This window comes from Pseudomonas sp. H1_G08, assembly GCF_054681355.1.
On record NZ_CP162822.1, the window covers coordinates 4,227,053 to 4,342,395 of the forward strand.

Sequence of the window (115,343 nt, forward strand, 5' to 3'; positions counted from 1 at the left end):
CTGTCGTAACTGGCCGCAGCGCGGGAAAAAGACGCCGCCACCTGGCGCTTGTCGGGCAAGCCCTCAGGCAGCACAAGGGACAGATCAGTCATCAGCGCACTCATGTAGAAAAGCCTGGATCGCGCCCGCGACTCCATGCGGGTCTTCCAGCAGAAAAGCATGGCTGGCCTGTTCGATCAGACCAATTTCGATATCCGGCAACAGCGCGAACAATGCGCCGGCCGCTTCCGCCGGAACCAGCGCGTCCTGTCCGCCGAACAGATGAAACTGCGGGCCGCGAAACCCCTGCAACGCCTGGCGTGTATCCAGCTGCGCGAGTAGCTCCAACCCTGCCATCAGCGCGGTCGGCGCGGTGGCCGGCGCGCCAGCGAGCAGCAAGCGCGACAAGCCGCGCGGGTCTGGTGAACCTTGCGCACATAGCAGAGCGAAGCGCTTGAGCGTGGTACGCGGGTCGGCCTGACAACCGGCAAGAAACGCATCGAACGTCTCGCCAGGCATCGCGTTCGGCCACTGCTCATGGGCGACAAACGCAGGGTTGCTGGCCAGCGTCAGCAGCCCGCAGCACGCCTCGCCGCGTCGTGCCGCCAACTCAGACGCGAGCATGCCGCCCAGAGACCAGCCACCGAGCCAGACTTCCTGCGGAATGCGCGCATCGAGTTCGTCGAGCCAGTCTTCAAGGTCGGCGGAGTCCAGCTCCGGCAGCGGTTCGATCTCGACTTGCAGATGTTCGTCGAGGCCGCGCAATGCTGCGGCCAGCGGTTCCAGCGGCGACACGCCGAGGCCCCAGCCGGGCAGCAGGATCAGACGATTACGCATGGCTTGGCTCCAACGACAATCGGGCGAAACAATCTGCCAACCCTTCCAGCAACTGTTGCACCTGCGCCTCGCTGTGGGCGGCGGTCAGCGTGACGCGCAACCGCGCGCTGCCGGCCGGCACGGTCGGTGGACGGATCGCGGTCACCATCAAGCCGCGCTCGCGGAGCATTTGCGAGAGCCGCACCGCGCGGCCGGCATCGCCGATCATGATCGGCTGGATCGGCGTGAAGCTGTCCATCAGCTCCAGCCCGATCTGCTCGGCGCCGTGGCGGAACTGGCGGACCAGTGTCTGCAAATGCTCACGGCGCCAGTGTTCGCTGCGCAACAGCTCGAGGCTTTTCAGCGTCGCGCAGGCCAGCGCCGGCGGTTGGCTGGTGGTGTAGATGTACGGGCGGGCGAACTGGATCAGGCTTTCGATCAACTCTTCGCTGCCAGCGACAAAGGCCCCGGCGGTGCCGAAGGCTTTGCCGAGGGTGCCGACCAGCACCGGCACGTCGTCCTGGCTCAGGCCGTAATGCTCGACGATGCCGCCACCGTTGGCGCCCAATGGGCCGAAGCCGTGGGCATCGTCGACCATCAGCCACGCGCCTTTGGCCTTGGCCGCGCGGGCCAGCGCCGGCAGGTCGGCGATGTCACCGTCCATGCTGAATACGCCATCGGTGACCACCAGCGTGTTGCCGGTGGCTTTCTCCAGGCGCTTGACCAGACTTTCGGCGTCGTTGTGCAGATAGCGATTGAAACGCGCGCCGGACAACAGGCCCGCGTCCAGCAACGAAGCGTGATTGAGCCGGTCTTCGAGCACCGTATCGCCCGGCCCGACCAGCGCAGTGACCGCGCCGAGGTTGGCCATGTAGCCGGTGGTGAACAGCAGCGCGCGTGGGCGCCCGGTCAGATCGGCGAGCGCTTCTTCCAGCGCGTGATGCGGGCTGCTGTGGCCGATCACCAGATGCGACGCGCCACCGCCGACACCCCAACGTTCAGCGCCGGCGCGCCAGGCTTCGATCACCTGCGGATGATTGGCCAGGCCCAAATAGTCGTTGTTGCAGAAAGCGAGCAGCGGCTGGCCGTCAACCACGACTTGCGGGCCTTGCGGCGAGTCGAGCAGCGGGCGGTGGCGATAAAGGTTGTCGGCACGACGGGCAGCAAGGCGTGCGGCGAGATCGAATGACATGCAGGCCTCGATTTTCAAATGACACAGATCCCCTGTGGGAGCGAGCCTGCTCGCGAATGGGCGTCACATCCAACATGGATATTCGCGGCCAAACCGCTTTCGCGAGCAGGCTCGCTCCCACAGGGGTTTTGCATTCCTTCAGCGCAATCCGTGCAGCTTTTAGATGGCAGCGTTATAGAACTGCTCGCTGCTCTTCTGCTCCACCAGCGCCTGCTCGATCGCCGCTTGGTGCACTTCATCCGCGTGCTCTTCGCGAGCCTCCGGCTGGATACCGAGGCGTGCGAACAGCTGCATGTCCTTGTCCGCCTGCGGGTTGGCGGTGGTGAGCAATTTGTCGCCGTAGAAAATCGAGTTGGCGCCGGCGAAAAATGCCAGGGCCTGCATCTGCTCGTTCATCGCTTCGCGACCGGCGGACAGGCGCACGTGGGATTGCGGCATGAGGATGCGCGCGACGGCGAGCATGCGGATGAAGTCGAACGGGTCGATGTCTTCGGCGTTTTCCAGCGGCGTGCCGGCGACTTTCACCAGCATGTTGATCGGCACCGACTCCGGGTGCTCCGGCAGGTTGGCCAACTGGATCAGCAGATTGGCGCGATCGTCCAGCGATTCGCCCATACCAAGAATGCCGCCGGAGCAGATTTTCATTCCCGACTCGCGTACATAGGCCAGCGTCTGCAGACGTTCGCTGTAAGTACGGGTGGTGATGATGCTGCCGTAGAACTCCGGCGAGGTGTCGAGGTTGTGGTTGTAGTAATCGAGACCGGCCTTGGCCAGCGCTTCGGTCTGCTCCTGATCGAGACGGCCGAGGGTCATGCAGGTTTCCAGGCCGAGGGCTTTTACTCCTTCAACCATCTTCAACACATACGGCATGTCTTTGGCGGATGGATGTTTCCACGCTGCGCCCATGCAGAACCGCGTCGAACCAATGGCTTTCGCGCGGGCCGCCTCTTCGAGGACCTTCTGCACTTCCATCAGTTTTTCTTTTTCCAGCCCGGTGTTGTAGTGCCCGGACTGCGGGCAGTACTTGCAGTCTTCCGGGCAGGCACCGGTCTTGATCGACAGCAGTGTCGAGACCTGCACGCGGTTGGCGTTGAAATGTGCGCGGTGCACCGTTTGCGCCTGGAACAGCAAGTCGTTGAATGGCTGTACGAAGAGTGCTTTGACTTCGGCCAGAGACCAATCGTGACGCAGGGTGGCGGTGGTGCTCGCGCTCATGGGCAATTCCTTGGTTATGCTTGGCTGGCGCTGGGGGAAACGGAATACCCACAGGCGCTACACGGATGTTCGGCATATTTAAGGAAGAGCGATGCGCTGTCAACCGCAATACAAGGAGCAGGTTTACATCTGTTTAAAAATCGTACAGACCTGTTTGCTGTGCGATGAGCCCGCAGAAGCACAAATGCCAATGTGCGAGGCCTGTGAAACCGAGCTGCCCTGGCTCGGCAGCCATTGTCAGAGCTGCGCTTTGCCACTGGCGGCGGATGGCCTGACTTGCGGCGAATGCCTGCTAGAGCCTCCGGCCTTCGAACAGGTCGCCGTGCCCTGGGTTTATGGCTTCCCCGTGGACAGTCTGATTACACGGTTTAAACACAACGCGAAATGGCCGTTTGGTCACCTGCTCGCCGACGTTCTCGGCCAATACCTGCAGCATCGCTTCGCCGAGGACTTACCGCGACCTGATGTGTTGCTACCGGTGCCGTTGGCGAATAAACGACTGCGTCGGCGAGGATTCAATCAAGCGGCGATGCTCGCGCGCTGGTTGAGTGTTTCTCTGGATCTGCCCTGTGAAGAACAGCTTCTAAGGCGAGTCATGGACACCGACGCCCAGCAGGATCTCGACGCCAAGGCGCGCAAACGCAATTTGCGCAATGCCTTTGCGCTGGTGCCTGACGCGCAGGTCAGTGGCCGCCATTTCGCGCTGGTTGACGACGTCCTGACTACTGGCGCAACCGCTCAGGCTTTGGCGCGGTTGTTGATGAATGCAGGGGCGGCGCGGGTCGATGTGTATTGCCTGGCCCGCACGCCGAAACCCGGTACCTGAAGCGAATACAGATATCGTGTGGGAGCGAGCCTGCTCGCGAATGGGCATCACATTCAACAAAGCTGTTGTTGGTCAAACCGCTTTCGCGAGCAGGCTCGCTCCCACAGGGGGCTTTGCGTCAGGCTTGACTCATGCGTTGCAAGTGGCCAACGTCCATTTCATCGCCCGAGCCAGAAGCGTTCTGCCATGTCCCTGCCCACCCTGCTGTCCCAGCACATCGTCCGCCGCCCGCAGCGCATTGCCCTGCTGCAACACATCGCCGAGCAAGGCTCGATCACCCGTGCGGCGAAGAGCGCGGGGCTCAGTTACAAGGCGGCGTGGGATGCGATCGATGAGCTGAACAACCTGGCGCAGAAACCCTTGGTCGAGCGCGTGGTGGGCGGCAAGGGTGGCGGTGGCGCCAGATTGTCCAGCGAGGGCGAGCGAGTGCTGCGCCTGTATCAGAAATTGCAGGCGTTGCAGGCACAGGTGCTGGAAGCGGCGGAAGACGCCAGTGATCTCGACCTTCTCGGGCGGCTGATGCTCAGGACCAGTGCGCGCAATCAACTGCATGGCACGGTGGCAGCGATTCAGGCGCAGGGACGCAATGATCTGATTCACCTCGAACTGGCCGAAGGCATTGCTCTGAAGGCACAGATCACCCACGACAGCACCGTGCATCTGGAATTGCAGGTCGGTACCGAAGTGATGGCGCTGATCAAGGCTGGCTGGCTTGAGTTGCTCGGCGCCGATCAGTCGGCAACGCCCGGACACAATGTCCTGCGCGGCACCATCGAAGCCATCCTCGATGCCGAGGACGGTCCCAGCGAGGTGCGCATTTCCCTGCCCAACGGCCAGACACTTTGCGCCTTGGCCGAACCGCTGCACTTGCGCAGCCACAGGCTGGAGGTCGGCAATCCGGTGCACGTGCAATGCGCACCATCTAACGTGCTGATCGGCACCCCGCTCTGATTAGCCCTTGCCACAAAAGCGTCATCGACCCGCATTAAGGTGTTGCCCATAACCAAGCAGAGAGCCTGATGTGAGCCTATTAGAAGAAAACCAATCCACTGATCTGGAAAAAATGGTCGGCCTCAGCCGTCGCGGTTTCATCAGCGCCGGTGCCTTGTGCGGCGCGGCGATGTTCCTCGGCGGCAACCTGCTGAGCCGCAGCGTCATGGCCGCCAGTGTCAGCGCCGGCAACAGCCGCCTGCTCGGTTTCGAGAGCATTCCGGCGGCGACCACCGACGCCATCAGCCTGCCCAAGGGCTACAAGTCTTCGGTGCTGATCAGTTGGGGCCAGCCGTTGCACAAGAACGGCCCGGCCTTCGACCCGAGCGGTAACGGCACCGCTGCCGCACAGGAAGTGCAGTTCGGCGACAACAATGACGGCATGAGCCTGTTCGCCTTCCCGGACGACAAGAACCGCGCGCTGATGGCAATCAACAACGAATACACCAACTATCGCTATCTATATCCGCATGGCGGCATGCCGCAGTCAGCTGAGGATGTGCGCAAGGCATTGGCCTGCGAAGGCGTGTCGGTGATCGAAGTGCAGCGCAAGAACGGCCAGTGGCAATTCGTCCAAGGCTCGCGCTACAACCGCCGCATCCACGGCAACTCGCCGCTGCGCATCAGCGGTCCGGCCCGCGGCCACGACTTGATGAAAACCGCCGCCGACAAGCACGGCAAGAAAGTCCTCGGCACGTTCCAGAACTGCGCCAACGGCAAGACGCCGTGGGGTACCTACCTGACCTGCGAAGAAAACTTCACCGACTGCTTCGGCAGCAGCAACGCCCAGCAGCAGTTCGATGCCGCGCAAAAGCGCTACGGCGTTGTCGCCAGCAGTAAAGACATCAACTGGCACCCGCACGACCCGCGCTTCGACATGGCCAAGAACCCCAACGAGCTCAACCGTCACGGCTGGGTGGTCGAGATCGACCCATTCGATCCGCAATCGACTCCGGTCAAACGCACCGCGCTGGGCCGCTTCAAGCATGAAAACGCCGCACTCGCCGAGACCGACGATGGTCGCGCTGTGGTGTACATGGGCGACGACGAACGTGGCGAGTTCATCTACAAATTCGTCAGCCGCGACCGCATCAACCATCGCAATCAGAAAGCCAACCGCGACATCCTCGATCACGGCACGTTGTATGTAGCTAAATTCGATGCTGGCGACGGCAACCCTGATCACCCGAAAGGCCGGGGCCAGTGGATCGAACTGACCCACGGCAAGAACGGCATCGACGCCAGCAGCGGGTTTGCCGATCAGGCGGAAGTGCTGATCCACGCGCGCCTCGCCGCCAGCGTCGTCGGCGCAACACGCATGGACCGCCCGGAGTGGATCGTCGTCAGCCCCAAGGACGGCCAGGTTTATTGCACCCTGACCAACAACGCCAAGCGCGGTGAAGACGGGCAACCGGTGGGCGGTCCAAACCCGCGCGAGAAGAACGTCTATGGGCAGATTCTGCGCTGGCGCACCGACCGCGATGACCATGCCTCGAAGACATTCGCTTGGGATCTGTTTGTGGTCGCCGGCAACCCGGGCGTGCATGCCGGGACGCCGAAGGGTGGCTCATCGAACATCACCCCGCAGAACATGTTCAACAGCCCCGACGGTCTGGGTTTCGACAAGGCCGGACGCCTGTGGATTCTCACCGACGGCGACTCGAGCAACGCTGGCGACTTCGCCGGCATGGGCAACAACCAGATGCTCTGCGCCGATCCTGCGACCGGTGAGATTCGCCGTTTCATGGTCGGGCCAGTGGGTTGTGAAGTGACCGGAATCAGCTTCTCGCCGGATCAGAAAACCCTGTTTGTCGGCATCCAGCATCCGGGCGAAAACGGTGGTTCGACCTTCCCCGAGCACCTGCCCAACGGCAAGCCAAGGTCTTCGGTGATGGCGATTACGCGCGAAGACGGCGGGATTGTCGGCGCCTGATAAACCCTCATCGCTGGCAAGCCAGCTCCCACAGGTCTTGCGCAAAACCTGTGGGAGCTGGCTTGCCAGCGATGGCATCAGCAATGACACCAACCACCTCCCCCACTGCCATCTGCGCTACCATGCCGAGCCGGACGCAGCAGCCTGCTGCGCGCAGGAGTCAGCATGGCCCACCCGTTTGAAACCCTCACCCCCGATCTCGTCCTGGATGCCGTTGAAAGCATCGGTTTCCTCAGCGACGCGCGCATTCTGGCGCTCAACAGCTACGAAAACCGTGTTTATCAGGTCGGTATCGAAGACTCCGAGCCGCTGATTGCCAAGTTCTATCGTCCGCAGCGCTGGACCAACGAGGCCATCCTCGAAGAGCACCAGTTCACCTTCGAACTGGCCGACATCGACATCCCGGTGGTAGCGCCGCTGATCCACAACGGCGAAACCCTGCATGAGCACGCCGGCTTCCGCTTCACCCTGTTCCCGCGCCGTGGTGGTCGGGCGCCGGAGCCGGGCAATCTTGATCAGCTGTATCGCCTCGGCCAGTTGCTCGGGCGCATGCATGCGGTGGGCGGTACCAAGCCGTTCAAGCACCGCGAAGCCCTCGCCGTGCAGAACTTCGGCCATGCCTCGCTGAACACTTTGCTCGAAGGCAATTTCATTCCCAAGAGTCTGCTGCCGGCGTACGAGTCGGTTGCCCGCGACCTGCTCAAACGCGTCGAAGATGTCTACGCCGCTACGCCGCACCAGAACATCCGCATGCACGGTGACTGCCACCCCGGCAACATGATGTGCCGCGACGAGATGTTCCATATCGTCGACCTCGACGACTGCCGCATGGGCCCGGCGGTGCAGGACATCTGGATGATGCTCGCCGGCGATCGTCAGGAGTGTCTGGGGCAGTTGTCGGAATTGATGGACGGCTACAACGAATTCCATGATTTCGACCCGCGCGAACTGGCGCTGATCGAACCGTTGCGCGCCCTGCGCCTGATGCACTACAGCGCCTGGCTGGCGCGGCGCTGGGACGACCCGGCATTCCCGCGCAGCTTTCCGTGGTTTGGCACGGAGCGGTATTGGGGCGACCAGGTGCTGGCCTTGCGTGAGCAGCTGGCGGCACTGAATGAAGAGCCGCTGAAACTCTTCTGATTCAAACCTGAACCCTGTGGGAGCGAGCCTGCTCGCGATAGCGGACGGACATTCAACTTTGATGTTGGCTGACCCGACGCTATCGCGAGCAGGCTCACTCCTACATTTGTCCGGTGTTCACAAATTCACAACTCACTTGCAGACAAATCTCCTTACAATCCTTCCTTTGTCAGCTGCCTGAGCAAGGATTCTGCATGCAAGCCGCCAACCCGCGTCGCGGGTACATTCTGGGCCTGAGCGCCTACATCATCTGGGGCCTGTTCCCGATCTATTTCAAAGCCATCGCCGAAGTCCCGGCCGTCGAGATCATCATCCATCGGGTGCTGTGGTCGGCGCTGTTCGGTGCGTTGCTACTGATGGTATGGAAACACCCGGGCTGGCTGCGCGAGCTGCTCGACAATCCAAAACGCCTGGCGATTCTGGCCCTGAGCGGCACGCTGATCGCGGCCAACTGGCTGACCTATGTCTGGTCGGTGAACAACGGCCGCATGCTCGAGGCGAGTCTGGGTTACTACATCAATCCGCTGGTCAACGTGCTGTTGGGCATGGTGATCCTTGGCGAACGGCTGCGGCGCATGCAGTGGGTCGCGGTCGGTCTCGCTGCCATCGGCGTGGCGCAGCAGGTGTGGCAGGTCGGCAGCTTGCCGTGGGTGTCGCTGGCGCTGGCGCTGACCTTCGGCTTCTACGGTCTGATCCGCAAGCAGGCGCCGGTCAAGGCGTTGCCGGGGCTGGTAGTGGAAACCTGGATGCTGGTGCCGATTGCGATCGCATGGTTGCTGTTCAATCAGACTGCCACGAGTGTGCAGCCGGCCTTCTGGACCACCTCTGAAGCCTGGTGGCTCGTGGCTGCCGGCCCGGTGACGCTGGTGCCATTGGTGTGTTTCAACGCCGCCACCCGCCACTTGCCCTACACCACCATCGGCTTCCTGCAATACATCGCGCCGACGCTGGTGTTGCTGCAAGCCGTGCTGCTGTTTGGCGAGCATTTGTCGTCCAGCACGCTGGTCGCGTTCATGTTTATCTGGGCCGGTCTGGCGGTCTACAGCGTTGATGCGTGGATAAGTTTGCGCCGGCGCGCCTGATCAAAAAACGCACAAACCTCCGCAGGCCACGGTTCTCGTGGCCTGCATCGTTCCTTCCCAAGCTTATCCACAGCGTGATCCCCGCCGTTTGTGCGCAAGTCACTGAATGTTGGCGATTTTTTGATCAACCTGCGCAAAGCCACGGCCGGCGTGGCGTGGCGGTCTGTCTCTACAGGTTATCCACAGGCAGGTGCACGTTAAACCTGAATAACCCTATGAACGTTTAAACCTCTGTGCGTAACACCAGTTCGACCATCAGATCATCGGCCAGGGTTTCCAGGCGCGCCTGCAACACATCCAGCGACAGCGTCAGTGGTACCGCGAGAATCGCCTCGGCGTGAAACAGCGGCTCGCTGCTCATCGGCGCCGGGCGCACCTCAGTTACCAGTCGCTCCAGGTTTACGCCCTGCTCGCTCAACAGCCGAGTGATATCGCGGACGATACCCGGCCGGTCATTGCCGACCAGTTCCATGGCGATCGGTTTCCACGTGCAGGACTGCTCCACTCCGCTTTCGGCAATCAATACCCGAATGCCATGGGCCGACAGCGCTTGCAGGGCATCGACCAGTTCGTCGTAAGCCTCCGCCGGCACGCCCACGCGCAGAATCCCGGCGAACTGCCCGGCCATGCGTGACATGCGGCTTTCCAGCCAATTGCCGCCGTGCTCGGCAATGCATTGGGCGATGCGCTCGACCTGCCCGGGCTTGTCCGGGGCGAAAACGGTGAGTACGAGATGGTCCATGGCGCAGCCCTCTTGTCATGACTTTTGTTATCGAAGGGCAAGTATAGGCAAGCGGCTTGATTCAGCCTGACCCAGTGCTGGCAGATGATGACCTGTGGCGAGGGGATTTATCCCCGTCCGGCTGCGCAGCAGTCGTGAGTCCTGCCAATTGGGTCTGCCAGCCGGACCGCAGGGGGCGGCTTCGCCACCCAAACGGGGATAAATCCCCTCGCCACAGATTCGCTCATCGCAAAGGGGGAGACGCCAAATCGCGCCATAGCAGTCAAACAGTAATTATGTGTACAACTTTCGATATTTAGCTGGAACAATCCAATGCTTTTTTGAGAACATCCCGTTCCGCGACGTGACCGCAATGCGTCATGAGGTCGCAGAACGACGTAATTAGTCTGATTTTCACAAGCGCAACTCATCATGTAGTATGCCGCAGCGCGCACTACATAACGCTGGATCGATGTCTGCCCAAGGCCCTTCGCAACCCTGAAAGCCCCGTCAGCAAGGCCTCCAAGCCGTTGATTGGTCCTAGCCCAGCCGCCAGCAATGGCATGTACTGGTCCGCAGGTTTGTGGTTTAAATGGCCGGAAGCTTCATTGTTAAATTGACGAGCTGAAAAGCGAAATAGCTGAGCAGAGTGAGGCAAGCAATGACTGAACACGTTCAAGTCGGTGGCCTGCAGGTCGCCAAAGTCCTGTTCGACTTCGTGAACAACGAAGCCATTCCCGGTACCGGCCTCACCGCCGAACAATTCTGGGAAGGTGCCGACAAGGTCATTCATGACCTGGCGCCGAAGAACAAAGCCCTACTCGCCAAACGCGATGACTTCCAGGCGCGCATCGATGCCTGGCATCAGCAGCATGCCGGCCAGGCGCACGATGCCGTGGCCTACAAAGCTTTCCTGCAAGAGATCGGTTATCTGCTGCCAGAAGCGGCTGATTTCCAGGCGACGACGCAAAACGTCGACGATGAAATCGCCCGCACCGCCGGCCCGCAACTGGTCGTGCCGGTGATGAATGCGCGCTTCGCGCTCAACGCCTCGAACGCCCGCTGGGGTTCGCTGTACGACGCCCTCTACGGCACCGACGCGATCAGCGAAGACGGCGGCGCGGAAAAAGGCAAAGGCTACAACAAGGTGCGTGGCGACAAAGTCATCGCCTTCGCCCGCGCCTTCCTCGACGAAGCCGCGCCTCTGGCCGCAGGCTCCCACGTCGATTCGACCGGCTACAGGATCGCTGACGGCAAACTGGTCGTGACGCTCAAGGGCGGCAGCAACAGCGGCCTGCGCGATGACGCTCAGTTGATCGGTTTCCAGGGTGACGCCAACGCGCCGATCGCCGTTCTGCTCAAGCACAACGGCCTGCACTTCGAAATCCAGATCGATGCCAGCACTCCGGTCGGCCAGACCGATGCCGCCGGCGTCAAAGACATCCTCATGGAAGCGGCGCTGACCACGATCATGGACTGCGAAGACTCCGTGGCCGCCGTCGATGCCGACGACAAAGTGGTGATCTACCGCAACTGGCTCGGCCTGATGAAGGGCGACCTCGCGGAATCCGTGTCCAAGGGCGGCCAGACCTTCACCCGCACCATGAACCCGGATCGCACCTACACCGCGCCCAATGGCGGAGAAGTGACCCTGCACGGTCGTTCGCTGTTGTTCGTGCGCAACGTCGGCCATCTGATGACCATCGATGCGATCCTCGACAGCCAAGGCAACGAAGTACCGGAAGGTATCCTCGATGGTCTGGTGACCTGTCTGGCGGCAATGCACAACCTCAACGGCAACACTTCGCGGCGCAACACCCGCACCGGTTCGGTGTACATCGTCAAACCGAAAATGCACGGCCCGGAAGAAGCGGCGTTCACCAACGAGCTGTTCGGGCGTATCGAAGATGTCCTGCGCTTGCCGCGCAATACCCTGAAAGTCGGGATCATGGACGAGGAGCGCCGCACCACGGTCAACCTCAAGGCTTGCATCAAGGCCGCCAGCGAGCGCGTGGTGTTCATCAACACCGGTTTCCTCGACCGCACCGGCGACGAAATCCACACCTCCATGGAGGCCGGCCCAGTGGTGCGCAAGGCTGACATGAAGGCCGAGAAGTGGATCGGCGCCTACGAAAACTGGAACGTCGATATCGGTCTGAGCACCGGCCTGCAAGGTCGTGCGCAAATCGGTAAAGGCATGTGGGCGATGCCGGATCTGATGGCAGCGATGCTTGAGCAGAAAATTGCTCACCCGCTTGCTGGTGCCAACACTGCCTGGGTGCCATCGCCGACTGCCGCTGCGCTGCACGCGCTGCACTACCACAAGGTTGACGTGTTTGCGCGTCAGGCCGAACTGGCCAAACGTGCGCGCGCCTCGGTGGACGACATCCTCACCATTCCACTGGCAGTGAACCCAAGCTGGACGCCAGAGCAGATCAAGAACGAACTGGACAACAATGCCCAGGGCATTCTCGGTTACGTGGTGCGCTGGATCGACCAGGGTGTCGGTTGCTCCAAAGTGCCGGACATCAACGACGTCGGCCTGATGGAAGACCGTGCGACGCTGCGGATCTCCAGCCAGCACATCGCCAACTGGCTGCGCCACGGTATCGTCAGCCAAGAGCAAGTGATGGAAAGCCTCAAGCGCATGGCGCCAGTGGTTGACCGCCAGAACGCCAACGACCCGCTGTATCGCCCGCTGGCACCGGACTTCGACAGCAACATCGCCTTCCAGGCGGCGGTCGAACTGGTCATCGAAGGCACCAAGCAACCGAACGGCTACACCGAGCCGGTGCTGCACCGTCGTCGTCGTGAGTTCAAGGCCGCGAATGGTCTGTAATTTGCGCTGACGCTGGAAGTGAAAAAGGCCCTGATCGAGAGATCAGGGCCTTTTTGTTTGTGAGGTGGGTTGGATTGTTGTGGTGGGCTTGAGATCCATCCCCCTCACCCCAGCCCTCTCCCCCAAGGGGTAGAGGGGAAAGGGAGCAGATTGGGGAAGTTTCAATTCCTGAGTTCGACTCATGAAATTCAGGTCGGTGTACCTCCAACATTCACCGCGGTCAGTCCCCTCTCCCTCTGGGAGAGGGTTAGGGTGAGGGGCTTCTAGGGCTCGATGCCCAATTCGTGTTTCACCAACTCAAGCAACTTCCCCGTATCAATCGGCTTGAGCAGAAAATCCACCACGCTCAAATGCATCGCTTCGATCGCGTCTTTCACGTCGGCATCGCCGGAGACGATGATGATCGGCATCGCTGCCCGTACCGATTCACGCACCTGGCGAATCAGCTCGAGGCCGTCGACATTGCCCATGCGCAGGTCGGTAATCACCAGACCGATCGAAGGCTTTTCATCGAGCATTTTCAGCGCGGTTTCACCGCTGGCTGCGGTCATGCAGCGAATGCCGTCCAGCGCGAGTATCTCCGACAACAGCTCGCGGGCGTCCTTGTCGTCGTCGACGATCAGGACACGCTGCGGCGGCAGATCAGGTTCGAGCATCACTGCGCTGAGCGCTTCCCGCTCGGCGTCGCTCAAAATATCGTGGTCGGACATGGCGCTCTCTAAATGTTCAAACAATCCCTGGCAAGTCGTCAGACATCACCGGACAGCGCTTCAATGTGCACTTCGTCGGAATTTTTTCCAAGTGGCTAGCGCAAGCTTTTCCGAGCTTTTGCGTAGGTTATTTCCGAAAATCGGCCAATGGTGGCAAAACCTAGACTTACGTCCAATGGGCACCCTGCCCGCCGGGGTCGACCATGGTGGCAACGATCCGACAACAACAATTCGAAAAAGACTGCGGTAATGGTTATGAGCAAAGCGGACGCCTTCACCCAGGCAGGGAAAACCGCGGTGTTGCAGAACATTCAGGGCACCCTGCAATTCCTCCAGCGCTTCCCGCCCTTCAATCAGATGGAACACGCCCACCTCGCCTATCTGGTGGAGCAATGTCAGCTGCGTTTTTTTGCCCAGGGCGAGAGCATCATCAAACCGGCTGACGGCCCGGTGGAGCACTTTTATATCGTCAAACAGGGTCGGGTGGTCGGCGAACGCCAGCACATCACCAAGCCCGGCACCGAAACCACCTTCGAAATCACCACCGGCGAATGCTTTCCGCTGGCCGCGCTGCTCGGTGAGCGCGCCACGCGCACCGAACATCTGGCGGGCGAAGACACCTTCTGCCTGCAACTGAACAAGCTGGCGTTCATCAAACTGTTCGCCCTCTCCAGTGCCTTCCGCGATTTCGCCTTGCGTGGGGTGAGCAGCCTGCTCGATCAGGTCAACCAGCAAGTCCAGCAAAAAGCCGTGGAAACCCTCGGAACCCAATACTCGCTGAACACTCGTCTCGGTGAACTCGCGATGCGTCATCCGGTGACCTGCAGCGCCGAGACGCCGTTGCGTGAAGCGGTGAAGCTGATGCACGAGCAACAGGTCGGCAGCATCGTCGCGGTGGATGAGCACAAGGCGCCGCTGGGGATTTTCACCCTGCGCGATTTGCGCCATGTGGTCGCCGAAGGTGTCGGCGATTTCAGCGACGCCATCGAACAGCACATGACTCGATCACCGTTTTATCTGTCGCCGGATCACAGCGCCTTCGATGCGGCGATCGCCATGACCGAGCGGCACATTGCTCACGTCTGTCTGGTCAAGGATCAACGCCTGTGCGGCGTGGTGTCCGAGCGTGATCTGTTCTCCCTGCAACGGGTCGATCTGGTGCACCTGGCCCGGACCATCCGCAGCGCGCAACGGATCGAGCAACTGGTGACCTTGCGCGGCGAGATCGGCCAACTGGTCGAACGCATGCTCGCCCACGGCGCGTCGTCGACGCAAATCACCCACATCATCACCCTGCTCAACGATCACACGGTGTGCCGGGTCATCGAACTGACCCTCGCGGAAAAGGGCGACCCGGGTGTGCCGTTCAGTTGGCTGTGTTTCGGCAGCGAGGGCCGGCGTGAGCAGACGCTGCACACCGATCAGGACAACGGCATTCTCTTCGACGCGCGCGATGCCGCGCACGCAGCAGAAATACGCGGCAAGCTGCTGCCGATTGCCCAGCAGATCAACCAGAGCCTGGCGCAGTGCGGTTTCACTCTGTGCAAGGGCAACATCATGGCCGGCAATCCCGAGCTGTGTCTGTCGCGGGCCGAATGGGCGCGACGCTTCGCGGCGTTCATCCGCGAAGCCACGCCAGAGAACCTGCTGGGTTCGAGCATTTATTTCGACCTGCGCGTGGTCTGGGGCGATGAGCAAGGCTGCGAGCAATTGCGCCGGGGCATCCTCGATCAGGTCGGTGACAACCGTCTGTTCCAGCGCATGCTCGCCGAAAATGCGCTGCGCAATCGCCCTCCCGTTGGGCGCTTCCGTGAATTCGTGCTGGCACGCAAGAACGGTGAGAAGGCCACGCTGGATCTGAAAATTCAGGGTCTGACGCCGTTCGTCGACGGTGCCCGGTTGCTGGCGCTGGCCAACGGCATCGACGCCAACAACACCCTCGAGCGTTTCCGCCAATTGGTCGATAAACAAGTCATCGAGCCGCTCGACGGCGCGGCGTATGAAGAGGCCTATCACTTCATTCAGCAAACGCGCATGCAGCAGCATCAGCTCCAGACCCGGGAGAACCAGCCGTACTCCAACCGCGTCGATCCCGACAGCCTCAATCACCTTGACCGGCGCATCCTGCGTGAATCCCTGCGGCAGGCGCAACGCCTGCAGAGCAGCCTGAGCTTGCGGTATCAGCTATGAGCCTGTTTTCCTGGCTGCGCCCGTCAAGTCTCGTAGTGTCGGCGGATCTACAGCAGCGGCTGGCGAATCTGCCGGCGCTTGCCGAGCTGAGCGAATGCAGCCTGCGTGAGCAGCGCTGGGTGGTGCTGGACCTGGAAACCACCGGCCTGAATATGAGCAAGGATCGGGTCCTGTCGATCGGCGCGGTGGTGATCGAGGACGGCGCGATCGATTTCAGTCAGCAGTTCGAGCGCACGCTGCAATGTCGCGAATTGAAGCTCAGCCCCAGCGTGCTGATTCATGGCTTGGGACCGAATGCGATTGCCGCAGGCAGCGACCCGGCGGAAGCGTTGCTGGAGTTGCTGGAGTTCATCGGCGACAGCCCGGTGCTGGCCTTTCATGCGCCGTTCGATCAGCACATGCTCGGGCGCGCAGTGAAAGAACACCTGGGGCATAAGCTGCAGCATGTGTTTCTGGATGTGGCAGATATCGCGCCGTTTCTGTGTCCGCAGGCGCAGATTCGCGAGGCCGGGCTGGATGAGTGGATCGAGTGGTTTCGCCTTGAAGTGTTCGAGCGGCATAACGCGAGTGCCGATGCGCTGGCCACGGCGGAGTTGGCGTTGATCCTGTTCAGCCGCGCGCGGGCGCAGCAGATTTACAGTCCGTTGCAGCTGCAGCAGCGGTTGAGTCAGTGGAAGCGCAGGCAGCAGGCGCCGTCCTTTTAGAATCATTCAGATCAAAAGCCCCTCACCCCAGCCCTCTCCCGGAGGGAGAGGGAGCCGATCGTGGTGTCTGAAGCCTTATATCGACCTGAAAGACCGAGTCGATTGAGGAATCGCTGAAAATCGTTCAGGTCGATGTACCTCCAGAATATCCCCCGATCAGTCCCTTCTCCCTCCAGGAGAGGGCTAGGGTGAGGGGCTGCCCTTGATTCATCACCTGACCAGTGGCCAATTGCTAACCATTCCCACCTCTGCCAGAATCGCGAACTATTCTCGTTAGTTAACATTTCCCAATCGGTGATGTCCGGTGTCGTCAGTGCCCAACCCCCACAGTGAGCTCGTCGGTGCGATGTATCGCGACCATCGCGGTTGGCTGCTGGCGTGGTTGCGGCGCAATGTGGCGTGTCCGCAGCGTGCCGAGGACCTGAGCCAGGACACCTTCGTGCGCCTGCTCAACCGCGACCAGCTGCTGACGCCGCGCGAACCTCGGGCGTTTCTGGTGGCGATCGCCAAAGGCCTGTTGTTCGACTACTTCCGCCGCGCCGCGCTGGAACAGGCCTACCTCACCGAACTGATGCTGATCCCCGAAGACGAGCAGCCGTCGGTTGAAGAACAGCAAATGATCCTCGACGACCTCAAAGCCATCGATCGCCTGCTCGGCAAGCTGTCGACCAAGGCGCGCGCGGCCTTCCTGTATAACCGCCTCGACGGCCTCAGCCACGGCGAGATCGCCGGCAAACTCGGCGTGTCAGTGCCGCGCGTGCGGCAGTATCTGGCGCAAGGCCTGCGCCAGTGTTACATCGCCCTGTACGGTGAGCCGACATGACGGCGGCCAGTTCGCGCCCGGTGCCGGCGCATGTGCTGGACGCGGCGATTGCCTGGCAATTGACCCTCGACTCGAGCACCGCGCTGGAACGCGAGGAATTCGCCAAATGGCACGCGGCCCATGAAGAACACGCCCGCGCGTGGCGTCAGTTGGGCATGCTCGATCAGCGCTTCAGTGTCGCCAAAGGCCCGGCCCGAAGTGCGTTGCTGCAATCGCGCGAAGGCATTCGCCGCCGCGTGCGCAAACTCGGCAGCGGGCTGGCCAGTGTCGTGGTGATCATCGGGCTCGGGCTGTTTGTCAGCGAGCGCTATCTGCCGCTGGATTACTGGCTCGCCGATCAGCGCACCGCCACCGGTGAACAGCGCAGCGTGCGCCTGTCCGACGGCACCCTGCTCAATCTCAATACCCACAGCGCGGTCGACGTACGCTTCGATGACGAGCGCCGCTTGATCGTGTTGCAGGAAGGCGAAATCCTCGTCGAGACCGGGCATGGCGATGCGCGGCCGTTTATCGTCGAAACCCGCGAAGGCAGCATGCGCGCGCTGGGCACGCGGTTTCTGGTCAAGCGCGAGGACGATGGCACCCGCCTGAGCGTGTTGCAGTCAGCGGTGGCGGCCCATGCCCAGGCGAATCCGCAAGAACAGATTCTGCGCGAAGGCCAGCAGGTGTTGCTGCGCAGTGACGGGCTGGGCTCGATTGCCGCCCTCGCCCCCGGCGCGGATGCCTGGACGCGCGGCATGCTGGTGGTGGACAACGCACGGCTGGGCGATCTGGTGCACGAGCTGGGGCGCTATCGTCGCGGGCATCTGGGTGTGGCGCCGGAAGTGGCCGATCTGCGCATTACCGGCAGCTTTCCGTTGCACGACACCGACAAGGCCCTGAGTGCGTTGCTGCCAACCTTGCCGGTGCAGATCGAGCGGCATACGCCGTATTGGGTCACCGTGGCGAAGGCTGATATCAAGCCTGAGTAATGCGTCGGCAGGAAAACCGCCTTCGCGAGCAGGCTCGCTCCCACATTGGCATGCGATCACCTGTGGGAGCGAGCCTGCTCGCGAAGGCGCCATCAGCCGCACAACCATTTCCTGCAAAAAAGAATTTCCACCCAGCCCTATCACTTTTCCAATCTCGTCCGGCACACAGGCAATTGAGAAATATTTCCATTCAGGAGCCGCCGTATGTCCCGTTCGCCAGACACCTTGTTGCGCCCCAGTCTGCTGGCTTTTGCCATCGCTTTCGGCACGCCGCTGATCAGCAGCCCGTTGCTCGCCGCTGAGCAAGCGTCCAGCGTGCGCGCCTACAACCTGCCGGCGGCGCCGCTGTCGACCACCCTGAACCAGATCGCCAGCCAGGGCGGCCTCGCTCTGTCGCTCAATCCTGCGCTGGCCGCCGGCAAGACCTCGGCCCCGGTCAACGGCCAGTACGACGCCGCCGGAGCCCTGCGCGCGGCCTTGCGCGGCACCGGTCTGCAACTGGAACAGAGCAGCGCTGGCACCTACACCCTGGTGGCCGTGCCGGAAGGCACGCTGGCCCTGCCGGAAACTTCGGTCATCGGTGTGGAAAACTTCGAAAGCGCCTGGGGCCCGGTCGAAGGCTACACTGCGACCCGCACCGCCGCCGGCACCAAGACCGACACTGCGCTGGTCGAAGCACCGCGTTCGATCTCGGTGGCGACCCGCCAGCAAATGGACGACCGCAGCGTGCACAGCCTCGATGACGCCGTGCGCTACATGCCGGGCATCACCGCCAGCAGCTACGGCAGCGACACCCGCGCCGACTGGCTGCGCGTGCGTGGTTTCGAGCCGACCCAGTTCCTCGATGGCCTGCCGCTGCCCAAAGGCGTGTACGCCAACCCGAAACAGGAAACCTGGAACCTCGACCGCCTCGCCCTGCTGCGTGGCCCGGCTTCGTCGGTGTACGGCCAGACCCCGCCGGGCGGTTTGCTCGACATGGTCAGCCGCCGCCCGAGCGCTGAAGCCAGCAGCGAAATCCAGTTGCAATACGGCAGCGACAATCACCGCCAGATCAACTTCGCCAGCACCGGCAAGATCGATGAGGCCGGGCAGTTTCTCTATGGCCTCAGCGGCGTGGTGCGCGACAGCGGCACGCAGGTCGACCACGTCGACAACAAGCGCTACAACATCGCGCCGAGCCTGACCTGGAACATCGACGACGACACCAAACTCACCCTGCTGAGCCAGTTCACCCGCGATGACACCGGCATCACCAGCCAGTTTCTGCCGATCCAGGGCACGAAGATCAAATCGCCGCTCGGTGATATTTCCCATCACAAGAATCTCGGCGATCCGGATTGGGAATACTACGACCGCACCTACTATGCGCTGGGTTATGCCTTCGAGCATCGGTTGAACGATGTCTGGCAGTTCAAGCAGAACCTGCGCTACACCAAGTCGGACCTGTCGTTCCAGTCGCTGACCCCTGGTTCCTATCCGTTCACCACCGTGGATGCAGAGGGCAACGTCGGCCGCACCAGCACCAGCGTCGACGAAGACATCAGCCAGTTTGCCGTGGACAACAACTTCCAGGCCGACTTCGCCACGGGTGAGATTCGCCACACCTTGCTGCTGGGTCTGGATCACCAGCGCAGCAACACCAACTACACCTCGATCTTTGGCGATGGTCTGCAAACCAACGTCATCAACCCGATCTACGGCCAGCCGATCGTACGTCCGGCGCGCTCCACGGCGTTTTACGACTACAACCAGAAGACCTACCAGACCGGCCTCTACGTGCAGGACCAAATGGCCCTCGATCAGTGGCGCCTGACCCTCGGCGGCCGTGAAGACTGGGTGCACACCAGCACCCAATTCATCAACCAGAGCGACGCCACCAACACCCAGCGTGACAAGAAATTCAGCGGCAACGCGGCGCTCAGCTACGTCTTCGACAACGGCTTCGTGCCGTACCTGTCCTACGCCGAATCCTTCCAGCCGACCACCGGCGCCGATGCCACCTCGACCGGCTCGCTCAAGCCAACCGAAGGCAAGCAGTGGGAACTGGGCATCAAATACCAGCCGCCGGGCAGCAAGACCCTGCTGACCGCCGCCGTGTATGACCTGACCCAGAAGAACGTCGCGGTGAACACCTTCGTCAACAACGTTTCGGTGACCAGCCAGACCGGCGAAGTGAAGGTCAAAGGCCTGGAACTCGAGGCCGTGTCGGATGTGACTGACAACCTCAAAGTCATCGCCGCCTACACCCTGGCCAAGTCCGAAGTGCAGAAAGGCGTCGACAAGGGCAATCGTCTGCAACTGATGCCCAACCAACAAGCCTCGCTGTGGACCGACTACACCTGGCACGCCGGCGTGCTCGACGGTTTCGGCATTGGCGCCGGCGTGCGCTACACCGGCAACACCTACGGCGACAAGGCCAACACCTGGCTGGGCAAGGCCGATGCCTATACCGTGTTCGACGCCAGCGTGCATTATGACCTGGGCCGTCTGGACAACAGTCTGAAGGGTGCATCGCTGGCGGTGAACGCGACCAACCTGTTCGACAAGGACTACATTTCCACCTGCGACAGCTTCTACTGCTACTACGGCGACCAGCGCAGTATCGTCGCCAGCGCCACTTACAAGTGGTAAGCCAGTGAGCTGAAACAGGCCCTGTTCCCAGGCCGTCCGAACCGGGCGGCTTCGGTGTTTTTGAAGGTCATGCAATGAAAAGTAAAACCATCCGCCGCTGGTCGTTCATTCACACCTGGACCAGCCTGATCTGCACCGTATTTCTGCTGATGCTGGCGCTGACCGGTCTGCCGCTGATTTTCAGCCACGAGATCGATCATTTGCTCGGCAACGCCCCGGAGCTGCGCGAGATGCCGGCCGACACGCCGCAACTCAACCTGCAGCAACTGGTCGAGGCGGCGCAGAAGCATCGCCCGGGCGAAGTCATGCAGTACTTCGGTTATGACGACGAAGAGCCGAACGCGGCGTTCGCGATCATGGCCAGGACGGCCGACACCGAGCCGAACTCTTCGCACACCTTCATGCTCGATGCGCGCACTGGCGAAGCGCTGGAAACCCCTTCGGCCAACGGTGGTTTGATGCTGTTCATCCTGCGTCTGCACGTCGACATGTTCGCCGGGCTGCCGGGCAAGCTGCTGCTGGCGTTCATGGGGCTGCTGTTTATCGTGGCGATCGTCTCCGGCACGGTGCTGTACCTGCCGTTCATGCGCCGCTTGAAATTTGGCACCGTGCGCCAGGACAAGTCGACAAGACTGCGCTGGCTCGATCTGCACAACCTGATCGGCGTCGTCACTTTGACCTGGTGCCTGGTGGTGGGCGTGACCGGGGTGATCAGCGCCTGCGCCGACCTGCTCATCGCCGCCTGGCGCAACGATGCACTGACCACCCTGATCGCGCCGTATCGCGATGCGCCGCCGCTGACTCAACTGGCGCCGGCCACGCGGCTGCTCGACATCGCCGAGGAAGTCGCACCGGGGATGAAACCGGATTTCATCGCCTTCCCCGGCACCCGTTTTTCCAGCGAGCACCATTACTCGGTATTCATGAAGGGCGGCACGCACCTGACCTCGCACCTGCTGACGCCGGTGCTGATCGACGCCACGACCTTGCAGGTCACCGCCGTGGCCGAACGGCCGTGGTACATGGACGCCATGGGCATGTCGCAGCCGCTGCACTTTGGTGACTACGGCGGCATGCCGATGAAGATTCTCTGGGCGACGCTGGATGTGCTGACGATCATCGTGCTGGCCAGTGGTGTGTATTTGTGGGTGGTGCGGCGCAAGGCGGCCAAGCCTGTATTGGAAGCGGCGGAGGCCTCGGCATGAAGCCGCGTCAGTCGAGTTTCTGGAAGGTTTTCAGCACACCGATCGTGATCGCCTTGCTCAGTGCGGCGGGGCTGTTTGCGGCGTTGCTGGGGGATGGAATCTGGGATGCGTTGAGCTGGGTCGGGCTTGGCGTGCCGGCATTTCTGGCGATAAGAGGTTTACTGCCGCGACGCTGAGAATCCCTTGTGGGAGCGAGCCTGCTCGCGAAAGCGCCCAGACATTCAACATCAAAGTCGACTGTCACGACGCCTTCGCGAGCAGGCTCGCTCCCACATGGGTTCTGCGCCGGACGCGAGCAGGCTATGCTGCCCGATCATTGTCCTGATCGAGACCTTGCCCATGTCCGCCCCCAGCATGACCCTGTACCACAACACCCTGTCGCCCTTTGTCCGCAAAGTCATGGTGCTGCTGCACGAAACCGGTCAGCAGGATCGTGTCGCGCTGCAGGACTGCGTGCTCAGCCCGGTCAGCCCGGACCCGGCGCTGATCGCCGACAACCCGTTGAGCAAGATCCCCGCCCTGCGCTTGGCCGACGGCAATGTCATCCATGACAGCCGCGTCATCCTCGAGTACCTCGACCAGCAGCACGTCGGCAATCCGCTGATCCCCCGGGAAGGTGCGGCGCGCTGGCGGCGCCTGACCCTGGCGTCGATGGCTGACGGGATCATGGATGCCTCGGTGATGGTGCGTTATGAAACTGTGCTGCGCCCGGTGGAAAAACACTGGGACGAATGGCTCGACGCCCAGCGCGACAAGATCCGCCGCGCCCTCGCCGTGCTGGAAAACGAAGCAATTGCCGAGCTGACCAGCCATTTCGATGTCGCGGCGATCAGCGTGGCCTGCGCACTGGGCTATCTGGATCTGCGCTTCCCGGACATGGACTGGCGCGCGGCCAATCCGCAACTGGCCAACTGGTATTTTGAAGTGAGTCAGCGACCGTCCATGATGGCGACAATGCCCAAGCCCTGATTCTGCGGCGCCTGATCTGCCCCCATCGCTGGCAAGCCAGCTCCCACATTGAATCGGGACAGACCGCTGACCTGTGTGTCGGCATATATCCTGTGGGAGCTGGCTTGCCAGCGATGGCACCACCTCGGTTCTGGCGGCAGCGCTGCAACAATCAGCGTCAGCAGAACCGCCACTTCCCTGCGCTCAGCCCTCAACCCGCTCATTGCATCGCCTCCACATCAAACTCCAGCGGCCTGGCCGGTTTCAAACCAATCCCGTACCAATCCAGTTTGCGCGTCAGCACCATGAACACCCCGAGCAGACCGAACAGCATCAGCGAGCCCATCAGCAGCGCGTAATCCTCGGCACTTAGCAATCCGTACAGCAGGCCATACAGCGCCGCCAGCCCCGCCGAAAAACTCAAGCCATGCCGCGCGCTGCGCAGGACGTGGCTGACATAGAAGCCGATCAGCAACACGCAGCCACTCGCCGACAACAGATACGCCAGCGCAAAACCGATGTGTTCCGACAGCGACAACAGCAGCAGGTAAAAGAACGCCAGCGCGACACCGACCAAGGCATATTGCACCGGGTGCACCGCGAGGCTCTTGAGCACTTCGAAGAGGAAGAAACCGGCGAATGTCAGGACGATGAACAGCAGCGCGTATTTGATCGCCCGGTCGCTCTTCAGGTACTGATCCACAGGATCGATGAAGCTCACGCCGAAGCTGCGCCCGTTGAGTGCATCACAGTCGCCAGCGACGCAGCGCTCCATTGCCTCTTGCAGGTTGGTGGAGAAAAACGAGGTCTGCCAGTCGGCGCTGAAACCCTGATCGTTGATCTCGCGCTTGGCCGGGAGGAAGTTGCCGACGAAGCTGGGGTGCGGCCAATTGGCGGCGAGGCTGACGCTGCTGGTCTTGCCCACCGGCACCACTCGCAGCGAGCCGGTGCCTTGCAGGCGCAGGTCGAAACCGAAGGTCAGTTGCGTGGCTTTGCTGGCGTCGAGCGCCGGCAGAGTGACGTGTACACCCTCGCCGATCCAGGCCACTTCGCTGCCGGGCACGAAGTCCAGTTGCTGGCCGCCGAGCTCGAGTTTCAGCGCGTTTTCGATGCCGCGAATATCGCTGATACCCACAGCCAGGAACGGCGCGTCGAATTGGTAATCGGCAAAGTTCTCTTTGATGCCCAACTGCGCCGGCAGGGAAAAATGCCCATCGATGCGGTTGTCGGCGTGGAACAGTCGCGCCTCGTAAATGCCGCGTTTGCGCAGTTCGGTTTGCACCTGGCCGTCGAGTTCAAAACGCTCTGGCAGAAAGTACAGACGCCCGCGCGCTTCGCCGATCTCCTCGTAGCGCTTGTTGGTTTTCTCGTTGGTTTTCCAGGTGCGCACCACCTTGCGATATGGCACTACCATCACCGGCCCGGTCAGCTGCTGGCTGTAACTGGAGCTGCGCGCGATGTCTTCGAGCACACCGTCGCGCAGTTGCTGACGTTCGTCGATGATGCCGTCGATCATCAACAGCGGTATCAGCAACAGCAGGATCAACAAGGCAATCGCGCCGAGCTTGATGGTCAGATTCTTGTTCATGGGACTCTCCCTGTTTGGATGGGGGGAGTCTGCTGATGCGCTGTGGTGGGAGTGTGGGGGGAATATGGAGATTGTGTGGAGAATGCATTCTCCTGTGGGAGCGAGCCTGCTCGCGAAGGCAGCAACTGGGTCTCACGGCAAGCGCAATACCACCTCAACCCCGCCCTCGACATTGCCAATGCGCATCACCCCACCATGCAGCTTGACCACCTCCTCAACGAAGTTCAGCCCCAGCCCGGTGCTCTTGCGTCCGCTGTCCGGGCGCGGCAACGAGTAGAAGCGTTCGGTCAGGCGCGGCAAGGCGTAATCGGGAATCGGCGTGGTCTGGTTGAACAGGCGGAACTCGATCTGCTCGCCAACCCGCTCGGCACGCAAGCGCAGCAGGCCCTGCGCCGGGGTGAAATCCAAGGCGTTTTCCAGCAGATTGCCCAACGCCTGGCGCAGCAGAAACGGCTCGCCAATCAACAGCAGATCCTCGCCGATCGCTTGCTCGACGCGCAGTTGTTTGCCCTCGATCCGCGCGGCCTGCGCCTTGAGCAGTTCTGCGACCAACAGCGCCAGCGGTACTGCCACCCGTTCTTCCAGCCCTTGGCGCTGTTCGACCTGCGCCAGGTTGAGCAGGCGCTCGATCAACTGCTGCATCCGCGCGCTTTCGCTGTCGATGTTGCTGACAAAGCGCAAACGCTGGACGGCCGGCATCTCGCTTTGCAGCAACTCAGCCGCACCCCGAATGGCCGCCAGCGGACTCTTCAATTCATGGGTCAGGGTGTGCACATAGCGCTCGACGTAGGCCTTGCCTTCGAGCTGCGTGCGCATCTGCTCGACCGCCGTCGCCAGTTGCTCCAGTTCGCCGCCGCGATAATGCGGCACTTCCACGCGCCGGCCTTCGCTGACCGCCTGGGCATAACCGGTCAAACGATGTAGCGCACGGCTCAGCCACCACGACAACAGTGCACCGAACAGCAGACCGAGGCCGATCAGTCCGGCGCCGTAAAACAGCAAACGCCGCTCGGTGCGATCGACGTAGGGTTGCAACGAACTGTTGGGCTTGGCCACGGTGACCACGCCGATGATCTTGCCGTTGTCGCGGATCGGCGCACCGACGTGCATCACTGAAGAGCTCGGATCGTCAGGATCACTGCGGCTGGAGCGCGCGCCGTACTCGCCACGCAGGGTCAGGTAGACGTCGTTCCAGCGCGAATAATCCTGGCCGACCGCGACGCCGCTGGAGTCGAGCACGACGATGCCCTTGGCGTCGGTGACGTAGATGCGGTGGTTGACCTGATTTTTCGGCAAGCCCCAGATGGTCGCTTGCGGCTGCCGCTCGCCATAGGCGCGGAGCAATTGCGGCCAGCGGTTCTCGCTGAGGGTGCCGGCCTTGAAATCGTCGCGCAGGATTTCTGCCATCAGGTTGGCGGTGTCCACCAGCGTCTCTTCGGTGGACTGGCGCACGCCGGGGCGGATTTCCTCCATCACCGTGTTGAGGACGAAATAACCGGTCAGGCCGACAAACAGCACGTACACCAGAAAGATCCGCAGCCCCAGCGACATCAGCTGTGCCCCGGGCTATAGCTGTAACCGAGGCCGCGATGGGTCTGGATCGGCTCGGCTTCGGCGCGCACCAGGCGCAACTTGGCGCGCAGGCTTTTGATGTGGCTGTCGATGCTGCGTTCGTAACCGGCGTCTGCCGCTACGCCCAGCGCATCGAGCAATTGCTCGCGGCTGAACACCCGCTCAGGTTGTTCGAGCAGGCATTGCAACAAGCGGAATTCATGGCGGGTCAGGCTCAGCGGCTGGCCGCGATAGCTGATCTGCACGCGTTCGGCATCGATGCGAAACAGCGTTGAGCCTGCTTCCAGGGTTGCGCGCGGCGCCATGCGTTTGAGGATGGCTTTGACCCGCGCCGCCACTTCACGCGGGCTGAACGGCTTGACCACGTAATCGTCGGCACCGATCTCCAGACCCACCACGCGGTCGATCTCGGCGTCGCGGGCGCTGAGAAACAGCACCGGCACTTCCGTGAAGCGCCGCAACTGCTTGCAGGTTTCGAAGCCACTGATGTCCGGCAGACCGATATCGAGAATGATCAGGTCGGACGGGGTTTGCCGCTGATGCTCCAGCGCCGCCGCGCCGAGGTTCAGCCACGTGGTGCTGAACCCCTCGCCCTGCAAGGCAAAAATCAGTGTGTCGGCAATCGCCGCTTCGTCTTCGACAATCAGGATGTGCGGCATGGCGTCCGAGCCCGTGGCAGTTAGTGCGCGAACGGTGCCCCAAGCCCGGGGTTACGTCAATCAGACCACTTAGCAGTCAGGCTTGTCGGCGGTGTAACGCCGTGCCGGGTTGACCGCCGCGCCGAACTCACGCAAAGCCTTGGCGCCGATCAGCAGCGGATAGTTGAAGTGGCTGCGGTCGGTCAGATTGACCTCGACGGTGCGCTTGACGTTGCCCAGGCACAGTTCCAGATCGACCACCGGGCGCTTGGCGACATCGCTGCTGTCGCGCTCTTCATCGTCCTCGTCGGAACGGCTTTTGATCTTGCTGATCCGCGCGACCTTGTGCTCGAAAACCTTGTTGCTGGCGTCCTTGGTGGCGAGGCGAAAACGCACCCAGTCTTCGCCATCACGGGTGAAGGTCTCGATGTCCTTGGCCGACAGCGAGGCGGTCAGCGCGCCAGTGTCCATCTTGGCCTTGAGCACTTCGCCACCGATTTCCGGCAGCGCGATGTATTCGTAGCGACCGTACAGCGTCGGCTCGGCGGCCATGACCGGCAGCGCGACGAGGGCAAACAGAGCAAGGAGGGATTTCACGTAAGGGGCTTCCTTGGAAATTGAGGGCGGCGGACTGGAGTTTTAGACACGCGCCGAGTTATTCGTTCGCTTCGGTCCTCTTCGCGAGCAGGCTCGCTCCCACATTTGAAATGCATTCCCCTGTGGGAGCGAGCCTGCTCGCGAAGAGGCCAGTGCATTCAGATCCAATCTTGAGCGAAGCATACCCGGCAAAAAGTGAAACATTCGTCAGCGCCGATTTGGCCTGTCGCGCGAAGCTGCTTATCATGGCTCGCCCCTGCCACTTCATAGAGTTGCTTATGCGCCGCCTGCTCACCGGCTGTTTCGTCACCCTGCTGCTGTTGCTCAACACCCTGATCCTGATCGGGCCATTGATGGTGTTTGCCCTGCTCAAACTGGTCGCACCCGGGCGCTGGCGGGATTACGCATCGGGGGCGGTGATGTGGATCGCCGAGACCTGGGCCGAAATCGACAAGCTGATCTTCCGGCTGTGCATCCCGACGCAATGGGACATTCGCGGCGGCGACGATCTGCGCCGCGACACGTCCTATCTGGTGGTCAGCAACCATCAATCGTGGGTCGACATTCCAGCACTGATCCAGACCCTCAACCGGCGCACGCCGTTCTTCAAGTTCTTTCTGAAGAAAGAGCTGATCTGGGTGCCGTTCCTGGGCTTGGCGTGGTGGGCGCTGGATTACCCGTTCATGAAGCGCTACACCAAAGCCTTTCTGGCAAAGAACCCCGAGCTGGCAGGCAAGGATCTGGAAATCACCAAAGCGGCGTGCGAGCTGTTCAAGCGCCAGCCGGTGACGGTGGTGAATTATCTGGAAGGCACGCGCTACACCCTGGCGAAAAGCACCCAGCAGGAATCACCGTTCAACCACTTGCTCAAACCCAAGGCCGGCGGCGTGGCGTTCGTGCTGGCGGCGATGGGTGAACAGCTCGACGCGATGCTCGACGTGACGGTGGTGTATCCGCAGGAAAAGATCCCGGGCTTCTGGGACCTGATCAGCGGCAACGTGCCGCGAGTGATCATCGACATCAGGACCCGCGAACTCGACCCGGCGCTGTGGCAGGGCGATTACGAGAAAGATCCGGCGTTTCGCCAGCGCGTCCAGAACTGGGTCAACCAGCTCTGGACCGAGAAGGATCAGCGCATCGTCGAGCTGCGCAACGAGCGCGGCTGACTCAAGTGCCGGTGCCGGTGCCCCAGATGCTGCCCAGGCTGCTCAACAGCGAACCACCGACGCCCTGCTGACCGAGATATTGCAGCAACACCGGGGCAAACTGGCCGATCATGCCGCTGTCCATGCCCAGCGCGCTGAACGCGTTGTTCAGGTCGTTAGTGTCTTTGACATTGCCCAGCGCATTTTCAAGACCTGCGGACTTGCCGGACGAACCGAGCAAAGCCCCGAGCGCCGCCAGATTGCCGCTGCCACCGGACAGTTTGTCGATGCCCGGCACTTCCTTGGCCAGTTGCGAGTAGTCGGTGCTGCTCAACTGATTCTTCGCCAGCCCAAGCATCGCACTGGTACCGCCAACGGCCTGCTCCGGCGTGACGTCCAGCGCACTCAAAGCACTCAACAAACCAGCGGTCTCCGAAGTCGGCGCTGCAGCGGCCGCCTTGTCACCACCTTGCATCCCCGCTACCGCACCGGCCACGTCGTTCAAACTGAACCCGGCAAACACCGGCCCGGCGGCCAGGGTCAGGAGCGATGCCAAGGCAAAACCGCGTGAAATCTTCATTCAGACATCCTCTTGGGAAAAGCAGCCGCCGGACAACGGCGACGAAACTGCCGGTTTGACCGGGTATTGGGCGGCATGTTCCTCGCCGCGCATCCCCTTCTCTACGCACTCACCTAAATGAATTGTTCAATCGTTGAATAGCCACTTCACTATTCGACTTCACACTGAAAACCCGACTATTTATTTCGATTGGAACTAACCAACTGTCAGATCTGACAGTTGGCAGTCATAACGATGCAAGTGAATATCTCCACTCCAATTACGTAACGGAGTACGAAAAGATGAAGTTGAAAATTGTCACTGGCGCCCTGCTTGGTCTGACCATGATGAGTACTGCCTATGCTGCAACCTGCCCAACGATATCAGTGACTCATGCGCAAGGCGCCGAAGATGTAACCTTCACTTCTGCCCGACTTAAAGATAAAGACACTGCTAATTCAGTTGTCATCTGCCGATACGAAGGTGAGGCAGACCTTGGCGTCTCGGCTGGCTACAGAAACGACACTCCGGTTCAAGCCACCGGTAGCAATTGGAATGGTGATGAGTGTGCAACCAAGGATGGTGACGCCCGCAAATGCGCCTTTAAATAACTGATCGTGTTCAGAACAAAAAAGGGCAGCCCGATCGGCTGCCCTTCTTACATGGGTAGAACTTACGCCGCACTGAACAACTTATGCGGATCAATCACAAACTTCTTCGGCACGCCCGCATCGAACTCGCCGTAACCTTCTGGCGCCTGATCGAGGCTGATCACTTGCACGCCGACTACTTCAGCGATGTTGATGCGATCCCACATGATCGCCTGCATCAGTTGGCGGTTGTACTTCATCACTGGAGTTTGCCCAGTGTGGAAGCTGTGGGATTTCGCCCAGCCCAAGCCGAAGCGAATGCTCAGGCTGCCCATTTTCGCGGCAGCGTCGACGGCGCCCGGATCTTCGGTGACGTACAGGCCGGGGATACCGATCTTGCCGGCAACGCGCACCACGCCCATCAGTGAGTTGAGCACCGTGGCCGGGGCTTCGGCCTTGACGCCGTCGTGGCCGTGGCCGCGTGCTTCAAAGCCAACGCAGTCCACCGCGCAATCGACTTCCGGCTCGCCCAGCAGCGCGGCGATCTGTTCGTGCAGCGGGGTGTCTTTGGACAGGTCGACGACCTCAAAGCCCTGGGCCTTGGCGTGGGCCAGGCGGATGGTGTTGACGTCGCCGACAATCACCACCGCAGCACCGAGCAAACGTGCGGAAGCGGCAGCGGCCAGGCCGACCGGACCGGCGCCGGCGATGTACACGGAGCTGCCCGGGCCAACACCGGCAGTAACCGCGCCGTGATAGCCGGTCGGGAGGATGTCGGAGAGGCAGGTAAGGTCGCGGATTTTCTCCATGGCCTTGTCGCGATCCGGCAGTTTCAGCAGGTTGAAGTCGGCGTACGGCACCAGCACGTATTCAGCCTGGCCACCGGTCCAGTCGCCCATGTCGACGTAACCGTATGCGCCGCCGGCACGGGCCGGGTTGACGGTCAGGCAGACGCCGGTGTGTTGCTCTTTGCAGGAACGGCAGCGCCCGCAAGCCACGTTGAACGGAACGGAGACCAGATCGCCGATCTTCAGGTTTTCGACGTCGGAGCCCTTTTCGATCACCTCACCGGTGATCTCGTGCCCCAGCACCAGACCGGTCTGCGCCGTGGTCCGGCCGCGCACCATATGCTGGTCGGAGCCGCAGATGTTGGTGGAAACCACTTTGAGAATGACCCCATGCTCGATCTTGCGACCGCGCGGGTCCTGCATTTTCGGGTAGTCGATTTTCTGTACTTCGACCTTGCCAGCGCCGAGATACACCACACCACGATTGCCAGACATGCTTTCACCTCGCTGTTGTTTTTATGGAACTGCGTTGCCCCGGTTGGGCAGCGCGTTGAGTGCTCGGGTATTGCTTGTTGGTCTTGCGTTGTTTGTTACGGCCCCTTCGCGAGCAGGCTCGCTCCCACATTGGAATGCATACCCTGTGGGAGCGAGCCTGCTCGCGAAAGCGATCTAGAGAACGACGGTTCTGTTGGCGTTCAAAAAAACTCGTCTTTCGATGTGATACCCAACCGCCCGCGCCAAGGTCAGGCCTTCGATATCCCGCCCTTTGGCAATCAGATCCTCGGGGTAATGACTGTGATCCACCGCCTCGACACCCTGGGCAATGATCGGCCCTTCATCAAGGTCGTTATTGATGTAATGCGCCGTCGCGCCCACCAGTTTCACGCCCTTGTTGTAAGCCTGGTGATAAGGCTTGGCGCCCTTGAAGCCCGGCAACAGCGAGTGATGAATGTTGATCGCCTTGCCGTCGAGCTTGCGGCACAGCTCCGGCGATAGCACCTGCATGTAGCGGGCGAGGATCACCAGTTCGGCACCGGCCTCTTCGATCACCTGCCAGACCTGACGCTCCTGCGCCGGTTTGTCGTTGGGGTCGAGAGGGAAATGGTAGTAGGGAATCTGGTGCCAGTCGGCCAACGGCTTGAGATCCGGATGGTTGGACACCACCGCCGCGACGTCCATCGACAACTGGCCGATGCGCTGGCGATAGAGCAAGTCGTTGAGGCAGTGATCGGCCTTGGAGACCATGATCACCACTTTCGGTCGGTAGTTCGGCGCGGTCAGCTCAAAGAGCATGCCGAACGCATGCCCGCGCTCGGCCAGCCCGGCGCGGAAGGATTGTTCGTCGAAGCCGTCGGGCTGACGGAATTCCACGCGAATGAAGAAACGCCCGGAGAGGCGGTCATCGAACGAGTGGTGCTCGGTGACATAACAGCCCTGCTCGAACAGAAAACGCGTGACCGCGTCCACCGTGCCGAGGACGCTGGGACAGTCGGCGGTCAGAATCCATGTGTCTGGGGCGCGGCTCATGGTGCGGTGACTCCTGTTCGTTGTGCGGGGTGTCAGGTTTTCCCCTCACCCTAGCCCTCTCCCAGAGGGAGAGGGGACTGACCGAGGTGTTCTTTCGAGCTACGCCGACCTGAAATAGCGCGTCGAACTCAGGCTCGAAAAACACACAAATCTGCTCCCTTTCCCCCTCTCCCCCTCAGGGGGAGAGGGCTGGGGTGAGGGGGTGGCTTTTGATCTTCAGGCCTGAACGCTCAGCCCGTACTCGGCCGAAGCATCCTGCAACCACAACCACCAGTAATCCGAGAAACTGCGCCGGATCAGCAGTTCCCAGGTGTCTTCGGCGGTATGACGAATCATCAGCTGCGACTTGGCGAACACCGTGCCCACCGCTTTGCCGACCGGGAAGTTGTTCGGGTGCACGTCATAGCTGGTGGATTTCATCAGCACCTGACGTACGTTCGGCCCGCTCAGTTCGAGGATCTGCTGGCCACCGCTGACGTTGACGATGGCGATGTGCAGATCACCCAGCGCTTCGCGCAGTTTCTGCTCGGCGGCGAACTCTTCACCGCTTGGCACGATCAGCAGCCACTCGTCCGGGCCCATCCATTGCAGGCTGGTTTCGCCTTTGACGATTACGCTCAGCGCACCGGGCAATTCAATGCCAAGCGCCTTGTGCACACCGGCCGCGAATGCGGCATCGTGGCCATCGCCACGAATGGTCAGGTGGCCGAGGAGTTTCTTTTCCCGCACGATCACGCCGGCGTTCTTGCGGCCCTTGCCGACCAGGCTGGCGAGGTCGGCATGGTGCAGCGACGACTCGGCACGGGCGCCGGTGGTCGGGCGTTGCTGGTAAACATTGGCTGTGGTCATAAAGCACCTTCTGAATTCTGTTGGTTCCTGTGGTTGCTGTGCCGCCGCCTTCGCGAGCAGGCTCGCTCCCACAGGGGAACGCGATCGAATGTGGGAGCGAGCCTGCTCGCGAATAGCCGCCCGCCCACCGCTCCCGAGGTTGTCAGATGTTCTGCCGATCACCCTTCGGATCGAAGAACACCGAAGAAACAATCTCCGCCTCGATCACGCTGCCATCGGCCAGCGGTGCAAACACCCGCTCGCCCATGCGCTTGAGACCGCCCTTGACCACACCCATGGCAAACGAATAACCGAGGGAGTTGTGCGCGTAGCTGGAGGTCACGTGGCCGACCATGGTCATCGGGATCGCCTGTTTGGTGTTGAACACCAGTTGTGCACCTTCCGGCAGCCATTTGGTCGGATCGATCGGCTTGAGGCCCACCAGTTGTTTGCGCTGATCCTTGACGCAATCTTCCCGGCTCATGCCGCGTTGGCCGATCCACGAGAACGGTTTGGTGCGACCGACACACCAGCCCATGTTGAGATCGTCCGGGGTCATCGAGCCGTCGGTGTCCTGGCCGACGATGATGAAACCCTTCTCGGCCCGCAGCACGTGCATGGTTTCCGTGCCGTACGGCGTCAGGTTGTACTGCTTGCCGGCCTCGACGATTTTCTCCAGCACGCCCATCGCATAGTCGGCCTGCACGTTGACTTCGTACGACAGCTCACCAGTGAACGAGATACGGAACACCCGCGCCGGCACATCGCCAACCAGACCTTCTTTCCAGGTCATGAACGGGAACGCTTCGTTGCTCAGATCAATGTCGGTCACGGCGCTGAGCAGCTTGCGGCTGTTCGGCCCGGACAGGGTCATGGTCGCCCAGTGGTCGGTGACCGAAGTGAAGTACACCTTCAGGTCCGGCCATTCGGTCTGGTGGTACAGCTCCAGCCATTGCAGCACGCGAGCCGCGCCGCCGGTGGTGGTGGTCATGACGAAATGGTTGTCGGCCAGGCAAGCCGTCACACCGTCGTCGAAGACCATGCCGTCTTCCTTGCACATCAAACCGTAGCGAGCCTTGCCCACGTCGAGCTTGGTCCAGGCGTTGGTGTACACGCGGTTGAGAAACTCGCGGGCATCCGGGCCTTGAATGTCGATCTTGCCGAGGGTCGAAGCATCGAGCAGGCCAACGCTGTCGCGCACGGCTTTGCATTCGCGCTTGACCGCCGCGTGCAGGTCTTCACCGTTTTTCGGGAAGTACCAGGGACGCTTCCACTGACCGACGTCTTCAAACTCGGCGCCGTTCTTCACATGCCAGGCATGCAGCGCGGTGTAGCGCACCGGTTCGAAGATGTGCCCGCAGTGTCGACCGGCCACGGCGCCGAAGGTCACCGGCGTGTAGTTCGGACGGAACATGGTGGTGCCCATCTGCGGGATGGTCACGTTCAGCGAACGGGCGGCAATGGCCAGACCGTTGACGTTGCCGAGCTTGCCCTGATCGGTGCCGAAGCCCAGCGCGGTGTAGCGTTTGACGTGCTCGACCGACTCGAAACCTTCGCGGGTCGCCAATTCGATACCACCGGCGGTGACGTCGTTCTGGAAGTCGACGAATTGCTTCGGGGCACGCGCCGAGTTCTTCTCGTGCGGCACCTGGAACAGCGCCAGGGTCGGCTCTTCGAGACGGCTCAGGGCTTTCGGCAACACGCCTTCGACGGTCTGGAAACCGGCTTCGGCAGCAGCGCGCACGCCACCTTCAAAACCGTCGGCCAGCGAATCGCCGAGCGCGTAGACGCCATTGATGCCACCGACGCACACGCGCTTCTGCGGTGCTTCGCCCGGTACGAAACCGAGAATGTCTTCGCGCCAGACCGGTTTGCCACCGAGGTGCGAAGCCAAGTGAACCACCGGGCTGTAACCACCGGAGCTGGCCACCAGGTCGCAGTCGAGCCATTCGCCCGGACTGGTCACGGCGTGGGCCTTTACGTCAATCGCGGCGACGCGGGCAGCGGTCACACGCTTGCTGCCACGCACTTCGATGACGGCGCTGCCGGTGAGGATGCGAATGCCTTTGGCGCGCGCTTCTTCGACCAATGCACCGCGCGGATTGCTGCGCGCGTCGGCGATGGCGACGACTGGCAGACTGGCATCGAGCCAATCCAGAGCGACGCGATAGGCGTGATCGTTGTTGGTCGACAGCACCAGTTTTTTGCCCGGCGCTACGCCATAACGACGCACGTAAGTCGACACCGCGCCAGCGAGCATGTTGCCCGGCACGTCGTTGTTGCCGTAGACCAGTGGACGCTCGTGGGCGCCGGTCGCCAGCACCACGCGCTTGGCGCGGACACGGTGGATGCGCTGCCGCACCTGACCGATCGGCGCGCGGTCGCCGAGGTGATCGGTCAGGCGTTCGTGAATGGTCAGGAAGTTGTGGTCGTGGTAACCGTTGACCGTGGCGCGCGGCAACAGCAGCACGTCCGGGGTGTTCTTCAATTCAGCGATGACACTGGCGACCCATTCCATCGCCGGTTTGCCGTCGAGGCTTTCGCGCGAGTCGAGCAGGCTGCCGCCGAACTCTTCCTGCTCATCGGCCAGAATCACGCGGGCACCGCTGCGCGCAGCGGCCAGGGCGGCGGCGAGGCCGGCCGGGCCGGCACCGACGATCAGCACGTCGCAGTGCTGGTTCATGTAGTCGTAGGTGTCCGGATCGTTCTCGGTCGGCGAACGGCCGAGGCCGGCAGCCTTGCGGATGTACTTCTCGTAAGTCATCCAGAACGATTGCGGGTACATGAAGGTTTTGTAGTAGAAACCCGGCGGCATCAGCTTGCCGCCGACCTTGCCGAGAATCCCCATCATGTCGTTGTTGACGCTCGGCCAGCCGTTGGTGCTGGTGGCGACCAGGCCCTGATACAACGCCTGTTGCGTGGCGCGCACGTTGGGAATCTGCGTGGCTTCGGTAGCACCGATCTGCAGCACCGCGTTCGGCTCTTCGGAACCAGCCGCGAAGATGCCGCGAGGGCGCGAATACTTGAAGCTGCGGCCGATGATATCGACGCCGTTGGCAATCAGTGCGGCGGCCAGCGAGTCGCCTTCATAGCCTTTGTAGGTCTGGCCGTTGAAGGTGAAGCTCAGCACTTTGTTGCGGTCGATCCGTCCACCGTTGGACAGGCGATTGGTCTGGCTCATACCTTCTCTCCCAGCGCCGTCGTGGCTGTTTTCGCAGTGCCAGCCTTGTCGGTGAATTGCGGCTTCTCGCCGATCTTGTAGCTCTCGAGAATCTCGTAGGTCACGGTATCGCGAGTGACGTTGAAGTACTGGCGGCAACCGGCAACGTGGTCCCACAGTTCGTGGTGCAGACCGCGCGGGTTATCGCGGAAGAACATGTAGTCACCCCACTCTTCATCGGTGCAGGCGTTCGGATCCAGCGGACGCGGGATGTGCGCCTGACCGGATGCGTGGAATTCCTCTTCAGAGCGCAGTTCGCCGCAGTGAGGACAGAAGATATGCAACATGGGGATTTCTCCTGTTAGTGGGCAACCGCAGCAGCGCCGTGTTCATCGATCAACGCACCGTTGTGGAAACGGTCGATGGAGAAAGGTGCAGCCAATGGGTGCATTTCACCCTTGGCCAGACTCGCGGCAAACACGTTGCCCGAGCCAGGTGTGGCTTTGAAACCGCCGGTGCCCCAACCGCAGTTGAAGAACATGTTCGGTACCGGCGTCTTGGAAATGATCGGGCAGGCGTCCGGGGTGGTGTCGACGATGCCGCCCCACTGGCGGTTCATGCGTACGCGGGACAACACCGGGAACATCTCGACGATGGCCTGGATGGTGTGTTCGATTACCGGGTACGAACCACGCTGGCCGTAGCCGTTGTAGCCGTCGATACCGGCGCCGATCACCAGGTCGCCCTTGTCGGACTGGCTGATGTAACCGTGTACGGCGTTGGACATGATCACGCTGTCGATAATCGGCTTGATCGGCTCGGACACCAGCGCCTGCAGCGGGTGGGATTCGATCGGCAGGCGGAAACCGGCAAGCTTGGCCATGTGCCCGGAGTTACCGGCCGTCACCACGCCGACGCGCTTGGCGCCGATGAAACCCTTGTTGGTTTCGACGCCGATGCACACGCCGTTTTCCTTGCGGAAGCCGATCACTTCGGTCTGCTGGATCAGGTCCACGCCCAAGGCATCGGCGGCACGCGCGAAGCCCCAGGCCACGGCATCGTGACGGGCGACGCCGCCGCGACGCTGCACGGTTGCGCCCATGATCGGGTAGCGGGTGTTTTTCGAGCAGTCCAGGTACGGAATCTCGTCCGCAACCTGCTTGGCGTCGAGCAATTCGCCGTCGACGCCGTTGAGGCGGTTGGCGCTGACCCGACGCTCGGAATCACGGATGTCCTGCAGGGTGTGGCACAGGTTATAAACGCCGCGCTGGGAGAACATCACGTTGTAGTTGAGATCCTGCGACAGGCCTTCCCACAATTTCATCGCGTGTTCGTAGAGGTGCGCCGACTCGTCCCACAGGTAGTTGGAGCGCACGATGGTGGTGTTGCGCGCGGTGTTACCGCCGCCCAGCCAGCCCTTCTCGACCACGGCGACATTGGTGATGCCGTGCTCCTTGGCCAGATAGTAGGCCGTCGCCAGGCCGTGCCCGCCGCCGCCGACGATGACCACGTCGTAGACTTTTTCGGCGTTGGCGTGCGCCACATGCGCTGCCAGTTTTCGTGGTGGCTGAGCGAGTGTTTGAACAGGCCGAAGCCGGAATAGCGTTGCATAGTCATTACTCCAAAACCGACTCAGCGATAAACCGGGAAGTCTGCGCACAGGGCCGAGACCTGCTGGGCGACATTGGCCTCGACATCGGCGTCGCCGAGGTTGTCGAGGATGTCGCAGATCCAGCCGGCGAGGGTTTCGCACTGGCTGACCTTGAAGCCGCGCGTGGTCACCGCCGGGGTGCCGATGCGCAGGCCCGAGGTCACGAACGGCGACTGCGGGTCGTTCGGCACGGCGTTCTTGTTCACGGTGATGTGGGCACGGCCCAGCGCGGCATCGGCGTCCTTGCCGGTCAGGCCCTGACGGATCAGGCTGACCAGGAACAAGTGGTTGTCGGTACCGCCGGACACAACATCGTAGCCACGCTTGATGAACACGCTGGCCATCGCCTGGGCGTTGTCGATCACTTGTTGCTGATAGGCCTTGAAGCCAGGCTCCAGCGCTTCCTTGAAGCACACCGCTTTACCGGCGATGACGTGCATCAGCGGACCGCCCTGGGCGCCGGGAAAAACGGCGGCGTTGAGCTTTTTCTCGATCTCTTCGTTGGACTTGGCCAGGATCAGCCCGCCACGCGGACCGCGCAGGGTTTTGTGCGTAGTGGTGGTGACCACATCGGCGTACGGCAGCGGGTTCGGATACAGGCCAGCAGCGACCAGACCGGCGACGTGGGCCATGTCGACGAACAGCAGCGCACCGACCTTGTCGGCGATCTGACGGAAGCGCGGGAAGTCCAGAGTCTTCGAGTAAGCGGAGAAACCGGCAACGATCATTTTCGGTTTGCACTCGACGGCCAGACGCTCGACTTCGTCGTAGTCGATCAGTCCGGTGTCGGTGTTGATGCCGTACTGCACAGCGTTGTAGAGCTTGCCCGAGGACGACACTTTCGCGCCGTGGGTCAGGTGACCGCCGTGGGCCAGGCTCATGCCGAGGATGGTGTCACCCGGCTGGATCAGCGCCAGGTACACGGCGCTGTTGGCCGAGGAGCCGGAGTGCGGCTGGACGTTGGCATAGTCGGCGCCGAACAGTTGCTTGGCGCGTTCGATGGCCAGCGCTTCGACCTTGTCCACATGCTCGCAGCCACCGTAGTAGCGCTTGCCCGGATAGCCTTCGGCGTATTTGTTGGTGAGCCCGCTGCCTTGCGCCTGCATGACGCGCTTGCTGGTGTAGTTCTCCGACGCGATCAGCTCGATGTGATCTTCCTGACGTTGCTCCTCGGCATTCATCGCCGCCAGCAGTGCATCGTCGTAACCCTGGATCTGGTCTTGCTTGCTGAACATCGCGTCTCTCCCAGCGGCATCTGTGCGCCATTCGTCTCGGTAAGGCACTGGCAATGATGGCAGTGCCCTTTGATGCGATGGTATGACCGGCACAGACAGCTCAAATGCCTGCGCGCGCCACGCAAAGGTGCGTTTACGACATGGCTGGAAATGCTCTCTTCGAAACGCCGGAGATCCACTGTGGGAGCGAGCCTGCTCGCGAAGAGGCCGGCACATCCGACATAGAAGTTGACTGGCAGACCGCTTTCGCGAGCAGGCTCGCTCCCACAGGGGTCAGGCGATGATTTGGCGGATGGCGAGCAGCAGGAGGAAATGCGCGGGATACAGCGCATATGCCCAGCGCCGCATCGGTGGTGGCTGCAGATGTCGCCCATGTCGCAACAAGAACATTCCCAGCATCGGCGCAAACAGACACGTCGCCAGACCAAGAATCGCCACGCTGTTGCCGAACCGCGCCGATTCGAGCAGCACCTGCCATTGGTTCGCCGCCAGACACACCAGCCCCGGCAACAGGCTGAAATACCAGGGTCGGCGGAACACCAGCAGCATCGCCAACGGCAACAATACGCCGAAGAAACCGAACATCAGCCGTTCTGAAAAAACCGCCGCAACCACCAGCGCGGCCAGTGCGAGCAATCGCGCCACCGAGGCTGAATCCTGCCAGCCGCGCGCCACCAGCAGGCCCAGCGCCAGCGTCGGCATCACGTTGAACGTGTCAGGGTCGGGGATATAAAAGCGATAAGGGATTTCGCTGATGGCGCTGAACAACAACAGCCAGCCCAGATAGCGCCATTCCATCTTGCGCGAACCGTCTCGTGCCAGATTCGCCGCCATCGCCAGGCAAAACCATGGAAACGCCAATCGCCCGGGCACATACAAACAATCGGCGGAGAAGCCGACATATCGCAGGTGATCAAGCAACATGCTCAGCAACGCCAGCCACTTGAGCAGATCCAGGGCGCCGTCGCGTTGGCTCAGGTGCATAATCGGCCCATAAACTGGTAATTTTCCCCACCCGACATCGCATGTGCTCCCCGGAAGATCTTCGGTAAAGTGCGCATCCTCATTGACCACGAGCCTTCACAAGAGTCTCGATTACGGAAGCCGGCCATGACCGACAAGAGCCAACAATTCGCCAGCGACAACTATTCCGGTATCTGCCCGGAAGCCTGGGCTGCCATGGAACAGGCCAACCACGGCCACCAGCGCGCTTACGGCGACGATGAATGGACCGCCCGCGCGGCCGATCATTTCCGCAAACTGTTCGAAACCGACTGCGAAGTGTTCTTCGCCTTCAACGGCACCGCCGCCAACTCGCTGGCCCTGTCGTCGCTGTGCCAGAGTTACCACAGCGTGATCTGCTCGGAAACCGCCCACGTCGAAACCGACGAATGCGGCGCTCCGGAATTCTTCTCCAACGGCTCGAAGCTGCTGATCGCCGGCACCGAAAACGGCAAGATCACCCCGCAATCGATCCGTGAAGTCGCGCTCAAGCGTCAGGACATCCATTACCCGAAACCGCGCGTGGTGACCCTGACCCAGGCGACCGAAGTCGGCAGCGTCTACACCCCGGAAGAAGTCCGCGCCATCAGCGCAACCTGCAAGGAACTGGGCCTGCACCTGCACATGGACGGCGCACGGTTCTCCAACGCTTGCGCATTCCTCGGCTGCTCGCCCGCCGACCTGACCTGGAAAGCCGGCGTCGACGTGCTGTGTTTCGGCGGCACCAAGAACGGCATGGCGGTGGGTGAAGCGATCCTGTTCTTCAACCACAAACTGGCCGAAGACTTCGACTACCGCTGCAAGCAGGCCGGGCAACTGGCGTCGAAGATGCGCTTTTTGTCGGCACCGTGGGTCGGCATTCTGGAAAACGACGCCTGGCTCAAATACGCCCGCCACGCCAACCACTGCGCGCAACTGCTGGCAGAACTGGTCAGCGACATTCCCGGGGTCGAACTGATGTTCCCGGTGCAGGCCAACGGCGTGTTCCTGCAACTGTCCGAGCCGGCCATCGCTGCGTTGACTGCAAAGAACTGGCGCTTCTACACCTTCATCGGCAAGGGCGGCGCACGCTTCATGTGCTCCTGGGACACCGAAGAAGAGCGCGTGCGCGAACTGGCGCGCGATATTCGCGAGGTCATGTCGGCCTGATTCCCCTCCCAAGTTGCATTCCCATGCTCAGCACGGGAATGCAACCCAGAGGCTGCGCGTCGCGGACCTGCATTTTCAGAATCGGCCTACACCAAGGCCTACAGAAAGCACAAAAATCCCGCCATAGACTGCCCGCTCCCGATTCAAGGAGCGCACGCGATGGCAATTCCCGGCTACATGACGATCACGGGCAAGACCCAAGGGCTGATTTCGGCAGGCTGCTCAACGCCTGATTCGGTCGGCAACAGATATCAGGCGGCACACACCGATCAAATCATGGTGCTGTCGTACAGCCACAACCTCGCCAACCTCGACAACTCTCACCGAGCCACCCACGCGCCGGTCATTGTCACCAAAGTCGTCGACAAATCTTCACCGCTGCTGGCCCAGGCACTGGCCAACCGTGAAGAGATCGACTGCAAGATCAACTTCTACCGAACCTCCCCTCAGGGTCAGCAGGAAAAATACTTTTCTGTCTCGATCGACGGTGCGGTGCTCACCGAACTGAACCTGGATATGCCCCACGTCATTCTGCACAACGACGCGGAACCTCAGGAGCAGGTCGCCATTCGTTATCGTGGCATCAGCTGGGTGCATCACCTCGCCGGGACCAGCGGCCATGCCTCGTGGGGCGAAGAAGGTTGAGCGATCGGCGCCATGGTCTCAGCGACGTTCGACACGTTGCCGGCAAGCTGCTCGCACAGGCACAGACAGTCGGCTCACATCATCTGGCATTCGGCAGTGCGCGCGTGCAGTTCAATCAGGAGGTCGCGCGCTTCGCCAAGGGCATTGTCGATGATGTCGCCAGCGGCCGCCTTTCAGCGGACATGGGCCTTGACGCCTTTGCACAGGAACAGCGTCATCTTCTGAACCAATCCAGAGTTCTGGCACGCGGCACCAAAGGTGCCGTTCCTGAAGCGGTAAAAAAACGCCCGTTATCGATGCTCAGGCAGCCTGCCTCGCGCTCCGATCCAGACAGGTTGCTGCGCGCGATTCATCAGCAGAACCTCAGAGTGGCGCGCGTTAATAACAGCAGCACCGCGCGCAGCCCTCACCCCGTCAACGACTTGAAGTTCTTCCCCAGCGAGCACTGGCCGCAAGATCGCCCGGCCCCATCTGAGCCGGGGTTTTACATCGTGCCGAAAAGCATTGTCACCGAGAAGCTTGAGGCACAACTGCTCCCCTCCGCCAACCCGAATGTCATCGCCAGATTCAGAAGTTTGAATCCGACCCCGGACATGATTAAAGCCGGTTCGATGATAGTGCTGAGCGACCCTGACAACCAGCAATGCACATACGAAGAAGCGTTGCTGATGCAGACCGCCCGTTTCGTCAGTGCGACGCTGGGACCACTGACCGTGGAAGAAGCGGATTTCATGGCGCAGCACTATGGCGTGATCCAGACCGCACTCGCCTATGAATCAAAAGTGATCGGAGTCGTCACGGCCATGGCAGCCAATCATCTGGATGGCATAAAAAATGTTCTCGCAGATCTTGAGAAGTTGCATGTTCAAACGCTGGACGTAAAAGGCCACCGGGTCTCTGAAGAATTCATAAACAAGCGTGACCAATTACTCAAAAAGCTGGACGTCCAACTCAATCGGTTCACCCGGCAGAGTATTGGCATCCCCGATTACCCGAGCCTGAAGACCACTCTAGGCATTGATCATCCCTATCTTGTGCACCACTGGCGAAAAGCCGACGGCATCGGCCAGAACCCAGGTTATGCCACGCATATTCGGGCAGTCAGCCAAGCATCACAGTACGTTAAATATGGCGGCTGGATCGGTACAGCGGTGGGTGGTGGCGCCTCCGCCTTAAAGGTGCAGGATGTCTGCATGCACGGAAGCGCGGAGGCATGTGAAAAAGTGAAGTTCACGGAGAGCGGAAGCTTTTTGGGTGGTGTGGGTGGCGGAATGGTTGCCGGCGCGCTCGTAAGCTTGACTGCCTCAACAATTTGCGTAGGCGCTGGCCTCCCGACAGGCGGGCTTGGCACTGTACTTTGCAGTGCGCTACTGGCAGGACTCGGAAATTATGCCGGCGGGACTTTGGGCGAGAAAGGCGGCGAACGGATCGCACAGAAAGTATACGAGGCTGTTAAATGACTCTTCGTACTTCAGAGAAAATATTCTTGTTGATTGGTATTGTAGACTTCGTCGGCATATTTACTTTGATAGGAGTGATGTTGTATGTCGCGAAAACAAAGACCGAAATCATATTGGACCATCTAACAAACAGTTCTATTTCGAGCAGACTGATAATGCTTTGGCACGGAGGTCCTTGGGGCAAAATCTACATGATGGGAGAAGTGTTCGACATCATGCGAAACCCTGAATTTTACATTCACACAGGAAAGCTTTGCGCGAAAGACTTCGAAAACTTCCCCAAAAAACTGAAAAAGAACCTGATTATTTTATACAAACTGGTTTTCATTTTTTTTGCAATTATGATGTGCCTGGGAATAAGCTCATCCGTAGATCAAATTAACAATATCGTAAAAGATCCAATTGTGATCATGACACTGGTGAGTTTCACAGGTCTTTTAGTGGTAAATGGAATTTTACTTTATACCGCCAAGAGAAGACTGGAAACGATCCTAAATAGCCTGAAACGCAGTTCAATCACATCGTCTTTGCTCATGTTATGGCAAGCGGGCCTGGGGGGACGTATTTATATGTTGGGTGAAATTTTCGGCATCCTCAAACAACCCGCACGGTACATTTCCCAAGGCAAAGTCAGCGCAAGAGACGTTAAGAATTTCCCGCCAAAACTCAAACGCGACCTGCTCAAACTGAATAAATACCAGCAAATATTTGGCTTTGCCTTTGTGGGCTTCGGCCTGCTCGCTTTGTTCGGGCTGATTTGAAATTGCACTTTCCCGGTCGATCTCCTCATTTAGGAGATCGACCCAAGTTCATGCCTATTTAAAACTCAATCCGCACATCCCCCTTCGGCACGCTGCAGCACGACAGGATAAACCCTTCCGCCTCGTCGTCCTCGGTAATCCCGCCGTTGTGCTCCATCTCCACTTCGCCGCCCAGTTTCATCACCTTGCACGTTCCGCAAATGCCCATGCCGCAGGCTTTCGGGATCATCAGGCCGAGCTTGGCGGCGGCTGCGTGTACGGTTTCGCCCGGGCCGACGCGAATGCTTTTGCCGGAGGCGGTGAATTCCACCTGATGCAGATCCGCGGCGTCGATTTCCGGCGCATCGGCGGCTTGTTCGGCCTGTTCCACCGCGTCGGCGCGGGCCTCGGGTGGCGTGGCGCCGAAGGATTCTTCGTGGTAGCGCGACATGTCGTAGCCGGCCGCTTCCAGCAAGCGTTTGACCGCAGTCATGTACGGCGTCGGGCCGCAGCAGAACACTTCGCGTTCGAGGAAGTCCGGAACCATCAGTTCGAGCATCTTGTGGTTCAGGTAACCGCGATAACCGGCCCATGGCTCACCGAGGCCGTGTTTTTCGCAGATCAGGTGCAGGCTGAAGTTGTCGATCCGCGACGCCATGTGCTCAAGCTCGCGGTGGTAAATGATGTCTTTCGGCGACCGCGCGCTGTGCACGAACGTCATGTCGACGTTGGCGTTGGTGTCGTAGAACCAGCGCGCCATCGACATGCACGGGGTGATGCCGACGCCACCGCTCAGATACAGGACCTTCGGGCTCGGGAAGTCGATCGCGTTGAACAGCCCGACCGGGCCGTGCACCGCCAGTTCTTGCCCCTCATGCAAAGTGTCGTGCAACCAGTTCGAGACCTTGCCGCCCGGCACGCGTTTGATCGTCACCGAAAAGCTGTACGGCACCGACGGCGAGCTGGAGATGGTGTAGGAGCGCATGATCGGCTGGCCTTCGATTTCCAGCTCCAGGGTGACGAACTGCCCCGGCTTGAAGAAGAACAGGATCGGCTGGTCGGCCATAAAGCAGAAGGTGCGCACATCCCAGGTTTCCTGGATGACTTTGACGCAACGGACAATGTGTCGGCCATTGGCCCAGGTCTGGGTGGTGACCGGATTCAGGAAGCTGTTGGACATGCTGTTCTCCACGGCCGACTGTCGGCCTCTTGTCGGCGATTCTGCGTATAGCGCAGACCGTGCGTTTACCTATCCGCGACATTGACATACTTATCGCGACCAGCCCTTGAACACCGGGGCTTGCGCGTCGGGAACAGATTGCGCCATGTCGCGCATGGATAAGGTTCCCCCCAGCGCCGGCCCCACACTCGCCCCAACACAAGACGACTTCTTTACACCTTGCGTAGCAACCGTTTTGCAGCACACCTGATCAGCCACTTTCGCCGGCCACGCAGAGGGCCATGAGGATTACATCGATGGACGTCACCGCAAAAATCAGCCTGGGCGATCCGCTGGAACCCGCACGCAAGGCCACCGCACAAATGCTGCAGGAGCGCGAGCGCACTTTTTCCCTGCCACAGCCGTTCTACAGCGACGAGCGCCTGTTCGATATCGATATGCAAGAGATCTTCCAGAAAGAATGGTTGATCGCCGGCATGACCTGCGAGATCCCGGCCAAGGGCAACTACCTGACCCTGCAGGTCGGCAAGAACCCGATCATCGTCATTCGCGGCGCCGAGGGCGTGGTGCACGCGTTCCACAACGTCTGCCGCCACCGTGGCTCGCGCCTGTGCACCAGTGAAAAAGGCAAAGTCGCCAAACTGGTCTGCCATTACCACCAGTGGACTTACGAACTGGACGGTCGCCTGCTGTTTGCCGGCACCGAGATGGGCGCCGACTTCGACATGAAGCAGTACGGCCTGAAACCGGTGAACGTGAAGACCGCTGGCGGCTACATCTTCATCAGCCTGGCGGAGAACCCGCCGGCCATCGATGACTTCCTGTCGACGCTCAACCATTACATGGAACCGTACGACATGGAGAACACCAAGGTGGCGATCACCACCACCTTAATGGAAAAGGCCAACTGGAAACTGGTGCTGGAAAACAACCGCGAGTGCTACCACTGCAACGCATCGCACCCGGAACTGTTGAAAACCCTGCTGGAATGGGACGACGTCACCGACCCGCGCGCCGATCAGGCGTTCAAGGATCACGTCGCCGCTTCCGCCGCTGCCTGGGAAGCGGAAAAGATCCCTTACGCTCACGCCAGTTTCGGCTTGCGCAACCGTATCGTGCGCATGCCGCTGCTCAAGGGCACCGTGTCGATGACCCTCGACGGCAAACAGGGCTGCGCCAAACTGATGGGCCGCATCAAGAACCCGGACCTGGGCTCGATGCGCATCCTGCACCTGCCGCACTCGTGGAACCACTGCATGGGCGATCACATCATCGTCTTCACCGTGTGGCCGATCAGCGCCCAGGAAACCATGGTCACCACCAAGTGGCTGGTGCACAAGGACGCGGTGGAAGGTGTCGATTACGACGTCGAGCGCATGCGCCAGGTGTGGGATGCGACCAACGATCAGGACCGCCGTCTGGCTGAGGAAAACCAGCGCGGGATCAACTCCACCGCTTACCAGCCGGGGCCTTACTCCAAAACCTATGAATTCGGCGTGGTCAACTTCGTCGACTGGTACAGCGAGAGGATGTTGAACAACCTCGGGGCTGAGCCAGCGCCTTACCTCAAAGGCGTACCGGTTCAGGGCTGATCAAGAGCAAAAGATCGCAGCCTGCGGCAGCTCCTACAGGTGGAATGCATTCCCCTGTGGGAGCGAGCCTGCTCGCGAAGACGCCCTGACCCACGCTACATCTCCCAGCTGATCAATTTCCGATCAACCACCCCCGCCCCCATACCCACCAAGCCCTCCAGCCTTCCGCAAACAAGTTATCCACATACCCGCCCACAGCAAATGGGGGTAACTGTGGATGACTCAAAAAATATCCTGCTGATTTGCAAAGAAAAATCGTGACTTATGCTGAATCGCGGTTTCTCAAAACAATTGATCGTTTTTTGATCACACTCGTACATAGCACGTATTCAGAGGCCTGTAGCGGGTAGCGAACATGTTATCCACAGAAGCGCCAACAGAGATCGGGGACAACTTTCAATCTCCTGTGGAAAAACACCTGTGACTGGGGAAAACCCCTTCGCGTTAACAGCTCTCGGCGCCCGGGGATCACATTTGATCAATAATTGATCAAACCCATGTAAGGCCTGCTCCATATGGCGTACAGCTGATAGCGAACATCTTATCCACAGAAGCGCCAACAGAGATTGGGGGCAACTTCTCGATTAATACCGAGGGAAAAGCCCGTTAAATCCGTGAGTTACGCTGATCGTTTTTTGATCTTATGGCTGGAAGGCTTGAATCGCGTAGGGTACGAGCAAGGGCGAACACGTTATCCACAGCTTCGCCAACAGGGATTGTGGGTAAGCAGTACAGATTGGCGGTGAAGAAATGCCAATGTGGGAGCGAGCCTGCTCGCGAATGCGTCGGGTCAGTCGATGCATGTGTCGGCTGACAGTGCGCTTTCGCGAGCAGGCTCGCTCCCACAGGAGTTATTCCATGCCTGGAAGAGGGTGACTAGCGGACAACGCCCTCTTCAATCAGCAGCTTCAGAATCGCCTCCGCCCCAGCCTGCGCGGTAACGCCCTTGAGCACCTGCCCACCGGCACCACTGGCTTTGGCCGTAGCGGCCTTCATCCGGTCGGCGCCGCTCTTCGCCTTGATCACCTTCAAGCGCTTGGGTCGTGGCTTGGCCGGTTGCAGCGTGGCGACGGCCAACAATTGGTCCTCAACAACTTCAACGTCATCGGCGGCCAATTCGCCCCGTCGCGCCGGGCCGTACGCGCTCTGCCGAGGCTTCGGGGCGGCGTTATCCACAGTCGCCAGAAACGGCAGTTTCACCTTCAAGCGGCGTCGCTGCCCGCGCGGCAACGCTTGCAGGACCAGCGCCGAACCGTCATTGATTGATTCGACCTGCGCCAGGCCCACCACCAGCGGCCAGCCCAGGCCTTCGGCCAGGAGGAACGGCAACATCCCCGAACCTTCCCCGGTTTCCGCTTGGCTGCCGGTCAGCACCACTTGCGCCCCGGCGTCGCGCAGGTACGCGGTCAGCGCCGGCAATGCATCGGCGCCAACGGGTTGTTCCAGCACATGCAGCTGTTCCAGGCCCATGCCCAGATAGGCACGCAGGGCCGGTTCGGCAACATCACCGGCATGCAGCACTTGCAGGTTATCCCCAGCCAATTGCAGGCCCAGTTCCACCGCGCGCGCATCCTGATCGGCGCGCCGTGGCCGACCTGAGGTCGGGTGAGCGCCGATTGAAACCAGACTGATAACGTTCGTGTTCATAGGGTTTCCTTACGCCGCATCGCGCTTGGCTTCGTTGCGGTAAGCCGCGACCGCTTCGATCAACGCTTGCAGAATTTCTGCGCTTTCGCCGATCACCGAGAGGTCGGCACGCTTGATCATGTCGCAACCCGGATCGAGGTTGATTGCCACCACCTTGTCGCAGGCGCCAATGCCTTGCAGGTGCTGGATTGCGCCAGATATACCCACAGCCACATAGACCCGCGCGGTGACCCAGGTGCCGGACGCGCCAACCTGGCGATCCCGCGCCATGAAGCCGTCGTCCACCGCCACCCGCGAAGCGCCTTCGGTGGCGCCGAGGGCTGCGGCCGTTTCGTGGAACAACTGCCAGTCCTTGACGCCGTTGCCGCCGGAGAAAATGAACTCCGCTTCGGCCATCGGGATCGCTGCCGGATCCACCGCCACGGCACCAAGATCTTCGATTCGCGACAAGCTGCGCGCGACGCTTGTGAATAACTCCACTGGCAACGCTTCGTGACGAGTTTCGCTGACCGGTTCTGCGCATTCGGCAGCGGCGAGAATCAACCGCGCCACCGGACGCGCCAGATCTTGCAATCCGGCCCCGGCGCGGCCGATGCACTCCTGATCCTTGACCTGCCAGACCCGCGTGGCCGGGCGCTCGCCCAGTGCAGCAGCAAAGCGCCGGCCGAGTTCGCCGCCACCGCTGCGGCTGTCCGGCAGCAACCAGTGACGCGGGTTGAATTGGTTATCCACAGCGCGCAACCCCTGCACCCGTTGCTCCGGTGCATAACCGCTGAATTCCTCGCCTTCAAGCACCAGCAAGCGATCAACGCCCGCGGTTTCGAAAGCGCTTTCCTTGTGCTCGCCGAACACCACGGCGAGCACCGCACCATCGGTGCCGGCCAGTTGGTGAGCAAGGCCGAGCAGATCGCGGTCGTGGCTGCTCAGGCGACCACCGACCATATCCGGCACCACACTGATGTAGAACGCCGGGGCCGGTACCTGATGCAGCGGCAACTGCACTTCAACAGCAGCCGAGCGTTTGACCGCCCCACCCTGCTGCGCGCCGCTGCGGTCAATGCGTTTGATGCCGTTGGGGCCGATAAAACCCATGCCGTGCAGATTCTTGCGGATGACGCCATTGGGACCCATCCAGCTGTGCTGCGCCGGTTGCATCGCCGCGTGCAGCGGATGCAGGCGGTTGCGCGCAATCCATTCGGCGCGCGGGTCGCGGCGGATAATGTCGCTCATCAGTGCACCTCCGCAGGTTCACGTTTGGCCGGGGTGGCAGGCTTGCTTGGCGCGGCGTCTTCGAGCAACGCGTCGGCGACCAGTTCGGCGATGTCCTTGATCAGCGGACGCGGCTCGACCACGCCTTCGAGCATCGCCGTGCACTGTGGACAACCCACCGCCACCAGTTCGGCGCCGGTTTCGCGGATGTCTTCCATGCGCATGTCGGGGATGCGCTGCTTGCCCGGAATGTCGGTGATCGGCGCGCCGCCACCGCCGCCGCAGCAGCGCGAGCGGAAGCCGGACCGTTGCATCTCTTTGACTTCAATGCCGAGGGCACGCAGCACTTCGCGCGGCGCTTCGTACTCGCCGTTGTAGCGGCCCAGGTAGCACGGATCGTGATAGGTCACGCTGTTGCCTTTGTGCTGCCCGAGGTTGAGCGCGCCGGCCTGAATGATCTCGGCCATGTAGGTGCTGTGGTGCTGCACCAGATAGTTGCCGTCGAAGGCGCCGTACTCGTTTTTCAGCACATGGAAACTGTGCGGATCGCAGGTGACGATGCGGTTGAAGCTGTATTTGGCCAACGTCTGGATATTGCGTTTGGCGAGCTGCTGGAACGTTGCTTCGTCGCCCAGACGGCGGGCCACATCGCCGCTGTCGCGCTCCTCAAGACCGAGTACAGCGAAGTCGACTTTCGCTGCCTTCAGCACTTTGACGAAGGCACGCAGGGTGCGCTGGTTGCGCATGTCGAAGGCGCCGTCGCCGACCCAGAAGAGCACGTCGGTGGATTTCTTTTCGCTGAGCAGAGTGAGGTTCAGGTCCGCTGCCCAGTTCATCCGCCCGCCCGGGGCGAAACCGCCGGGGTTGTCGGTTGCAATAAGGTTCTCGAGAACTTCGGCACCCTTGTTCGGCGTCGCGCCTTTTTCCAGGGTCAGATGCCGGCGCATGTCGACGATCGCATCGACGTGCTCGATCATCATCGGGCACTCCTCGACGCAGGCGCGGCACGTGGTGCATGACCACAGGGTTTCAGCATCGACCAGACCGTTGACGATTGGTTGATGCGGATTGCCGGAATGCTCGCCGATTGGTTTGCCCGGATACGGGCTGCCGGCGAACTTAGCGTCAGTGCCGCCGGCGAGGCCGACGACCATGTCCTGAATCAGTTTTTTCGGGTTCAGCGGCTGGCCGGCGGCGAAAGCCGGGCACGCTGCTTCGCACTTGCCGCACTGCACGCAGGCGTCGAAACCGAGCAACTGGTTCCAAGTGAAATCCTGGGGTTTTTCCACGCCCAGCGGCGCATCGGGATTGTTCAGGTCCAGCGGTTTCAGACCGGTCGAGCGCCCGCCGCCAAAGCGTTCCGGGCGACGGTGCCAGGCCAGGTGCAGAGCACCGGCAAAGGCGTGTTTCATCGGCCCGCCCCAGGTCATGCCGAAGAACAGCTCCGACACGCCCCACAGCACGCCAACACCGAGGATGACTGCGAGCAGCCAGCCGCCGAAGTTTTCCGGCAGGATCCCGGCAACCGGCAGGGTCACCAGGAAAAACGACGCGGAGAAGGCCAGCAGGCTTTTCGGCAGGCGCATCCACGGGCCTTTCGACAGACGTGCAGGCGGATTGACCCGGCGCAGGTACATGAAGATCGCGCCGACGAACATCACCGCCGACATCAGCAGCAAGGCGTAGCCGAGGATGCGGTTATGCAGGCCAAAACCGTGCACCAGAATGGCCAGCACAATCGACGCCACCGCACCGCCCGCCGTGGCGACGTGGGTGTTGGCAATGTATTTGTCCCGCGCGACGACGTGGTGCAGGTCGACCATGTAGCGCTTGGGCATGGCCAGCAGACCGCCGAGCAGATCGACCTTCGCCGCCCGCCCCCGGCGCCACATGTTCATCCGCCGCAACGCGCCGAGGACAGCAAGGCCCAGGGCTGCGAACAACAGGATTGGAAGAAGGGTGTTCAACATGGTGAAGCTCCCACCAGACAGCCTGGAGAAACACGATCCGCTTTACTGTGGGAGCGAGCCTGCTCGCGAAAGCGCTGGGTCAGTCGACATCAGCGTCAACTGACAGATTGCATTCGCGAGCAGGCTCGCTCCCACAGGGTTTGGTGCAAGCCGTCAGAAATCCTTGCACAACCGCAGTGCGTCGTAGATCGCGGCGTGTGTGTTGCGCTGCGCCACGCAGTCGCCGATGCGGAACAGCAAGTAGCCGTCGCCCGCTTCGCTCAGCGAAGGTTGCGGCTGGATCGCGAACAGCGCTTCGACGTCGATCTGGCCCTTGTTGCGCGAGCCGTCCTTGAGCGCGTAGTAGATTTCCTCGTCCGGGCGTACGCCGTTTTCGACGACCACCTGATCGACCACCCGCTCCTCTTTCGCGCCGGTGTATTCGTTCTCCAGCACCGCGATCAGCTTGTCGCCTTCGCGGTAGACCTTCTCCAGCATCATGTCGCCGGTCATGATCACTTCTTTCGGGTACATGCTGCGGTAGTAGGTCGGGAACGACGTGCCGCCGATGGCCACGCCCGGTTTGATGTCGTCGGTGACGATCTCGACCTGGCTGCCCTTGTCGGCGAGGAAGTCGGCGACCGACATGCCGGTGAACTCGCAGATGGTGTCGTAGACCAGCACGTTCTTGCCCGGCGCAACCTTGCCGTCGAGCACGTCCCAGCTGCTGACCACCAGCCCTTCGGCCGCGCCCCAGTGTTCGTTCTGCTCAAGGTACGGATGACCGCCGACCGCCAGCACCACCACGTCCGGACGCAGGTCCATGATGGTGTCGGCATCCGCCGCCGTGCCCAGGCGCAGATCGACTTTCAGCCGCGCCAGTTCCAGCTGGAACCAGCGAGTGATGCCGGCGATCTGGTCACGCTGCGGTGCTTTCGATGCGGTGGTGATCTGCCCGCCGATGAAGTCTTTTTTCTCGAACAGTGTGACGTCGTGGCCCCGCTCGGCAGCCACGCGTGCGGCTTCCATCCCGGCCGGGCCGGCACCAACGATCACCACTTTGCGTTTCGGCCCGGTGGATTTCTCGATGATGTGCGGCACGCCCATGTATTCACGGGAGGTCGCGGCGTTCTGGATGCACAGCACGTCCAGGCCCTGATACTGGCGGTCGATGCAATAGTTGGCGCCGACGCACTGCTTGATCTGGTCGATCTGGCCCATCTTGATCTTGGCGATCAGGTGCGGGTCGGCGATGTGCGCGCGGGTCATGCCGACCATGTCGACGTAACCGCCTTCAAGGATGCGCGTGGCCTGGTTCGGGTCCTTGATGTTCTGCGCGTGCAGCACCGGCACCTTGACCACTTCCTTGATCCCGGCAGCCAGATGCAGGAACGGCTCCGGTGGATAACTCATGTTCGGAATGACGTTGGCCAGGGTGTTGTGGGTGTCGCAACCCGAGCCGACCACGCCGATGAAGTCGAGCATGCCGGTGTCGTCGTAATACTTGGCGATCTGCTTCATGTCCTCGTGGGACAAGCCGTCCGGGTGGAACTCGTCACCGCACAGGCGCATGCCCACGCAGAAATCGTCACCGACCTCGGCGCGCACGGCTTTGAGGACTTCCAGGCCGAACTTCATCCGCCCTTCGAAGGTGCCGCCCCATTCGTCGGTACGCTTGTTGACGCGCGGGCTCCAGAACTGGTCGATCATGTGCTGGTGCACGGCCGACAGTTCGACGCCATCGAGGCCACCGGCCTTGGCCCGGCGCGCCGCCTGGGCGTAGTTGCCGATCACTCGCCAGATCTCTTCCGGCTCGATGGTTTTGCAAGTGGCGCGGTGCACCGGTTCACGGATGCCCGAGGGCGACATCAAGGTCGGCCAGTTGAAGCCGTCCCAGCGCGAGCGACGGCCCATGTGGGTAATCTGGATCATGATCTTGGCGCCATGCTTGTGCATGGCGTCGGCCAGATTCTGGAAGTGCGGAATGATCCGGTCGGTGGACAGATTGACCGAACTCCACCATTCCTGCGGGCTGTCGATCGCCACCACGGACGAACCGCCACAGATCGCCAGGCCGATGCCGCCCTTGGCTTTCTCTTCGTAGTATTTGACGTAGCGGTCGGTGGTCATGCCACCGTCAGTCGCGTAGACCTCGGCGTGCGCGGTGCTGAGCACGCGGTTGCGGATGGTCAGTTTGCCGATCTGGATCGGCTGGAACATTGCTTCGAAAGCCATGGCACGGTCCTCGGCTTACAACGGCTTGACGATGAACAGGCCGTCATCGTGGCCCTCTTCGGAGCCTCCGTAGACTTGTTCGGCCACAGTACGAATCTTGCTGCCACGGGCTTCGAGGATCTGATCCATGGCGCCGGCGAACCAGCCGGTGAACATGTAGTCGACCTTGCGCCCGACCTTGCCGTAGACATAGACAAACGCCGAGTGCTCGAGCTTGACGCTGGCGGTGCCCTTGTCGAGGTCGATGTCCTGGATCTTGAACAGGCCCCAGCCGCGCTGCGACAGGCGCTTCATGTAGTGCTCGAACACCGCAACGCCTTCCAGACCGTGGCATTCGGCTTCCTTTTCACACCAGTGCCAGGCGGATTTGTAGCCGGCCTTGTAGAGGATCTCGGCGTAGGCTTCAGCGCCGAGCACTTCCTCGATGCCCATGTGGTTGTTGACGAAAAAGTGACGCGGCACATACAGCATTGGCAGGGCGTCGGAGGTCCAGACACCGGTCTCGCTGTCGACTTCGATAGGCAATTGCGGGGCGATCTTGGCCATGGAAACTTAACTCCAGAAAAATGATGGTTCAGTGTTGGCCGCGGCCCTCACCCCAGCCCTCTCCCGCAGGAGAGGGGGCAGATCGGCGGCGGTCTTGAGAAAGCGTTATTCGCCCCAGACGTTCTTAAGGACGCTTACCCAGTTCTCACCCATGATCTTGCGCACCACACGCTCGGAATGGCCGCGCTTGAGCAGGGTTTCGGTGAGATTGGGGAATTCGCCGACTGTGCGGATGCCCAGCGGGTTGATGATCTTGCCGAAGCTGGTCAGGCGGCGGGCGTAGCCCTTGTCGTGGGTCAGGTATTCGAAGAAGTCCTGGCCGTGACCCTGAGTGAAATCGGTGCCGATACCGATGGCGTCTTCGCCGACGATGTTCATGGTGTATTCGATCGCTTCGGCGTAATCGTCGATGGTCGAATCGATGCCCTTGGCGAGGAACGGCGCGAACATGGTCACGCCGACGAAACCGCCGTGGTCGGCAATGAACTTCAACTCTGCATCGGATTTGTTGCGCGGGTGCTCTTTGAGACCCGACGGCAGGCAGTGCGAATAGCAGACCGGTTTTTTCGATTCGAGAATGACTTCTTCGGAGGTCTTGGAACCGACGTGGGACAGGTCGCACATGACGCCAACACGGTTCATTTCAGCCACAATTTCGCGACCGAAACCCGACAGGCCGCCGTCACGCTCGTAGCAACCGGTGCCGACCAGATTCTGGGTGTTGTAGCACATCTGTACGATGCCGACGCCGAGCTGCTTGAACACCTCGACATAGCCAATCTGGTCTTCAAAGGCATGGGCATTCTGGAAGCCGAAGAGGATGCCGGTCTTGCCCTGCTCCTTGGCGCGACGGATGTCGGCGGTGGTGCGCACCGGCATCACCAGGTCGCTGTTTTCGCGGATCAGTTTCTGGCTGGCAGCGATGTTGTTCACGGTCGCCTGAAAGCCTTCCCACACCGACACAGTGCAGTTGGCTGCCGTCAGACCGCCCTTGCGCATGTCTTCGAACAGCTCGCGGTTCCATTTGGCAATGATCAGACCGTCGATAACGATGCTGTCGGCGTGTAATTCGGCTGGGCTCATCAGGCGTCCCCTTATTGGCAATTCATGCGCCGAATCGTCTGCCGGCGCTTTGGGGCCAGCATATGCCTCGGTGCCGGGGCGACCGGGTGCAAAAACGACAGGGGAATTGCCGAAAGCGTCAATCCGCGACAAAGGGTCGTCAGCCGTCCTCATCGGCTGGCTGTTCAAGCCCGCGCGCTTGCGCCAGAATCTGCCGCAGCCTGCACCTACCAACGGATTAGAGCGACCCCAATGAAATCAATAATCCTCGCCCTGGCACTGATTGCGACCGGCGCCCACGCCGCCGAAGAATCCGAGAACAACCCGTGCGACGCGGTGGAAAACGACATCCAGACCCTGGAATGCTCCGCCTACAGCCGCAGCACCGCCGAAGACCTGCTCAAAGACAACTACGCCAGCCTCAACGAGCGCATGCAGGCCGCCTACGGCAAGAACCCGACGCAACTGGCCGACATCACCGCCAAACTGAAAACCGCCCAGCAGCAGTGGTTGAAGACGCGGGATGCGGATTGCGCGGTGGAAGCGTTCCCGTCCACGGCGGGGAGCAAGGCCTTCACCATTGCGCAGAATGACTGTGTCGCGCGGATGAGTGATGAACGGTCGGAGTTTTTGGAGTCGATTGGGCAGGAGTGAGTGTTTTGAGCTGTAAGCTGAACCTCTTAAGCCAGTCTAAGGATTCCCATGAACATCTGCGGCATTGAAATCAAAGGCAGCGAAGCGATCATCGCCGTTGCGGCGCTCGATGGTTCGACGTTGAGCCACGTCCCTCTCGCCACGAAGAAGATTGCTCTGGATGACGACGACGAGGCGGCGAACGTGCGGCGGTTCGCGGCGCAGGTGGCATCGTTTGTGCGGGAGAACTCGGTGGACCGGATTGCGATCAAGAAGCGCAGCAAAAAGGGCGAGTTTGCCGGTGGGCCGACGACGTTCAAGATCGAGGGCGTGTTTCAGTTGCTTGATGGTTGTGAGGTAACGCTGCTGTCGCCGCAGACGATCAATGCCCAGGCCAAGAAGCACAATTTCGAACTGCCCGGGACGTTGAACAAATATCAGCATGAGGCTTACAAGGCGGCGTGCTCGGCGTTGGTGAAGAAATAAGCCGATTCCCGAAATCACCTTGGAACCTTTGGGAGCGGGCTTGCCCGCGATGGCGGTGTGTCCGGCAATAACAATGTTGGATGTGCTGGCCTCATCGCGGGCAAGCCCGCTCTCACAGGGTTCTAGGGTGGTGCTGAAACCATTCACGCCTGCGCGGTACGCCGGTCTTCCCGGGGGCAGCGGGCGAAACGCGCGCGATAACTGCGGGTGAAATACGACGGCGATTCAAACCCGCAGGCAATGCTGACTTCGAGCACGCTCATGTCGGTCTGGCGCAGCAACTGCCGGGCCTTTTCCAGCCTTAACCGCAGATAGAAATTGCTCGGCGTATCGTTCAGATGCAGCCGGAACAAGCGCTCCAGTTGCCGCCGGGTCACCTTGATCGACTCCGCCAGTTGCAGCGTGGTCAGCGGTGGTTCGCTGTGCTGTTCCATCTCGCCGATCACCTGCACCAGTTTCTTGTTGCTGATGCCGTAACGCGTGGCGACTTCCATGCGCTGGTGATCCTTGCGCGGGCGGATGCGCCCGAGCACAAACTGCTCGCTGACCTGAATCGCCAGTTGCGGGCCGTGGGCCTGGGCGATCAGGTCGAGCATCAGATCAATCGAGGCCGTACCTCCCGCCGAGGTGATCCGCCGCCGGTCGATCTCGAACAGCTCCTGGGTGACGCTGAGCTGTGGATAAGATTCCTTGAAGGCATCGATCGCCTCCCAGTGCAGGGTCAGGCGATGGCCGTCGAGCAGGCCTGCTTCGGCAAGGACGAAGCTGCCGGTGTCGATCGCACCGAGGGTTACGCCGTCGTTGTCCAGCCTGCGCAACCAGTGCTCCAGCGTCGGCGTGATGAACTTCAGCGGTTCGAAGCCGGCCACCACCAGCAAGGTCGCGCCTTTCTTCAGCGGCTCCAGCGCTGCATCGGCGTTGACCGACATGCCGTTGCTCGCCAATACCGCGCCGCCATCGGCGCTGAGCACATGCCAGCGGTACAACTCGCCGCGAAAACGGTTGGCCACGCGCAACGGTTCGATCGCGGAAATAAAGCCGATGGCGGAGAACCCCGGCATCAGCAAAAAGTAGAAATCCTGGGACATGGGCGCACTCGGTTGGCGGGTCGCGTGGCTCGTTGATACGCCGATTATCGGCGGCGTTCAAGCGTGCAGGTCGCTACAGTGCAAATGCCAGTCGCCGCAGTGCGCTTTCACGGGTGCATAGCTGCGTAACTTGGCCTCACCGGCGCGCAGATGCCGGGAACGACAATAATCGAACTGCCGAGGAACCCGACATGAAACGACTGATCAGCAGCTGCGTTCTTGCACTCAGCGGTACCGCTTTTTTCAGCACCGGCGTGATGGCCGCCGAACCGGCCTCCTGCAAGAACGTACGCATGGGCGTGGTCAACTGGACTGACGTGATCGCCACCAGTGCCATGACCCAGGTCCTGCTCGACGGCCTCGGCTACAGCACCAAACAGACCAGCGCCTCCCAGCAGATCATCTTTGCCGGGATTCGCGATCAGCGCCTGGACCTGTTCCTCGGCTACTGGAACCCGCTGATGACGCAGACCATCACGCCGTTCGTCGAGGCCAATCAGGTGAAAGTGCTTGAAGCACCGAGTCTGAAAGATGCCCGCGCCACTCTCGCCGTGCCGACGTACCTGGCCGACAAGGGCCTGAAAACCTTTGCCGACATCGCCAAATTCGAGAAGGAATTGGGCGGCAAGATCTACGGCATCGAGCCAGGCTCGGGCGCCAACACGCAGATCAAAGCGATGATCGCCAAGAACCAGTTTGGTCTGGGCAAATTCCAGCTCGTCGAATCGAGCGAGGCCGGCATGCTCGCCGCCGTCGATCGCGCCGTGCGCCGCAAGGAAGCCGTAGTGTTCTTCGGCTGGGCGCCGCACCCGATGAACGTCAACATCCAGATGACCTATCTGACCGGCAGCGAAGACGCCCTCGGCCCGAACGAAGGCATGGCCACGGTTTGGACGGTCACCGCGCCGAAATACGCCGAGCAATGCCCGAACATCGGCCGCCTGCTGGCCAACCTGACTTTCACCGCCGAATCCGAGAGCCGGATGATGCAGCCGCTGCTCGATCACAAGGATGCCTTCGAGTCGGCGAAGCAGTGGCTCAAGGATCACCCCGAAGACAAACAGCGCTGGCTTGAAGGTGTGACGACTTTCGATGGCAAACCGGCTGCTGAAAACCTCCAGCTGACCAGCAAATAACCCTTTACTGAACCTCCCTCTCCCAGATGGGAGAGGCCACTGAAACACGCTTCGCAGCCCCGCCACGGGCTGCGGACAGACCCATCACGCCTGAAGGAAACGCATCATGAACCACGACGTCATCATCACCTGCGCACTCACCGGTGCTGGCGACACGACCGCCAAAAGTCCACACGTGCCGGTCACCCCGAAACAGATTGCCGCTGCCGCGGTGGAAGCGGCCAAGGCCGGCGCCACCGTCGTGCACTGCCATGTGCGCGACCCGCAGACCGGCAAGTTCAGCCGTGACGTGGCGCTGTACCGCGAAGTGATGGAGCGCATCCGCGAGGCGGACGTCGACATCATCGTCAACCTCACCGCCGGGATGGGCGGCGACCTGGAAATCGGCCCTGGCGAGAAACCGATGGAGTTCGGCCCGAACACCGATCTGGTCGGTCCGCTGACCCGTCTCGCCCACGTTGAAGAACTGCTGCCGGAAATCTGCACCCTCGATTGCGGCACGCTGAACTTCGGCGACGGCGACACCATTTACGTCTCTACCCCGGCGCAACTGCGCGCCGGCGCCAAGCGCATCACCGAGCTGGGCGTGAAGGCCGAACTGGAGATTTTCGACACCGGGCATCTGTGGTTCGCCAAGCAGATGATCAAGGAAGGCTTGCTCGACAACCCGCTGTTCCAGCTGTGCCTGGGCATCCCGTGGGGCGCACCGGCCGACACCACCACGATGAAAGCCATGGTCGACAACCTGCCCGCCGACGCGGTGTGGGCCGGCTTCGGCATCGGCCGCATGCAGATGCCGATGGCGGCGCAAGCGGTGCTGCTCGGCGGCAACGTGCGGGTCGGCCTGGAAGACAACCTGTGGCTGGACAAAGGTGTGCTGGCGACCAATGGCCAATTGGTTGAGCGCGCCACGGAGATCCTCAGCCGCCTCGGTGCCCGGGTGCTGACACCGGCAGAAGGCCGCCAGAAAATGGGCCTGACCCAGCGCGGCTGATCCATCACCCATTTCACCTGTAGGAGCTGCCGAAGGCTGCGATCTTTTGACTTTGATTTTTTAGAAGCAAGATCAAAAGATCGCAGCCTTCGGCAGCTCCTACAGGGCTCTTCGAACTCTTCAGGACATCACCATGCGCTTTATCACCGAAATCAAAACCTTCGCCGCTCTCGGTAGCGGTGTCATCGGCAGTGGCTGGGTCGCCCGTGCCCTCGCACACGGCCTCGACGTGGTGGCTTGGGACCCGGCGCCCGGCGCTGAGGCGGCATTGCGCCAACGCGTGGCCAATGCCTGGGGCGCGCTGGAGAAAAACGGCCTGGCGCCGGGTGCTTCGCAGGATCGTCTGCGCTTTGTCGCGACCATCGAGGAATGCGTGCGTGACGCCGACTTCATCCAGGAAAGCGCCCCGGAGCGGCTGGAACTGAAACTTGATCTGCACAGCAAAATCAGCGCCGCGGCCAAGCCCGATGCGCTGATCGGCTCCAGCACTTCAGGCCTGTTGCCCAGCGAGTTCTACGAGAGTTCGACGCACCCTGAACGCTGCGTGGTAGGCCACCCGTTCAACCCGGTTTATCTGTTGCCACTGGTGGAAGTGGTCGGCGGCAAAAATACCGCGCCGGAAGCGGTGCAAGCGGCGATGCAAGTCTACGAATCCCTCGGCATGCGCCCGTTGCATGTGCGCAAGGAAGTGCCGGGTTTCATCGCCGATCGCTTGCTTGAAGCGCTGTGGCGTGAGGCGTTGCACCTGGTCAACGACGGTGTCGCGACGACCGGCGAGATCGACGATGCAATCCGTTTTGGCGCTGGTCTGCGCTGGTCGTTCATGGGCACGTTCCTGACCTACACCCTGGCCGGCGGCGATGCCGGCATGCGCCACTTCATGTCGCAATTCGGTCCGGCGTTGCAGTTGCCGTGGACGTATCTGCCGGCACCGGAGCTGACCGACAAGCTGATCGATGACGTGGTCGATGGCACGACTGATCAGCTCGGTCGGCACAGCATTTCGGCGCTGGAGCGCTATCGTGATGATTGTTTGCTGGCGGTGCTTGAGGCGGTGAAGACCACCAAAGAGAAGCACGGAATGAGTTTCAGCGAATAATCCGCCACCTGATCGTTCCCACGCTCTGCGTGGGAATGCAGCCCGGGAACGCTCCGCGTCCCAGAAGCGTGACGCAGAGCGTCACAGGAGGCGTTACCACGCAGAGCGTGGGAACGATCGCCGCCAGGAGAAACCATGCCCCACCTCACCACCTACCAAACCACCATCATCCCCGACTGGGTCGACTACAACGGCCACCTGCGTGACGCCTTCTACCTGCTGATCTTCAGCTACGCCACCGACGCGCTGATGGACCGCCTCGGCATGGACAGCAGCAACCGCGAGGCCAGCGGCCACTCGCTGTTCACCCTCGAACTGCACCTCAATTATCTGCACGAAGTGAAACTCGACACCGAGGTGGAAGTGCGCACGCAAATCATCGGCCATGACAGCAAGCGCCTGCACCTCTATCACAGCCTGCACAAGGTCGGCGATGAGCAAGAGTTGGCCGGCAATGAACAGATGCTTTTGCACGTCGACCTCGCCGGCCCGCGCTCGGCACCGTTCAGCCCGGATACGTTGCATCGCCTGCAAGCAATCGTCGCCGATCAGACCGACCTGCCCGCTCCCGCTTACATCGGCCGCGTGATCGCGCTGCCACCCGCTCGGTAAATCCCCCCCATCGCCAAGGAGCCGCCATGAACACCGCCGTCGCTGTTGCCGATTTTCGTACTTATCCGTTGATCAGCGCGCTCGGTGGCGTGCAGCGTCTGGCGGATCGCGTTGTCATCGAATGGGCTGACGGTCGTGTCAGTCCGTTTCACCACTTATGGCTGCGCGACAATTGCCCATGTGATCAATGCGTCTACAGCGTCACTCGCGAACAGGTCTTCGAGAGCGTCGATGCCGCCGAGGATTTGCAACCGCTGGCCACGCGCATCGACACCGATGGCTGCCTGCGCATCGACTGGCAGGACGGTCACCTCAGCCGCTTCGATCCGGGCTGGCTGCGCGCACATGCCTATGACGATGAGTCCCGCGCCGAACGCCTGGCCGGCAAACCGCAGCCGCGTTTGTGGCACAGCGATCTGCAGTTGCCGGTGTTCGACTACATCGCGCTGATGAACGACAACGCCGCGCTGCTGCAATGGTTGCTCGCCGTGCGCGACATCGGCCTGACCCAAGTGCGCGGCGTGCCCACCGAGCCGGGCTCGCTGAAGCTCATCGCGCAGCGAATTTCCTTCATTCGCGAAAGCAATTTCGGCGTGCTGTTCAATGTGCAATCCAAAGCCGACGCCGACAGCAACGCCTACACCGCCTTCAACCTGCCATTGCACACGGATTTGCCGACTCGCGAGCTGCAACCGGGACTGCAATTTCTGCATTGCCTGGTGAATGATGCCGAGGGTGGCGAAAGTATTTTCGTCGATGGTTTTGCGATCGCCGACGCCTTGCGTCTGGAGGATCCGCAGCTGTTTGAGGCCCTGTGTGAAATACCCGTGGAGTTCCGCAACAAGGACCGGCACAGCGACTATCGCTGCCTGGCGCCGGTCATCGCTTTGGATGCGCTGGGCCGGGTGGCGGAGATTCGCATGGCCAACTTTCTGCGCGGGGCGTTCGATACGTCGGTGGCGCAGATGCCGTTGCTGTATCGCGCCTATCGGCGCTTGATTGCGATGACCCGCGAGCCGCGATTCCGGCTGATGCAGCGGCTCAAGCCGGGCGAGTTGTGGTGCTTTGACAACCGCCGCACGCTGCATGCGCGCAATGCCTTTGATCCAGCCACCGGGGCGCGACATTTTCAGGGCTGCTATGTCGACCGGGATGAGTTGTTGTCGCGGATTCTGGTGTTGCAACGTTGAACCGAGTCATCGTTCTTCGCGAGCAGGCTCGCTCCCACAGGGGTACGCATTCCAAAGTGGGAGCGAGCCTGCTCGCGAAAGCGTCAGCGGGAACAACTAATCTCTGACTGATTCACAAGCAAAAAAAACTCCGATCAAGCCGTGACAGGATCGGAGCTGAGGAGGGTACTGTTGAGGAGCTGCCAGGCGAGGGTGACCAAACCTTCGTGAAGCGAGCTGGCGCCAGTGTGCCTAGTCGACAATCCAGTCGGTTAGCCGAAAACGACCTGTTCATAGTCGTCCCGGCCACCGCGACAAAACGCCCTTGCCGCGTCCGGTCGGGGCCACCAGAATCGAGCCAAGACCTCCGTTGCCACAGAAGGATTTGCGTAATGATGTACGCCGATTTGATTGACCAGGAAGATCTGTTGGGCCAGCTCAAGGCCTTGGGTATTCAGGTGCCGAGCGGTACCACCGCCGAGCAGGCCTGTGAGTGCGCGGTGCGTGGCCTGGATAATGTTCGCGCATTCGAACTGCGCAAGATGGTCAAGGACATGTACACCAGCGGCGCCAGCATTCAGCCGGCGGTGCGTCAGGCGATCGACAAACAGTTGTTGCCGGCCCTTGCGGATTACCAGCAGTCCCACAGCGCCTGAGAAACCCCTTCGCGAGCAGGCTCGCTCCCACCTGATCGTTCCCACGCTCTGCGTGGGAACGATCAGACTCGGTCTACAGCCTTACGCTGGCAAACGTCGACTCATTGCGCGCCTGACTCAACGCTGACATCGGCCCCGACAGCGGCGACATCACGATGGCCTGCGGCAGCGGCAGCATGGCTACCTGCTGGGTGGTGTTGGAGCCCACGCGCTCGTCACGTGGCGGAATGCCGAAGTACTCGCGATAGCACTTGGAGAAGTGCGGCGTGGAGACGAAACCACACACCGACGCCACCTCGATGATCGACATCGGCGTCTGCTTGAGCAGTTGCCGGGCGCGGATCAGGCGCAGCTTCAGGTAGTAGCGCGATGGGGAGCAGTGCAGGTACTTCTGGAACAACCGCTCCAGCTGTCGACGCGACACCGCGACATACACTGCCAGCTCATCAAGGTCGATCGGCTCTTCCAGATTGGCTTCCATCAACGCGACGATTTCCTGCAGCTTCGGCTGGTTGGTGCCGAGCATGTGCTTGAGCGGCACACGCTGGTGATCCTGTTCGTTGCGAATGCGCTCGTAGACGAACATTTCCGAGATCGCTGCCGACAGTTCACGACCGTGATCGCGGCTGATCAGGTGCAGCATCATGTCCAGCGGCGCGGTCCCGCCGGAACTGGTAAAGCGGTTACGGTCGAGGGTGAACAGTCGTGTGCTCATGGCCACGCGCGGGAAAGCTTCCTGCATCGCCGCCAGACATTCCCAGTGCACGCTGCAATCGAAGCCATCGAGCAGACCGGCGCAGGCCAGCGCCCAACTGCCGGTGCACACCGCGCCCAGGCGCTTGGACTGGCGCGCCTGACTTTGCAGCCAAGAGACGTGTTCACGGGTCACGGTGCGTTGAATGCCGATGCCGCCGCAGACAATTACAGTGTCCAGAGGCGGTGCTTTGTGCATGGAGGCGTCGGGAGTGATCTGCAGACCGTCACTGGCCCAGACCTGGCCGCCATCGACGGTGAGGGTGCTCCAGCGATACAGCTCGCGACCGGACAACTGGTTGGCCATGCGCAGCGGCTCAACGGCGGACGCCAGGGAAATCAGCGTGAAATTGTCCAGCAGCAGAAAGCCGATGGATTGAGGCGCACGGTTCTGGGGTTGGGCCCCGGAGTTGAACGACGTCATCGCGGTATCTCCTCACACAAAGCGGGTGGCGGCCTCAGGCGGAGGCTCTTGTTATTGCCCGCGTCTCACAGAGAAAGCAGGCTTTGTTATGACAGAGCAATTGCCGTGCCTGAAATTGGACGGTCATTCAATAACTCCTGAAAACGACCTCGCGACGCGTCTATACGAGACCTCGGAACACGCCATTTCGAAGTGCCATCAGATGCCGCGAGAGCCCTGCCGCGCAGCCCGTGAGCAGATCGGTAGCACTTGTGGGAACTGGCCTGCAGAGGATTTGCACAGAGTGTCACCGCAAGCACGGGCGACGGACGGTCAGGTAACGACTGACGAGTCACGACTGACAATGACGCTTGTCTGATTGCGACGCGCCAAAAGGTGGCGTGGCTGGATTGGGGTGTTCTTTTGTTGAGCAGTTTTGACTGGTCTGGCGCCTTCGCGAGCAGGCTCGCTCCCACATTGGAATCTGGGGTCCACAAATATTGTGTTCACTGGAGATCTATTGTGGGAGCGAGCCTGCTCGCGAAGCATTCACCCCGGTGTGGCTGGCTCAGCACTCAACAGCACTGACCGCCAAGCCACCGCGCGAAGTTTCTTTATATTTGTCATGCATATCGGCGCCGGTATCACGCATGGTGCGGATCACCCGGTCCAGCGAGATAAAGTGCTGACCGTCGCCACGCAGAGCCATTTGCGCCGCGTTGATCGCTTTCACTGCGGCAATCGCATTGCGCTCGATACACGGCACCTGCACCAGGCCACCGACCGGATCGCAGGTCAGGCCCAGATTGTGCTCCAGGCCGATTTCCGCCGCGTTGCACAATTGCTCGGGCGTGGCGCCGAGAATCTCCGCCAGCCCTGCCGCCGCCATCGCGCAAGCCGAACCGACCTCGCCCTGGCAACCGACCTCGGCCCCAGAGATCGACGCATTCTTCTTGCACAAAATGCCGACTGCCGCCGCGCCGAGGAAATAGTCGACGACGTTGGCGTCGGTGACCGCTTCGCTGAATTTCATGAAGTAGTGCAGCACCGCCGGGATGATCCCCGCCGCGCCGTTGGTCGGTGCAGTGACCATACGCCCGCCAGCGGCATTCTCTTCATTGACGGCCAGGGCGAACAGGTTGACCCACTCCATGGCGCTCAGGGTCGAGCCGATGACGTTCGGTTTGTTCAGCTCTTGCAGGCTGCGGTGCAACTTCGCCGCACGCCGCCGCACGTTCAAGCCGCCGGGCAGAATGCCTTCGTGCTTGAGGCCCTGCTCGACGCAATCCTGCATCGCCCGCCACAGTTTCATCAGCCCGGCGCGGATCTCTTCTTCGCTGCGCCAGACCTTTTCATTGGCCATCATCAGCTCGGCGACGCGCAGGTTGTGTTTTTTGCACAACTGCAGCAGCTCGACCGCACTGGAGAAATCGTAGGGCAATTCGGTGCGATCCAGATCGACCACACCGCTGGCCGCTTGCGCCTCATCAACGACGAAGCCGCCGCCGACTGAATAGTAGGTGTCACGATGCAGCTCACCGAATTCGCCTTCGGCCACCAGGGTCATGGCGTTGGGATGGAATGGCAGGTTTTCGTCGATCAGGCGCATGTCCCGCGCCCACACAAACGGCACAGCCAGACGGCCATCCAATAAAAGCGTATGGGTTTCGCGCAGCGCCTGAATGCGCGGGCCGATCTGCGCCGGGTCGATTGCGTCCGGCCACTCGCCCATCAGGCCCATGATCACCGCGTTGTCGCTGCCGTGGCCGATGCCGGTGGCCGATAGCGATCCGAACAACTGCACCTCGATGCGCCGCACCTGCTCCAGTTGATGCTTGCCGCGCAGCGACTCGACAAATAGTGCGGCGGCGCGCATCGGGCCGACGGTGTGGGAACTGGAAGGGCCGATGCCGATTTTGAACAGGTCGAAAACGCTGATAGCCATTGCTGCGAAGCTCCTGAGAATACCGGTCCGGGCGGCAAAAGCGCCCGCTGGCGGAGCTGCTACGCTCAAGCTGCGATCCGCCGAATGCCGGCATCATCGGGCTTTTGTCGGCGCGCACGGCGTCTGACACCGACGCAGTCATGTCCAGCAGCGTCGTCACGTTTTCGCCCCGCAAATACGCCGTTTTTATGCAGTCGAGCAGGTCATCGGGGGCGGAAAAAAGCTGTAAGCGACGTCACCGACACTGGAAGCGACCATCCCTGTACTGGATACGACCCTCCCTGTAGGCGTCAGATTTTCACTGGTACATGATCGGGATGACTCGATTGCAAGGCGCTGCGGTAGAGCTGTCTCAAAAACGCCACCAACCGCAACCCATAAGTGCGGTGGTCCACAGTCGGAACACTGCCAAAAAAAACACCAAGGAGTCCATCCATGAAAGGTTCCCCGTCGTTGTTGTTGGCCGCCCTGCTGAGTCTGCCGTTACTGGCGCAAGCCGCAGAACCGGCACAGTGCAGCCTCGTTAACTTCTCCGATGTCGGCTGGACCGACATCACCGCAACCACCGCCACCACTTCCGTTGTTCTCAACGCCCTCGGCTACAAGACCAAGACCACCATGATCTCCGTGCCCGTGACCTACAAGTCGTTGGCCGACGGCAAGAACATGGACGTGTTTCTCGGTAACTGGATGCCGACCATGGAGAACGACATCAAGCCGTATCGCGATGCCGGCACCGTCGACACTGTGCGCACCAACCTAAAGGGTGCCAAATACACCCTCGCCGTGCCGCAAGCCTTGTACGACAAAGGCCTGCATGATTTCGCCGACATCGCCAAATTCAAGAAAGAGCTCGACGGCAAGATCTACGGCATCGAGCCGGGCAACGACGGCAACCGGCTGATCCAGAGCATGATCGACAAGGACGCCTTCGGCCTGAAAACCGCTGGCTTCAAGATCGTCGAATCCTCCGAGGCCGGCATGCTCTCGCAAGTCGACCGGGCGCAGAAGCGCGACACCGCCGTGGTCTTCCTCGGCTGGGCGCCGCACCCGATGAACAAGCGCTTCAAGATTCAATACCTGACCGGCGGCGACGACTTCTTCGGCCCCGATTTCGGCGCAGCCACCGTGGCGACCAACACCCGCAAGGGTTACGCCGAAGAATGCAGCAACGTCGGTCAGCTGTTGAAAAACCTGGAGTTCACCGTCGACATGGAAAGTGAACTGATGGGCAACATCCTCGACGACAAGATGAAGCCTGACGCGGCCGCCAAGGCCTGGCTGAAAAAGAATCCACAGGTGCTCGAAACCTGGCTCGCTGGCGTGACCACCATTGACGGTAAACCAGGCCTGGAGGCCGTGAAAGCCAAGCTCGCGCCTTGATTTGAGGGGCACCGCTTATGCCGGGCAGGCGTGCCTGCCCGGGCTGTTAATTTCCTTGCATGCGGACGTTCACTACCATGCTGATTGATCAGAAAATACCTTTAGGCCAGTACATCGCGGGCTTCGTCGAATGGTTGACGCAACACGGCGCCAACACCTTCGACGCAATCGCCGTGACACTGGAAACGATGATCCACGGCGTGACGTTTGCGCTGACCTGGTTCAACCCACTGGTGCTGATTGGCCTGATTGCCATCATTGCCCATCTGATTCAACGCAAGTGGGGCCTGACCGCGTTCGTGGTTGCCTCGTTCCTGCTGATCCTCAACCTGGGGTACTGGCAGGAAACCATGGAAACCCTCGCCCAGGTGCTGTTCGCCACCCTGGTCTGCGTGTTGATCGGCGTGCCGCTGGGCATCGTCGCCGCGCACAAACCGATGTTCTACACCATGATGCGGCCGGTGCTCGATCTGATGCAGACCGTGCCGACCTTCGTTTACCTCATTCCTACCCTGACCCTCTTCGGGCTGGGTGTGGTACCGGGCCTGATCTCCACGGTGGTCTTCGCCATCGCGGCGCCGATCCGCCTGACCTACCTGGGCATCCGTGATGTCCCGCAAGAACTGATGGACGCCGGCAAGGCCTTCGGCTGCTCGCGTCGCCAATTGCTCTCAAGGATCGAACTGCCGCACGCCATGCCGAGCATCGCGGCGGGCATCACCCAGTGCATCATGCTGTCGCTGTCGATGGTGGTGATCGCGGCACTGGTCGGCGCCGACGGACTCGGCAAACCGGTGGTCAACGCACTGAACACTGCTGATATTGCGCTGGGCTTCGAAGCAGGCCTGGCAATCGTACTGCTGGCGATCATGCTCGACCGTATCTGCAAACAACCCGACGCCAAAGTAGGGGGTGACGCATGAGCATAATTCGCTTCGAAGACGTCGACGTAATCTTCTCCAAGGACCCGCGCGAGGCACTCAAGCTGCTCGATCAGGGCATGACCCGCAACGAGATCCTGAAGAAAACCGGGCAGATCGTCGGCGTGGAAAAAGCCACGCTGGACATCAACAAGGGCGAGATCTGCGTGCTGATGGGCCTGTCCGGCTCGGGCAAGTCGAGCCTGCTGCGCTGCATCAACGGCCTCAACACCGTGAGCCGCGGCAAGCTGTTCGTCGAGCATGAAAACCGCCAGATCGACATCGCGTCCTGCACGCCCGCCGAGCTGAAAATGATGCGCACCAAGCGCATTGCGATGGTGTTCCAGAAGTTTGCCCTGATGCCCTGGCTGACGGTGCGCGAGAACATCAGTTTCGGCCTGGAGATGCAGGGCCGACCGGAGAAGGAACGCAAGAAACTGGTCGACGAGAAACTCGAACTGGTCGGCCTGACCCAATGGCGCAACAAGAAGCCTGATGAGCTATCCGGCGGCATGCAGCAGCGCGTCGGCCTCGCCCGCGCGCTGGCGATGGACGCCGACATTCTGCTGATGGACGAACCGTTCTCGGCCCTCGACCCGTTGATCCGCCAGGGTCTGCAGGATGAACTGCTGGAACTGCAACGCAAGCTGAGCAAGACCATCGTGTTTGTGAGCCACGACCTCGATGAAGCACTCAAATTGGGTAGCCGCATCGCGATCATGAAGGACGGTCGGATCATCCAGTACAGCGTGCCGGAGGAAATCGTGCTCAACCCGGCGGACGACTATGTGCGCACCTTCGTCGCCCACACCAATCCGCTCAACGTGCTCTGCGGCCGCAGCCTGATGCGCACGCTGGACAAGTGCAAACGCATCAACGGCTCGGTGTGCCTCGATCCGGGCGGCGACTCGTGGCTGGACCTGGCCGAAGGCAACACCATCAAAGGCGCACGGCAGAACGGCTCGGTGCTGAACCTGCAGAACTGGGCACCGGGGCAAGCGGTGGAAGGCCTGGAGCGCAAACCGACGCTGGTGGACTCGAACATCGGCATGCGTGACGCGCTGCAGATCCGTTATCAGACCGGCAACAAGCTGGTGCTGCACGATAACAATCATGTGGTGGGGATTCTCGGCGACAGCGAGTTGTATCACGCGTTGCTGGGCAAGAATCTGGGGTAATGCGCCAGGTGGGATAAAAAAAGGGATCGCGGTGAGCGATCCCTTTTTGTTGGGTCAGGAATAGCCCCTCACCCTAGCCCTCTCCCAGAGGGAGAGGGGACCGATCGGGGGATGCTGCAGATCTGCACCGACCTGATCTTGCTTTACCGAATCCATAATCGACTCGATCTTTCAGGTCAATGTACAACGCCAGACACCTCAGTCGGCTCCCTCTCCCTACGGGCGGTCCGACGTTTCGGGAGGGCTGGGGTGAGGGTCAGCTTTTGACTTTAGCTATAAACCCGCCCCAACAACTGCCGATGGCTTTCAAACTGATCGAGCACATCCCGGGTAATCTGCTCCGGGGTGAAGCCCATCAAGTCATAGTCCTGACTGCCATTGTGCAGATACACCTCAGCGCGGTAATAACGCTGACGCGCTTCATCGGACTGCGCCGATTCGGTCGGGGTCGCCAGATAACCATCCAGGCTCACTTCGTAAACGAAAGGGTTGCCCTCTTCCATCTCGACCCGCACGCCCATGCAACGCTTGGCCTTGCCCAGCAGCGTCTGCACTTCAATGCCCTGATTGCGCAATTGCGCCGCTGCATCTTCCAGCGCCGGAGTGACGTGCTTGTCCATGAAGCGCTGCACCACCGATTGGCTCGGCTGCAGATCCAGTTGCGTCAGGCGCTCGCTGAAACCACGGCGTCCGCGCTCGGCCAGTTGCGCTTGCTCCTGTTCGATCTGCACGTCCTGGCGCATCGCCTTGTGCAGGCCGAACATGAAGCAGATCAGCACCACCGAGAACGGCAGGCCGGCCAGCACGACCATGGTCTGCATGGCTTCGAAGTTGCCGGCGAACAGCAGGCCGATGGTCACCAGCGTGATCACCACCGACCAGAAGATCCGCAGCCAGTGCGGCGCGTCTTCATCGACGTTGCCGCCCTTGCAGGAAAGATTCGCCATCATCACCGCGCCGGAGTCGGCCGGGGTCAGGAACAGCACGAAGCCGACAAAGATCGACACCCCGATGACGACTTTCGACGCCGGATAATGCTCAAGCAACTGATAGATCGCCATCGACGGCTGTTCCAGCGCCGTCTTGCCCAGCTCCACCGCGCCCTGATTCATCACCAGATCCAGCGCCGAGTTGCCGAAGATCGACAGCCACGCCAAGGTGAAGCCCAGCGGAATCAGCAGCACGCCAGCGACCAGTTCACGCACGCTGCGGCCACGGGAAATCCGCGCAATGAACATGCCCACGAATGGCGCCCAGGAAATCCACCAGGCCCAGTAGAACAGCGTCCACAGGCCCAGCCAGCGGTCGGACTTGGCGCTGTCGCCTTCATAGACGTAAAGGTCGAAGGTCTTCAGCACCACGCCGTTGAGATAGTCGCCAATGTTCTGCACGAAGCCGTTGAGCAGGTGCAGGGTCGGGCCGAACAGCAGGACGAAAATCAGCAGGCCGCTGAACAGCACGATGTTCAGGTTGGACAGACGACGGATGCCGTTTTCCACACCGGACACAGCGGCGATGGTCGCTACGGTGCTCATGACGATGATGACGATCAGCAGGTTGGTGTTGCTGTGCTCCATGCCGAACAGGTTTTCCAGCCCGGACGACACTTGCAGCGAGCCAATCCCCAGGTTGGTCACCAGGCCCAGCAGCGTTACGAACATGCCGAAGCCGTCCACCGCGTGACCGGCCGCGCCCTTGACCCAACGCTCGCCGACCAATGGATACAGCGCCGAACGCAACGCCAGCGGCTGGTTATGCCGATAGGCGAAATACGCCACGGCCAGGCCGACCAGTGCGTAGATCGCCCAGCCGTGCAGGCCCCAGTGCAGGAAAGTCAGTTGCACCGCCTGCCGCGCCGCCATATTCGTCGCCGAGGTGCCTTCCGGCGGATTGAAGTAGTGATCAAGCGGCTCGGACGCGCCGAAGTACAGCAGCGAAATGCCGATGCCCGACGAGAACAGCATCCCCGCCCAGGCGCCGTAGCTGAAATCCGGGGTGTCGTCCTTGCTGCCCAGTTTGAGTTTGCCGTACGAGGAAAACGCCAGACCGACCACGAACACCAGGTAGGCGGCGATCACCACCATGTAGTACCAGCCGAAGCTGCGCGACAACCAGGCCTGGGCCATGCCCAACATTCTGCCGGCCTCTTGCGGGGCGATGATCAGAATGGCGGTCAACAACAGAATCAGCGCGGTCGAGGTGTAGAACACCCAACCGTTGACCGTCACCTTCTCGGGCGGGGTCTTTATTAGCGAGGCAGAACTCATGGCACAAATGCTCCAGGCAGTGCGAGAGAAGAACACAAGGCATCACGGAACCCGACCAATCGGTTAGTTGGCAGCCGACCGGCGGGTGATATAAAGACACTCCGAAAAAAGCCCGAACCTGCCGAAATGGCGTTGCGTATTCGCTTTCGTGGCCAGAGGCGACGGACGTTCATCCGAAACCTGGCCCCGAGCGTCTTGCCCTTTCAACACGTCCATCGAATCGCGAACCGCGCCATGCCCCGCGCAGGTTTCGAGCCGTTTCAGGTGTCGGTTTTTATCGTCATTACACGTAGGAATTTTCTGTAGGCAGCGACGAATTGTCGCAGATCTTATTCTTTGTTGATTGAACGTTCAATCAAAACAAAATAGACTGGCCCTCAATCCGATCGGCGTCATTCGCCTCTCGGAAGGCCTAAGGAGATGTGCAAGATGCCCAAGGTCGGTATGCAACCCATCCGCCGCCAACAATTGATCGAAGCCACTTTGCAAGCGGTCGATCAGGTCGGAATGGGGGACGCCAGCATTGCGCTGATCGCCCGTTTGGCCGGTGTCTCGAATGGCATCATCAGTCATTACTTTCAGGACAAGAACGGCCTGATCGCCGCCACGATGCGGTACCTGATGACCGCCCTCAGCGAGAGCGTCACCGCGCGCCGTCAGGCGCTGGCAGATGACAACCCACGGGCGCATCTGCAGGTGATCATCGAAGGCAACTTCGACGCCAGCCAGGTCAATGGCCCGGCAATGAAAACCTGGTTGGCCTTCTGGGCCACCAGCATGCACCAGCCGTCTTTGCACAGGTTGCAGCGGATCAACGATCACCGTCTGTATTCCAACCTGTGCTGCCAGTTCCGCCGTGTGCTGCCGCTCGAAGATGCGCGCAGCGCCGCCCGGGGTCTGGCAGCGTTGATTGACGGCTTGTGGTTGCGCGGCGCGCTGTCGGGAGACGCTTTCGACACGGCGCAGGCGCAACAGATCGCTTACGAATACATGGATTTCCAATTGGCCAAGAAGGTGAGCTAGAGCACACAGAAAATGCTCGGCCCCTGAACTCCACCGCAGCGTCATCGCGGTGGTCAACGCCAACCACCAATGCACTTGCGAGGACACTATGGCCCGTTTCGAACTGCAAAAACTCTACATCGATGGCGCGTACACCGACGCCGGCAGCGACGCCACCTTCGAAGCCATCAACCCGGCGAACGGTGAAGTCCTCGCACTGGTGCAACGTGCGACCAAAGACGACGTCGAGCGCGCCGTGGTCAGCGCCGAAAAGGGCCAGAAAATCTGGACCGCGATGACCGCCATGGAGCGTTCGCGCATCCTGCGTCGCGCCGTTGACATCCTGCGCGAGCGCAACGATGAGCTGGCTGCGCTGGAAACCCTGGACACCGGCAAATCCTTCTCCGAAACCAAGTACGTCGACATCGTCACCGGCGCCGACGTGCTGGAATACTACGCAGGCCTGGTGCCCGCCATAGAAGGCGAGCAGATTCCGCTGCGTGACACCTCTTTCGTTTACACCCGTCGCGAGCCGCTGGGCGTGGTCGCCGGTATCGGCGCGTGGAACTACCCGATCCAGATCGCGCTGTGGAAATCCGCTCCAGCCCTGGCGGCCGGTAACGCGATGATCTTCAAGCCAAGCGAAGTCACCTCGCTGACCACCCTGAAACTGGCCGAGATCTACACCGAAGCCGGCGTACCGAACGGCGTGTTCAACGTGCTGACCGGCAGCGGCCGCGAAGTCGGCACCTGGCTGACCGAGCACCCGCGCATCGAGAAAATCTCCTTCACCGGTGGCACCGACACTGGCAAGAAAGTCATGGCCAGCGCCTCGGCTTCGTCGCTCAAAGACGTGACCATGGAACTGGGCGGCAAGTCGCCGCTGATCATCTGCGACGACGCCGACCTCGATCGCGCCGCCGACACGGCGATGATGGCCAACTTCTACAGCTCCGGTCAGGTCTGCACCAACGGCACTCGCGTATTCGTACCGGCGCATCTGAAAGCCGCGTTCGAGGCCAAGATCGTTGAGCGCGTTGCGCGCATCCGCGTCGGCAACCCGGAAGACGAAAACACCAATTTCGGCCCGCTGGTCAGCTTTGCCCACATGGAAAGCGTGCTGGCCTACATCGAAAAAGGTAAGGAACAAGGTGCCCGCGTCCTGTGCGGCGGTGGTCGCCTGACCGACGGCGAATTCGCCAAAGGCGCGTTCGTTGCGCCAACCGTGTTCACCGACTGCACCGACGACATGACCATCGTCCGCGAAGAAATCTTCGGTCCGGTCATGGCGATCCTCTCCTACGAAACCGAAGAAGAAGTGATCCGCCGCGCCAACGACACCGACTTCGGCCTGGCTGCCGGTATCGTCACCAAAGACCTGAACCGCGCCCACCGCGTGATTCATCAACTGGAAGCCGGTATCTGCTGGATCAACGCCTGGGGCGAGTCCGACGCAAAAATGCCGGTCGGCGGCTACAAGCAGTCGGGTGTGGGCCGTGAGAACGGGATCAGCTCGCTGAACAACTTCACGCGCATCAAATCGGTACAGGTCGAGCTGGGCGATTACGTTTCGGTGTTCTAAGACCCGAGATTTGCATTGCTCGCGAAGGCCTCTTCGCGGGCAAGCCCGCTCCCACAGGTTTGGAGTCGTCCACCCAATTTGTGGCAGCCCCCAATCCCTGTGGGAGCTGGCTTGCCAGCGATTCGAGTGCACAGCACTCGCCAAGGTCCGACCTGACCACTATCAAAGAGGGTGCATTCAATGTCCCAAGAATTCGACTACATCATCATCGGTGCCGGCTCGGCCGGTAACACCCTGGCGACCCGTCTGACTGAAGACGAAGGCGTCACCGTTCTGCTGCTCGAAGCCGGGGGGCCGGACTACCGCCTCGACTTCCGTACCCAGATGCCCGCCGCGCTGGCGTTCCCGCTGCAGGGTCGTCGCTACAACTGGGCCTACGAAACCGATCCAGAGCCACACATGGACGGTCGCCGGATGGAATGCGGTCGCGGCAAGGGCCTTGGCGGCTCTTCGCTGATCAACGGCATGTGCTACATCCGTGGCAACGCGATGGACTACGACGGCTGGGCGAAACTGCCGGGCCTGGAAGACTGGTCGTACCTCGATTGCCTGCCGTATTTCCGCAAAGCCGAAACCCGCGACATCGGCCCGAACGATTACCACGGTGGCGACGGCCCGGTCAGCGTGACCACGCCGAAAGCCGGCAACAACCCGCTGTTCCACGCCATGGTTGAAGCTGGCGTGCAGGCCGGTTACCCGCGTACCGAAGACCTCAACGGTTACCAGCAGGAAGGCTTCGGCCCGATGGACCGCACCGTGACGCCGAACGGCCGCCGTGCATCCACCGCCCGTGGCTACCTCGACATCGCCAAAAAACGTTCGACCCTGACCATCGTCACCCACGCCCTGACCGACAAGATTCTCTTTGAAGGCAAGCGTGCGGTCGGCGTGCGTTACCTGATCGGCGACGCTGAAGAACGTGTTGAAGCCAAGGCGCGCAAGGAAGTCCTGCTGTGCTCCGGCGCCATCGCTTCGCCGCAGATTCTGCAGCGCTCCGGTGTCGGCCCGGCGAAACTGCTGGAAAGCCTCGACATCCCGGTGGTCCACGATCTGCCGGGCGTCGGTGAAAACCTGCAGGATCACCTCGAGCTGTACCTGCAATACGCCTGCACCCAACCGGTTTCGCTGTACCCGTCACTGCTCTGGTACAACCAGCCAGCGATCGGTGCCGAGTGGCTGTTCAACGGCACCGGCATCGGCGCCAGCAACCAGTTCGAGGCCGGCGGTTTTATCCGTTCGCGTCCGGAATTCGAATGGCCGAACATCCAGTACCACTTCCTGCCGGTGGCGATTAACTACAACGGCAGCAACGGTGTGAAAGAGCACGGTTTCCAGGCGCACATGGGCTCCATGCGCTCGCCAAGCCGTGGCCGCATCCAGGTCAAATCCAAGGATCCGCGCCAGCACCCGAGCATCCTCTTCAACTACATGGCCACCGAGCAGGACTGGCAGGAATTCCGCGATGGCATCCGCCTGACCCGCGAGATCATGCAGCAGCCGGCCCTCGACGCGTTCCGTGGCCGCGAAATCAGCCCGGGCATCGAAGTGCAAACCGATGAGCAGCTCGACAAGTTCATCCGCGAGCACGCCGAAACCGCGTTCCACCCGTCCTGCTCGTGCAAGATGGGCACCGACGAGATGGCCGTGGTCGATGGCGAAGGTCGTGTGCATGGCATGCAGAGCCTGCGCGTGGTCGATGCCTCGATCATGCCGATCATCACCACCGGCAACCTCAACGCGCCGACGATCATGATGGCCGAGAAAATCGCCGATAAGATCCGTGGCCGCAAGCCGCTGCCGCGTAGCACCGCTGCTTATTACGTCGCGAACGGCGCACCGGTCAAAGGCAAGCCGATGCGGGATATCACCCCGGTTACGCAGTAAGTCGTAGTACCGAGGCGCCGCCTTCGCGAGCAGGCTCGCTCCCACACTGGATCTGTGGCATTCACAAATCCCCTGTGGGAGCGAGCCTGCTCGCGAAGAGGCCCTCACAGCAACACACACTTCCCCGCTGCACAGTAAATCCCCCTACACCCCCTCTTCACTTGATCCTACCCCCACGCAGGCCTACTCTAGACCTCGCGCAACCGTTTCACCCCTCCCCGCTGTCGCCATGCCGCTACTCCATTACAAGGAGGTTCCCGAATGTTCGATTTCCACCCCCAGCTCAAGCAGCGCTTTGCTGCCTTGCGCACGGGCGCTGAATTTTTTTCCCTGCGGTATGTGCGCGAGTCCGGGCAGTTTCTGTCGGTGCGCAAGAACGTCGCCGAACCGCCTAGCCTGAGTCGCGATGAAGGGGCGATGCTCACCGTCCGGGTCAATGGCGTCGAAGCCTATGCGGCGACCAATGACCTCTCGCAACAAGGCCTGCAAGCCGCTCTCGAGCGCGCTGAGCAACAGGCCCGCCGGCTCAAGCCGCACGCCTTGCTCGATCTGCGCGAGCAGCCGCTTTCCAGCGATCGCGCTGATTATTTTTCACCCAATCTCGAACAGCCCTTCCCGTCCCTGAGCGAATGCTTCGATCTGCTCGGCGCGGAATCCGCCTCGGTGCCCAAGGATGAACGCCTGGTCAATTGGCAGGTGAGCATCGGCATCACTAACGTCGAGCAGATCTACCTGAGCAGCGCCGGCGCCGAATTGCGTCAGGCCCAGCGCTTTGTCTATCCGAGCCTCGACGTCACCGCCTACGACGGCAACGACAGCCAGACCCGCAGCCTCGGCCGCGAGAACTTCGGCCAGCAGGGTGGCGCCGACGTCATCAGCCGTTGCGGCCTGGTCGGTGCCGGTCCGCAAGTCGCCGATCAGGCCCTGCAATTGCTGCTCGCGCCGAACACCCCGCAAGGCCGGCGCGACCTGCTGCTGATGCCCGATCAGATGATGCTGCAGATCCACGAGTCCATCGGTCATCCGCTGGAGCTCGACCGCATCCTCGGCGATGAGCGCAATTACGCCGGCACCAGTTTCGTCAAGACCAGCGATTTCGGCAGCCTGCAATACGGCTCGAATTTGCTCAACGTGACTTTCGACCCCGGCATCCCGGAAGAACTCGCCAGCTACGGCCATGACGACGACGGCACTGCGGCGAGCAAACAATTCCTGATTCGCGACGGCCTGTTGCTGCGGCCACTAGGCGGAGCGCTGTCGCAATATCGCGCCGGCCTCGATGGCGTTGCCAACAGCCGCGCCTGCGGTTGGAACCGGCCGCCGATCGACCGCATGGCCAACCTCAACATCGAGCCGGGTGATCAAACGCTGGAGCAGATGATCGGCGGTATCGAGCACGGCATTCTGATGAGCACCAACCGTTCGTGGTCGATCGACGATGCGCGCAACAAATTCCAGTTCGGCTGCGAATGGGGCCAGTTGATCGAGAATGGTGAACTGAAAGGCGTGGTAAAAAACCCCAACTACCGGGCGATTTCCGCGCACTTCTGGAAGAGCCTGCGCGCCGTCGGCGATGCCAGCACCGTCAAGGTGCTGGGCACGCCGAACTGCGGCAAGGGCGAACCGAACCAGGTGATTCGCGTCGGCCATGCTTCGCCGGCCTGCGTATTCAGCAACATTGATGTGTTTGGGGGAGACGCCTGATGAGCATTTCGAAGCGTCAGTCCGACGCCTTCAAGGTCATGGTCAACTGGCTGCGCGACAGCGTGCGCGAGCCGGAACAGTTCACGCTCAGCTACGCCGCCGAAGCCTCGGCGTTCGTGCGCTTCAATCACGCCAAGGTGCGCCAGGCCGGGCAAGTGCAGCAGGCCAATGTCGGCCTGAAACTGATCAACGACGGTCGCCACGCCGACCTGCAGATCACCTTGTCCGGGGATCAGGAAGCCGATCTGCAACGGCTCGCCGAAGGCCTGCAACAATTGCGCGAAACCTTGCCGCTGCTGCCGCAGGACCCGTACTTGCTGCTCAATCACAACAGCTGGCAGAGCACGCACGTACAAGCGCATCCGCTGCCGGACACCGAAGATGTCGTCGGGCAAATCTGCGCCGCCGCTGAAGGTCTCGATCTGGTCGGTTTTTATGCTGCCGGTCCGATCAGCCGTGGCTTTGCCAGCTCCGCTGGCGCGTTCGGCTGGCATGAAGCCAACAGCTTCAATTTCGACTTCAGCCTGTTCCACGAAAACGGCGAAGCGGTGAAGGCCAGCTATGCCGGCCACGATTGGAGCGACGAGGGCTTCGCCCGGCGTTTCGCCCAGGCACGCGAACAGCTTGAGTTTCTCGGCCGACCGTTACGCACCCTGGCACCGGGGCAGTACCGCGCCTATCTGGCACCGGCGGCACTGGAAGAAATCATGGGCATGCTCAGTTGGGGCGGGTTCTCGGCGCAGTCGATCGCCAGCAAGAGCAGCCCGTTGCAGAAGCTCTACGTCGGCGATCAGGCGTTCAGCCCGTTGCTGTCGCTGGATGAAAAAGTCAGCGAGTCCCTGAGCCCGGCGTTTTCCGCCGAGGGTTATCCGCGCAGCGATCTGCGTCTGATCATCGAAGGCAAGGCCGGCGATCAACTGGTCGGCTCGCGCAGCGCCGCCGAATATGGTCTGGCGGCGAACGGTGCGGGCGGCGGCGAGATGCCCAGTGCGTTGAACATGGCCGCCGGTGATCTGTCGCAGCAAGAGATCCTCAAGCAGTTGGGCACCGGGCTGTATATCAGCAACCTGTGGTATCTGAACTACTCGGATCAACCGGCGGCGCGCATGACCGGCATGACCCGTTTCGCGACCTTCTGGGTCGAGAACGGCGAAATCCAGGCGCCGGTCAGCACCATGCGCTTCGACGACAGCGCCTACAACCTGCTCGGTTCGCAGTTGGAAGCGTTGACCACCGAGCGTGAGCTGCTGCTCTCGGCGAGTACGTACAGCCAGCGCAATACCTCGTCATCGCTGTTGCCGGGGGCGCTGGTCAGCCGACTCACGCTGACGCTGTAAATGCAAAACCTGTGGGAGCGAGCCTGCTCGCGAAAGCGGTAGATCAATCGACATCAATGTTGAATGAAATGGCCTCTTCGCGAGCAGGCTCGCTCCCACACTGACCGCGCTCGACTCTGAATATGCACTGACACAAGAGGTTCCATGCCCAACCGCCCGCCTCTCGACGCCATCACCGCCCGCTGGTTGCCGTGGGTCGTCGCCATTGCGTTCTTCATGCAGTCCCTCGACGGGACCATCCTCAATACCGCGCTGCCGGCCATGGCCAGCGATCTGGCCGAAGACCCGTTGCGCATGCAGGGTGTGATCATCGCCTACATGCTCACCGTGGCCCTGCTGATCCCGGCCTCCGGCTGGATCGCCGACCGCTTCGGCACCAAGAAAATCTTCTTCGGCGCCATTCTGCTGTTCAGCTTCGGCTCGCTGCTCTGCGCTTTGTCCAGCAGTCTGAGCATGCTCATCGGTGCACGGGTGATTCAGGGCCTCGGCGGTGCGCTGATGTTGCCGGTCGGGCGGCTGGTGGTGCTGCGTGCGTACCCGCGCTCGGAACTGGTGCGAATCATGGGTTTCATCACCATTCCCGGCCTGCTCGGCCCGCTGATCGGCCCGACCATGGGCGGCTGGATGGTGGAATACGTGACGTGGCACTGGATCTTCCTGATCAATCTGCCGGTCGGGGTGATCGGCTGTTATGCGGTGTGGAAGTTCATTCCCGACCTGCGCGGCACGGAGCGCACCCGCTTCGACAGCCTCGGTTTTCTGCTGTTCGGCGCGGCGATGATCCTCATCACCATCGCCATGGAAGGTCTTGGCGAACTGCACCTGCCGCACCTGCGGGTGATGCTGCTGCTGTTCGCCGGCATGGCCTGTCTGGCGGCGTACTGGCTGCGCGCCGGGCACATCGAAAACCCGTTGTTCGCGCCGTCATTATTCAAGACCCGCACCTTCGCCGTCGGCATCCTCGGCAACCTGTTCGCGCGACTGGGCAGCGGCGCTTTGCCATTTCTGGTGCCGTTGTTGCTGCAAGTGGCGCTGGGTTATTCGCCCTCGCAAGCCGGGATGAGCATGTTGCCGCTGGCCGCTGCGGCGATGGTCGCCAAGTGGGTCGCGCGGCCGCTGATCGAACGCCTCGGCTATCGCATCGTGCTCACCGGCAACACCCTGGCGTTGGGGATCATGCTGGCGAGCATGGGTCTGGTCAGCGAACACACGCCGTACTGGCTGCTGCTATGCCTGCTGGCGGTGCTGGGGGCAATCAACTCGCTGCAATTCACCGCGATGAATACGGTGACGCTGATCGACCTCGACGATGCCAGCGCCAGTAGCGGCAACAGTTTGCTGTCGGTGGTCGCGCAATTGTCGCTGAGCCTCGGCGTGGCCTGCGCCGGCGCGCTGCTCGGCGGCTTCACTGCGAAGGTCGGCAACGATGGCGTGGAAACCGTACTCGGTGCGTTCCAGCTGACCTTCGTCACGGTCGGCGTGATGGCGATGCTGGCGGCGACGATCTTCTCGCAACTGTCGAAGGAAGACGGGCGCCGGGCGAAACGTCCACAAGAACACATCGAACACTGATTCTGCTGAAGGAGTTCTTTGACTTCTGTGGCGAGGGGATTTATCCCCGCTGGGTTGCGCAGCAGCCCCAAAAAGGTTGGATGCGGTCAGCCTGATGAATCGAGATGGCAGGTATTGGGGGTGCTGGGCACCCCATCGGGGATAAATCCCCTCGCCACAGATAAATCCCCTCGCCACAGGTAATCCCTGCCTCGGGTTCAATCGCTGTTCGTCCAGAACTGTCGAGGAAACCAGCACGGGGCTGCTACACTGCGCGACATTTTGTTTTGCAGGCCAGTCCCGTGACCACCATCGCCACCGCTTTTAATACTCTGCCGCTGTCCGCCGCCATGCTGGCTAACCTCGAATCACTCGGTTATGCCCAGATGACGCCGATCCAGGCGCAGAGCTTGCCGGTGATCCTCAAGGGGATGGACCTGATCGCCCAGGCCAAGACCGGCAGCGGCAAGACCGCCGCGTTCGGCATCGGCCTGCTCAACCCGATCAACCCGCGCTACTTCGGTTGCCAGGCACTGGTGATCTGCCCGACGCGTGAGCTGGCCGACCAGGTGGCCAAGGAAATCCGTCGTCTGGCCCGTGCCGAAGACAACATCAAGGTCCTGACCCTGTGCGGCGGCGTGTCGTTCGGCCCGCAGATCGCTTCGCTGGAGCACGGCGCGCACATCATCGTCGGCACCCCGGGGCGCATTCAGCAGCATTTGCGCAAGGGTTCGCTGGTGCTCGATGGCCTGAACACGCTGATCCTCGACGAAGCCGACCGCATGCTCGACATGGGCTTCTACGACGCGATCGAAGACATCATCATCAAGACCCCGGAGCGCCGGCAGACTCTGCTGTTCTCCGCGACCTACCCGGTGGGCATCAAGCAACTGGCCTCGAAATTCATGCGCGATCCGCAGACCGTCAAGGCTGAAGCCTTCCACGACGACACGCAGATCGAGCAGCGCTTCTACGAGATTTCCCCGGAAGAGCGCATGAGCGCGGTGACCAAAGTCCTGCACCACTTCCGTCCGGCGTCCTGCGTGGCGTTCTGCTTCACCAAGCAGCAAGTGCAGGAAACCGTCGATCACCTGACCGCCAAAGGCATTTCCGCTGTTGGCCTGCACGGCGATCTGGAACAGCGTGACCGCGATCAAGTACTGGCGATGTTCGCCAACCGCAGCACCTCGGTGCTGGTCGCCACCGACGTCGCAGCCCGTGGTCTGGATATCGATGCGCTGGACATGGTGATCAACGTCGAGCTGGCGCGCGATTCGGAAATCCACATCCACCGCGTCGGCCGTACCGGTCGCGCGGGCGAGAAAGGCATCGCCATCAGCCTGGTCGCGCCGTCCGAAGCGCATCGTGCGCAAGCCATCGAACAACTGCAGAAAGCGCCGCTGAACTGGGATCAGATCGACAACCTCAAGTCCCAGGGCCTGGCGCCGCTGCAACCGCCGATGACCACCCTGTGCATCGGCGCTGGCCGCAAAGACAAAGTGCGCCCGGGCGACATTCTTGGCGCACTGACCGGCGAAGCGGGCATTCCCGGTGCGCAGGTCGGCAAGATCGCGATCTTCGATTTCCAGGCCTACGTCGCTGTCGAGCGCACCGTGGCCATGCAGGCCTTGCAGCGCCTGAACGACGGCAAGATCAAGGGCCGCTCGTTGCGCGTGCGTATTCTGTAAGCGATCTTCCATCCATAGGAGATCCCCTGTGGGAGCGAGCCTGCTCGCGAATGCAATCTGTCAGTCGACATCATTGTTGAATGACACAACGCTTTCGCGAGCAGGCTCGCTCCCACAGTTTGTTTTGTAGCGACCCACCAAGAGGACACCGTTTTGCGCTCTACCGAAGTCGTGATCATTGGCGCTGGCGCGGCCGGCTTGATGTGTGCCCTGACCGCCGCCGGGCGCGGGCGTCAGGTGTTGCTGCTCGACCACGCGAACAAGGCCGGCAAGAAAATCCTCATGTCCGGCGGCGGTCGCTGCAATTTCACCAACATGTACACCGAACCGGGCAATTTCCTCTCGCAGAATCCGCATTTCTGCAAATCGGCGCTGGCGCGTTACACCCAGTGGGATTTCATCGGTCTGGTCGGCAAGCACGGCGTGCCGTACCACGAGAAGAAACTCGGCCAGTTGTTCTGCGATAACAAATCCAGCGACATCCTCGGCATGCTCCTTGATGAATGCGATCAGGCCGGCGTCGAGCTGCACCTGGACACCTCGATCCAGGCCATCGAAAAAACCGCCAGTGGTTATCTGCTCGACACCACCCTCGGCCAAGTCCAGTGCCAATCGCTGGTGATCGCCACCGGCGGCCTGTCGATTCCGACCCTGGGCGCTACCGGTTTCGGTTATCAGGTCGCCAAACAGTTCGGCCATGAACTGCTGCCGACCCGCGCCGGGCTGGTGCCGTTCACCATTACCGACCAGCTCAAGGAACTCTGCACCGAATTGTCCGGCACCTCGGTGGATTGTCTGGTCAGCTGCAATGACCAGAGCTTTCGCGAGAACATCCTCTTCACTCACCGTGGCCTCAGCGGCCCGGCGATTCTGCAGATTTCCTCGTTCTGGGAGTCTGGCGATACGGTAGAGATCAACCTGCTGCCGGATCACGACGCGGCGAGCTGGTTGCAACAGCAAGTCGCCGAGCGTCCGAACAGCGAGCTGAAGACTTTGCTTGGCGAGATCTTCACCAAGAAAATGGCCAACCTGCTGGCGGACAACTGGTTCGTTTCCAAACCGATGAAGCAGTACACCCACGCTGAACTGGCGGAGATTGCCGAGAAGCTCGGCAGCTGGAAGGTTGTGCCGGCGGGAACTGAAGGCTATCGCACGGCTGAGGTGACTCTGGGTGGCGTCGACACCCGCGAGGTGTCGTCGAAGACCATGGAATCGCTGAAAAGCCCGGGCCTGTACTTCATTGGTGAAGTGCTCGACGTCACCGGGCACTTGGGCGGCTTCAATTTCCAGTGGGCCTGGGCCTCGGGCTACGCTGCTGCGCAGTACGCTTAACTCAAGGCTAAATACAAAACCCTGTGGGAGCGAGCCTGCTCGCGAATGCGGTGTACCAGTCGACATCAATGTTGAATGACACTCCGCTTTCGCGAGCAGGCTCGCTCCCACAATGGTTTGTGGTGTAAGTAAAAGGAACACTTTTTGCTGTCAGATGTGCTCGGCGCCATTGCGTCGGCGTCATTACTGGCTCAATTTAGCGGCATCGCCTCGGAAGGCCTTCGCACTTCATGTCCTCGACCTCGTTTCGTCAGTCTTTGCGGCGCCTGTGGGCGCTGGATAAATTCAGCTACAGCGTGCGGGTATTCATCGCCCTGACCGGCAGCATGGCGCTGTGCTGGTATCAGGATGAAATGGGCCTGCTGATCCCGTTGTTCCTCGGCATCATCGCCAGCGCCCTGGCCGAGACCGACGACAGTTGGCAGGGTCGTCTCAACGCCCTCGCGGTGACACTGGTGTGTTTCAGCATCGCCGCGCTGTCGGTGGAATTGCTGTTTCCCTACCCGATCATTTTCGCCGTGGCCCTGGCGCTGGCCAGTTTCGGCCTGACCATGCTCGGTGCGCTGGGCGAGCGCTACGGTGCGATCGCCTCGGCGACGCTGATTCTGTCGGTGTACACAATGATCGGCGTTGATCAGCGCGGCGGCGCGGTCACTGATTTCTGGCACGAACCGATGCTGCTGGTCGCTGGTGCGGCGTGGTACGGCCTGCTCTCGGTGCTGTGGCAGGCGCTGTTTTCCAATCAACCGGTGCAGCAGAGCCTGGCGCGGCTGTTCCGCGAGCTGGGCCTGTATCTGAAGCTGAAATCTTCGCTGTTCGAGCCGATCCGGCAGATGGATGTCGAAGCCCGGCGGCTCGAACTGGCGCAGCAGAATGGCCGGGTGGTCGCCGCCCTGAACACGGCCAAGGAAATCATCCTGCATCGGGTCGGCAACGGTCGACCGGGCTCGAAAGTCAGCCGTTATCTGAAGCTGTATTTCCTCGCGCAGGACATTCACGAACGCGCCAGCTCTTCGCACTACCCGTATAACGCGCTGGCCGAGGCGTTCTTCCACAGCGACGTGCTGTTTCGCTGCCAGCGCCTGCTGCGCCAGCAAGGCAAGGCCTGCCGGGCCTTGGCCGAGTCAATCCAGATGCGCCAGCCGTTCATCTATGACGCCAGTTTCGCCGAAGCCCTGAACGACCTGCATGCCTCCCTCGAACACTTGCGCATCCAGAGCAATCCGGCATGGCGCGGCCTGCTGCGCTCGCTGCGCGCCTTGGCGGCCAACCTCGGCACCCTCGACCGCCTGCTCAGCGATGCCAGCAACCCCGATGCTCTGGCGGACGCCACCGACAGCAGCCTGCTCGACCGTTCACCGCGCAATCTCAAGGACGTATGGATTCGCCTGCGTACGCAACTGACGCCGACCTCGCTGCTGTTCCGCCATGCCCTGCGCTTGCCGCTGGCACTGAGCATCGGCTACGGCATGGTGCACCTGATCCACCCGTCGCAAGGCTACTGGATCATCCTCACCACGCTGTTCGTCTGCCAGCCGAACTACGGCGCCACCCGGCGCAAACTCGGCCAGCGGATCATCGGCACGGCCATTGGCCTGACGGTGGCGTGGGCGCTGTTCGATCTGTTCCCCAACCCGGTGGTGCAATCGTGCTTCGCCATCGCTGCCGGCGTGGTGTTCTTTACCAACCGCACCACCCGCTACACCCTGGCGACGGCGGCGATCACGATCATGGTGCTGTTCTGCTTCAATCAGGTCGGCGATGGCTACGGGCTGTTCCTGCCACGGCTGTTCGATACCCTGCTGGGCAGCCTGATCGCAGGTCTGGCGGTGTTCCTGTTCCTGCCGGACTGGCAGGGTCGGCGCCTGAACAAAGTGCTGGCCAACACCCTGACCTGCAACAGCATCTACCTGCGCCAGATCATGCAGCAATACGCCGCCGGCAAAAGCGATGACCTCGCTTATCGCCTGGCCCGACGCAACGCCCATAACGCTGACGCGGCGCTGTCGACGACACTGGCGAACATGCTCATGGAGCCGGGGCATTTCCGTAAGGAGGCGGATGTCGGCTTCCGCTTCCTGGTGCTATCGCACACGTTGCTCAGCTATTTGTCAGGGCTCGGCGCGCACCGTGAAACACAGTTGCCAGCGGAGGTGCGCGAGCATTTGATCGAAGGCGCCGGGGTGAAACTGGCGACCAGCATCGACGAAATCGCCCAAGGCCTGGCGAGCAAGCAGCCGATTGCGATTCAGAGTGATGACGAGGAAGCGCTGGCCAATGAGCTGGAGCAGATGCCGGACGAGATTGATGAGGGGCAGCGACTGGTGCAGACACAATTGGCGCTGATTTGCCGGCAGTTGGGGCCGCTTCGGACGTTAGCGGCGCATTTGATCAAGGACACTGCCGAAATCAGCGGCGCCTGAGACGACGCGTTCGCGAGCAGGCTCGCTCCCACAGGGTATGCATTTCAAATTGTGGGAGCGAGCCTGCTCGAGAAGAGGTCATCAGCCACAAAGAAATTGCCGGATCACCCTTCACATTCCATGCCGCCGCAATAACTTCTCATAAGTCCCGTCAGCCTTCATCGCCTCGATCGCTCGATCAAACCCGGCGACGATCTGCTCATGCTGCGGATTCTTCAGGCTGACCAGAATATGCAGGCTGTTCTCACTCAACGGCTTGGGTAAAAACTCCACCGAATTGCGTACCTTGGCCGATTCCCGCGCCAGGTAATACTTCGCTACGTACTCATCTTCAAGCGTCAGCTTGACCCGATCCGCCGCGAGCATGCGCACGCCCATGGCGAAGTTGTGCACAGGGACTTTCTGCATCGCCGTATCCGCATCGAAAGGGGCGGAATAGGCATACCCGCGCACCACGGCAATCGGGTAAGTGTGCAGTTGCTCGAGATTGCTGTAGTCGATGGGTGCGTCTTTGCGCTTGAGGAAGCGGATGCGGTTGATCAGGTACTCACCGGAAAACTGACCGATCTGTGTGCGTTCGTCGTTGTACCAGGCATTGACCAGTACGTCGTAACGCCCCTCGCCAATCCCCAGCAATGCTCGCGCCCACGGCACTTGTTCGTAACCGCTGGCATAACCGGCGCGAGCCAGTGCGGTGCTGACAATGTCGGTGGCCAGTCCACCGTTGACCAGTGCATCGTCGGTAAACGGCGGCCAATTATCGAACGCCAGCCGCAGCTTCTGCGCCGCAGCATCCTGGCCCAGCACCAGCAGTCCGATCAAAGCAACGGCTTGAAGCAATCGCAGCATGCTTGAACATCCTCAGCGGGCAACCGCCCGACGTGGTTTCACGTCAAAACCAAAGGCCCCTTACCGGCAAAACCCAAGCATTGAACATTAGCTCATGGGAACCAGTGCGCAGTGCTCTTGAGCAGATTACACAAAGTCTCGGCGGCCGCGAGAAAGGAATGGTGGCATTTTGACCTTTATCACAGACTGTTGCGCCATACAGACATATGGCGCAGCTGCGCTTAGTATCGGGCGACATGGTCAAGGAATCGAAAAATGACAATCGAGTGGATCTGCAAACATCATCGTGATCTGGGCAAAGAGCAGTTGTACGCATTGTTGAAGCTGCGCTCTGATGTATTCGTGGTCGAACAGAAATGCGCCTACCCGGATCTCGACGGCCAGGATCTGGAGGGCGATACCCATCACCTGATGGGCTGGGAGGATGATCAGTTGATGGCTTATCTGCGCCTGCTGGACCCGGAATCACAGGGCGGCGACGTGGTGATTGGCCGCGTGGTGACCGCGCCCGCCGGCCGTGGCAAAGGGCTGGGCCACGCGATGATGGAACAGGCGCTGAAGCAGGCCGAAAAGCACTGGCCGCAGGTGCCGATCTATTTGTCGGCGCAGGCGCATCTGCAGGGGTATTACGGCAGGTACGGGTTTGTCGTGGTGGGTGAGGAATATCTTGAGGATGACATTCCACATATCGGCATGCGTCGTTCTTGAGGGCCTCATCGCTGGCAAGCCAGCTCCCACAGGTTCATCGCTCGTTCACGAAAACCGTGTTCGCTGGAGATCCCTGTGGGAGCTGCCAGCGATTGCGTCAGTTCAGGCGCGGCTGGATTCAGGGGTATTCCAGCACCGCTTTTATCTGCCGCAAATTGCGCTCGATCCATCCGCGATCAATCGCTCCCCACTCACGAATCCGATAGCGCCCGGCATGATTGCGTGCGCCCTCTTCCTGTTCGAACTCGCAGATGATGTCCAGATCGGCCAGCGCGGCAATCGTGTCCTGCGCCGTGCGTCGCGGCATGCCAGTGACTTCGGTCAGCGTCGGCACACTCGGCGCCAGGCCGCTATCGATGAGATATGCCACGTACAAACGGCGATAGAAACTGCTCTTGGTCTTGCTGACGTCCATCCACACCTTCCTGATTGGTCAAGCCTGCATATCCCGCCACGTCAGGTACACACGCAGATCGAACTCGATCTGGTGATACCCCGGCAGCATGTGCTCGCACAGTTTATAGAACGCCTTGTTGTGATCCGACTCCTTGAAGTGCGCCAGCTCGTGCACCACGATCATCTTCAGAAAATCCGGCGCGGCGTCCTTGAACAGCGCGGCGATGCGGATTTCCTTGTTGGCCTTGAGCTTGCCGCCCTGCACCCGTGACACCGTGGTGTGCAGACCGAGCGCGCGGTGGGTCAGGTCGAGGCGGTTGTCGAACAGCACTTTGTCGATCGCCGGCGCATTACGCATGTACTGCTGCTTGAGATCCAGCGCGTAGCTGTACAAGGCCTTGTCGCTCTGCACGTCGTGTCGCCCTGAATAGCGCTGATTCAGGTATTCACCCAGACGCCCTTCGGCTATCAGTTGGCGCACCTGATCCTGCAATTGTGCGGGGTAGGCCTGGAGGTACTTCAACACAGTCATGGACGAGCGACGCGGTTCGAAAAGGGTACGCCAGTGTAGCGAATTCAACCGGGCAACGCGCTCCAGTCAAAGGGTTCGACGAAGCTGACCGCGTCTTCGGCGATCAACGGCCGCGCGACGAGGAAGCCCTGCACGTATTCGCAGCCATGGGCTTGCAGCCACAGATATTGCTCGAGGGTTTCCACTCCTTCGGCGATCACCAGCAGACCGTATTGCTTGCACAGGTCGATGACCATGCGCACCAGCGCCGCATCACGAGGCGAGTCCGGCAGGCGCGCGATCAAGTGGCGGTCGAGCTTCAGCGTGTCCAGCTCCAGATCGCGCAGATGCGCCAGCGAGCACGGCCCCGAACCAAAATCATCCAGCGCCACGCGCACCCCGAGATGACGCAGCAGCCGCAGTTGCTTGCGGGTTTCGTCCGGGTCTTGCATCAACGCTTCTTCGGTGACTTCGACTTCCAGTTGCCGCGGTTGCAGCGCATGGCGTTCCATGACTTGACGCAATTCAGTGACCAGATTCGGCAGGCCGAACTGGGTATTGCTCAGGCTCACGCCGAGCACCAGATCTTCAGCGAACAAGGTTTCCCAGGCTTTACGCTGACCGGCGCCACGGTGATAGATCCAGCTGCCGAGGCGACTGATCAAGCGCGCCTCTTCCAGCAATGGCAGAAACAACCCCGGCGGCACATCGCCGACGCTCGGATGCTGCCAGCGCAGCAACGCCTCGAACCCACGGATCTGTCCGCTGCCGATCGCCACCTGCGGCTGATAGACCAGATTGAAATCGCGATTCTCGATGGCCTCGCGCACGCTGTCTTCCAGCATCAGACGCGAGCGTGCGCGGCCGTTCATTTCAGGGTCATAGAAACGATATTGCTGACGCCCGGCGCGCTTGGCCTCGTACATAGCGATGTCCGAGGCGCGCAGCAAGCCGTCGAGATTGCGCCCACAGTCAGGATAGGTGGCGATGCCGATACTGGCGCCAAGAACGATATCCAGACCTTCGATCTGCTGACACACCGATACCCGTTCGATGAGTTTTTCGGCAATCTTCGCCGCTTGCTCGGGGAATTCCAGATCCAGCAGCGCGGTGAATTCATCGCCGCCCATGCGCGCGAGAATATCGAACGGCCGCAGGCACGCTTTCAATTGCTCGGAAACCCAGCGCAACACGCGGTCGCCGGCATCGTGACCGAGGGAATCGTTGACCCGTTTGAAGCCGTCGAGATCGAGGTAGAGCAACACCCAACTGCTGTCGCTGCGTTCGCCGCGCAACAGCAGGTTTTCCACGGTCTGGTAGAACCCGCGCCGGTTGAGCAGACCGGTCAGCGGATCGGTCACCGCCTGGAACTCCAGTTGCTGGTGCAAGTGACGCACCACCGACATGTCCAGCACCGTCACCACCATCGCATGCTGCTCCGAGGGCAGCGGCGCGCAGGACAAGGCCACCGGCACTTGCTGCCCGGGCGCAGTACGCAACAACGCATCATGCAGGCGCAGGGTTTCACCGCGTTGGTAGCCGGCGTAGAACTCGGAATCGGCCCACAGGGGAATGTGTGGCTTCTGCAGGAAATCGAGAAACTCCTTGCCTTCCAGATCCTTCACCGGCGCATTGAGCAACCGCGAAATCGCCGGATTGGCGAAGCGGATCACGCCGTCCTCGCTCAACACCAGAATGCCTTCGGCGGCGTTGTCCAGCACCGAGGCATTGAAGGCGCGCGCCACTTCCAGGTCATGACTCAGGCGTTGCAAGGCACGGCGATTGCGCTGGTGCTCGAGCAGCGCCTGGACCTTGGGCTTGAGGATTTGCGGATCGAACGGCTTGAACAGGTAATCCACCGCGCCGCTGGCATAGCCTTTGATCACGGCGTCCTGAGATTGCTCGTTGGCGGTGAGGAAAATGATCGGCGTCAGCCGCGTGCGCTGGCTGCCGCGCATCAGCCGCGCGACCTCGAAACCGTCCATGCCGGGCATCTGCACATCGAGCAGGACCAGGTCGATATCGTGTTCGAGCAAAAGGTTCAGCGCCTCGAAACCGGAGGCGGCGGTCATCACGTGCCAATCCTGACGCTGCAGCAACGCGCGCATGCTGATCAGATTTTCGGGGTAATCATCGACGATCAAAAGGACCGAGCTGCCTTCACCTGGCTGGGGTTGCGCGCATTCCATGCTGCTTCTCTTATCGGGACCGGTTGCCGGCAAAACCATAGACGTACTGAGCCTTCACTCTAGACGCGGATCAGTGAAAGCAGAAGCTGTCATCCCGCCATCATTTAAACAATGCTCAACCCAGCCGACTAACGGTCACCGCTACAGCCCCCGAAAACCGGGCGGGATGGCATTTCGACAGGACTTTGACGTCAAGTAATCGCCGGACGGGCATTAACAAAAATTGCCGCTACGCTTATAAAGACGCCCGAAAACGCGCGGGCTAGAGCTTCTGGCACCGGCGTTCCGGATGAATTGATTGGAAGAACCGTCATGATCGACCTCGCAACCTGGAACCTCAGCGTTCCTGTTGGCAGCCCGCCGTACACCGTCGAAACCTCGAAACTGGTGGATGGCTTCAAGGATCAGTACTTCCATTCCGACACCGGCACCCTGTTCTTCTGGTCCCCGGTGACTGGCTCGAAAACCGAAAACGCCATCTACCCGCGTACCGAACTGCGCGAAACCTACAGCAACGGCACCCTGCGCAACTGGTACTACCCGGACGCCGACAACCTGCTGCGCGCCACCCTCGCGGTGAACAAGGTGCCGAGCTCGGGCAAGATCGTCATCGGCCAGATTCACGCGTACGAAAGCCAGCGGCCGATGGTCAAGCTCGAATACCAGTACAAGGAAAAAACCCAGACCGGCAATCTGGTGATCAAAGTGCGCATGCGCCCGGACGACGCCGAAAGCCGCGTCATCACCCTCGCCACCGGCGTCAAGCTTGATCGCGAATTCAACTACCTCATCCACTTGAGCCCCGGCGGTGCCCTGGGCGTGAGTGCGGCGGGCTATCAGTGGGACTCCCAGATCAGCGCGACCTGGCGCGACAAGCCGCTGTACTTCAAGGCCGGCGTGTATGTGCAGGACAACACCGGCTATACCAGTGAGGGTGGGCAGGTGACGTTTACCAAACTGGATATTGATCACGACAAGTAGCTTACGTCCTCCTGTAAGAGCCACTGCGGGCTACGATCTTTTGATTGTTTTGGATGCTGAAAAGACAAATCGAAAGATCGCACCTCAGCGAGATCGGATTGATCTTCAAAATCCTTTCCGCATCACCGGACGTTCAATAACCGGATCTACAGCTCGGCGGTCACAAAAAACAATACAGCGGAAGCCGTGATTACCGTTCTACCATCTAAGGACCAAGTCAAGAACTGCTCCTTTTTTTCTTGTAGTCAGACAATGCTCGACCATCGTCGAGCTGTTTGCCAGCAAAAATCAGGCGTTGCTGATCGGGTGAAATACCCTCTTTATCTTGAATTTTTGCTTTTACGTTTTCTATGGTGTCCAACGGCTCAGCATGCACCAGACCTATTGAATAATGTTAAATAGCATCTATGACCCTCATCGACAAAGGGACCGATAAACGGGACACGCCGATACATCGAACTCCTCCAGTAACCCCGCAGACTATTTCACTGGCTCATCCCACAGATCAAAAAATTAAGTTCGCACGCATCATCCATAGCTAAATATTATAAATAACTGTCATTTATATCAGGTTACCTGCAAGCCTTTCTTGCCTAATCTCATGAACGCAACAGGAGACATCCTATTTGACTTTAATACTCGAATGCAGAAGGTGAACATCATGAAAACTTACAATGGCTTCGTATTCAACGCTAGTGAGCAACATGCCGCCACACTTAAATTTGACGATCTAGGCCAGCAAAACGGCAATATAAGCAAAGGCTACATGGACTATTGCGGACTAGATTTCATCGTCTCTGGCACCTATACAAAACCCACCAGGTCTTTTAATCTTCAAGCGAAATCAGATGCCACGAAAAGAGATGAGCTTAACCATGGCCCAAGCTCTCTCTCGATCAAGATGAAATCGTCTGACGGGACCGACAGCTACTTGGAAGGTACAGTTAAAGTTGAATCAGGTGGGCCGAATGTCGGCCAGACATACGGAATCAAATTCACAAGAAGCTGACTTTTTTATTACCGATAAAACTGGATAAATCAGTTAACCTCAACGTTTATCTCATCCTTCCGATGACGCGGATAGATCGCCTCCAGCGAGATCTGCTGAATCTTCGAAGCATTATAAATTGCTCTTACTTTAAATCACTTCGTCAGGCGTAATAGTTGCCCACAAAAAACCCGCCTCTCGGCGGGTTTCTTTTTAATCAGCTCAACGCTCAGGCTCAGTTAACCTTGGCGTTCAACTCACCCTTCAGATAACGCTGGTACATCGCTTCCAGCGAGATCGGTTTGATCTTCGAAGCATTACCGGCAGTACCGAACGCTTCATAACGTGCGATACATACATCGCGCATTGCGGTCACGGTGGCGCCGAAGAATTTACGTGGGTCGAATTCGCTCGGGTTGGTGGCCATCAGGCGACGCATGGCGCCAGTGGAGGCCAGGCGCAGGTCGGTGTCGATGTTGACCTTGCGCACGCCGTGCTTGATGCCTTCGACGATTTCTTCAACCGGGACGCCGTAGGTTTCTTTGATATCGCCGCCGTACTGGTTGATGATCGCCAGCCACTCTTGCGGAACCGAAGACGAACCGTGCATCACCAGGTGGGTATTCGGGATGCGCTTGTGGATTTCCTTGATGCGGTCGATCGCCAGCACGTCGCCGGTGGGTGGCTTGGTGAACTTGTAGGCGCCGTGGCTGGTGCCGATGGCGATGGCCAGGGCGTCGACCTGGGTGCGCTTGACGAAGTCAGCGGCTTCTTCCGGGTCGGTCAGCATCTGGCTGTGATCCAGAACGCCTTCAGCGCCGATGCCATCTTCTTCACCGGCCATGCCGGTTTCCAGCGACCCCAGGCAACCCAGCTCGCCCTCTACCGAAACGCCGCAGGCGTGGGCCATGGCTACGGTTTGTTGGGTAACGCGGACGTTGTAGTCGTAGTCGGTCGGGGTCTTGCCGTCTTCGCCCAGCGAGCCGTCCATCATCACCGAGCTGAAGCCCAGTTGAATCGAACGCTGGCAGACGTCAGGGCTGGTGCCGTGGTCCTGGTGCATGCACACCGGGATGTGCGGGAATTCTTCGATCGCGGCCAGGATCAAGTGACGCAGGAACGGTGCGCCGGCGTATTTGCGGGCGCCGGCCGAAGCCTGGACGATCACCGGGGAGTCAGTCTTGTCAGCGGCTTCCATGATGGCGCGCATCTGCTCAAGGTTGTTGACGTTGAAGGCTGGAACGCCGTAGCCGAACTCGGCTGCGTGGTCCAGCATCTGGCGCATGCTGATAAGTGCCATTGTGTGTGTCTCTCCCGGTTGAGGGTCGTTGATCGTGCCAGCCTGCCGAAGCGGCGGCGGCTATTCAAGTTAATGCAGATCGGGGGTTGAGGCCCGACCTGGTGATTCGGTAAAGCAAATTCCAAGAACTACACAGATCCCCTGTGGGAGCGAGCCTGCTCGCGAAAGCAATCTTGCAGTCGCTGATGCAGTGCCTGCCAGGCCGCTTTCGCGAGCAGGCTCGCTCCCACAGTAGAACTGTGGTGTGTCAATTACTGCGCCTTGCAACCACGGCCAATCAGGTCATTGGTGGCGACCCAGTACACCAGGCCTTCGTCACCCTTGACGTGAAACGCCAGCATGCCATCGCTGTACAGCGTGCCAGAGGCGCCCGGCTCTTCTTTCAGGCGATAGACCTGATCACCGCCGCCGAGGCGAACGTCGACTTCCTTCTGGCCGGCATCGGCGTAACGCCACAACACCTTGGCCTGACTGTCGCAGGTCCAGGTCGTCCAGTTGTCTGCCGGGGCCGACGACTGAAACAGGTTCAACTGCGCGCAACCACCCAACAATGCCAACGCCGCAACGGCGATCAAGCCTTTCATCCGTGTTCCTCGGCTGACGACGCATGCCGCCAGCCCTGAGTTAAAGAGTCAGACCCGTCAAGGACAACCATGTTCCTTGACCGGGGTTTGCGTCTCGTATTTGTCCAGGCCGTCCGGCCCCGAGCGCTTGTTCAGCACCGGGTTGGTTTCGGCCTGCCAGTCGGCCTGATAACAGCCCTTCTGCGGCTCGCTCGGTGCTGGCGTCGCGTCAGCCTTCGGGGTGCTCCCGCAGGCCGCCAGCGTACCGGTCAGCAACAACAGCGCTAACGACTTGACCATGTGAACACTCCTTTGCCTGGCCAAACGGGCGGCCTCAGGCCTTGGCCCGGCTTTCCAGGACTTCAACGGCAGGCAGCACCTTGCCCTCGACGAATTCGAGGAACGCGCCACCACCGGTGGAAATGTAGGAGATCTGCTCAGCCACGCCATATTTATCGATCGCCGCCAGGGTGTCGCCACCGCCCGCGATGGAGAATGCCGAGCTTTCGGCGATAGCCTGGGCCAGCACTTTGGTGCCGTTGCCGAACTGATCGAACTCGAACACGCCAACCGGGCCGTTCCACAGAATGGTTTTCGACGATTTCAGCAGCTCGGCGAAATTGGCTGCAGTTTGCGGACCGATGTCGAGAATCATGTCGTCAGCCGCCACGTCAGCGATCAGCTTGACGGTCGCTTCAGCGCTTTCGGCAAATTCCTTGGCGACCACAACGTCAACCGGCAACGGTACGCTGACTTTGGCAGCGATTTCACGGGCGGTGTCGAGCAGGTCCGGTTCGTACAGCGACTTGCCGACCGGGTGACCAGCCGCCGCGAGGAAGGTGTTGGCGATGCCGCCGCCGACGATCAGTTGATCGCAGATCTGGCTCAGGCTGTTCAGCACGTCGAGTTTGGTCGACACCTTGGAGCCGGCAACGATGGCTGCCATTGGCTTGGCCGGCGCGCCGAGGGCTTTGCCCAGTGCATCCAGCTCAGCGGCCAGCAACGGGCCGGCGGCAGCGACTTTGGCGAACTTGGCTACACCATGGGTCGAACCCTCGGCGCGGTGAGCAGTACCGAAAGCATCCATCACGAACACATCGCACAGGGCTGCGTATTGCTGGGCCAGGTCGTCGGCGTTCTTCTTCTCGCCCTTGTTGAAGCGTACGTTTTCGAACAGCACGATGTCGCCAGCCTTGACCTCCACGCCACCGAGGTAGTCAGCCACCAGCGGCACTTCGCGGCCCAGCGCTTTGCTCAGGTAGTCGGCGACAGGTTTCAGGCTGTTTTCGGCGGAGAACTCGCCTTCGGTCGGACGGCCCAGGTGCGAGCAGACCATCACCGCCGCGCCTTTTTCCAGGGCCAGCTTGATGGTCGGCAGCGAAGCCAGGATGCGCGCGTCGCTAGTGACAACACCGTCCTTGACGGGGACGTTGAGGTCTTCGCGGATCAATACGCGCTTACCTTGCAGATCGAGGTCGGACATCTTCAACACGGTCATGGGTCGCACTTCCTACGGTTTTTTTGAAGTTGCTGTTTGCAGATAGTGATCTGCAACGTCCAGCATTCGGTTGGCAAAACCCCACTCGTTGTCGAACCAGGCCAGGATGTTCACCAGTTTGGGGCCGGAAACTCGGGTCTGGCTGGCATCGACGATGGCCGAATGTGGGTCATGGTTGAAATCACAGCTGGCGTGCGGCAACTCGGTATAGGCCAGAAGGCCTTTGAGCGGGCCGCTGGTGGCGGCTTCGCGCAGGATCCGGTTGACCTCATTGGCGTCAGTCGCCGTGGCGGTCTGCATCGTGATGTCGAGGCAGGACACGTTGACTGTCGGCACGCGCACGGCTTTGGCCTGAATTCGCCCGGCAAGTTCCGGCAGCAGGCGCTCGATACCACGCGCCAGACCAGTGGACACCGGGATCACCGACTGGAACGCCGAACGCGTGCGGCGCAGGTCTTCGTCATGATAAGCGTCGATCACCGGCTGATCGTTCATTGCCGAGTGAATCGTGGTGATCGACACGTAATCCAGACCGATCGCCTGATCGAGCAGGCGCAGCAGCGGCACGCCGCAATTTGTCGTGCAGGAGGCATTGGACACCAGCAGTTCGTCGCCGGTCAGGCAGTCCTGATTGACGCCGTAGACGATGGTGGCGTCGACATCCGCTTCGCTGGCCATCGGCTGCGAAAACAGCACGCGCGGTGCGCCGGCGTCGAGAAAACGCTGGCCATCGGCACGGGTGTGGTAAGCGCCGGAGCACTCAAGCACCAGATCGACGCCCAGCGACGCCCAATCGATGCCTTCGGGGGTGGCACTGCGCAGGACCTTCACGCAGTCGCCATTGATATGCAGACAATCGCCTTCAACCCGCACTTCGCCGGGAAAGCGGCCGTGGGTGGAGTCGAAGCGTGTCAGGTATTCGATGCTGGCCATGTCGGCCAGATCGTTGATCGCGACAATTTCAAACCCGGCCTTCGCGCCGCGCTCGAACAACGCCCGCAAGACGCAACGACCAATGCGGCCGTAGCCGTTGAGTGCAACTTTGTAGGGACGCGGTTGAGGCATGGGGTTCTCGATAGATTCGCTAACAACACAACCCCATGTAGGAGCTGACGAGTGAAACGAGGCTGCGATCTTTTGATCTTGTTTTTAAGATCAAGATCAAAAGATCGCAGCCTTCGGCAGCTCCTACAGGGGAACGCGGCGGCCAGGGCCACCGCATTCGTACTGCTTAGTCTTCCAGCAGCTCTTCAGCCTGACCGAGGATGTTTTCCAGGGTGAAGCCGAACTCTTCGAACAATGCCGAAGCCGGCGCCGACTCACCGTAGGTGGTCATGCCGATCACACGACCTTCCAGACCCACGTACTTGAACCAGAAATCGGCGTGGGCCGCTTCGATGGCGATACGCGCGCTGACCTGCAATGGCAGAACCGACTGCTTGTACTCCGCATCCTGAGCATCGAACGCGCTGGTGCAAGGCATCGAAACCACGCGAACCTTGCGGCCCTGCTCGGTCAGTTTGTCGAAGGCCTGTACGGCCAGACCGACTTCCGAACCGGTGGCGATCAGGATCAGCTCAGGCTCGCCTGCGCAATCCTTGAGCACATAACCGCCACGGCTGATGTTGGCAATCTGGCCAGCATCGCGTTCCTGGTGCTGCAGGTTCTGCCGGGAGAAGATCAGCGCCGACGGGCCGTCCTTGCGCTCCAGAGCGTTTTTCCAGGCCACTGCCGATTCCACGGCATCGGCTGGACGCCAGGTGTCGAGGTTCGGCGTGCTGCGCAGGCTGGTCAATTGCTCGATCGGCTGGTGCGTCGGGCCGTCTTCGCCCAGACCGATAGAGTCGTGGGTGTACACGTGAATCACACGCTTCTTCATCAAAGCCGACATACGTACGGCGTTGCGTGCGTATTCCATGAACATCAGGAAGGTCGCGCCGTAAGGCACCAGACCGCCGTGCAGGGCGACGCCGTTCATGATCGCGGTCATGCCGAACTCGCGCACGCCGTAGTACATGTAGTTGCCGCTGGCATCTTCAGCGCTGACGCCTTTGCAGCCTTTCCACAGGGTCAGGTTGGAGCCGGCGAGGTCAGCCGAACCGCCGAGCATTTCCGGCAGCAGCGGGCCGAACGCGTTGAGGGTGTTCTGGCTGGCTTTGCGGCTGGCGATGGTTTCGCCCTTGGCGGCGACTTCGGCGATGTAAGCCGAGGCTTTTTCCGAGAAGTCGGCCGGCAGTTCGCCGCTCAGACGACGAATCAGCTCGTTGGCTTCAGTCGGGAATGCAGCGGAGTAAGCGGCGAAACGCTGGTCCCATTCGGCTTCGACCGCGCGGCCAGCTTCTTTGGCATCCCACTCGGCATAGATGTCGGCCGGGATTTCGAACGGGCCGTGGTTCCAGTTCAATGCCTGACGGGTCAGGGCGATTTCTGCGTCACCCAATGGGGCGCCGTGGCAATCTTCCTTGCCCTGCTTGTTCGGCGAACCGAAACCGATGGTGGTCTTGCAGCAGATCAGCGTCGGTTGAGCGCTCTTGCGTGCGGTTTCGATGGCGGTCTTGATCTCTTCCGGATCGTGGCCGTCGACGTTGCGGATCACCTGCCAGTTGTAGGCTTCGAAACGCTTCGGCGTGTCATCGGTGAACCAGCCTTCGACTTCACCGTCGATGGAAATGCCATTGTCATCGTAGAAGGCAATCAGCTTGCCCAGGCCCAGCGTGCCGGCCAGGGAGGCGACCTCGTGGGAAATGCCTTCCATCATGCAGCCATCACCGAGGAACACGTAGGTGTGGTGGTCAACGATGTTGTGGCCGGGACGGTTGAACTGCGCGCCCATGACTTTTTCAGCCAGAGCGAAACCGACGGCGTTGGCCAGACCCTGACCCAGCGGGCCGGTGGTGGTTTCGACGCCCGGGGTGTAACCGAATTCCGGGTGGCCTGGAGTGCGGCTGTGCAGTTGACGGAACTGCTTGAGGTCGTCGATCGACAGGTCGTAGCCGGTCAGGTGCAGCAGCGAGTAGATCAACATCGAGCCGTGACCGTTGGACAGCACGAAGCGGTCACGGTCGGCGAACGACGGGTTGCTCGGGTTGTGCTTGAGGTAGTCGCGCCACAGCACTTCGGCAATATCTGCCATACCCATAGGGGCACCGGGATGGCCGCTGTTGGCTTTTTGCACGGCATCCATGCTGAGGGCACGAATGGCGTTGGCACGCTCACGACGGCTAGGCATCGCTGATCTCCTGGGTGTGAATAGACTGAAACGGAAAAAAGGAGGGCATTTTCCCTCACCCATGCGCCTCGGGGCAATGACAGATAGTCATCGGCAGGCGTTTTTCCAATCGATAGCACAGGTTTCGCTTGGTGAAACCTTTCCGCTATTCGTTTGTAGAGACTGCCGTCCGCCGAGAAGTGCCATTTATCGAGCAATATCAAAACTTTTTGATATTGACCTTGCGGTGCCTTGTCCCCGTCTCTAGACTGCCAGCCCTATGAACTTACGCGTGCCTTCCATTCGCCATGACGATTGCGACGAGCTGGCGGCCCTGTGCAAGGCCGGCGGCGATCCGCTGCGGCTGAATGTATTGCGCGCGCTGGCCAACGATTCGTTTGGCGTGCTGGAGCTGGCGCAGATTTTCGGCATCGGCCAGTCGGGCATGAGCCACCACCTCAAGGTGCTGGCGCAAGCCGATCTGGTGGCGACACGCCGTGAGGGCAACGCGATTTTCTATCGTCGCGCCCTGCCCCACAGCGGATTGCTCGGCGGCAAGCTGCACGCGGCATTGCTGGAAGAAGTCGACGATCTGGATCTGCCTGATGAAGTGCAAGCACGCATCGAGCAGGTTCACGGCCAGCGTGCCGCCGCCAGCCGGGACTTTTTCGCCCGGGTCGCGGAGAAATTCCGTGCCCAGCAAGATTTGATCGCAGGCCTGCCGCAGTACCGTGACAGCGTGCTGGCCCTGCTCGACAAACTGAACTTCGATGGTGCAGCCACGGCCATTGAAGTCGGCCCCGGCGATGGTGCTTTTCTGCCGGAACTGGCCCGTCGCTTCGGCACCGTAACCGCGCTGGACAACAGCCCGGCGATGCTCGAACTGGCGCGTCAGGTGTGTGAACGTGAACAGCTGGCTAACGTCAGCCTGCAATTGGCCGATGCATTGAACGGCACAAGCCTCAAGGCCCATTGCGTAGTGTTGAACATGGTCCTGCACCATTTCGCCGCTCCGGCCGATGCGCTCAGGCACATGGCCGATCTGCTGCAACCGGGCGGTAGCCTGCTCGTGACAGAGTTATGTAGCCACAACCAGAGTTGGGCCAGGGAGGCCTGCGGTGATCTCTGGTTGGGGTTTGAACAGGACGATCTGGCCCGTTGGGCCACCGCTGCGGGACTCGTTCCCGGGGAAAGCCTCTATGTAGGCTTACGTAATGGTTTCCAGATCCAGGTTCGCCACTTTCAGCGACCGGCTGGCGACACTCACCATCGGTAAATTCAGGAAAACATCGAGATGAGCGAATACTCCCTCTTCACCTCCGAGTCCGTGTCTGAAGGACATCCGGACAAAATCGCCGACCAGATTTCCGATGCGGTGCTGGACGCCATTATTGCCCAGGACAAACACGCTCGCGTGGCTGTGGAAACCCTGGTCAAGACCGGCGTAGCCATCGTTGCCGGTGAAGTGACCACCAGCGCCTGGGTCGACCTGGAGCAGATCGTTCGTGACGTGATTTGCGACATCGGCTACACCAGCTCCGAAGTCGGCTTCGACGGCGCGACCTGCGGCGTGATGAACATCATCGGCAAGCAGTCCCCTGACATCAACCAGGGTGTTGACCGCGCCAAGCCTGAAGATCAGGGCGCCGGCGACCAGGGCCTGATGTTCGGCTACGCCAGCAACGAAACCGACGTTTTGATGCCAGCGCCGATCACCTTCTCGCACCAGCTGGTGCAGCGTCAGGCTGAAGCACGCAAGTCGGGCCTGCTGCCTTGGCTGCGTCCGGATGCCAAGTCGCAAGTGACCTGCCGTTACGAAGGCGGCAAGGTTGTCGGCATCGACGCTGTGGTTCTGTCGACCCAGCACAACCCGGAAGTGTCGTACAAAGACCTGCGCGAAGGCGTAATGGAGCTGATCGTCAAGCACGTACTGCCTGCCGAACTGCTGAGCAAGGACACCCAGTTCCACATCAACCCGACCGGCCAGTTCATCATTGGCGGCCCGGTAGGTGACTGCGGTCTGACCGGCCGCAAGATCATCGTCGACAGCTACGGCGGCATGGCCCGTCACGGCGGCGGCGCGTTCTCCGGCAAGGACCCTTCGAAGGTTGACCGTTCGGCTGCCTACGCTGGCCGTTACGTAGCCAAGAACATCGTTGCGGCCGGCCTGGCCGAGCGTTGCGAGATTCAGGTTTCCTACGCGATCGGTGTGGCCCAGCCTACCTCGATCTCGCTGAACACCTTCGGCACCGGCAAGATCAGCGATGACAAGATCATCAAACTGGTGCGTGAAGTGTTCGACCTGCGTCCATACGCGATCACCACCATGCTCGACCTGCTGCACCCGATGTACCAGGAAACCGCAGCCTACGGCCACTTCGGTCGTGCGCCGCAGACCAAGACCGTTGGCGAAGACAGCTTCACCACGTTCACCTGGGAAAAAACCGACCGCGCCGACGCCCTGCGTTCCGCCGCTGGCCTGTAATTCCCTGGCTGCTAGAAAGCCCCGCACGGTTCGCGCCGTGTGGGGCTTTTTCATGCCTGACAGATTTTTGAGATCCCTGTGGGAGCGAGCCTGCTCGCGAAGGCGCCCGCCCATGCAACGTCAATTCAGAATCCGGAAACACCTCGAAAAACACCCCCGGTAACGCATTTCGAATCCTCACCTACCCTTCAAATATTACCCCCGAGCAAGGACGCTCAACGATGCTCTTCACACTGCGCCTGTTGCTGGCTTTCCTGCTGGCACTCATCACCCTTGTCAGCCAAGCCAACTGTCCGAACTGGGATCATTCCCAAGCCCAACGCGAAATCACCAGCCTGCAAAACCGGATCGACCAATGGGACGACGCCTATCACCGCGAAGGCCGTTCATTGATCAGCGACGAGCTCTATGACCAGTCCCGACTGCGGCTGAAAGAATGGCAAGCCTGTTTCAACCAACCCTCATCCCCGCAGCCGTTGCACACCGCGTCCGGCCCGGTCACCCACCCCATCGCCCACACCGGTCTGGACAAGCTGCACAAAGCCGAAGACGTCGCCCACTGGTTGCGTGATCGCCAGAACGTCTGGGTGCAGCCCAAGGTCGACGGCGTGGCTGTCACGCTGATCTACCGCCAGGGGATATTGCAGCAGGCGATCAGTCGCGGTGACGGGGTCAACGGCCAGGACTGGACCGCCTCCGCGCGCAGGATTGCAGCCATTCCGCAACGGTTGAGGCAGCCACGGGATCTGCTGGTACAGGGCGAACTCTATTGGCGTCTGAATGCACATGTTCAATCACAGTCCGGCAGCGTCAATGCCCGCGCCACCGTCGCCGGGCTGATGGGGCGCAAATCCCTCGATGCCGAACAGGCCGCCGGGATCGGCCTGTTTGTCTGGGACTGGCCGCAAGGTCCTGTGCGGCTGCCGGAAAGATTGTCCGAACTTCAGACATTGGGGTTCGCTGCAACCGAGCCCTTTACACAGCCCATCAGCCGATTCGACGACGCGCAAAAATGGCGCGAGCACTGGTATCACTCGCCCCTGCCCTTTGCCAGCGACGGCGTGGTGCTGCGTCAGAGCCAACGGCCACCCGCCGAACGCTGGCAGGCTCGCGCGCCGTATTGGGCGATCGCCTGGAAATACCCTTTCGCCCAGGCATTGGCCGAAGTGCGCAAGGTCAATTTCAAGATCGGCCGCACCGGGCGGATCACGCCGGTGCTGGAACTGCTGCCGGTCAGACTCGATGACCGCGAAATCAAACGGGTCAGCGTCAGCTCACTCAAGCGCTGGCAAACCCTCGACATCCGTCCCGGCGATCAGGTGGCAATCAGTCTGGCCGGGCTGACCATTCCGCGCCTCGACAGTGTCGTGCTGCGCACCAGCGAACGGGCGGACATCAACATCCCCGATGCTGGCGACTACCACGCCCTGAGCTGCTGGCAACCGACGCCGGGGTGTGAAAGCCAGTTTCTCGCGCGTCTGACCTGGCTCAGTGGCAAGCAGGGCCTGGCCATGCAGCATGTCGGTCGCGGCACCTGGGAGAAACTTTTGGAAACAGGCCGTCTGAAACACCTGCTGGATTGGCTGACCCTCGATGCGTCAGAGCTTGCTAACATTGCCGGCCTCGGCGAGCGCAGCAGCGCACGGCTGATCGACAGTTTTCAGGGCGCGCGGCAACAGCCGTTCGCTCGATGGTTGAAAGCGCTGGGCATGCCGCCGACCGGACAGGCACAACTGGACGATTCGTGGCAGGCCCTGGCACAACGCGACACTGAACAATGGCAGGCAGAAGCCGGTATCGGCCCGGGACGCGCGGCGCAACTGAGCGCATTCTTTCGTGACCCGCAGGTACTGGCTTTGAGTGACACCCTGAAAGCCGCCGGAATCGACGGCTTCTGAACCTGCAATCCCCGCCCGGCGGGAACCCAACGGCCGGCCAGACGCTCCAACAGCGCAGTGCCCTCCAACCCCGATTGCCTTTGCACATGGAGCTTTTATGAAATTTCTCGCACCGCTCGCCCTGCTTACTCTTTGCGGCGTCATGGCCGCCCCGGTCATGGCCGAAGAAGACGGCCCGGGCCTGACCGGTTGCGCTGCCAAGAAGCAGGGCATCATCAATCAGATCGAACAGGCCAAGTCGCGCGGCAACATGGAGCAGCAGGCAGGCCTGGAAACCGCACTGCGTGAAGTGAACGAACATTGCACCGACGCCGGGCTGAAGAAAGAGCGTGAGAACAAGGTGCTTGAGGCCAAGCATGAAGTCAGCCAGCGTCAGGCGGACCTCGACAAGGCCATGAAGAAGGGCGATCCGGAGAAGATCAACAAGCGCAAGGAAAAGCTCGCCGAGTCGCGCAAGGAACTGCAGGAAGCGCTGGACGAGATCGATAAGTAACCCAAGCCCTGTGGTGAGGGGATTTATCCCCGTCCGGCGGCGAAGCTGTCGCAAATTCGACTGGTCGGGTCCGACTGAAAAAACCCGGCTGTATGGTTTTGGGGCTGCTTCGCAGCCCATCGGGGATAAATCCCCTCGCCACAAGGTACTCAGCAGCCTCAGGAATCAATGATCGCGAAACTCTTTATGGCAAGCACTGCAGGCATCCTCGACTTTCTGCACTGCCGGTCCGAGATTGCTGGCCTTGTACGGCTGAACCTGACTGGCGACCACCAGTTCACCGGTAGCCGCTTCGAGGGCGCGGGCCAGTTGCTGAAAACGCGCCTGTTTCTGCCAGACATCGTCCTTGGCGCTGGTGTGATCTTCCTCGCGCACCTGCGGAAAATGCTTCCACGGTTCATGGGCCAACGCATCAAGTCTGACCGCGCCCTCGGCAAATTTCGGTCCGTCGAAGGCAATGCGCCCGCGCAACATGCCGCCGAGGTCTTCGCTGGTCTTGAGCATCTGCTTGAAGATGGCCTTGCGCTGGCCCAGCGGCGAATTCGGGTCGACGCCGCCACAGGCGGACAAGGTCAGACAGGCCAGCAATACAACAGCAATTGGTTTCAGAGTCATGATGGCTTCAGGTCGCGGAAATCGGCGGCCAGTATCCTCGGCTCACCGCCAAACACCAATAGCCCTATTAAAAATACGGGTTGGTCGAGCGCATGGAGCTCTCGGCCAATCGGCACAGGAATCACTCCATGAACAGCCGCTTCACGGCCTGGCGTCACCCGCTTATCGTCACCCTTCCACTGCTCGCCATCCTCGCCGGTTGCACAGGCGGCGACAGCGCCAAACCAAAAACCCATGCGCTGGCCACCTATTCCAGCGCGACCTGGGAAGCCTTGCCCGCTGTCTCCGACAGCGATCTGGTCGCCGGTTTCGGTTCCTGGCGCAGCGCGTGCACCCGACTCAAAGCCGACGCAGCCTGGGGGCCGACCTGCGCTGCGGCGGCGAATGTGCCGCAAAGTGCCGCCGAGATTCGTGCATTCCTCAAGCAGAATCTCGATGTCTACGGCCTGCGCGCCGAGAACGACAACCCCAACGGCCTGATCACTGGCTACTACGAACCGGTGTACCCCGGCAGCCTGACGCCAACCGCAACGGCGAACGTGCCGGTGTATGGCGTGCCGGAAGACATGATCATCGTCTCGCTCGACAGCATCTACCCGGAATTGAAAGGCAAGCGCCTGCGCGGCCGCCTCGAAGGACGCGTGCTCAAGCCTTACGACGACGCGGCGACCATTGAATCCAATGGCGTGAAAGCGCCAGTGGTCGCCTATCTGACTGATCCGATGAACCTGCAATTTCTGCAGATCCAGGGCTCGGGCCGGATTCAGACCGAGGACGGCAAACAGCTGCGCATTGCCTACGCCGATCAGAACGGCCACCCGTACCGACCGATCGGTCGCTGGCTGGTCGAGCAAGGCGAGCTGAAGAAAGAAGACGTGACCATGACCGCGATCAGCAACTGGGCCAAGGCCAACCCCACGCGCATTCCGCAACTGCTGGCCAGCAACCCAAGCTACGTGTTCTTCACCCGCAACCCGGACAGCAACGAAGGCCCGCGCGGCTCGCTGAACGTGCCGTTGACCGCCGGCTACAGCGCGGCAGTGGATCGCAAGGTGATTCCGTTGGGCAGTCTGTTATGGCTGTCGACCACCAAACCGGATGGCACCCCACTGGTGCGCCCGGTCGCGGCGCAGGACACCGGCGGCGCGATTGCCGGCGAGGTGCGCGCGGATCTGTTCTGGGGCACCGGCGATGCGGCCGGGCAACTGGCCGGGGACATGAAACAGCAGGGGCAGATCTGGATGCTCTGGCCTAAAGGAAAAGAGTTGCCGCAAGTGCCGCAGGTGGCTGACAAACCCTAAAGGCAAAAGATCGCAGCCTTCGGCAGCTCCTACAGGAGTATGCATTCCTCTGTAGGAGCTGCCGCAGGCTGCGATCTTTTGAGCCTGCTTTCAGATGGACACAAAGAAAAACGAAGCAATCAGCCCCATCCCGATAAACCACACCACCGAACGCAGTGCAGCCCAGTCAGCCAGGTAGCAAATGATGTACAGCAGGCGGCTGGTGATAAACAGCACGGCCAGCACATTGACCGTCACCAGCTCCGCAGTGCCGACCAGATGCGCAACGATCACCGCAGCGGCAAACGCGGGCGTTACTTCAAAGCTGTTCAGTTGCGCGGCGTGGGCGCGACGGGCGACGCCATCGACGCTGTCGAGAAAGTCCCGTGGATCGTAATTGTCCTTGAGGCGGAAACCGCCGGTGGCCTTCGCCACGATCGTGCACACGTACGGCAGGAAAATCGCGATCAACACACACCACAGAGCCACTGTCATAACGTCGTCCTTTTTTCGATTGGAGAAATTGGCGAGCGGTCAGAACTTCATCACTAGCATGCCGATCAATACCAGCCCACAGGCTAAGAGCCACACCCGGCCGAAAGGTTCTTTCAGCTGGATATAACACCGCAGTTCCAGTGAGCCGTCGATTAGTCAGATTATTGATTCGCCATGTGTCAGCAGCTGTTTATACTGCAACCCACCACGCCGTACTCAGCTGCACACCAAAAAATTCCAATAAAAGCTGCCTGCTCCGCTTTCTTCGAAAACGGTCGCTGGCACGCGTATGCCTGATCAAAGCGTCAAGACTACCGACAGAGACCTTGCGCATGCCCCTCGCTTTACTTGCACTCGCCGTTGCCGCATTCGGCATCGGCACCACCGAATTCGTCATCATGGGCCTGCTGCCCGACGTTGCCCGCGATCTGGCGGTGAGCATTCCTCATGCCGGGCTGCTGATCACCGGTTACGCCCTGGGCGTGGTGTTCGGCGCACCGATCCTGGCGATCGGCACCGCCAATATGCCGCGCAAAGCGACACTGCTGGGCATGACGCTGATGTTCATCCTCGGCAACGTGCTCTGCGCGCTCGCGCCGAACTACGCGACGCTGATGGCGGCGCGCGTGGTCACGGCGCTGTGTCATGGCGCGTTTTTCGGCATTGGCTCGGTGGTTGCCGCTGGCCTGGTTGCGCCGAACAAACGCGCGCAAGCCATTGCCATGATGTTCACCGGCCTGACCCTGGCCAACGTGCTCGGCGTGCCACTCGGCACAGCGCTGGGCCAATACGCTGGCTGGCGCTCGACCTTCTGGGCGGTGTCGGTGATCGGCATTATTGCGGCGCTGGCGCAGTGGTTGTGGCTGCCAAAACACATCGCAATGGACAAAGCCAACCTCGCCAGCGAATTCAAAGTGCTGGGCAAGGCCAACGTGCTGCTGGCGCTGGGCATGAGCGTGCTGGCCTCGACCAGCCTGTTCAGCGTGTTCACGTATATCGCACCGATCCTGCAAGACATCACTGGCGTCAGCCCCCACGGCGTGACGGTGATGCTGCTGTTGTTCGGCGTCGGCCTGACAGCGGGCAGCATGCTCGGCGGGCGTCTGGCCGATAGCCGCTTGCTGCCGTCACTGGTCGGCGTGGCACTGGCAGTAGTGGTGATTCTGGCGGCGTTCAGCCAGACCAGCCGCTCGGTGATTCCGGCGGCGGTCACCCTGGTGCTATGGGGGATTTTCGCCTTTGCGCTGTGCCCGATTCTGCAGCTGCTGATCATCGATCAGGCGCATGAAGCGCCGAATCTGGGTTCGACGCTGAACCAGAGCGCGTTCAACCTTGGCAATGCCGCAGGCGCCTGGATCGGTGGACTGGTGGTTGCCAGCGGCGCGGATCTGGCGGATCTGCCGTGGACCGGGGCGCTGGTTGGCGTGCTGACGGTGCTGACGGCGCTGTTGTTCATTTACCTGCAACGTCGGCAGGCGAGTGCGGTCAATGTGACTGGCTGATCGTGGTGTGTCAGATAGAGCCCTACCCTAGCCCTCTCCCGAAGGGAGAGGGGACTGATCGGGGGATGCTCGATACCCACGCCGACTTGAACGTGCATTGCTGAATCCATAATCGACCCGATCGTCCAGGTCGATGCACCTCGCCAGACACCTCGGTCAGCTCCCTCTCTCTCGGGAGAGGGCTGGGGTGAGGGGGTTGTTGTTGAGCATGACGCGCCATTCGAATGTGCCCTCAGCCAACCCCGCCCCATCAAACCCCTGCGTCCAACCTCCGGTCGCGCTCCATTCACCCCTCATCCAAAGGACCCCGGATGCTTGAACTTGTCGCCGCTTTCATCTGCCTCACCACCCTCCTGACCTTCGTCAATTTCCGCTTTATCGGCCTGCCGCCGACCATCGGCGTGATGGTTACCGCCCTGCTGTTCTCATTGCTCCTGCAAGGCCTCAGCGTCCTCGGCTTTCCCGGCCTCGAAGATCGCGTGCAGCAACTGATCGGACAGATCGATTTCGGCGATCTGCTGATGAACTGGATGCTCTCGTTCCTGCTGTTCGCCGGCGCCCTGCACGTCAACCTCAATGATTTGCGTAGCTACCGCTGGCCGATCGGCCTGCTGGCGACCTTCGGCGTGTTGATCGCCACCGTGGTGATCGGCAGCCTGGCCTTCTACATTTTTGCCCTGTTCGGCTGGCACGTGAGTTTCCTCTACTGCCTGTTGTTCGGCGCGCTGATCTCACCGACCGACCCGATTGCGGTACTCGGCGTGTTGCGTACCGCCAACGCTTCGAAGCCACTGAAAACCACCATCGTCGGCGAATCACTGTTCAACGACGGCACGGCGGTGGTGGTCTTCACCGTGCTGCTGGGCATCGCGCAACTGGGCGAAACCCCGACCGTCAGCGCCACGGCCATGCTCTTCGTCCATGAGGCGATCGGTGGTGTGTTGTTCGGCGGACTGATCGGTTATCTGGTCTATCGGATGATCAAAAGCGTCGAGCAGCATCAGATCACCGTGATGCTGACCCTGGCCCTGGTGATCGGTGGCTCGGCGATGTCCACCGAGTTGCACGTCTCGGCGCCGATTGCGATGGTGGTGGCCGGTCTGATCATCGGCAACCTCGGGCGCAATCTGGCGATGAACGACATGACCCGCCGTTATCTGGACGGCTTCTGGGAATTGCTCGATGACATGCTCAACGCGCTGCTGTTTGCGCTGATCGGCATGGAGTTGTTGCTGCTGCCGTTCAACTGGCTGCACATGGCCGCCGCAGGTCTGCTGGCGGTGGCGATTCTGTTGTCGCGCCTGCTTACCGTGGCGCCGGCGATCCTGCTGCTGCGGCGCTGGCGCTCAGTGCCGGCCGGCACCATCCGCATCCTCACTTGGGGCGGTTTGCGCGGCGGTGTTTCGGTGGCACTGGCGCTGGCGCTGCCGCTGGGCCCGGAGCGCGATCTGCTGCTGAGCATCACCTACATCGTCGTGCTGTCGTCGATCCTGCTGCAGGGCCTGACCATCGGCAAACTGGTCAAGCACGCGACGCGCAACGAGCCCGCGAGCGTGGCTGAGCCAGCCCACCACTGATCATTTCTTGATCGACTGCGGATCGGGCTTAACAGCCTGATCCGCAGATTCCTTCGGCGCACCGCTTTCGCTGCGAATCTGCGCATGGCTGATCAGCGCGAAGATAAAGCTGCCGCCGATGATATTTCCTGCCAGCGTCGGCCCGGCGAACACCGCCCAGAAATCACTCCACGGCAACTCGCCGGCAAACACCAGATAGGACACTTCCGCCGATCCGACGACGATATGGGTGAAGTCGCCCAGCGCCATGAAGTAGGTGATGAGGATGATGATCCACATCTTCGCGCTCTCCATGGAGGGGATCATCCAGACCATGGTGGCGATCATCCAGCCGGAGACGATGCCCTTGGCGAACATCTGACTGGCGCTGTGTTCCATGACCTTGCGGCCGATCTCGAGGAAGGCGACGTCGGTCTTGCTGTCGAAAATCGGCAGTTCCAGCATCACGTAGGCGACCAGAATCGTCCCGCAGAGGTTGCCGACCAGTACCACCGTCCACAGACGGATCAGTCGCAGAAAATTCTTCAGCGTCGGCTTGGTCATCACCGGCAGCACGGCGGTCAAGGTGTTCTCGGTGAACAGCTGCTGGCGGGCAAGGATCACCGCGAGGAAACCGGCGCAGTAGCCGAAACTGGCGATCACCTTGAATTCGTCGCCGTCGGGCAGGCGCGAATTGAGCAGGCCCATGCCCATCAGGGACAGGCCCATGGTCAATCCTGCCGCCAGCGCAGACCACCACAGCGCGGCAATGCTGCGCTCCAGTTCCTGGTCGCCCTGGGTGCGGATGATTTCATGCAGAACGGCCGCGCGCGGCGGCTGGCTCTTCTCGACTTCGTGCTGCTCCTTGGCCGAGAGGTCGGGGGTCTTTTCGCTGGTGGGGGTGGTCATGGCGTGGCAACCGGTGGGGGGGGATGTAGCTACGACCGTTGCGCTTCATGGCTGTTCAGTGGCCAGGCGAATCTCCGCTGAATTGGCAACCGCTTTCGCGAGCAGGCTCGCTCCCACAAGGATCACGCTGTACCTGTGGGAGCGAGCCTGCTCGCGAAGAATGCGCCGCCGATCTTATTGAACGGCCTCGTCATCCTTGAACTGGTCTTTCACATATTTGATCTCGGTCCGCCCGTGCGGCGCCGGCAGGCCGTCTTCGCCGAGATTGACGAACACCATTTTCTCGACGGTGAGGATGCTCTTGCGGGTGATTTTGTTGCGCACTTCGCAGGTCAGGGTGATCGAGGTGCGGCCGAATTCGGTGGCGGTGATGCCCAGTTCGATGATGTCGCCCTGGCGCGAGGCGCTGACGAAGTTGATTTCCGAGATGTACTTGGTCACCACGCGCTGGTTGCCCAGTTGCACGATGGCGTAGATCGCCGCTTCTTCATCGATCCAGCGCAGCAGGCTGCCGCCGAACAGGGTGCCGTTGGGGTTGAGGTCTTCGGGTTTAACCCATTTGCGGGTGTGGAAATTCATGTTCACTCCTGAGCGCTTGCCGAAAGATGCGCCCATCTTGGCAGACTGCTCAGTCAGGCTCCAGGCGGCTGCGACTATGGTCGCCATTGGCGATCTTCATCTGGCCGACAGAAACCCTTTGGAAGATCAGCCCGGGCGGCTATAATCGCCCCCGTTTCAAAAAACGGTAACGTTCATTGGCTACCGTTTTCCCGCCACCTGTCCGAGGGGCGCTGCAGCAGGTTCGACCTGTCAGGCTCGGATGGGGCGTTGACCGGCTCACGCCGGACACTAAACGCACAACGGCGCCCATTCGCATACATTACGAATGGAGGCTCTTCATGAGCGCTGTCAACACGCCTGCCGATTTTACCGATTACAAAGTTGCCGACATGTCCCTGGCTGCCTGGGGCCGTCGCGAAACCATCATCGCCGAATCGGAAATGCCTGCCCTCATGGGTCTGCGCCGCAAATACGCTGCCGAGCAGCCGCTCAAAGGCGCAAAAATCCTCGGCTGCATCCACATGACCATTCAGACCGCCGTGCTGATCGAAACCCTGGTTGCCCTGGGTGCCGAAGTACGCTGGTCGTCCTGCAATATTTTCTCCACTCAGGATCAGGCCGCTGCCGCTATCGCTGCCGCCGGTATCCCGGTGTTCGCCTGGAAAGGCGAGACTGAAGAAGAGTACGAGTGGTGCCTGGAGCAGACCATCCTCAAGGATGGCCAGCCATGGGACGCCAACATGATCCTCGACGACGGCGGCGACCTGACCGAGCTGCTGCACAAGAAATACCCGCAAGTGCTGGATCGCGTTCACGGCGTGACCGAAGAAACCACCACTGGCGTACACCGTCTGCTGGACATGCTGGCCAAGGGCGAGCTGAAGATCCCGGCGATCAACGTCAACGACTCGGTGACCAAGTCCAAGAACGACAACAAGTACGGCTGCCGTCACAGCCTGAACGATGCGATCAAGCGCGGCACCGACCACCTGCTGTCCGGCAAGCAAGCGCTGGTCATCGGTTACGGTGACGTGGGCAAGGGCTCGGCCCAGTCCCTGCGTCAGGAAGGCATGATCGTTAAGGTTTCCGAAGTTGACCCGATCTGCGCCATGCAGGCGTGCATGGACGGTTTTGAACTGGTTTCGCCGTTCATCGACGGTATCAACAACGGCACCGAAGCAAGCATCGACAAAGCGCTGCTGGGCAAGATCGACCTGATCGTGACCACCACCGGTAACGTCAATGTTTGCGACGCGAACATGCTCAAAGCGCTGAAGAAGCGCGCCGTGGTCTGCAACATCGGTCACTTCGACAACGAAATCGACACCGCTTTCATGCGCAAGAACTGGGCATGGGAAGAAGTGAAGCCACAGGTGCACAAGGTTCACCGCACCGGTGCCGGCAGCTTCGATCCACAGAACGACGATTACCTGATCCTGCTGGCCGAAGGCCGTCTGGTGAACCTGGGCAACGCCACCGGTCACCCGAGCCGCATCATGGACGGTTCGTTCGCCAACCAGGTTCTGGCACAGATCTTCCTGTTCGGCCAGAAGTACGCCGACCTGTCGCCAGCGCAGAAAGCCGAGCGGCTGACCGTTGAAGTGCTGCCGAAGAAACTCGACGAAGAAGTGGCCCTGGAAATGGTTCGCGGCTTCGGCGGCGTGGTCACCCAACTGACCAAGCAACAGGCTGACTACATCGGCGTCACCGTCGAAGGCCCGTTCAAGCCGCACGCCTACCGTTACTAACAGGCGCTGAATGCTCGCTCTCCCTGTGGGAGCGAGCTTGCTCGCGAAGGCGGCTTATCATTCAACATCCGTGTTGTCTGACCCAGCTCTTTCGCGAGCAGGCTCGCTCCCACACCGGATTGCAGCGTCTCGAAGGTACTTGTTTCCAAGGGTATGACCATGTCCCAAGACCGTCGCTACAGCTTCGAGTTTTTCCCGACCAAGACCGATGCCGGGCAAGAAAAGCTGCTTGCCACTGCCCGTCAGTTGGCCACCTACAATCCTGATTTCTTTTCCTGCACCTACGGCGCTGGCGGTTCGACCCGTGATCGCACGCTCAACACCGTGTTGCAGCTGGAAAGCGAAGTCAAAGTACCCGCCGCACCGCACCTGTCGTGCGTCGGTGACAGCAAGGACGACCTGCGCGGCCTGCTGAACGAATACAAGGCTGCCGGCATCAAGCGCATCGTTGCCCTGCGTGGCGACCTGCCGTCCGGCATGGGCATGACCAGCGGTGAGCTGCGTCACGCCAATGAACTGGTGGAATTCATTCGTGAAGAAACCGCCGATCATTTCCACATCGAAGTCGCGGCTTACCCGGAGATGCATCCGCAAGCACGCAACTACGAAGACGATCTCGCCAACTTCGTGCGCAAGGCAAAGGCCGGTGCCGACAGCGCGATCACCCAGTACTTCTTCAACGCCGACAGCTACTTCTACTTCGTCGACCGTTTGCAGGCGCTGGGCGTGGATCTGCCGATCGTGCCGGGGATCATGCCGATCACCAACTACAGCAAACTCGCGCGCTTCTCCGATGCCTGCGGTGCGGAAATCCCGCGCTGGATCCGCAAGCAACTGGAAGCCTACGGCGATGACACGCGAAGCATTCAAAGCTTTGGCGAACAAGTCGTCAGCGAAATGTGCGAACGCCTGCTGCAGGGCGGCGCACCGGGGCTGCACTTCTACTCGATGAACCAGGCCGAACCTAGCCTGGCGATCTGGAACAACCTGAAGCTGCCGCGCTGAAGGTTTTCCATGCGATAAAAAAGGCCCTCACCGGGCCTTTTCACTGAAAAGCACAAATGGAATATTGTCGTCGATGATCTGCGCGCAAACAAAAACACGCCCTCAACTGGTCTATCTGGTTTTCGGTGCCGAGACTTACCATCAGGAAGCTGTTTTCAGCATCGCCAGTGCTCTGGCGTGGTTGCGCGAGACACCGGATGCCCCGATCGATATCCAGGTCTTCAGCGACAATCCGCAACCCTATGCACATCTCCCCGTACGCGTTCGCCCGCTGGACGCCGAAACGCGCCAGAAATGGAGCGAGCCCCACGGTTATCATTTCCGCATCAAACATGTCGCTTTGCGCTCGGTACTTGAAGAGCATGAAACGGCGCTGTTGATCGACACCGACACGTTCTTCCACTGCTCGCCGCTCAAACTGTTCGAGCGGGTGCAGCCCGGCACCCTGCTGTGCAACGACTACTACGCCCGCTATGGCGACAACAAGATGAGCCTGCTCTATCGCACGCTGTCGGCCACACTGCTGGACAAAGGCCTGACTGACGATCACATGCGCCTGCTCAACTCCGGCGTCATCGGCTTGCACCGCCAGGACGCTCACGTGCTCGACCGCTCCATCGCTTTGATCGATGAGCTGTTCCCGTCGGCACAGGGCGCCTACACCCTCGAAGAGTTCTGCCTGTCAGTGGCCGCCTACCGCACGCTGGACGTCAACAAGTGCCCGGATCTGATTCACCATTACTGGAGCCGCAAGCACCTGTTCAGGGCCAAGGTTCAGGCCTGGGTCGCCAAACATGGCGACAACCCGACCGGCGAGGCTGCACTGGACGACACCCGACGTGTATCACCGCAACTGCCTCGACCACCGCGACTGCAGCGGATGTTCTACAAGCTCGTCACGTTGCTGCTGCCGGCACATCTGCGTCAGTTCATTCGCGAAATCCTTTACGGCTGCTATGAACATCCCAACGAGTTCGATCAGGCGTGTGCAGCGGTCTGGTGGGACAAGGCGCTGGAAAACCAGCAGCAACGCATCGGCAAGCCGGTTTGCAGGCACTTGCTCAGGGACTGGTTCAGTCGCGGCCTGGTCAAGCGGATCCTTGGTGCGCGTCACGCGAAGGTCCACCAACACCTGCTGAAAACTGCAAGCAAATAAGGCCATCGCGGCCAT

General features: G+C 60.8%; 98 protein-coding genes, 1 pseudogene and 1 riboswitch (1 of these 100 cut by a window edge). Of the genes and pseudogenes, 54 read left to right on the forward strand and 45 right to left on the reverse strand.

All coding sequences use genetic code 11. The annotated features are described in order from the left end of the window. The 4 genes from bioC to bioB form a co-directional block, all read right to left on the reverse strand. Positions 1-92 carry the start of a malonyl-ACP O-methyltransferase BioC gene (gene bioC / locus AB4N85_RS19245; protein WP_150743548.1) on the reverse strand. Its footprint begins 718 nt before the window's first position, so the window shows 92 of its 810 coding nt (coding positions 1-92); it begins with the start codon at positions 90-92; the stop codon falls past the left edge of the window. Next, positions 85-816: an alpha/beta fold hydrolase gene (locus AB4N85_RS19250; protein ID WP_236167663.1), complete on the reverse strand. Its 732-nt coding sequence runs from the start codon at positions 814-816 to the stop codon at positions 85-87. Before AB4N85_RS19250 ends, bioC begins: the two co-directional genes overlap by 8 nt. After that, the gene (gene bioF, locus AB4N85_RS19255; protein ID WP_236167664.1) at positions 809-1,987 is read right to left on the reverse strand and encodes an 8-amino-7-oxononanoate synthase; all 1,179 of its coding nucleotides are present in this window, start codon (positions 1,985-1,987) and stop codon (positions 809-811) included. Before bioF ends, AB4N85_RS19250 begins: the two co-directional genes overlap by 8 nt. A 159-nt stretch (positions 1,988-2,146) precedes the next feature. Further along, positions 2,147-3,202 carry a biotin synthase BioB gene (gene bioB / locus AB4N85_RS19260; RefSeq protein WP_056786610.1) on the reverse strand — a complete coding sequence of 352 codons (1,056 nt, stop codon included), beginning with the start codon at positions 3,200-3,202 and terminating at the stop codon, positions 2,147-2,149. Positions 3,203-3,293: 91 nt separating this feature from the next. On the opposite strand from bioB, the gene AB4N85_RS19265 reads away from it, so the two are divergent. The 5 genes from AB4N85_RS19265 to rarD all read left to right on the forward strand — a co-directional run bounded on the left by AB4N85_RS19265 (position 3,294) and on the right by rarD (position 9,173). After that, complete coding sequence (locus tag AB4N85_RS19265; protein ID WP_236167665.1) at positions 3,294-4,028, forward strand: ComF family protein; 735 nt, start codon at positions 3,294-3,296, stop codon at positions 4,026-4,028. A gap of 186 nt (positions 4,029-4,214) precedes the next feature. Beyond that, complete coding sequence (locus AB4N85_RS19270; RefSeq protein WP_236167666.1) at positions 4,215-4,979, forward strand: TOBE domain-containing protein; 765 nt, start codon at positions 4,215-4,217, stop codon at positions 4,977-4,979. Between the two features lie 70 nt (positions 4,980-5,049). Continuing rightward, positions 5,050-6,951, forward strand: coding sequence for a PhoX family protein (locus tag AB4N85_RS19275; RefSeq protein ID WP_064361248.1), 1,902 nt, complete (start codon positions 5,050-5,052; stop codon positions 6,949-6,951). Positions 6,952-7,116: 165 nt separating this feature from the next. After that, on the forward strand, positions 7,117-8,091 hold the full coding sequence (locus AB4N85_RS19280) for a serine/threonine protein kinase (RefSeq protein WP_150743555.1): 975 nt from the start codon (positions 7,117-7,119) through the stop codon (positions 8,089-8,091). 194 nt (positions 8,092-8,285) lie between these two features. Beyond that, positions 8,286-9,173: an EamA family transporter RarD gene (rarD, locus tag AB4N85_RS19285; protein WP_041476730.1), complete on the forward strand. Its 888-nt coding sequence runs from the start codon at positions 8,286-8,288 to the stop codon at positions 9,171-9,173. A gap of 223 nt (positions 9,174-9,396) precedes the next feature. Here rarD and AB4N85_RS19290 read toward each other — a convergent pair whose 3' ends face one another. After that, the gene (locus AB4N85_RS19290) at positions 9,397-9,915 is read right to left on the reverse strand and encodes a glycine cleavage system transcriptional repressor (protein WP_016772854.1); all 519 of its coding nucleotides are present in this window, start codon (positions 9,913-9,915) and stop codon (positions 9,397-9,399) included. A gap of 640 nt (positions 9,916-10,555) precedes the next feature. Here AB4N85_RS19290 and AB4N85_RS19295 point away from each other — a divergent pair. After that, positions 10,556-12,733, forward strand: a complete 2,178-nt coding sequence (locus AB4N85_RS19295; protein ID WP_056786595.1) for a malate synthase G — start codon at positions 10,556-10,558, stop codon at positions 12,731-12,733. Positions 12,734-12,996: 263 nt separating this feature from the next. Here AB4N85_RS19295 and AB4N85_RS19300 read toward each other — a convergent pair whose 3' ends face one another. Then, a complete protein-coding gene (locus AB4N85_RS19300; RefSeq protein ID WP_016772851.1) occupies positions 12,997-13,443 on the reverse strand; it encodes a response regulator in 447 nt (148 codons plus the stop codon). Positions 13,444-13,698: 255 nt separating this feature from the next. Between AB4N85_RS19300 and AB4N85_RS19305 the strand changes: the two genes are divergently transcribed. From AB4N85_RS19305 to AB4N85_RS19340, 8 genes are all read left to right on the forward strand, one after another. Beyond that, positions 13,699-15,633 (forward strand): putative nucleotidyltransferase substrate binding domain-containing protein, encoded by a 1,935-nt coding sequence (locus tag AB4N85_RS19305; protein ID WP_309297927.1) that lies wholly within the window; start codon positions 13,699-13,701, stop codon positions 15,631-15,633. Continuing rightward, positions 15,630-16,337 carry a 3'-5' exonuclease gene (locus tag AB4N85_RS19310; protein ID WP_236167668.1) on the forward strand — a complete coding sequence of 236 codons (708 nt, stop codon included), beginning with the start codon at positions 15,630-15,632 and terminating at the stop codon, positions 16,335-16,337. The genes AB4N85_RS19305 and AB4N85_RS19310 overlap by 4 nt, the downstream gene beginning before the upstream one ends. A gap of 346 nt (positions 16,338-16,683) precedes the next feature. Beyond that, a complete protein-coding gene (locus AB4N85_RS19315) occupies positions 16,684-17,160 on the forward strand; it encodes an RNA polymerase sigma factor (protein ID WP_236167915.1) in 477 nt (158 codons plus the stop codon). Continuing rightward, the gene (locus tag AB4N85_RS19320; RefSeq protein ID WP_236167669.1) at positions 17,157-18,131 is read left to right on the forward strand and encodes a FecR domain-containing protein; all 975 of its coding nucleotides are present in this window, start codon (positions 17,157-17,159) and stop codon (positions 18,129-18,131) included. Before AB4N85_RS19315 ends, AB4N85_RS19320 begins: the two co-directional genes overlap by 4 nt. Before the next feature lie 204 nt (positions 18,132-18,335). Then, the gene (locus AB4N85_RS19325; RefSeq protein ID WP_236167670.1) at positions 18,336-20,762 is read left to right on the forward strand and encodes a TonB-dependent siderophore receptor; all 2,427 of its coding nucleotides are present in this window, start codon (positions 18,336-18,338) and stop codon (positions 20,760-20,762) included. 74 nt (positions 20,763-20,836) lie between these two features. Next, on the forward strand, positions 20,837-21,967 hold the full coding sequence (locus tag AB4N85_RS19330) for a PepSY-associated TM helix domain-containing protein (RefSeq protein ID WP_236167671.1): 1,131 nt from the start codon (positions 20,837-20,839) through the stop codon (positions 21,965-21,967). Next, positions 21,964-22,143 (forward strand): hypothetical protein, encoded by a 180-nt coding sequence (locus AB4N85_RS19335; RefSeq protein WP_095181386.1) that lies wholly within the window; start codon positions 21,964-21,966, stop codon positions 22,141-22,143. Before AB4N85_RS19330 ends, AB4N85_RS19335 begins: the two co-directional genes overlap by 4 nt. Positions 22,144-22,306: 163 nt before the next feature. Then, complete coding sequence (locus AB4N85_RS19340) at positions 22,307-22,936, forward strand: glutathione S-transferase (protein ID WP_041476739.1); 630 nt, start codon at positions 22,307-22,309, stop codon at positions 22,934-22,936. Positions 22,937-23,135: 199 nt separating this feature from the next. Here AB4N85_RS19340 and creD read toward each other — a convergent pair whose 3' ends face one another. From creD to rloA2, 4 genes are all read right to left on the reverse strand, one after another. After that, the gene (gene creD, locus AB4N85_RS19345) at positions 23,136-24,503 is read right to left on the reverse strand and encodes a cell envelope integrity protein CreD (RefSeq protein ID WP_256808045.1); all 1,368 of its coding nucleotides are present in this window, start codon (positions 24,501-24,503) and stop codon (positions 23,136-23,138) included. Between the two features lie 132 nt (positions 24,504-24,635). Next, entirely contained in the window at positions 24,636-26,054 is a 1,419-nt protein-coding gene (gene creC / locus AB4N85_RS19350; RefSeq protein WP_252877020.1) for a two-component system sensor histidine kinase CreC, read from the reverse strand. Beyond that, positions 26,054-26,734, reverse strand: coding sequence for a two-component system response regulator CreB (creB, locus tag AB4N85_RS19355; RefSeq protein ID WP_252877021.1), 681 nt, complete (start codon positions 26,732-26,734; stop codon positions 26,054-26,056). Before creB ends, creC begins: the two co-directional genes overlap by 1 nt. Positions 26,735-26,803: 69 nt before the next feature. Beyond that, positions 26,804-27,310: a retropepsin-like aspartic peptidase RloA2 gene (gene rloA2, locus AB4N85_RS19360; protein ID WP_016772839.1), complete on the reverse strand. Its 507-nt coding sequence runs from the start codon at positions 27,308-27,310 to the stop codon at positions 26,804-26,806. Positions 27,311-27,588: 278 nt separating this feature from the next. Here rloA2 and AB4N85_RS19365 point away from each other — a divergent pair, with 278 nt between their 5' ends. Further along, complete coding sequence (locus tag AB4N85_RS19365) at positions 27,589-28,476, forward strand: acyltransferase (protein ID WP_256808042.1); 888 nt, start codon at positions 27,589-27,591, stop codon at positions 28,474-28,476. A 1-nt stretch (position 28,477) separates the two neighbouring features. Here the strand turns inward: AB4N85_RS19365 and AB4N85_RS19370 are convergent, their stop codons facing one another. Further along, a complete protein-coding gene (locus AB4N85_RS19370; RefSeq protein ID WP_016772837.1) occupies positions 28,478-29,035 on the reverse strand; it encodes a DUF2780 domain-containing protein in 558 nt (185 codons plus the stop codon). A gap of 281 nt (positions 29,036-29,316) precedes the next feature. On the opposite strand from AB4N85_RS19370, the gene AB4N85_RS19375 reads away from it, so the two are divergent. Then, on the forward strand, positions 29,317-29,625 hold the full coding sequence (locus tag AB4N85_RS19375; protein ID WP_056786558.1) for a hypothetical protein: 309 nt from the start codon (positions 29,317-29,319) through the stop codon (positions 29,623-29,625). A gap of 62 nt (positions 29,626-29,687) precedes the next feature. Here AB4N85_RS19375 and fdhA read toward each other — a convergent pair whose 3' ends face one another. The 8 genes and pseudogenes from fdhA to AB4N85_RS19415 all read right to left on the reverse strand — a co-directional run bounded on the left by fdhA (position 29,688) and on the right by AB4N85_RS19415 (position 39,777). Next, a complete protein-coding gene (gene fdhA / locus AB4N85_RS19380; protein ID WP_016772834.1) occupies positions 29,688-30,887 on the reverse strand; it encodes a formaldehyde dehydrogenase, glutathione-independent in 1,200 nt (399 codons plus the stop codon). Positions 30,888-31,061: 174 nt separating this feature from the next. Further along, a complete protein-coding gene (gene purU, locus AB4N85_RS19385) occupies positions 31,062-31,919 on the reverse strand; it encodes a formyltetrahydrofolate deformylase (RefSeq protein ID WP_150636841.1) in 858 nt (285 codons plus the stop codon). A gap of 216 nt (positions 31,920-32,135) precedes the next feature. Further along, the gene (locus AB4N85_RS19390; RefSeq protein WP_016772832.1) at positions 32,136-32,768 is read right to left on the reverse strand and encodes a sarcosine oxidase subunit gamma; all 633 of its coding nucleotides are present in this window, start codon (positions 32,766-32,768) and stop codon (positions 32,136-32,138) included. Between the two features lie 142 nt (positions 32,769-32,910). Further along, on the reverse strand, positions 32,911-35,928 hold the full coding sequence (locus AB4N85_RS19395) for a sarcosine oxidase subunit alpha (RefSeq protein ID WP_460065495.1): 3,018 nt from the start codon (positions 35,926-35,928) through the stop codon (positions 32,911-32,913). Then, positions 35,925-36,254 (reverse strand): sarcosine oxidase subunit delta, encoded by a 330-nt coding sequence (locus AB4N85_RS19400; protein WP_016772830.1) that lies wholly within the window; start codon positions 36,252-36,254, stop codon positions 35,925-35,927. Before AB4N85_RS19400 ends, AB4N85_RS19395 begins: the two co-directional genes overlap by 4 nt. 14 nt (positions 36,255-36,268) lie before the next feature. Continuing rightward, positions 36,269-37,518: pseudogene (locus tag AB4N85_RS19405) on the reverse strand (sarcosine oxidase subunit beta family protein). 21 nt (positions 37,519-37,539) lie between these two features. After that, positions 37,540-38,793 (reverse strand): serine hydroxymethyltransferase, encoded by a 1,254-nt coding sequence (glyA, locus tag AB4N85_RS19410; RefSeq protein ID WP_024014589.1) that lies wholly within the window; start codon positions 38,791-38,793, stop codon positions 37,540-37,542. Between the two features lie 273 nt (positions 38,794-39,066). Continuing rightward, positions 39,067-39,777, reverse strand: a complete 711-nt coding sequence (locus AB4N85_RS19415) for a TraX family protein (RefSeq protein ID WP_041476750.1) — start codon at positions 39,775-39,777, stop codon at positions 39,067-39,069. A 126-nt stretch (positions 39,778-39,903) separates the two neighbouring features. On the opposite strand from AB4N85_RS19415, the gene AB4N85_RS19420 reads away from it, so the two are divergent. The 4 genes from AB4N85_RS19420 to AB4N85_RS19435 all read left to right on the forward strand — a co-directional run bounded on the left by AB4N85_RS19420 (position 39,904) and on the right by AB4N85_RS19435 (position 43,810). Then, complete coding sequence (locus AB4N85_RS19420; protein ID WP_016772826.1) at positions 39,904-40,944, forward strand: threonine aldolase family protein; 1,041 nt, start codon at positions 39,904-39,906, stop codon at positions 40,942-40,944. Positions 40,945-41,103: 159 nt separating this feature from the next. Beyond that, positions 41,104-41,589, forward strand: a complete 486-nt coding sequence (locus AB4N85_RS19425) for an Hcp family type VI secretion system effector (RefSeq protein WP_256808021.1) — start codon at positions 41,104-41,106, stop codon at positions 41,587-41,589. A gap of 104 nt (positions 41,590-41,693) precedes the next feature. Next, positions 41,694-43,049: a hypothetical protein gene (locus AB4N85_RS19430; protein ID WP_457265049.1), complete on the forward strand. Its 1,356-nt coding sequence runs from the start codon at positions 41,694-41,696 to the stop codon at positions 43,047-43,049. Next, the gene (locus tag AB4N85_RS19435) at positions 43,046-43,810 is read left to right on the forward strand and encodes a hypothetical protein (protein ID WP_457265047.1); all 765 of its coding nucleotides are present in this window, start codon (positions 43,046-43,048) and stop codon (positions 43,808-43,810) included. The genes AB4N85_RS19430 and AB4N85_RS19435 overlap by 4 nt, the downstream gene beginning before the upstream one ends. A gap of 58 nt (positions 43,811-43,868) precedes the next feature. Here the strand turns inward: AB4N85_RS19435 and gbcB are convergent, their stop codons facing one another. Continuing rightward, positions 43,869-44,969, reverse strand: coding sequence for a glycine-betaine demethylase subunit GbcB (gene gbcB / locus AB4N85_RS19440; RefSeq protein ID WP_016772824.1), 1,101 nt, complete (start codon positions 44,967-44,969; stop codon positions 43,869-43,871). Between the two features lie 296 nt (positions 44,970-45,265). Between gbcB and gbcA the strand changes: the two genes are divergently transcribed. Then, complete coding sequence (gene gbcA, locus AB4N85_RS19445) at positions 45,266-46,561, forward strand: glycine-betaine demethylase subunit GbcA (protein ID WP_016772823.1); 1,296 nt, start codon at positions 45,266-45,268, stop codon at positions 46,559-46,561. An 876-nt stretch (positions 46,562-47,437) separates the two neighbouring features. Here the strand turns inward: gbcA and etfB are convergent. The 6 genes from etfB to AB4N85_RS19475 all read right to left on the reverse strand — a co-directional run bounded on the left by etfB (position 47,438) and on the right by AB4N85_RS19475 (position 55,230). Beyond that, positions 47,438-48,208: an electron transfer flavoprotein subunit beta gene (gene etfB, locus AB4N85_RS19450; RefSeq protein ID WP_460065501.1), complete on the reverse strand. Its 771-nt coding sequence runs from the start codon at positions 48,206-48,208 to the stop codon at positions 47,438-47,440. Positions 48,209-48,217: 9 nt separating this feature from the next. After that, positions 48,218-49,438: an electron transfer flavoprotein subunit alpha gene (gene etfA / locus AB4N85_RS19455; RefSeq protein WP_252877025.1), complete on the reverse strand. Its 1,221-nt coding sequence runs from the start codon at positions 49,436-49,438 to the stop codon at positions 48,218-48,220. After that, positions 49,438-51,387 (reverse strand): dimethylglycine demethylation protein DgcB, encoded by a 1,950-nt coding sequence (gene dgcB / locus AB4N85_RS19460; RefSeq protein WP_252877026.1) that lies wholly within the window; start codon positions 51,385-51,387, stop codon positions 49,438-49,440. The genes etfA and dgcB overlap by 1 nt, the downstream gene beginning before the upstream one ends. 153 nt (positions 51,388-51,540) lie before the next feature. Then, the gene (gene dgcA, locus AB4N85_RS19465; protein ID WP_024014595.1) at positions 51,541-53,601 is read right to left on the reverse strand and encodes a dimethylglycine demethylation protein DgcA; all 2,061 of its coding nucleotides are present in this window, start codon (positions 53,599-53,601) and stop codon (positions 51,541-51,543) included. A 15-nt stretch (positions 53,602-53,616) separates the two neighbouring features. After that, a complete protein-coding gene (locus tag AB4N85_RS19470; RefSeq protein ID WP_039757633.1) occupies positions 53,617-54,147 on the reverse strand; it encodes a 4-vinyl reductase in 531 nt (176 codons plus the stop codon). Positions 54,148-54,252: 105 nt separating this feature from the next. Further along, positions 54,253-55,230 (reverse strand): dipeptidase, encoded by a 978-nt coding sequence (locus AB4N85_RS19475; protein ID WP_024014597.1) that lies wholly within the window; start codon positions 55,228-55,230, stop codon positions 54,253-54,255. A gap of 231 nt (positions 55,231-55,461) precedes the next feature. On the opposite strand from AB4N85_RS19475, the gene AB4N85_RS19480 reads away from it, so the two are divergent. Together AB4N85_RS19480 and AB4N85_RS19485 are read left to right on the forward strand one after the other, a co-directional pair. Continuing rightward, positions 55,462-55,863, forward strand: coding sequence for a lysozyme inhibitor LprI family protein (locus AB4N85_RS19480; RefSeq protein ID WP_236167684.1), 402 nt, complete (start codon positions 55,462-55,464; stop codon positions 55,861-55,863). Positions 55,864-55,911: 48 nt separating this feature from the next. Beyond that, positions 55,912-56,328: a DUF3010 family protein gene (locus tag AB4N85_RS19485; RefSeq protein ID WP_016772815.1), complete on the forward strand. Its 417-nt coding sequence runs from the start codon at positions 55,912-55,914 to the stop codon at positions 56,326-56,328. Positions 56,329-56,471: 143 nt separating this feature from the next. On the opposite strand, the gene AB4N85_RS19490 is transcribed toward AB4N85_RS19485, so the two are convergent. Next, a complete protein-coding gene (locus AB4N85_RS19490) occupies positions 56,472-57,416 on the reverse strand; it encodes a GlxA family transcriptional regulator (RefSeq protein WP_041476759.1) in 945 nt (314 codons plus the stop codon). Between the two features lie 191 nt (positions 57,417-57,607). On the opposite strand from AB4N85_RS19490, the gene AB4N85_RS19495 reads away from it, so the two are divergent. The 6 genes from AB4N85_RS19495 to AB4N85_RS19520 all read left to right on the forward strand — a co-directional run bounded on the left by AB4N85_RS19495 (position 57,608) and on the right by AB4N85_RS19520 (position 63,082). Beyond that, positions 57,608-58,552 (forward strand): choline ABC transporter substrate-binding protein, encoded by a 945-nt coding sequence (locus AB4N85_RS19495; protein ID WP_071173857.1) that lies wholly within the window; start codon positions 57,608-57,610, stop codon positions 58,550-58,552. Positions 58,553-58,658: 106 nt separating this feature from the next. Next, entirely contained in the window at positions 58,659-59,546 is an 888-nt protein-coding gene (locus AB4N85_RS19500; protein ID WP_252868397.1) for a beta-keto acid cleavage family enzyme, read from the forward strand. A 133-nt stretch (positions 59,547-59,679) separates the two neighbouring features. Continuing rightward, on the forward strand, positions 59,680-60,645 hold the full coding sequence (locus AB4N85_RS19505) for an L-carnitine dehydrogenase (protein WP_150636865.1): 966 nt from the start codon (positions 59,680-59,682) through the stop codon (positions 60,643-60,645). 135 nt (positions 60,646-60,780) lie between these two features. After that, positions 60,781-61,257 carry a thioesterase family protein gene (locus AB4N85_RS19510; protein WP_122699698.1) on the forward strand — a complete coding sequence of 159 codons (477 nt, stop codon included), beginning with the start codon at positions 60,781-60,783 and terminating at the stop codon, positions 61,255-61,257. A 26-nt stretch (positions 61,258-61,283) separates the two neighbouring features. Next, positions 61,284-62,447 carry a gamma-butyrobetaine dioxygenase gene (locus AB4N85_RS19515; RefSeq protein ID WP_056786518.1) on the forward strand — a complete coding sequence of 388 codons (1,164 nt, stop codon included), beginning with the start codon at positions 61,284-61,286 and terminating at the stop codon, positions 62,445-62,447. Positions 62,448-62,818: 371 nt separating this feature from the next. Then, a complete protein-coding gene (locus tag AB4N85_RS19520; RefSeq protein ID WP_008083190.1) occupies positions 62,819-63,082 on the forward strand; it encodes a hypothetical protein in 264 nt (87 codons plus the stop codon). 73 nt (positions 63,083-63,155) lie between these two features. Here AB4N85_RS19520 and gbdR read toward each other — a convergent pair whose 3' ends face one another. After that, the gene (gene gbdR, locus AB4N85_RS19525; protein WP_007949927.1) at positions 63,156-64,259 is read right to left on the reverse strand and encodes a choline metabolism transcriptional regulator GbdR; all 1,104 of its coding nucleotides are present in this window, start codon (positions 64,257-64,259) and stop codon (positions 63,156-63,158) included. A gap of 547 nt (positions 64,260-64,806) precedes the next feature. Continuing rightward, positions 64,807-66,183: an L-serine ammonia-lyase gene (locus tag AB4N85_RS19530; protein ID WP_375122797.1), complete on the reverse strand. Its 1,377-nt coding sequence runs from the start codon at positions 66,181-66,183 to the stop codon at positions 64,807-64,809. Positions 66,184-66,618: 435 nt separating this feature from the next. On the opposite strand from AB4N85_RS19530, the gene AB4N85_RS19535 reads away from it, so the two are divergent. From AB4N85_RS19535 to choV, 3 genes are all read left to right on the forward strand, one after another. Next, positions 66,619-67,566: a choline ABC transporter substrate-binding protein gene (locus AB4N85_RS19535; RefSeq protein WP_095181365.1), complete on the forward strand. Its 948-nt coding sequence runs from the start codon at positions 66,619-66,621 to the stop codon at positions 67,564-67,566. Between the two features lie 77 nt (positions 67,567-67,643). After that, positions 67,644-68,489: a choline ABC transporter permease subunit gene (gene choW / locus AB4N85_RS19540; RefSeq protein ID WP_016772805.1), complete on the forward strand. Its 846-nt coding sequence runs from the start codon at positions 67,644-67,646 to the stop codon at positions 68,487-68,489. Then, positions 68,486-69,664 (forward strand): choline ABC transporter ATP-binding protein, encoded by a 1,179-nt coding sequence (choV, locus tag AB4N85_RS19545; protein WP_016772804.1) that lies wholly within the window; start codon positions 68,486-68,488, stop codon positions 69,662-69,664. Before choW ends, choV begins: the two co-directional genes overlap by 4 nt. Before the next feature lie 269 nt (positions 69,665-69,933). Here choV and AB4N85_RS19550 read toward each other — a convergent pair whose 3' ends face one another. Further along, complete coding sequence (locus tag AB4N85_RS19550) at positions 69,934-71,874, reverse strand: BCCT family transporter (protein ID WP_223630511.1); 1,941 nt, start codon at positions 71,872-71,874, stop codon at positions 69,934-69,936. A gap of 486 nt (positions 71,875-72,360) precedes the next feature. On the opposite strand from AB4N85_RS19550, the gene betI reads away from it, so the two are divergent. From betI to yccS, 9 genes are all read left to right on the forward strand, one after another. Further along, the gene (betI, locus tag AB4N85_RS19555) at positions 72,361-72,954 is read left to right on the forward strand and encodes a transcriptional regulator BetI (RefSeq protein ID WP_041476768.1); all 594 of its coding nucleotides are present in this window, start codon (positions 72,361-72,363) and stop codon (positions 72,952-72,954) included. A gap of 88 nt (positions 72,955-73,042) precedes the next feature. Further along, positions 73,043-74,515 carry a betaine-aldehyde dehydrogenase gene (gene betB, locus AB4N85_RS19560; RefSeq protein WP_252868398.1) on the forward strand — a complete coding sequence of 491 codons (1,473 nt, stop codon included), beginning with the start codon at positions 73,043-73,045 and terminating at the stop codon, positions 74,513-74,515. Positions 74,516-74,695: 180 nt separating this feature from the next. Beyond that, complete coding sequence (gene betA, locus AB4N85_RS19565; protein ID WP_252868399.1) at positions 74,696-76,399, forward strand: choline dehydrogenase; 1,704 nt, start codon at positions 74,696-74,698, stop codon at positions 76,397-76,399. Positions 76,400-76,660: 261 nt separating this feature from the next. Then, positions 76,661-78,103, forward strand: a complete 1,443-nt coding sequence (locus AB4N85_RS19570; RefSeq protein WP_252868400.1) for a TldD/PmbA family protein — start codon at positions 76,661-76,663, stop codon at positions 78,101-78,103. After that, complete coding sequence (locus tag AB4N85_RS19575; RefSeq protein WP_056786510.1) at positions 78,103-79,440, forward strand: TldD/PmbA family protein; 1,338 nt, start codon at positions 78,103-78,105, stop codon at positions 79,438-79,440. The genes AB4N85_RS19570 and AB4N85_RS19575 overlap by 1 nt, the downstream gene beginning before the upstream one ends. Before the next feature lie 144 nt (positions 79,441-79,584). Beyond that, entirely contained in the window at positions 79,585-81,012 is a 1,428-nt protein-coding gene (mdtD, locus tag AB4N85_RS19580) for a multidrug transporter subunit MdtD (RefSeq protein ID WP_252868401.1), read from the forward strand. A 329-nt stretch (positions 81,013-81,341) separates the two neighbouring features. Beyond that, positions 81,342-82,679, forward strand: coding sequence for an ATP-dependent RNA helicase DbpA (gene dbpA / locus AB4N85_RS19585; RefSeq protein WP_252869572.1), 1,338 nt, complete (start codon positions 81,342-81,344; stop codon positions 82,677-82,679). 153 nt (positions 82,680-82,832) lie between these two features. Further along, the gene (locus AB4N85_RS19590) at positions 82,833-84,011 is read left to right on the forward strand and encodes a BaiN/RdsA family NAD(P)/FAD-dependent oxidoreductase (protein WP_252868402.1); all 1,179 of its coding nucleotides are present in this window, start codon (positions 82,833-82,835) and stop codon (positions 84,009-84,011) included. A 230-nt stretch (positions 84,012-84,241) separates the two neighbouring features. Beyond that, complete coding sequence (gene yccS, locus AB4N85_RS19595) at positions 84,242-86,434, forward strand: YccS family putative transporter (protein ID WP_252868403.1); 2,193 nt, start codon at positions 84,242-84,244, stop codon at positions 86,432-86,434. 111 nt (positions 86,435-86,545) lie between these two features. Here the strand turns inward: yccS and AB4N85_RS19600 are convergent, their stop codons facing one another. Beyond that, positions 86,546-87,283 carry a substrate-binding periplasmic protein gene (locus AB4N85_RS19600; RefSeq protein ID WP_041476775.1) on the reverse strand — a complete coding sequence of 246 codons (738 nt, stop codon included), beginning with the start codon at positions 87,281-87,283 and terminating at the stop codon, positions 86,546-86,548. Positions 87,284-87,538: 255 nt separating this feature from the next. On the opposite strand from AB4N85_RS19600, the gene AB4N85_RS19605 reads away from it, so the two are divergent. Beyond that, positions 87,539-87,991 (forward strand): GNAT family N-acetyltransferase, encoded by a 453-nt coding sequence (locus AB4N85_RS19605; protein ID WP_252868404.1) that lies wholly within the window; start codon positions 87,539-87,541, stop codon positions 87,989-87,991. Between the two features lie 118 nt (positions 87,992-88,109). Here the strand turns inward: AB4N85_RS19605 and AB4N85_RS19610 are convergent, their stop codons facing one another. The 3 genes from AB4N85_RS19610 to AB4N85_RS19620 are packed head-to-tail and all read right to left on the reverse strand — an operon-like array spanning position 88,110 to position 91,087. Continuing rightward, a complete protein-coding gene (locus AB4N85_RS19610) occupies positions 88,110-88,406 on the reverse strand; it encodes a winged helix-turn-helix domain-containing protein (protein ID WP_016772794.1) in 297 nt (98 codons plus the stop codon). 18 nt (positions 88,407-88,424) lie between these two features. Then, positions 88,425-88,919, reverse strand: a complete 495-nt coding sequence (locus tag AB4N85_RS19615) for a YgjP-like metallopeptidase domain-containing protein (RefSeq protein WP_038861199.1) — start codon at positions 88,917-88,919, stop codon at positions 88,425-88,427. A gap of 44 nt (positions 88,920-88,963) precedes the next feature. After that, positions 88,964-91,087, reverse strand: a complete 2,124-nt coding sequence (locus AB4N85_RS19620; protein ID WP_252868405.1) for a putative bifunctional diguanylate cyclase/phosphodiesterase — start codon at positions 91,085-91,087, stop codon at positions 88,964-88,966. A gap of 312 nt (positions 91,088-91,399) precedes the next feature. Here AB4N85_RS19620 and AB4N85_RS19625 point away from each other — a divergent pair, with 312 nt between their 5' ends. After that, complete coding sequence (locus AB4N85_RS19625; RefSeq protein ID WP_016772792.1) at positions 91,400-92,068, forward strand: polysaccharide lyase family 7 protein; 669 nt, start codon at positions 91,400-91,402, stop codon at positions 92,066-92,068. Positions 92,069-92,285: 217 nt separating this feature from the next. Here AB4N85_RS19625 and AB4N85_RS19630 read toward each other — a convergent pair whose 3' ends face one another. After that, on the reverse strand, positions 92,286-92,444 hold the full coding sequence (locus tag AB4N85_RS19630) for a ubiquitin-like protein (protein ID WP_350571504.1): 159 nt from the start codon (positions 92,442-92,444) through the stop codon (positions 92,286-92,288). A gap of 285 nt (positions 92,445-92,729) precedes the next feature. Between AB4N85_RS19630 and AB4N85_RS19635 the strand changes: the two genes are divergently transcribed. Beyond that, a complete protein-coding gene (locus AB4N85_RS19635; protein ID WP_252868406.1) occupies positions 92,730-93,077 on the forward strand; it encodes a hypothetical protein in 348 nt (115 codons plus the stop codon). A gap of 214 nt (positions 93,078-93,291) precedes the next feature. Here the strand turns inward: AB4N85_RS19635 and fba are convergent, their stop codons facing one another. The 6 genes from fba to tkt all read right to left on the reverse strand — a co-directional run bounded on the left by fba (position 93,292) and on the right by tkt (position 99,646). Continuing rightward, positions 93,292-94,356: a class II fructose-bisphosphate aldolase gene (gene fba, locus AB4N85_RS19640; protein ID WP_008081027.1), complete on the reverse strand. Its 1,065-nt coding sequence runs from the start codon at positions 94,354-94,356 to the stop codon at positions 93,292-93,294. Between the two features lie 251 nt (positions 94,357-94,607). Beyond that, the gene (locus AB4N85_RS19645) at positions 94,608-94,940 is read right to left on the reverse strand and encodes an MliC family protein (RefSeq protein ID WP_064365344.1); all 333 of its coding nucleotides are present in this window, start codon (positions 94,938-94,940) and stop codon (positions 94,608-94,610) included. Between the two features lie 57 nt (positions 94,941-94,997). Continuing rightward, on the reverse strand, positions 94,998-95,219 hold the full coding sequence (locus tag AB4N85_RS19650; RefSeq protein WP_016772786.1) for a hypothetical protein: 222 nt from the start codon (positions 95,217-95,219) through the stop codon (positions 94,998-95,000). Between the two features lie 34 nt (positions 95,220-95,253). After that, positions 95,254-96,417, reverse strand: a complete 1,164-nt coding sequence (locus AB4N85_RS19655) for a phosphoglycerate kinase (protein WP_016772785.1) — start codon at positions 96,415-96,417, stop codon at positions 95,254-95,256. 12 nt (positions 96,418-96,429) lie between these two features. Further along, positions 96,430-97,482, reverse strand: coding sequence for an erythrose-4-phosphate dehydrogenase (gene epd, locus AB4N85_RS19660; RefSeq protein ID WP_024014621.1), 1,053 nt, complete (start codon positions 97,480-97,482; stop codon positions 96,430-96,432). A 166-nt stretch (positions 97,483-97,648) separates the two neighbouring features. Continuing rightward, entirely contained in the window at positions 97,649-99,646 is a 1,998-nt protein-coding gene (gene tkt / locus AB4N85_RS19665) for a transketolase (protein WP_056786473.1), read from the reverse strand. 259 nt (positions 99,647-99,905) lie between these two features. Here tkt and AB4N85_RS19670 point away from each other — a divergent pair, with 259 nt between their 5' ends. The 4 genes from AB4N85_RS19670 (at position 99,906) to AB4N85_RS19685 (ending at position 104,501) form a co-directional block, all read left to right on the forward strand. After that, positions 99,906-100,901 carry an ArsR/SmtB family transcription factor gene (locus tag AB4N85_RS19670; RefSeq protein WP_041476783.1) on the forward strand — a complete coding sequence of 332 codons (996 nt, stop codon included), beginning with the start codon at positions 99,906-99,908 and terminating at the stop codon, positions 100,899-100,901. An 18-nt stretch (positions 100,902-100,919) separates the two neighbouring features. Continuing rightward, the gene (gene metK / locus AB4N85_RS19675) at positions 100,920-102,110 is read left to right on the forward strand and encodes a methionine adenosyltransferase (protein WP_024014624.1); all 1,191 of its coding nucleotides are present in this window, start codon (positions 100,920-100,922) and stop codon (positions 102,108-102,110) included. 221 nt (positions 102,111-102,331) lie between these two features. Then, positions 102,332-104,008, forward strand: a complete 1,677-nt coding sequence (gene ligB, locus AB4N85_RS19680; protein ID WP_460065533.1) for an NAD-dependent DNA ligase LigB — start codon at positions 102,332-102,334, stop codon at positions 104,006-104,008. 97 nt (positions 104,009-104,105) lie between these two features. After that, positions 104,106-104,501, forward strand: a complete 396-nt coding sequence (locus AB4N85_RS19685) for a DUF1090 domain-containing protein (RefSeq protein WP_016772779.1) — start codon at positions 104,106-104,108, stop codon at positions 104,499-104,501. 165 nt (positions 104,502-104,666) lie between these two features. On the opposite strand, the gene AB4N85_RS19690 is transcribed toward AB4N85_RS19685, so the two are convergent. After that, on the reverse strand, positions 104,667-105,116 hold the full coding sequence (locus tag AB4N85_RS19690) for a c-type cytochrome (protein WP_095181353.1): 450 nt from the start codon (positions 105,114-105,116) through the stop codon (positions 104,667-104,669). 128 nt (positions 105,117-105,244) lie between these two features. Between AB4N85_RS19690 and mltA the strand changes: the two genes are divergently transcribed. Next, on the forward strand, positions 105,245-106,417 hold the full coding sequence (gene mltA, locus AB4N85_RS19695; RefSeq protein ID WP_460065538.1) for a murein transglycosylase A: 1,173 nt from the start codon (positions 105,245-105,247) through the stop codon (positions 106,415-106,417). A 90-nt stretch (positions 106,418-106,507) separates the two neighbouring features. On the opposite strand, the gene AB4N85_RS19700 is transcribed toward mltA, so the two are convergent. Continuing rightward, complete coding sequence (locus AB4N85_RS19700; RefSeq protein ID WP_024014628.1) at positions 106,508-106,891, reverse strand: MAPEG family protein; 384 nt, start codon at positions 106,889-106,891, stop codon at positions 106,508-106,510. A gap of 332 nt (positions 106,892-107,223) precedes the next feature. Here AB4N85_RS19700 and AB4N85_RS19705 point away from each other — a divergent pair, with 332 nt between their 5' ends. Further along, positions 107,224-108,393, forward strand: a complete 1,170-nt coding sequence (locus AB4N85_RS19705; RefSeq protein WP_460065541.1) for an MFS transporter — start codon at positions 107,224-107,226, stop codon at positions 108,391-108,393. 311 nt (positions 108,394-108,704) lie between these two features. Further along, a complete protein-coding gene (locus tag AB4N85_RS19710) occupies positions 108,705-109,970 on the forward strand; it encodes a cation:proton antiporter (protein ID WP_024014630.1) in 1,266 nt (421 codons plus the stop codon). Here the strand turns inward: AB4N85_RS19710 and AB4N85_RS19715 are convergent, their stop codons facing one another. Both AB4N85_RS19715 and AB4N85_RS19720 read right to left on the reverse strand, forming a co-directional pair. Further along, positions 109,971-110,858 carry a formate/nitrite transporter family protein gene (locus tag AB4N85_RS19715; RefSeq protein WP_041476959.1) on the reverse strand — a complete coding sequence of 296 codons (888 nt, stop codon included), beginning with the start codon at positions 110,856-110,858 and terminating at the stop codon, positions 109,971-109,973. It abuts the gene before it with no gap. A gap of 174 nt (positions 110,859-111,032) precedes the next feature. Further along, positions 111,033-111,437, reverse strand: a complete 405-nt coding sequence (locus AB4N85_RS19720) for an acyl-CoA thioesterase (RefSeq protein ID WP_016772772.1) — start codon at positions 111,435-111,437, stop codon at positions 111,033-111,035. 198 nt (positions 111,438-111,635) lie between these two features. Continuing rightward, positions 111,636-111,734, forward strand: a riboswitch (S-adenosyl-L-homocysteine riboswitch). Between the two features lie 23 nt (positions 111,735-111,757). On the opposite strand from AB4N85_RS19720, the gene ahcY reads away from it, so the two are divergent. The 3 genes from ahcY to AB4N85_RS19735 all read left to right on the forward strand — a co-directional run bounded on the left by ahcY (position 111,758) and on the right by AB4N85_RS19735 (position 115,328). Next, a complete protein-coding gene (gene ahcY, locus AB4N85_RS19725; protein WP_041476788.1) occupies positions 111,758-113,167 on the forward strand; it encodes an adenosylhomocysteinase in 1,410 nt (469 codons plus the stop codon). 159 nt (positions 113,168-113,326) lie between these two features. Beyond that, on the forward strand, positions 113,327-114,172 hold the full coding sequence (gene metF, locus AB4N85_RS19730; protein ID WP_056786871.1) for a methylenetetrahydrofolate reductase [NAD(P)H]: 846 nt from the start codon (positions 113,327-113,329) through the stop codon (positions 114,170-114,172). A gap of 73 nt (positions 114,173-114,245) precedes the next feature. Beyond that, positions 114,246-115,328, forward strand: a complete 1,083-nt coding sequence (locus AB4N85_RS19735) for a hypothetical protein (protein ID WP_323619794.1) — start codon at positions 114,246-114,248, stop codon at positions 115,326-115,328. Positions 115,329-115,343: the final 15 nt, after the last annotated feature.

Coding starts and splice junctions, on each gene's coding strand:
- AB4N85_RS19670 (WP_041476783.1), top strand. CDS start 99,906: ATGAACTTACGCGTGCCTTCCATTCGCCATGACGATTGCGACGAGCTG.
- choW (WP_016772805.1), top strand. CDS start 67,644: ATGCTGATTGATCAGAAAATACCTTTAGGCCAGTACATCGCGGGCTTC.
- AB4N85_RS19480 (WP_236167684.1), top strand. CDS start 55,462: ATGAAATCAATAATCCTCGCCCTGGCACTGATTGCGACCGGCGCCCAC.
- AB4N85_RS19395 (WP_460065495.1), bottom strand. CDS start 35,928: ATGAGCCAGACCAATCGCCTGTCCAACGGTGGACGGATCGACCGCAAC.
- AB4N85_RS19700 (WP_024014628.1), bottom strand. CDS start 106,891: ATGACAGTGGCTCTGTGGTGTGTGTTGATCGCGATTTTCCTGCCGTAC.
- AB4N85_RS19530 (WP_375122797.1), bottom strand. CDS start 66,183: ATGGCTATCAGCGTTTTCGACCTGTTCAAAATCGGCATCGGCCCTTCC.
- AB4N85_RS19690 (WP_095181353.1), bottom strand. CDS start 105,116: ATGACTCTGAAACCAATTGCTGTTGTATTGCTGGCCTGTCTGACCTTG.
- AB4N85_RS19620 (WP_252868405.1), bottom strand. CDS start 91,087: ATGGAATGCGCGCAACCCCAGCCAGGTGAAGGCAGCTCGGTCCTTTTG.
- betA (WP_252868399.1), top strand. CDS start 74,696: ATGTCCCAAGAATTCGACTACATCATCATCGGTGCCGGCTCGGCCGGT.
- AB4N85_RS19420 (WP_016772826.1), top strand. CDS start 39,904: ATGACCGACAAGAGCCAACAATTCGCCAGCGACAACTATTCCGGTATC.
- AB4N85_RS19295 (WP_056786595.1), top strand. CDS start 10,556: ATGACTGAACACGTTCAAGTCGGTGGCCTGCAGGTCGCCAAAGTCCTG.
- AB4N85_RS19340 (WP_041476739.1), top strand. CDS start 22,307: ATGTCCGCCCCCAGCATGACCCTGTACCACAACACCCTGTCGCCCTTT.
- AB4N85_RS19520 (WP_008083190.1), top strand. CDS start 62,819: ATGATGTACGCCGATTTGATTGACCAGGAAGATCTGTTGGGCCAGCTC.
- ligB (WP_460065533.1), top strand. CDS start 102,332: ATGCTCTTCACACTGCGCCTGTTGCTGGCTTTCCTGCTGGCACTCATC.
- yccS (WP_252868403.1), top strand. CDS start 84,242: ATGTCCTCGACCTCGTTTCGTCAGTCTTTGCGGCGCCTGTGGGCGCTG.
- mdtD (WP_252868401.1), top strand. CDS start 79,585: ATGCCCAACCGCCCGCCTCTCGACGCCATCACCGCCCGCTGGTTGCCG.
- AB4N85_RS19435 (WP_457265047.1), top strand. CDS start 43,046: ATGACTCTTCGTACTTCAGAGAAAATATTCTTGTTGATTGGTATTGTA.
- AB4N85_RS19615 (WP_038861199.1), bottom strand. CDS start 88,919: ATGACTGTGTTGAAGTACCTCCAGGCCTACCCCGCACAATTGCAGGAT.
- gbcB (WP_016772824.1), bottom strand. CDS start 44,969: ATGTCCAACAGCTTCCTGAATCCGGTCACCACCCAGACCTGGGCCAAT.
- AB4N85_RS19300 (WP_016772851.1), bottom strand. CDS start 13,443: ATGTCCGACCACGATATTTTGAGCGACGCCGAGCGGGAAGCGCTCAGC.
- gbcA (WP_016772823.1), top strand. CDS start 45,266: ATGGACGTCACCGCAAAAATCAGCCTGGGCGATCCGCTGGAACCCGCA.
- AB4N85_RS19490 (WP_041476759.1), bottom strand. CDS start 57,416: ATGTCCCAGGATTTCTACTTTTTGCTGATGCCGGGGTTCTCCGCCATC.
- AB4N85_RS19685 (WP_016772779.1), top strand. CDS start 104,106: ATGAAATTTCTCGCACCGCTCGCCCTGCTTACTCTTTGCGGCGTCATG.
- AB4N85_RS19310 (WP_236167668.1), top strand. CDS start 15,630: ATGAGCCTGTTTTCCTGGCTGCGCCCGTCAAGTCTCGTAGTGTCGGCG.
- epd (WP_024014621.1), bottom strand. CDS start 97,482: ATGCCTCAACCGCGTCCCTACAAAGTTGCACTCAACGGCTACGGCCGC.
- AB4N85_RS19645 (WP_064365344.1), bottom strand. CDS start 94,940: ATGAAAGGCTTGATCGCCGTTGCGGCGTTGGCATTGTTGGGTGGTTGC.
- AB4N85_RS19570 (WP_252868400.1), top strand. CDS start 76,661: ATGTTCGATTTCCACCCCCAGCTCAAGCAGCGCTTTGCTGCCTTGCGC.
- ahcY (WP_041476788.1), top strand. CDS start 111,758: ATGAGCGCTGTCAACACGCCTGCCGATTTTACCGATTACAAAGTTGCC.
- dbpA (WP_252869572.1), top strand. CDS start 81,342: ATGCTGGCTAACCTCGAATCACTCGGTTATGCCCAGATGACGCCGATC.
- etfB (WP_460065501.1), bottom strand. CDS start 48,208: ATGAACACGAACGTTATCAGTCTGGTTTCAATCGGCGCTCACCCGACC.
- glyA (WP_024014589.1), bottom strand. CDS start 38,793: ATGTTCAGCAAGCAAGACCAGATCCAGGGTTACGACGATGCACTGCTG.
- rarD (WP_041476730.1), top strand. CDS start 8,286: ATGCAAGCCGCCAACCCGCGTCGCGGGTACATTCTGGGCCTGAGCGCC.
- etfA (WP_252877025.1), bottom strand. CDS start 49,438: ATGAGCGACATTATCCGCCGCGACCCGCGCGCCGAATGGATTGCGCGC.
- gbdR (WP_007949927.1), bottom strand. CDS start 64,259: ATGACGTCGTTCAACTCCGGGGCCCAACCCCAGAACCGTGCGCCTCAA.
- AB4N85_RS19720 (WP_016772772.1), bottom strand. CDS start 111,437: ATGAATTTCCACACCCGCAAATGGGTTAAACCCGAAGACCTCAACCCC.
- AB4N85_RS19280 (WP_150743555.1), top strand. CDS start 7,117: ATGGCCCACCCGTTTGAAACCCTCACCCCCGATCTCGTCCTGGATGCC.
- AB4N85_RS19265 (WP_236167665.1), top strand. CDS start 3,294: ATGCGCTGTCAACCGCAATACAAGGAGCAGGTTTACATCTGTTTAAAA.
- AB4N85_RS19290 (WP_016772854.1), bottom strand. CDS start 9,915: ATGGACCATCTCGTACTCACCGTTTTCGCCCCGGACAAGCCCGGGCAG.
- AB4N85_RS19715 (WP_041476959.1), bottom strand. CDS start 110,858: ATGACCACCCCCACCAGCGAAAAGACCCCCGACCTCTCGGCCAAGGAG.
- AB4N85_RS19635 (WP_252868406.1), top strand. CDS start 92,730: ATGAAAACTTACAATGGCTTCGTATTCAACGCTAGTGAGCAACATGCC.
- choV (WP_016772804.1), top strand. CDS start 68,486: ATGAGCATAATTCGCTTCGAAGACGTCGACGTAATCTTCTCCAAGGAC.
- metF (WP_056786871.1), top strand. CDS start 113,327: ATGTCCCAAGACCGTCGCTACAGCTTCGAGTTTTTCCCGACCAAGACC.
- creD (WP_256808045.1), bottom strand. CDS start 24,503: ATGAACAAGAATCTGACCATCAAGCTCGGCGCGATTGCCTTGTTGATC.
- AB4N85_RS19495 (WP_071173857.1), top strand. CDS start 57,608: ATGAAACGACTGATCAGCAGCTGCGTTCTTGCACTCAGCGGTACCGCT.
- AB4N85_RS19425 (WP_256808021.1), top strand. CDS start 41,104: ATGGCAATTCCCGGCTACATGACGATCACGGGCAAGACCCAAGGGCTG.
- tkt (WP_056786473.1), bottom strand. CDS start 99,646: ATGCCTAGCCGTCGTGAGCGTGCCAACGCCATTCGTGCCCTCAGCATG.
- AB4N85_RS19650 (WP_016772786.1), bottom strand. CDS start 95,219: ATGGTCAAGTCGTTAGCGCTGTTGTTGCTGACCGGTACGCTGGCGGCC.
- AB4N85_RS19625 (WP_016772792.1), top strand. CDS start 91,400: ATGATCGACCTCGCAACCTGGAACCTCAGCGTTCCTGTTGGCAGCCCG.
- betB (WP_252868398.1), top strand. CDS start 73,043: ATGGCCCGTTTCGAACTGCAAAAACTCTACATCGATGGCGCGTACACC.
- mltA (WP_460065538.1), top strand. CDS start 105,245: ATGAACAGCCGCTTCACGGCCTGGCGTCACCCGCTTATCGTCACCCTT.
- purU (WP_150636841.1), bottom strand. CDS start 31,919: ATGAGCCGCGCCCCAGACACATGGATTCTGACCGCCGACTGTCCCAGC.
- AB4N85_RS19515 (WP_056786518.1), top strand. CDS start 61,284: ATGAACACCGCCGTCGCTGTTGCCGATTTTCGTACTTATCCGTTGATC.
- dgcB (WP_252877026.1), bottom strand. CDS start 51,387: ATGTTGAACACCCTTCTTCCAATCCTGTTGTTCGCAGCCCTGGGCCTT.
- AB4N85_RS19500 (WP_252868397.1), top strand. CDS start 58,659: ATGAACCACGACGTCATCATCACCTGCGCACTCACCGGTGCTGGCGAC.
- AB4N85_RS19510 (WP_122699698.1), top strand. CDS start 60,781: ATGCCCCACCTCACCACCTACCAAACCACCATCATCCCCGACTGGGTC.
- AB4N85_RS19535 (WP_095181365.1), top strand. CDS start 66,619: ATGAAAGGTTCCCCGTCGTTGTTGTTGGCCGCCCTGCTGAGTCTGCCG.
- betI (WP_041476768.1), top strand. CDS start 72,361: ATGCCCAAGGTCGGTATGCAACCCATCCGCCGCCAACAATTGATCGAA.
- AB4N85_RS19315 (WP_236167915.1), top strand. CDS start 16,684: ATGTATCGCGACCATCGCGGTTGGCTGCTGGCGTGGTTGCGGCGCAAT.
- metK (WP_024014624.1), top strand. CDS start 100,920: ATGAGCGAATACTCCCTCTTCACCTCCGAGTCCGTGTCTGAAGGACAT.
- AB4N85_RS19325 (WP_236167670.1), top strand. CDS start 18,336: ATGTCCCGTTCGCCAGACACCTTGTTGCGCCCCAGTCTGCTGGCTTTT.
- AB4N85_RS19270 (WP_236167666.1), top strand. CDS start 4,215: ATGTCCCTGCCCACCCTGCTGTCCCAGCACATCGTCCGCCGCCCGCAG.
- AB4N85_RS19250 (WP_236167663.1), bottom strand. CDS start 816: ATGCGTAATCGTCTGATCCTGCTGCCCGGCTGGGGCCTCGGCGTGTCG.
- AB4N85_RS19600 (WP_041476775.1), bottom strand. CDS start 87,283: ATGCTGCGATTGCTTCAAGCCGTTGCTTTGATCGGACTGCTGGTGCTG.
- AB4N85_RS19415 (WP_041476750.1), bottom strand. CDS start 39,777: ATGCACCTGAGCCAACGCGACGGCGCCCTGGATCTGCTCAAGTGGCTG.
- AB4N85_RS19390 (WP_016772832.1), bottom strand. CDS start 32,768: ATGACCACAGCCAATGTTTACCAGCAACGCCCGACCACCGGCGCCCGT.
- AB4N85_RS19400 (WP_016772830.1), bottom strand. CDS start 36,254: ATGTTGCATATCTTCTGTCCTCACTGCGGCGAACTGCGCTCTGAAGAG.
- AB4N85_RS19505 (WP_150636865.1), top strand. CDS start 59,680: ATGCGCTTTATCACCGAAATCAAAACCTTCGCCGCTCTCGGTAGCGGT.
- AB4N85_RS19475 (WP_024014597.1), bottom strand. CDS start 55,230: ATGAGCCCAGCCGAATTACACGCCGACAGCATCGTTATCGACGGTCTG.
- bioB (WP_056786610.1), bottom strand. CDS start 3,202: ATGAGCGCGAGCACCACCGCCACCCTGCGTCACGATTGGTCTCTGGCC.
- dgcA (WP_024014595.1), bottom strand. CDS start 53,601: ATGGCTTTCGAAGCAATGTTCCAGCCGATCCAGATCGGCAAACTGACC.
- AB4N85_RS19705 (WP_460065541.1), top strand. CDS start 107,224: ATGCCCCTCGCTTTACTTGCACTCGCCGTTGCCGCATTCGGCATCGGC.
- AB4N85_RS19305 (WP_309297927.1), top strand. CDS start 13,699: ATGAGCAAAGCGGACGCCTTCACCCAGGCAGGGAAAACCGCGGTGTTG.
- AB4N85_RS19655 (WP_016772785.1), bottom strand. CDS start 96,417: ATGACCGTGTTGAAGATGTCCGACCTCGATCTGCAAGGTAAGCGCGTA.
- AB4N85_RS19605 (WP_252868404.1), top strand. CDS start 87,539: ATGACAATCGAGTGGATCTGCAAACATCATCGTGATCTGGGCAAAGAG.
- bioF (WP_236167664.1), bottom strand. CDS start 1,987: ATGTCATTCGATCTCGCCGCACGCCTTGCTGCCCGTCGTGCCGACAAC.
- AB4N85_RS19610 (WP_016772794.1), bottom strand. CDS start 88,406: ATGGACGTCAGCAAGACCAAGAGCAGTTTCTATCGCCGTTTGTACGTG.
- creC (WP_252877020.1), bottom strand. CDS start 26,054: ATGTCGCTGGGGCTGCGGATCTTTCTGGTGTACGTGCTGTTTGTCGGC.
- AB4N85_RS19710 (WP_024014630.1), top strand. CDS start 108,705: ATGCTTGAACTTGTCGCCGCTTTCATCTGCCTCACCACCCTCCTGACC.
- AB4N85_RS19365 (WP_256808042.1), top strand. CDS start 27,589: ATGCGCCGCCTGCTCACCGGCTGTTTCGTCACCCTGCTGCTGTTGCTC.
- AB4N85_RS19735 (WP_323619794.1), top strand. CDS start 114,246: ATGATCTGCGCGCAAACAAAAACACGCCCTCAACTGGTCTATCTGGTT.
- AB4N85_RS19320 (WP_236167669.1), top strand. CDS start 17,157: ATGACGGCGGCCAGTTCGCGCCCGGTGCCGGCGCATGTGCTGGACGCG.
- AB4N85_RS19330 (WP_236167671.1), top strand. CDS start 20,837: ATGAAAAGTAAAACCATCCGCCGCTGGTCGTTCATTCACACCTGGACC.
- AB4N85_RS19470 (WP_039757633.1), bottom strand. CDS start 54,147: ATGGCCAAGATCGCCCCGCAATTGCCTATCGAAGTCGACAGCGAGACC.
- AB4N85_RS19575 (WP_056786510.1), top strand. CDS start 78,103: ATGAGCATTTCGAAGCGTCAGTCCGACGCCTTCAAGGTCATGGTCAAC.
- AB4N85_RS19335 (WP_095181386.1), top strand. CDS start 21,964: ATGAAGCCGCGTCAGTCGAGTTTCTGGAAGGTTTTCAGCACACCGATC.
- fba (WP_008081027.1), bottom strand. CDS start 94,356: ATGGCACTTATCAGCATGCGCCAGATGCTGGACCACGCAGCCGAGTTC.
- AB4N85_RS19485 (WP_016772815.1), top strand. CDS start 55,912: ATGAACATCTGCGGCATTGAAATCAAAGGCAGCGAAGCGATCATCGCC.
- creB (WP_252877021.1), bottom strand. CDS start 26,734: ATGCCGCACATCCTGATTGTCGAAGACGAAGCGGCGATTGCCGACACA.
- AB4N85_RS19370 (WP_016772837.1), bottom strand. CDS start 29,035: ATGAAGATTTCACGCGGTTTTGCCTTGGCATCGCTCCTGACCCTGGCC.
- fdhA (WP_016772834.1), bottom strand. CDS start 30,887: ATGTCTGGCAATCGTGGTGTGGTGTATCTCGGCGCTGGCAAGGTCGAA.
- AB4N85_RS19375 (WP_056786558.1), top strand. CDS start 29,317: ATGAAGTTGAAAATTGTCACTGGCGCCCTGCTTGGTCTGACCATGATG.